This window comes from Bradyrhizobium sp. STM 3843, from assembly GCF_000239815.1.
Classification (GTDB): Bacteria; Pseudomonadota; Alphaproteobacteria; order Rhizobiales; family Xanthobacteraceae; genus Bradyrhizobium.
In genome coordinates this window covers 1-99,495 of sequence record NZ_CAFK01000014.1, presented here as the reverse complement: position 1 = coordinate 99,495, position 99,495 = coordinate 1, and the positions used below count along the sequence as shown (strand labels likewise).

Annotated in this window: 85 protein-coding genes and 1 pseudogene; 49 read left to right on the top strand and 37 right to left on the bottom strand. The window is 63.9% G+C overall.

The features are described from left to right. Nucleotides 1-476: 476 nt before the first annotated feature. Nucleotides 477-860: a nuclear transport factor 2 family protein gene (locus BRAS3843_RS03020; protein ID WP_008967235.1), complete on the bottom strand. Its 384-nt coding sequence runs from the start codon at nt 858-860 to the stop codon at nt 477-479. A 48-nt stretch (nt 861-908) separates the two neighbouring features. After that, nucleotides 909-1,661, bottom strand: coding sequence for a glucose 1-dehydrogenase (locus tag BRAS3843_RS03015; protein ID WP_008967234.1), 753 nt, complete (start codon nt 1,659-1,661; stop codon nt 909-911). Nucleotides 1,662-1,774: 113 nt separating this feature from the next. Here BRAS3843_RS03015 and BRAS3843_RS03010 point away from each other — a divergent pair, with 113 nt between their 5' ends. From BRAS3843_RS03010 to BRAS3843_RS03000, 4 genes are all read left to right on the top strand, one after another. Then, nucleotides 1,775-2,671: a LysR family transcriptional regulator gene (locus BRAS3843_RS03010; protein WP_008967233.1), complete on the top strand. Its 897-nt coding sequence runs from the start codon at nt 1,775-1,777 to the stop codon at nt 2,669-2,671. Nucleotides 2,672-2,729: 58 nt separating this feature from the next. Continuing rightward, entirely contained in the window at nt 2,730-2,933 is a 204-nt protein-coding gene (locus BRAS3843_RS40470; protein WP_139024705.1) for a hypothetical protein, read from the top strand. A gap of 110 nt (nt 2,934-3,043) precedes the next feature. Continuing rightward, nucleotides 3,044-3,748: a cysteine hydrolase gene (locus BRAS3843_RS03005; RefSeq protein ID WP_008967232.1), complete on the top strand. Its 705-nt coding sequence runs from the start codon at nt 3,044-3,046 to the stop codon at nt 3,746-3,748. A gap of 20 nt (nt 3,749-3,768) precedes the next feature. After that, on the top strand, nt 3,769-5,427 hold the full coding sequence (locus BRAS3843_RS03000; protein WP_008967231.1) for a hypothetical protein: 1,659 nt from the start codon (nt 3,769-3,771) through the stop codon (nt 5,425-5,427). Between the two features lie 59 nt (nt 5,428-5,486). Here the strand turns inward: BRAS3843_RS03000 and BRAS3843_RS02995 are convergent, their stop codons facing one another. The 3 genes from BRAS3843_RS02995 to BRAS3843_RS02985 all read right to left on the bottom strand — a co-directional run bounded on the left by BRAS3843_RS02995 (nt 5,487) and on the right by BRAS3843_RS02985 (nt 7,064). Next, nucleotides 5,487-6,101 carry a TlpA disulfide reductase family protein gene (locus BRAS3843_RS02995; RefSeq protein WP_244425103.1) on the bottom strand — a complete coding sequence of 205 codons (615 nt, stop codon included), beginning with the start codon at nt 6,099-6,101 and terminating at the stop codon, nt 5,487-5,489. Further along, nucleotides 6,094-6,567: a twin-arginine translocation signal domain-containing protein gene (locus BRAS3843_RS02990; protein WP_008967229.1), complete on the bottom strand. Its 474-nt coding sequence runs from the start codon at nt 6,565-6,567 to the stop codon at nt 6,094-6,096. The genes BRAS3843_RS02995 and BRAS3843_RS02990 overlap by 8 nt, the downstream gene beginning before the upstream one ends. A gap of 71 nt (nt 6,568-6,638) precedes the next feature. Continuing rightward, on the bottom strand, nt 6,639-7,064 hold the full coding sequence (locus tag BRAS3843_RS02985) for a DoxX family protein (RefSeq protein WP_008967228.1): 426 nt from the start codon (nt 7,062-7,064) through the stop codon (nt 6,639-6,641). 101 nt (nt 7,065-7,165) lie between these two features. On the opposite strand from BRAS3843_RS02985, the gene BRAS3843_RS02980 reads away from it, so the two are divergent. Further along, the gene (locus BRAS3843_RS02980) at nt 7,166-8,128 is read left to right on the top strand and encodes a LysR family transcriptional regulator (protein ID WP_008967227.1); all 963 of its coding nucleotides are present in this window, start codon (nt 7,166-7,168) and stop codon (nt 8,126-8,128) included. A gap of 3 nt (nt 8,129-8,131) precedes the next feature. Here the strand turns inward: BRAS3843_RS02980 and soxA are convergent, their stop codons facing one another. The 8 genes from soxA to BRAS3843_RS02940 all read right to left on the bottom strand — a co-directional run bounded on the left by soxA (nt 8,132) and on the right by BRAS3843_RS02940 (nt 15,714). Beyond that, nucleotides 8,132-8,911 (bottom strand): sulfur oxidation c-type cytochrome SoxA, encoded by a 780-nt coding sequence (gene soxA / locus BRAS3843_RS02975; protein ID WP_008967226.1) that lies wholly within the window; start codon nt 8,909-8,911, stop codon nt 8,132-8,134. After that, the gene (soxZ, locus tag BRAS3843_RS02970) at nt 8,908-9,225 is read right to left on the bottom strand and encodes a thiosulfate oxidation carrier complex protein SoxZ (RefSeq protein ID WP_008967225.1); all 318 of its coding nucleotides are present in this window, start codon (nt 9,223-9,225) and stop codon (nt 8,908-8,910) included. The genes soxA and soxZ overlap by 4 nt, the downstream gene beginning before the upstream one ends. After that, nucleotides 9,225-9,704, bottom strand: a complete 480-nt coding sequence (locus tag BRAS3843_RS02965; RefSeq protein ID WP_035980668.1) for a SoxY-related AACIE arm protein — start codon at nt 9,702-9,704, stop codon at nt 9,225-9,227. Before BRAS3843_RS02965 ends, soxZ begins: the two co-directional genes overlap by 1 nt. 15 nt (nt 9,705-9,719) lie before the next feature. Continuing rightward, complete coding sequence (gene soxX, locus BRAS3843_RS02960; RefSeq protein ID WP_008967223.1) at nt 9,720-10,157, bottom strand: sulfur oxidation c-type cytochrome SoxX; 438 nt, start codon at nt 10,155-10,157, stop codon at nt 9,720-9,722. 4 nt (nt 10,158-10,161) lie between these two features. Then, nucleotides 10,162-11,439 carry an NAD(P)/FAD-dependent oxidoreductase gene (locus BRAS3843_RS02955; protein WP_008967222.1) on the bottom strand — a complete coding sequence of 426 codons (1,278 nt, stop codon included), beginning with the start codon at nt 11,437-11,439 and terminating at the stop codon, nt 10,162-10,164. Between the two features lie 62 nt (nt 11,440-11,501). Continuing rightward, a complete protein-coding gene (locus tag BRAS3843_RS02950) occupies nt 11,502-13,685 on the bottom strand; it encodes a molybdopterin cofactor-binding domain-containing protein (protein ID WP_035980657.1) in 2,184 nt (727 codons plus the stop codon). A gap of 11 nt (nt 13,686-13,696) precedes the next feature. Beyond that, nucleotides 13,697-14,146 (bottom strand): (2Fe-2S)-binding protein, encoded by a 450-nt coding sequence (locus BRAS3843_RS02945; RefSeq protein ID WP_008967220.1) that lies wholly within the window; start codon nt 14,144-14,146, stop codon nt 13,697-13,699. Nucleotides 14,147-14,310: 164 nt separating this feature from the next. Next, the gene (locus tag BRAS3843_RS02940; protein WP_008967219.1) at nt 14,311-15,714 is read right to left on the bottom strand and encodes an MFS transporter; all 1,404 of its coding nucleotides are present in this window, start codon (nt 15,712-15,714) and stop codon (nt 14,311-14,313) included. A 183-nt stretch (nt 15,715-15,897) separates the two neighbouring features. Here BRAS3843_RS02940 and BRAS3843_RS02935 point away from each other — a divergent pair, with 183 nt between their 5' ends. Further along, nucleotides 15,898-16,953, top strand: coding sequence for an isocitrate/isopropylmalate family dehydrogenase (locus tag BRAS3843_RS02935; RefSeq protein WP_008967218.1), 1,056 nt, complete (start codon nt 15,898-15,900; stop codon nt 16,951-16,953). 53 nt (nt 16,954-17,006) lie between these two features. Here BRAS3843_RS02935 and BRAS3843_RS02930 read toward each other — a convergent pair whose 3' ends face one another. Next, nucleotides 17,007-18,077, bottom strand: coding sequence for a glycosyltransferase family 4 protein (locus BRAS3843_RS02930; protein ID WP_008967217.1), 1,071 nt, complete (start codon nt 18,075-18,077; stop codon nt 17,007-17,009). Nucleotides 18,078-18,368: 291 nt separating this feature from the next. Between BRAS3843_RS02930 and BRAS3843_RS02925 the strand changes: the two genes are divergently transcribed. The 4 genes from BRAS3843_RS02925 to BRAS3843_RS02910 all read left to right on the top strand — a co-directional run bounded on the left by BRAS3843_RS02925 (nt 18,369) and on the right by BRAS3843_RS02910 (nt 24,379). Beyond that, nucleotides 18,369-20,132 carry an ABC transporter ATP-binding protein gene (locus tag BRAS3843_RS02925; protein WP_008967216.1) on the top strand — a complete coding sequence of 588 codons (1,764 nt, stop codon included), beginning with the start codon at nt 18,369-18,371 and terminating at the stop codon, nt 20,130-20,132. Between the two features lie 104 nt (nt 20,133-20,236). Then, nucleotides 20,237-22,441, top strand: coding sequence for an amylo-alpha-1,6-glucosidase (locus tag BRAS3843_RS02920; RefSeq protein ID WP_008967215.1), 2,205 nt, complete (start codon nt 20,237-20,239; stop codon nt 22,439-22,441). A gap of 17 nt (nt 22,442-22,458) precedes the next feature. Further along, on the top strand, nt 22,459-22,953 hold the full coding sequence (locus BRAS3843_RS02915; RefSeq protein WP_035980654.1) for a PRC-barrel domain-containing protein: 495 nt from the start codon (nt 22,459-22,461) through the stop codon (nt 22,951-22,953). A 97-nt stretch (nt 22,954-23,050) separates the two neighbouring features. Continuing rightward, nucleotides 23,051-24,379 carry an MFS transporter gene (locus BRAS3843_RS02910; RefSeq protein ID WP_035980653.1) on the top strand — a complete coding sequence of 443 codons (1,329 nt, stop codon included), beginning with the start codon at nt 23,051-23,053 and terminating at the stop codon, nt 24,377-24,379. Nucleotides 24,380-24,391: 12 nt separating this feature from the next. Here the strand turns inward: BRAS3843_RS02910 and BRAS3843_RS02905 are convergent, their stop codons facing one another. From BRAS3843_RS02905 to fixL, 4 genes and pseudogenes are all read right to left on the bottom strand, one after another. Next, nucleotides 24,392-25,084: a helix-turn-helix domain-containing protein gene (locus BRAS3843_RS02905; protein WP_008967212.1), complete on the bottom strand. Its 693-nt coding sequence runs from the start codon at nt 25,082-25,084 to the stop codon at nt 24,392-24,394. 107 nt (nt 25,085-25,191) lie between these two features. Then, nucleotides 25,192-25,599: a response regulator gene (locus tag BRAS3843_RS02900; RefSeq protein ID WP_008967211.1), complete on the bottom strand. Its 408-nt coding sequence runs from the start codon at nt 25,597-25,599 to the stop codon at nt 25,192-25,194. Nucleotides 25,600-25,677: 78 nt separating this feature from the next. Further along, nucleotides 25,678-26,295: a response regulator FixJ gene (gene fixJ, locus BRAS3843_RS02895; RefSeq protein WP_008967210.1), complete on the bottom strand. Its 618-nt coding sequence runs from the start codon at nt 26,293-26,295 to the stop codon at nt 25,678-25,680. Between the two features lie 6 nt (nt 26,296-26,301). After that, nucleotides 26,302-27,750: pseudogene (fixL, locus tag BRAS3843_RS02890) on the bottom strand (sensor protein FixL); the annotation flags it as partial. A 298-nt stretch (nt 27,751-28,048) separates the two neighbouring features. Between fixL and BRAS3843_RS02885 the strand changes: the two are divergent. The 10 genes from BRAS3843_RS02885 to ccoS all read left to right on the top strand — a co-directional run bounded on the left by BRAS3843_RS02885 (nt 28,049) and on the right by ccoS (nt 37,659). Continuing rightward, nucleotides 28,049-28,882, top strand: coding sequence for a universal stress protein (locus BRAS3843_RS02885; RefSeq protein ID WP_008967208.1), 834 nt, complete (start codon nt 28,049-28,051; stop codon nt 28,880-28,882). Nucleotides 28,883-28,916: 34 nt separating this feature from the next. Further along, a complete protein-coding gene (locus BRAS3843_RS02880) occupies nt 28,917-29,342 on the top strand; it encodes a CBS domain-containing protein (protein WP_008967207.1) in 426 nt (141 codons plus the stop codon). Between the two features lie 386 nt (nt 29,343-29,728). Continuing rightward, nucleotides 29,729-31,378, top strand: coding sequence for a cytochrome-c oxidase, cbb3-type subunit I (gene ccoN, locus BRAS3843_RS02875; RefSeq protein WP_035980647.1), 1,650 nt, complete (start codon nt 29,729-29,731; stop codon nt 31,376-31,378). 14 nt (nt 31,379-31,392) lie between these two features. Then, complete coding sequence (gene ccoO / locus BRAS3843_RS02870) at nt 31,393-32,127, top strand: cytochrome-c oxidase, cbb3-type subunit II (protein ID WP_035980666.1); 735 nt, start codon at nt 31,393-31,395, stop codon at nt 32,125-32,127. A 19-nt stretch (nt 32,128-32,146) separates the two neighbouring features. Then, complete coding sequence (locus tag BRAS3843_RS02865) at nt 32,147-32,311, top strand: cbb3-type cytochrome c oxidase subunit 3 (protein ID WP_035980646.1); 165 nt, start codon at nt 32,147-32,149, stop codon at nt 32,309-32,311. 6 nt (nt 32,312-32,317) lie between these two features. Then, nucleotides 32,318-33,190 (top strand): cytochrome-c oxidase, cbb3-type subunit III, encoded by an 873-nt coding sequence (gene ccoP, locus BRAS3843_RS02860; protein ID WP_008967202.1) that lies wholly within the window; start codon nt 32,318-32,320, stop codon nt 33,188-33,190. Between the two features lie 98 nt (nt 33,191-33,288). Further along, the gene (ccoG, locus tag BRAS3843_RS02855; RefSeq protein ID WP_008967201.1) at nt 33,289-34,755 is read left to right on the top strand and encodes a cytochrome c oxidase accessory protein CcoG; all 1,467 of its coding nucleotides are present in this window, start codon (nt 33,289-33,291) and stop codon (nt 34,753-34,755) included. A 17-nt stretch (nt 34,756-34,772) separates the two neighbouring features. Then, nucleotides 34,773-35,273 (top strand): FixH family protein, encoded by a 501-nt coding sequence (locus BRAS3843_RS02850; protein ID WP_008967200.1) that lies wholly within the window; start codon nt 34,773-34,775, stop codon nt 35,271-35,273. Between the two features lie 11 nt (nt 35,274-35,284). Beyond that, on the top strand, nt 35,285-37,489 hold the full coding sequence (locus BRAS3843_RS02845) for a cation-translocating P-type ATPase (protein ID WP_008967199.1): 2,205 nt from the start codon (nt 35,285-35,287) through the stop codon (nt 37,487-37,489). Further along, nucleotides 37,477-37,659 carry a cbb3-type cytochrome oxidase assembly protein CcoS gene (gene ccoS / locus BRAS3843_RS02840; RefSeq protein ID WP_035980644.1) on the top strand — a complete coding sequence of 61 codons (183 nt, stop codon included), beginning with the start codon at nt 37,477-37,479 and terminating at the stop codon, nt 37,657-37,659. The genes BRAS3843_RS02845 and ccoS overlap by 13 nt, the downstream gene beginning before the upstream one ends. Here ccoS and BRAS3843_RS02835 read toward each other — a convergent pair. Both BRAS3843_RS02835 and BRAS3843_RS02830 read right to left on the bottom strand, forming a co-directional pair. Then, nucleotides 37,656-38,861 (bottom strand): MFS transporter, encoded by a 1,206-nt coding sequence (locus BRAS3843_RS02835; protein WP_035980663.1) that lies wholly within the window; start codon nt 38,859-38,861, stop codon nt 37,656-37,658. The two genes, ccoS and BRAS3843_RS02835, sit on opposite strands and share 4 nt — an antisense overlap. A 97-nt stretch (nt 38,862-38,958) precedes the next feature. Beyond that, a complete protein-coding gene (locus tag BRAS3843_RS02830; protein ID WP_008967196.1) occupies nt 38,959-39,450 on the bottom strand; it encodes a cupin domain-containing protein in 492 nt (163 codons plus the stop codon). Between the two features lie 242 nt (nt 39,451-39,692). Between BRAS3843_RS02830 and BRAS3843_RS02825 the strand changes: the two genes are divergently transcribed. Continuing rightward, nucleotides 39,693-39,974 carry a hypothetical protein gene (locus BRAS3843_RS02825; RefSeq protein WP_008967195.1) on the top strand — a complete coding sequence of 94 codons (282 nt, stop codon included), beginning with the start codon at nt 39,693-39,695 and terminating at the stop codon, nt 39,972-39,974. Between the two features lie 83 nt (nt 39,975-40,057). After that, nucleotides 40,058-40,774 (top strand): peroxiredoxin-like family protein, encoded by a 717-nt coding sequence (locus tag BRAS3843_RS02820; protein ID WP_008967194.1) that lies wholly within the window; start codon nt 40,058-40,060, stop codon nt 40,772-40,774. A 12-nt stretch (nt 40,775-40,786) separates the two neighbouring features. Here the strand turns inward: BRAS3843_RS02820 and BRAS3843_RS02815 are convergent, their stop codons facing one another. After that, nucleotides 40,787-41,677, bottom strand: a complete 891-nt coding sequence (locus BRAS3843_RS02815; RefSeq protein WP_035980643.1) for a LysR family transcriptional regulator — start codon at nt 41,675-41,677, stop codon at nt 40,787-40,789. Nucleotides 41,678-42,005: 328 nt separating this feature from the next. Between BRAS3843_RS02815 and BRAS3843_RS02810 the strand changes: the two genes are divergently transcribed. Further along, a complete protein-coding gene (locus tag BRAS3843_RS02810; RefSeq protein ID WP_008967192.1) occupies nt 42,006-43,154 on the top strand; it encodes a patatin-like phospholipase family protein in 1,149 nt (382 codons plus the stop codon). A gap of 193 nt (nt 43,155-43,347) precedes the next feature. Here BRAS3843_RS02810 and glgA read toward each other — a convergent pair whose 3' ends face one another. Then, a complete protein-coding gene (glgA, locus tag BRAS3843_RS02805) occupies nt 43,348-44,763 on the bottom strand; it encodes a glycogen synthase GlgA (RefSeq protein ID WP_035980639.1) in 1,416 nt (471 codons plus the stop codon). 307 nt (nt 44,764-45,070) lie between these two features. Between glgA and BRAS3843_RS02800 the strand changes: the two genes are divergently transcribed. The 3 genes from BRAS3843_RS02800 (at nt 45,071) to BRAS3843_RS02790 (ending at nt 48,711) form a co-directional block, all read left to right on the top strand. Further along, entirely contained in the window at nt 45,071-46,195 is a 1,125-nt protein-coding gene (locus BRAS3843_RS02800) for a CoA transferase (RefSeq protein ID WP_277996471.1), read from the top strand. A gap of 232 nt (nt 46,196-46,427) precedes the next feature. Then, nucleotides 46,428-47,495 (top strand): alcohol dehydrogenase, encoded by a 1,068-nt coding sequence (locus BRAS3843_RS02795; RefSeq protein ID WP_008967189.1) that lies wholly within the window; start codon nt 46,428-46,430, stop codon nt 47,493-47,495. A gap of 136 nt (nt 47,496-47,631) precedes the next feature. Continuing rightward, on the top strand, nt 47,632-48,711 hold the full coding sequence (locus BRAS3843_RS02790; protein WP_008967188.1) for an isocitrate/isopropylmalate dehydrogenase family protein: 1,080 nt from the start codon (nt 47,632-47,634) through the stop codon (nt 48,709-48,711). A gap of 365 nt (nt 48,712-49,076) precedes the next feature. On the opposite strand, the gene BRAS3843_RS02785 is transcribed toward BRAS3843_RS02790, so the two are convergent. Next, nucleotides 49,077-49,472, bottom strand: a complete 396-nt coding sequence (locus tag BRAS3843_RS02785; RefSeq protein ID WP_085966899.1) for a helix-turn-helix transcriptional regulator — start codon at nt 49,470-49,472, stop codon at nt 49,077-49,079. Further along, on the bottom strand, nt 49,473-50,702 hold the full coding sequence (locus tag BRAS3843_RS02780; protein WP_008967186.1) for a LysR family transcriptional regulator: 1,230 nt from the start codon (nt 50,700-50,702) through the stop codon (nt 49,473-49,475). It abuts the gene before it with no gap. A 471-nt stretch (nt 50,703-51,173) separates the two neighbouring features. On the opposite strand from BRAS3843_RS02780, the gene BRAS3843_RS02775 reads away from it, so the two are divergent. Both BRAS3843_RS02775 and BRAS3843_RS02770 read left to right on the top strand, forming a co-directional pair. After that, nucleotides 51,174-51,446: a hypothetical protein gene (locus tag BRAS3843_RS02775; RefSeq protein WP_244425102.1), complete on the top strand. Its 273-nt coding sequence runs from the start codon at nt 51,174-51,176 to the stop codon at nt 51,444-51,446. Between the two features lie 224 nt (nt 51,447-51,670). After that, entirely contained in the window at nt 51,671-52,405 is a 735-nt protein-coding gene (locus BRAS3843_RS02770; RefSeq protein ID WP_008967182.1) for a cytochrome c biogenesis CcdA family protein, read from the top strand. 6 nt (nt 52,406-52,411) lie between these two features. Here BRAS3843_RS02770 and BRAS3843_RS02765 read toward each other — a convergent pair whose 3' ends face one another. Next, complete coding sequence (locus BRAS3843_RS02765) at nt 52,412-53,926, bottom strand: sensor histidine kinase (RefSeq protein ID WP_008967181.1); 1,515 nt, start codon at nt 53,924-53,926, stop codon at nt 52,412-52,414. A gap of 261 nt (nt 53,927-54,187) precedes the next feature. Next, a complete protein-coding gene (locus BRAS3843_RS02760) occupies nt 54,188-55,462 on the bottom strand; it encodes a serine hydrolase domain-containing protein (protein ID WP_008967180.1) in 1,275 nt (424 codons plus the stop codon). Nucleotides 55,463-55,609: 147 nt separating this feature from the next. Here BRAS3843_RS02760 and BRAS3843_RS02755 point away from each other — a divergent pair, with 147 nt between their 5' ends. From BRAS3843_RS02755 to BRAS3843_RS02720, 8 genes are all read left to right on the top strand, one after another. Then, nucleotides 55,610-56,527 carry a dioxygenase gene (locus BRAS3843_RS02755; protein WP_008967179.1) on the top strand — a complete coding sequence of 306 codons (918 nt, stop codon included), beginning with the start codon at nt 55,610-55,612 and terminating at the stop codon, nt 56,525-56,527. A gap of 284 nt (nt 56,528-56,811) precedes the next feature. Next, on the top strand, nt 56,812-58,194 hold the full coding sequence (locus tag BRAS3843_RS02750; protein ID WP_008967178.1) for an MFS transporter: 1,383 nt from the start codon (nt 56,812-56,814) through the stop codon (nt 58,192-58,194). A gap of 82 nt (nt 58,195-58,276) precedes the next feature. Then, nucleotides 58,277-58,702, top strand: coding sequence for a globin family protein (locus BRAS3843_RS02745; RefSeq protein ID WP_008967177.1), 426 nt, complete (start codon nt 58,277-58,279; stop codon nt 58,700-58,702). A gap of 5 nt (nt 58,703-58,707) precedes the next feature. After that, nucleotides 58,708-59,916, top strand: a complete 1,209-nt coding sequence (locus BRAS3843_RS02740) for an FAD-dependent oxidoreductase (protein WP_083841296.1) — start codon at nt 58,708-58,710, stop codon at nt 59,914-59,916. A 19-nt stretch (nt 59,917-59,935) separates the two neighbouring features. Then, nucleotides 59,936-62,629, top strand: a complete 2,694-nt coding sequence (locus BRAS3843_RS02735; protein WP_008967175.1) for a nitrate reductase — start codon at nt 59,936-59,938, stop codon at nt 62,627-62,629. Nucleotides 62,630-62,835: 206 nt separating this feature from the next. Next, a complete protein-coding gene (locus BRAS3843_RS02730; RefSeq protein ID WP_008967174.1) occupies nt 62,836-63,675 on the top strand; it encodes an aldo/keto reductase in 840 nt (279 codons plus the stop codon). Nucleotides 63,676-63,832: 157 nt separating this feature from the next. After that, complete coding sequence (locus BRAS3843_RS02725) at nt 63,833-64,825, top strand: DMT family transporter (RefSeq protein WP_050886333.1); 993 nt, start codon at nt 63,833-63,835, stop codon at nt 64,823-64,825. A gap of 111 nt (nt 64,826-64,936) precedes the next feature. Beyond that, nucleotides 64,937-66,109 (top strand): fumarylacetoacetate hydrolase family protein, encoded by a 1,173-nt coding sequence (locus BRAS3843_RS02720; RefSeq protein WP_008967172.1) that lies wholly within the window; start codon nt 64,937-64,939, stop codon nt 66,107-66,109. A 391-nt stretch (nt 66,110-66,500) separates the two neighbouring features. Here the strand turns inward: BRAS3843_RS02720 and BRAS3843_RS02715 are convergent, their stop codons facing one another. The 4 genes from BRAS3843_RS02715 to BRAS3843_RS02700 form a co-directional block, all read right to left on the bottom strand. Next, nucleotides 66,501-67,874, bottom strand: coding sequence for a TAXI family TRAP transporter solute-binding subunit (locus tag BRAS3843_RS02715; protein ID WP_008967170.1), 1,374 nt, complete (start codon nt 67,872-67,874; stop codon nt 66,501-66,503). A 144-nt stretch (nt 67,875-68,018) separates the two neighbouring features. Next, on the bottom strand, nt 68,019-69,281 hold the full coding sequence (locus tag BRAS3843_RS02710; RefSeq protein WP_008967169.1) for a 2Fe-2S iron-sulfur cluster-binding protein: 1,263 nt from the start codon (nt 69,279-69,281) through the stop codon (nt 68,019-68,021). 92 nt (nt 69,282-69,373) lie between these two features. Then, entirely contained in the window at nt 69,374-70,390 is a 1,017-nt protein-coding gene (locus BRAS3843_RS02705; RefSeq protein ID WP_244425101.1) for a ferredoxin, read from the bottom strand. Between the two features lie 1,218 nt (nt 70,391-71,608). Then, complete coding sequence (locus BRAS3843_RS02700; protein WP_008967167.1) at nt 71,609-72,070, bottom strand: Lrp/AsnC family transcriptional regulator; 462 nt, start codon at nt 72,068-72,070, stop codon at nt 71,609-71,611. Between the two features lie 137 nt (nt 72,071-72,207). Between BRAS3843_RS02700 and BRAS3843_RS02695 the strand changes: the two genes are divergently transcribed. Next, nucleotides 72,208-74,577 (top strand): transketolase, encoded by a 2,370-nt coding sequence (locus tag BRAS3843_RS02695; RefSeq protein WP_008967166.1) that lies wholly within the window; start codon nt 72,208-72,210, stop codon nt 74,575-74,577. Between the two features lie 335 nt (nt 74,578-74,912). Next, complete coding sequence (locus BRAS3843_RS02690; RefSeq protein WP_008967165.1) at nt 74,913-76,343, top strand: aldehyde dehydrogenase family protein; 1,431 nt, start codon at nt 74,913-74,915, stop codon at nt 76,341-76,343. Nucleotides 76,344-76,557: 214 nt separating this feature from the next. On the opposite strand, the gene BRAS3843_RS02685 is transcribed toward BRAS3843_RS02690, so the two are convergent. Next, nucleotides 76,558-77,526, bottom strand: coding sequence for an SMP-30/gluconolactonase/LRE family protein (locus tag BRAS3843_RS02685; protein ID WP_008967164.1), 969 nt, complete (start codon nt 77,524-77,526; stop codon nt 76,558-76,560). A 113-nt stretch (nt 77,527-77,639) separates the two neighbouring features. Between BRAS3843_RS02685 and BRAS3843_RS02680 the strand changes: the two genes are divergently transcribed. The 5 genes from BRAS3843_RS02680 to BRAS3843_RS02660 all read left to right on the top strand — a co-directional run bounded on the left by BRAS3843_RS02680 (nt 77,640) and on the right by BRAS3843_RS02660 (nt 83,394). Continuing rightward, complete coding sequence (locus BRAS3843_RS02680) at nt 77,640-78,458, top strand: NAD(P)-dependent oxidoreductase (RefSeq protein ID WP_035980634.1); 819 nt, start codon at nt 77,640-77,642, stop codon at nt 78,456-78,458. A 141-nt stretch (nt 78,459-78,599) separates the two neighbouring features. Beyond that, entirely contained in the window at nt 78,600-80,306 is a 1,707-nt protein-coding gene (locus tag BRAS3843_RS02675) for an IlvD/Edd family dehydratase (RefSeq protein WP_008967162.1), read from the top strand. A 111-nt stretch (nt 80,307-80,417) separates the two neighbouring features. After that, on the top strand, nt 80,418-81,398 hold the full coding sequence (locus BRAS3843_RS02670; RefSeq protein WP_085966902.1) for a TRAP transporter substrate-binding protein: 981 nt from the start codon (nt 80,418-80,420) through the stop codon (nt 81,396-81,398). Nucleotides 81,399-81,472: 74 nt separating this feature from the next. Further along, nucleotides 81,473-82,057 carry a TRAP transporter small permease gene (locus BRAS3843_RS02665; protein ID WP_008967160.1) on the top strand — a complete coding sequence of 195 codons (585 nt, stop codon included), beginning with the start codon at nt 81,473-81,475 and terminating at the stop codon, nt 82,055-82,057. Then, on the top strand, nt 82,054-83,394 hold the full coding sequence (locus BRAS3843_RS02660) for a TRAP transporter large permease (RefSeq protein WP_035980631.1): 1,341 nt from the start codon (nt 82,054-82,056) through the stop codon (nt 83,392-83,394). The genes BRAS3843_RS02665 and BRAS3843_RS02660 overlap by 4 nt, the downstream gene beginning before the upstream one ends. A 22-nt stretch (nt 83,395-83,416) precedes the next feature. On the opposite strand, the gene BRAS3843_RS02655 is transcribed toward BRAS3843_RS02660, so the two are convergent. Then, nucleotides 83,417-84,208 carry an enoyl-CoA hydratase-related protein gene (locus tag BRAS3843_RS02655; protein ID WP_008967158.1) on the bottom strand — a complete coding sequence of 264 codons (792 nt, stop codon included), beginning with the start codon at nt 84,206-84,208 and terminating at the stop codon, nt 83,417-83,419. Nucleotides 84,209-84,338: 130 nt separating this feature from the next. Between BRAS3843_RS02655 and BRAS3843_RS02650 the strand changes: the two genes are divergently transcribed. Beyond that, nucleotides 84,339-85,574 carry an FAD-dependent oxidoreductase gene (locus BRAS3843_RS02650; protein WP_008967157.1) on the top strand — a complete coding sequence of 412 codons (1,236 nt, stop codon included), beginning with the start codon at nt 84,339-84,341 and terminating at the stop codon, nt 85,572-85,574. A gap of 38 nt (nt 85,575-85,612) precedes the next feature. Here the strand turns inward: BRAS3843_RS02650 and BRAS3843_RS02645 are convergent, their stop codons facing one another. Next, the gene (locus tag BRAS3843_RS02645; protein ID WP_008967156.1) at nt 85,613-86,506 is read right to left on the bottom strand and encodes a sugar kinase; all 894 of its coding nucleotides are present in this window, start codon (nt 86,504-86,506) and stop codon (nt 85,613-85,615) included. A gap of 367 nt (nt 86,507-86,873) precedes the next feature. Here BRAS3843_RS02645 and BRAS3843_RS02640 point away from each other — a divergent pair, with 367 nt between their 5' ends. Both BRAS3843_RS02640 and BRAS3843_RS02635 read left to right on the top strand, forming a co-directional pair. Then, the gene (locus BRAS3843_RS02640) at nt 86,874-88,133 is read left to right on the top strand and encodes a Glu/Leu/Phe/Val dehydrogenase (RefSeq protein ID WP_008967155.1); all 1,260 of its coding nucleotides are present in this window, start codon (nt 86,874-86,876) and stop codon (nt 88,131-88,133) included. After that, on the top strand, nt 88,130-88,975 hold the full coding sequence (locus tag BRAS3843_RS02635; RefSeq protein WP_008967154.1) for a VOC family protein: 846 nt from the start codon (nt 88,130-88,132) through the stop codon (nt 88,973-88,975). Before BRAS3843_RS02640 ends, BRAS3843_RS02635 begins: the two co-directional genes overlap by 4 nt. Nucleotides 88,976-89,167: 192 nt before the next feature. Here the strand turns inward: BRAS3843_RS02635 and BRAS3843_RS02630 are convergent, their stop codons facing one another. Then, nucleotides 89,168-90,403: a cytochrome P450 gene (locus BRAS3843_RS02630; RefSeq protein WP_008967153.1), complete on the bottom strand. Its 1,236-nt coding sequence runs from the start codon at nt 90,401-90,403 to the stop codon at nt 89,168-89,170. A 257-nt stretch (nt 90,404-90,660) separates the two neighbouring features. Here BRAS3843_RS02630 and BRAS3843_RS02625 point away from each other — a divergent pair, with 257 nt between their 5' ends. The 3 genes from BRAS3843_RS02625 (at nt 90,661) to BRAS3843_RS02615 (ending at nt 95,713) form a co-directional block, all read left to right on the top strand. Further along, on the top strand, nt 90,661-91,344 hold the full coding sequence (locus BRAS3843_RS02625; protein ID WP_008967152.1) for a TetR/AcrR family transcriptional regulator: 684 nt from the start codon (nt 90,661-90,663) through the stop codon (nt 91,342-91,344). 1 nt (nt 91,345) lies between these two features. Then, complete coding sequence (locus BRAS3843_RS02620; protein ID WP_008967151.1) at nt 91,346-92,536, top strand: efflux RND transporter periplasmic adaptor subunit; 1,191 nt, start codon at nt 91,346-91,348, stop codon at nt 92,534-92,536. A gap of 78 nt (nt 92,537-92,614) precedes the next feature. Then, nucleotides 92,615-95,713: a MexW/MexI family multidrug efflux RND transporter permease subunit gene (locus BRAS3843_RS02615; protein ID WP_008967150.1), complete on the top strand. Its 3,099-nt coding sequence runs from the start codon at nt 92,615-92,617 to the stop codon at nt 95,711-95,713. Nucleotides 95,714-96,427: 714 nt separating this feature from the next. Here the strand turns inward: BRAS3843_RS02615 and BRAS3843_RS02610 are convergent. The 3 genes from BRAS3843_RS02610 to BRAS3843_RS02600 all read right to left on the bottom strand — a co-directional run bounded on the left by BRAS3843_RS02610 (nt 96,428) and on the right by BRAS3843_RS02600 (nt 99,373). Further along, a complete protein-coding gene (locus BRAS3843_RS02610) occupies nt 96,428-97,396 on the bottom strand; it encodes a hypothetical protein (protein WP_008967149.1) in 969 nt (322 codons plus the stop codon). A 143-nt stretch (nt 97,397-97,539) separates the two neighbouring features. Next, entirely contained in the window at nt 97,540-98,430 is an 891-nt protein-coding gene (locus tag BRAS3843_RS02605; RefSeq protein WP_008967148.1) for an ABC transporter permease, read from the bottom strand. A gap of 1 nt (nt 98,431) precedes the next feature. Beyond that, nucleotides 98,432-99,373, bottom strand: coding sequence for an ABC transporter permease (locus BRAS3843_RS02600; RefSeq protein ID WP_008967147.1), 942 nt, complete (start codon nt 99,371-99,373; stop codon nt 98,432-98,434). Nucleotides 99,374-99,495 lie beyond the last annotated feature (122 nt).

Here is a 99,495-nt window from a genome sequence, read left to right as displayed (position 1 = left end):
AGGCGGCAGGTACCACAGGTTAGCCGAACATCCGGCATTCCCTGCGCGACGGTCTTAACGCTTATACGCAGTCTCCCTGGTGCGCCGGGCTTGTTGGCCACCTCCGCGCGAGGCGAAGCCTCGTCGCTTAGCGACAACGCGCTTGCGCGCGTTGCGCGGTGATACCAGCGTCGGGGTATCGGGACGCTGCGACTTCACGTCCGCAGCAAAGCCGTTCGTCGGCGCGCCCAAAGACACGCCGCGGCTCCATCGCGGCCATCGCTCCCCGCCTCGCGTGTCGTGACGATCGCGCGCAACGCCCCTCCGCAGTGAGGCGGGATGCGCGTTTACAATCATGATTTCTGGAAAATAGCAATAGATTTATTTTTTTCCGAAATCGGAGCGCTCGTCGGAACTGGCTTGTGTGAAACGCAGGAGCTTATGCTCGCGCCCCGCGTTCCACTCAGCTGCGACCGACTCTTCCTGCCGGGCGATCTTCACTTGCCCGGCGGATCAAGGAATACATAAAGGACGGCGATCCTATTATCCTGGGCGATGACGACATCCCATCCGGTATAATCGGACGCTTCGCCGCGCGGCCCAGATCCCCAGGCCAGCCGTCCAGCGTTGTGAAGCGCTTGTGGCTCGCCGATCGGCGTGTAAATGAAATCGGGATGAGTTGCGCGCAGTTCGCCTGCGAACTTGTCGATCGCGTCGCGGCCGACAAAGACGCCAGTCGGGACGTACAAGACTCCGTTCTCCGTCCAGAGCTCGGCGATTGCAGCGCGGCGGCGCTTTGCGTCGGCCTCGCCGAAAACGTCCTGAAGGTTGCGGTGAAGCAGTTCGTGGATGCGATCTGCTGTTTCGCGAGTTTCGTTCATCGTCTTGCTCCGATTCCATCAGTTGTAAGGCGTGCTGCGCGGCCCGCTTCAGATCTGGGTCTGCCCGCCGTCGACGAAGAGCTCGACGCCGTTGACAAAGCTCGCGTCGTCTGAGGCCAGGAACAGCACGGCTTTTGCGATCTCATCGGGCTGGCCGACGCGCCCGGTCGGGATCAGTCCCGCGAGATAAGTCTTCGTGCTCTCTGCCTGCTCGCCGCTACCGAACAGATGGTCCAGCCCGGGCGTTTCGGTGACGCCGGGGCTGACCGCGTTGACACGGATATGCCGGTCCTTCAGGTCCAGGATCCAGTTGCGGGCGAAGTTGCGCACGGCGGCCTTGGTCGCCGAATAGACGCTGAAGGCCGGCGTTCCCGAGACGCTCGTCGTCGATGCGTTCAGGACGATGGAAGCGCCGTCACGCAACAATGGGAGTGCCTTCTGGACGGTGAAGAGGACACCCTTCACGTTGGTGTCGAAGGTGCGCTGATAGTGCTCCTCCGTGATCGCGCCAAGCGGCGCAAACTCGCCGCCACCAGCATTGGCAAAGATCACATCGATCTGGTGATGCTTCTGCTGAACGGCATCGTAGAGCCGGTCGATGTCGGCGAGATTCGCCATATCGCCGCGCACTCCCGTCACGCGACCGCCGATCGACTTCACCGCGGCGTCAAGCCCGTCCTGACGGCGGCCGGTCACGAACACCGAGGCGCCCTCGGCCACAAAAGCCCTCGCGGTCGCAAGGCCGATGCCGCTCGTGCCACCGGTCACCACCACGACCTTGTCGTTGAACCTCTTGGTCATCGTCCGTCTCCTTTGAAGCCTGCGGCAGAAGCGCCGTTACCGTTGAAGATGTGAGCAGAACGATGATGCGAGTAGTTGGGAGATATGGTACGCAGCGTTCTATGAGAGGAACGATGATCAAGGCCGATCTGAACGACTTCGCCTATTTTGCCCAGGTGGTTGGGCATGGCGGATTTGCTGCCGCCGGGAGGGCCTTGCGCGAGCCCAAATCAAAACTGAGCCGGCGGATCGCCGGGCTCGAGGAGCGTCTGGGCCTGCGCCTGATCGAGCGATCGAGCAGACGCTTTCGCGTCACCGAGCTGGGGCAGGCTTTCTACGAGCGCTGCCGTGCAATCCTGGCGGAGGCCGAACAGGCCGAGGCGCTCGTGACGCAAGCGCAGGCAGAGCCCCATGGCCGCATTCGTTTCAGCTGCCCGACCGGCATGGTGGCGGAAATATCCGGGCTCGTGTCGAGCTTCCTGGCTCGCTATCCCAAGGTGCGCTTGCAACTCATCGCCATCGACCGGCCCGTGAACCTGATCGAAGAACGGATCGATGTGGCCCTGCGTGTTCGTTCTGTGCTCGTCGGCGACGCAGCTCTTACGATGCGGTCGCTCGGGACATCCACGCGCATCCTTGTGGCGAGCCCGCAGCTTGCAAGCCGGCTGCGGACCCTGGACGATCTCGCTACGCTTCCGACGCTCGCGACGTCCGATGACGATGTTTTGGTCGAATGGCATCTGGAGACGGATGACGGGCGCGCTCGTGTTCACAGGCATGAACCACGCATGGGATGCGGCGACTTTGGCGCGGTACGCGATGCGGCGGTCGCGGGACTCGGCGTCGCGCTCCTGCCGGATCAGCTCTGCCGGGAGGCGCTTGGCCAAGGCAAGCTCGTCCATGTCCTTTCAGACTGGCGCGGTCACCAGGGTATCGTGCATCTCGTCTTCACCACGCGCCGTGGTCTGCCTCGCGCTGTCCGAGCGCTCATTGACCATCTCGCAGCGGGGTTTCCCAAGTCATTGATCTAGCATCGTCGGTCCCCGTGCGACGAGGCGACGAGCCCGATGCCCGCCACATGATCGAAGCATGACAATCCAGAAGCTCACCCCCAGGACAGAGCGGCGTGGTGATGCAGTAAAGCGCCGCAACGCCTCCATTATCTTTTGCCGCATGGCTTTTGGGCAATGCTGCGGCCTTGCATGCATGATAGCTCAAGAAATGAGCGCAAAGCGTTTATCTCACCGGCTGCATAATGAAGAAGCAACGCCAGAAATGGCCGTAAGCTCTTGAGTTGAAAACAGCATTCGAATCGCTGGCGCACCTCGCCGCATTGTACACAATGGCATAGCGCTTGCTTGACCGTGCCTTGGGAGATCTCTTGCGCGGGGGAAGCGTCGGCCATGACGAGCTCACTCTTAGCCACCACAGGCACGGTGATGGCCGAGCCCGAGCCGATCAGTCTCGATTGGTCGAAGACCGCGCTTCTCATCATCGACATGCAGCGCGACTTCATGGAGCCCGGCGGCTTCGGCGAGACGCTCGGCAACGACGTATCGCAGCTTGCGCGCGCGGTGCAGCCGATCGCCAATCTGCTGACCGCGGCGCGCAACGCGGGCATGCTGGTCATCCATACCCGCGAAGGCCACAAGCCCGATCTTTCCGATGCGCCGCCCGCCAAGGTCGAGCGCGGCGCGCCGTCCTTGCGTATCGGTGATCCCGGGCCGATGGGGCGCATTCTGATCCGCGGCGAACCAGGCCACGACATCATTCCTGAGCTTTATCCCGTCGCGGGCGAGGTCGTGATCGACAAGCCGGGCAAGGGCGCGTTCTACGCCACCGAGCTCGGGGACGTGCTGAAGCAGCACGCGATCGCCAATCTGCTGGTGTGCGGCGTGACCACGGAAGTCTGCGTCAACACCACGGTGCGCGAGGCCAATGACCGCGGCTATCGCTGCGTCGTCATCTCGGACGGCTGCGCGTCCTACTTCCCGGAATTTCACGAGATGGGCCTGCGGATGATCAAGGCCCAGGGCGGCATCTTCGGCTGGGTCGCCGATTCCACCGCCGTTCTGGCAGCGATGAGTTTGGAGACGTTGAACGCCTAAACAGCACGGGGAGCAATGCGATGAGCGCAAGTGGGACGGCAGGCGCGGTGCGCGCGGATTTCAAGCCGGTCTTGTGGACTTCAGGCGACTGGAATGCGTTTTTCGGCTTCGGCACCAACATCCTCGTCAACATGCTGGTGCTGACCGGCCTGTTGCGCTTCGTGCTGAAGATGCCTGACAGCCTGGTGTTCGGCCGCATCCTGCCGGCGCTGGGGCTGATGATGTGCCTCTCGACGTTCTACTACGCGTTCCTGGCCTATCGCCTGGCGCTGAAGACCGGCCGTAGCGACGTCTGCGCGCTGCCCTCGGGCGTCAGCGTGCCCCACATGTTCATTGTCACCTTCGTGATCATGCTGCCGATCACGCTGAAGACCGGCGATCCCATGAAGGGCTGGTCTGCGGGCCTGGTCTGGGTGTTCTTCCAGAGCTTCATCCTGATGATCGGCGGCTTCGTCGCGCCCTATATCCGGCAGATCACGCCGCGCGCGGCGCTGCTCGGCACTCTGGCCGGCGTTTCCATCACCTTCATCTCGATGCGCCCGGCGCTCGAGATGTACATGACGCCGCAGATCGGCCTGGTCTGCTTCGCCATCATCCTGGTGAGTTGGTTCGGTGGGGTGAAATATCCGAAGGGGCTGCCCGCGGGCCTGGTCGCGATCGCGGCCGGCATGGTGATCGGCTGGGGCTCCAACTTGTTCGGCCTTGGGCTCGGCGGCCTCAGCCTCAAGGGCGTTGGCGATGCCTTCGCCAATTTCGGCTTCTCGGTGCCGGTGCCGGCCTTCAACACCGTGTTCTCCGGCTTCGAATATCTCGGCGTCATCCTGGTCACCGCGATCCCGTTCGGCATCTATGATCTCGTCGAGGCCATGGACAATGTCGAAAGCGCCGAAGCCGCCGGAGATGAGTATCCGACCACCCGCGTGCTGACGGCCGACGGCGTGGTCAGCCTGATCGGCTGCCTGATGGGCAACCCCTTCATCAACGCGGTTTATATCGGCCATCCCGGTTGGAAGGCGATGGGCGGACGGATCGGCTATTCCGCCGCGACCGGCCTCATGGTGATCCTGTTGTCCTGGCTCGGCATCATCTCGGTGCTGCTGGCGCTGGTGCCCGTCGTGGCGATCTCGCCGATCCTGCTCTATATCGGCATGCTGATCGGGGCACAGGCGTTCCAGACCACGCCAGTCAAGCATGCGCCGGCGATCGTGCTCGCGTTTACGCCGCATCTGGCGGCCTGGGCCAAGCTGCAGATCGACACCATGCTGGCGTCGACGTTGACGGCGGCGCAGGCGGTCGGCGGCATGGCGCCGGACAAGGCTGTCGCGGTCAAGACCGCGGCGATCGCCGCTTTGCCGCAGCAGGGCGTGCTCTATCACGGGCTCGAAGTGATGGGCGGGGGCTCGATCCTCGCTGGCCTCGTGTTAGGTGCCATTGGCGTGTTCGTGATCGAGCGCGATTTCGCCAAGGCCTCGGCCTTCGCGCTGGCCGGCGCCGTGATGACCTATTTCGGCTTCATGCATGGTGAGGCGGTCGGCGTTGGCGGCGGCCTCGGCGTCACGCCTGCGGTCGCGTTGGCCTATGCCGTCGTCGCGGCCGGGCTGTTTTGGTTGAGCAAGGTCGGCGCCAGCGAGCACTACGTCTCGCATCCGGAGATGCCGGTGGCCGCGCCTGCGGAGTAGCGTCCAAAGACCATTCGTGTTCGAGCCGGCCGCAGCGCGGCCGGCTTCGCCGCCAACGCTCAATCCTGCCGGTCCAGATAGTAGCGGAGCAGGGCGTCGCCGGCGGGCGAGAGCCATTCGGGCGCGCCGGTGATGTAGCCCTCGATCAGGCCGCTGGTCCCGATCAGATAGGAGATCGGCATCGCAGGCAATGCAAACCTCGAAGCGTCCCTATCGGCCGCGTTGGTCGCCGATGAATGCGGATCGGCAAAGGATTGGCGGGGCATCGCGACGTCCTGGGCATAGCGGCGGATGTCCTTTGGGGCGCGCGCGTCGGTGCAGATGGTCCAGATGTCGAGGCCGGGAATCCGCTGCCGCTCCAGGCCGGCCAAGGCCGGCAGGTCGATCCTGCAGGCGGCGCACCAGGTGGCCCAGAGATTGACCAACGTGACGTGGCCCGGCTTGGTCGCCTGCACGACCTCCTTGCCGGTCAGGTCCTGAAGCCGGAGCGGCGCCAACGGCGTGCGGGGCCGGACGATAATGAACTGGCTGCGCGCCGTGCCGAACACCGGCGGGTTCGGCTCCTCAGCGCGCGCACGCGCGGCGAGCAGCAACGTGAAGCTGAGCCCGGCTCCGTTCAGCAGCAGCTGCCGTCGGGCTCGGAGCGGCCCGAGCGAAGCGACCTGATCAGCCATGGATGTAAGCCCACCCCTTCATCTGCAATTCGGCGACGCGGCCGATTCCGAATGGTACCAGCTGCGCGCCATCGATCAGCTGGATCGTGATGTTCTCCTTGGCTTCGGCGATCGCTTTCGAGGACGCGCACATGCTGAAGGCGATGTTGGGATACATCTGGCGCACCGCCGCCAGCGGCTCCTTCAGCTGTGATCTATCGGCGCGAAAGATGTCGATCCCTTGGCCATTGGCGACCACTTCGATCGGCAGTGTTTGTCGCTTGCTGGCAAAGTGCTTGGAGAGATTGGCGGAGTAGCTGATGGCGTGTCCCATGACATGCGGATCGTTGCGATCGATCAAGATGACGATCCCATGGCTTGCGTGAGGGGAAGCGGGAATCGGGACGGCTGGCGCCGCCGTCCCGATCGCCGCCGGTGCTCCGGCGAGGAATCCGCGCCTTGAAAGATCGTTGATCGGGTCGCTCATCGAAAGGAGCCTCGTCGTTACGGAGTGCTGACGACGACCGTTGATCGCCGATACGTGCTGGCCGGAGAGCGTCAGCTGCGCGGCAGGATCGGCGCCTTGCGACTGCGTCCCCACAGCACGAACGCCGAAAGTGCCAGCAACACCAGGTTGAGCGGCGTAACGGCGCCTTCGCCACGCGAAACGTGGAAGACGATCGCGACTATCTGGAGCGTCGTGCAGCCGAGCGCAGCCAGCACCGTGAGGCGCGGCATGATGCGGGTGAGGGCTGGCAACAGAATGCCGAGGCCGCCGGCGAGATCGATCACTCCGATCATGCGGACGAATGCTTCGGAATGGTCGCCGGTCCACGGCATCATGGCGGCCAGCTGAGGGATCGGCGTGAGCAGCTTGACGAGCCCGGCTCCGCCGAAGGTAACGAAGAGCAGGGCCTGCGCGATCCAGAGGCCGATCCGCAAGGCAATGGCCGGCTGAGCGGGGGCGAGTGTGGTGGTCGACATGACGGGCTCCGAAGCTGATGGTGTCGACCCGTTTAATGATTTCTCTGGGTTTGATCATTGTGCTAGCTGTTGATCAATCATTTCCTCTTGGTTGATGATCGATGGACAGGCTTGTCAGCATCAGGGTGTTCTGCGCCGTCGCCGAACTCAGGAGCTTCGCGGCGGCGGCAGGTCGGCTGGGCCTGTCGCCGGCCATGGCCAGCAAGCATGTGATGGAGCTGGAGCGGCGCCTCTCGACACGGCTCCTCAATCGGACCAGTCGCCGGGTCGGTCTCACCGAGGCGGGCGCGCTCTATTTCGAGCAGGCGCGCCAGATGATCGAGGCGCTCGACGAGGTCGAGGCCGTCGTCAGCAAGGCGACGGTGATCCCCCGCGGCACGCTGAAGCTGAGCGCCCCGGTCTGGTTCGCCAATCCGCTGTTCGCCGGCATCCTGGCTGACTACCAGGCGCGCTATCCTCAGGTGCAGCTCGACATCGATCTCAGCGGGCGGCTCGTGAACATGATCGACGAGGGTTTCGATCTGGCGCTCCGGGTTACGGCAAAGCCTGATGAAAGCCTGATCGCCCGCCCGTTGGCAAAAATCGTGATGCAACTGGTGGCATCGCCGGCCTATTTGGACCGCGCCGGACGGCCGACAACGATTGCCGAGATCAACGGGCACGCGCTCCTGAAATATCCGCTGTACTCGGTGCGCACCATTGCGCTGCAAGGACCGGATGGCGCGGAGCATCTGACCCTCAACGAAGTACTCGCCAGCGGCAACGAGACCCTGCTGCATCTGGCTGCGGTGGCCGGCATGGGCATGGCCGTGCTGCCGAAATGGCTGATCGCAGACGATCTGGTTCACAGGCGCCTCGAGCCGGTAATGCCGCAGTGGACGACGATCGAAGGGCCGCTGTCGGCCGTGTATCCGACCCGGAAATATCTCTCGGCCAAGGTGCGGACCTTCATCGATTTCCTTGCCGCCGATCCCCGGCTGAAGCTGGCGTCGCACAGTTCGGACACCCCAAGAACCGCCGCGACCGCGACGCGCGCGTCGCGCGGCAAGCCAAAGCGCGCCTAGCGCTCAGGGCCGCACCGCCGGCGTCTCCAGCGGCATGCCGTGGGCGCGGGACATCAGATAGAGTTCGAGCGCGACCATCTCCGGCGAGCCGAAGTCGAACGCCTGCGCGCGCACGCCGGTCATGCAGCCGCGGATGCGTCGCTGGAGCGAGCCCATGGCCTGCCACTCCAGCCGGTAGATCGGATAGCCGGTCGGCTGTCCCTGCGTGACCGCGGAGCCCGCGAGGTGCTTGTCCCAGTTGTCGTCATGGCAATTGGTGCAGGCGAGATTGAGCTGGCCCTGTCGCTGCATGAACAGCTCACGTCCTTTGGCAATGAACGGCGCCAGCGCGGAATCGTCCCCCGTGGTGATCGGCTGCCCGCGCGATTGCTGCGCGACATAGGTGGCCAGTGCGAGGAGCTCATGGCTCTCGTTGGGGAACGGGCTCGCCTGCTGGTGATCCCTGCGGCAGATGTTGATGCGCTGCTCGAGATCAACCGGTCGGCCCAGCGCGGCATCGAAGGCGGGATAGCGCGCCGCAACGCCTTTCATGCTTGTCGCAGCATCACCATGGCAATCGGCGCAGGCCTTGCCCGCATCACCTTGCTTGGTCTGCCACAGCGTTTCGCCTTCGAGCACGGCCAGCATGCCGGGATTGGCGGTGTCGTCGTCCTGCATCGCCTTGCTGTCTGACGACATGAAGCTGTAACCCGAGCGCCGGTCCGCAGCAGGAATTTCGGCGGCCAGCACGGGCAGGGCGCCCAGCGCTGCGAATATGAAAGCAGCCGCGCAGAGCCGCATCATTCGACCGTGATGTTAGCAGCAGCGTTGGCGACGAAGCCGTTGTCGCCGATCCATTCGAACTCGAACTTGCCGCTCTCGGTCGCGATCGTGAAGAATGACATGAAGGGATTGGCTGATATCGCCGGGAACAGATCGGCGCGAAAGATCTCGGCACCGTTGAGGCGGCAGGTGAAGCTCGTGATGATGTCGCGCGGAATCAGCTCGCCGGCTGCCGTGCGTCGATAGCCCGGCTCCATGATGTGGCTCATCAAGGCCTTGATCTCGACGACGGCGCCGCGTTTGGCCTTCGGCGGCACATTGACCAGGGCGGCCATCACGGCACCTCCTCGGTGCAGGCGGCGAGCGTGACGATCACGTCCGCGCTGGTCTGCCAGAACGAGCCGTCGGACAATTTCGCGATCGCGACCACCTTCTGGCTGTCGGCGAGCCGGATGCGGGTCGCGACCTGTGCCCGTCCGGCCCGCGGCGTCAGGTAGAAGTTGCCGATATTCGGCTGCGGGTTCTTCTCATTGAAGACATGGATGCTCTTGACGTAGTCGGTCTCGGTCATCGGATGATCGACGCTGACCGTCATCGGCACGGTGTTGCCGTTCTCGACCAGCGGCGGAATGTCGAGCTTGACCTTGCCCTGTTGCACGGTCGCTTCGCCGACCAGGTTGCGGATTGCCGAGGACAGCATCGCCGGTGTCGCTTGCGCCGGGCGCACGGTAACGATGGGCAAGCCGCCGCACAGCGCGGCGCTTCCTGCCAGCTGCAGCACGTGACGGCGCGAGATGTCTGACATGTTGGCCATGCGCTTCATATGGTCTCAGTCACGTAGGGTTGCGAGATAGGCCACGATATCCTCGATCTGTTCCGCGCCCAGGATCGGCTTGCCTTGCCAGTTGCGGCCAACCCGTGTCAGCCCGTCCACGCGATAATAGGACGGCATGATGGTGTCCGACTTGAACTTCGAGGCATCGACCAGGCGCAGGCGCAGCTGCGGAACGCTCCAGCGGCTGCCGACGCCGGCGAGGTTCGGCGCCAGGTCGCCCTGGAACCGCACCTCCGGCAGCGGAGCGGCGTGACAGAGGATACAGGTGGAACTGCGGTCGGCGACCAACGCGCGTCCGCGGACGGCATCGCCGGGCTGCCCCGTCAAGGATTCTGCGATCCCGTCGCCGGCGATGCTGTAGGACGCGAGTGCCTGCGCAACCGCGACGTGGGGCAGGGCGGCTGCCAAGAAACAGCAGGCGATCGCAGCCATGCGCCTAGCCAAAGATGTCACCCGTCAGGGTCTTGAACCAGGCCTCCGCGTCCTGCGCTTCCTTGGCGCGAGTCTCGCGCGACGCGTCCACCGGGCTGGTTCGGCCGCCCTCGACCTCGGCGAAGATGTCGCCTTTGGGCTGATAGACGCCGGCCAGCGAGAACGCATAGCCCGGCGCGACGGTGTTGTAGCAGATGCCGGTCAGGCTCGGCGGCTCCGGCGTTTTGCCCGCGAGCTGCGCGACGACCGCGGAAGCGCAGGCCTTGCCTTGGGCCCGCGCCGCGGCGCCTGACTTCGGAATGCCGCCGCCAAGGCAGGCATCGCCGATGACATGGATGTCGGGCACGAGCCTGGATTCGAAAGTGACGGGATCAATGGGGCACCAGCCGGTGTGGTCGGTAGCGCCGGCGAGCGCGGCGATGCGTCCGGCCTTCTGAGGTGGGATGATATTCGTCACCTGGGGATTGTAGTTGCCGAACTCGGTGATGACGGTACCGGTCGCAACCTCAACGCCGGTGACCCGACCTCCCTGCGAGAGCGAGATGCGCTCGATCATATCGCCATAAAGCGCGTTCCAGGCCTGCTCGAACAACTTCTGCTGCGAGAAGGTGTCCTTGGCGTCGAGGATCAGCACTTTCGATCGCGGCTTGCGCGCTTTGAGATAGTGAGCGATCAGGCTGGCACGCTCGTAAGGCGCGGGCGGGCAGCGCATGGGATTAGCGGGGACCGCGATCGCGACCGTGCCGCCATCGTCCATCGCCTCGATTTGCCGGCGCAGGAGCAGCGTCTGCTCGCCGGCCTTGTAGGCATGCGGCATCTTCGTCGAGGCGGCCTCGTCATAGCCCTGCAGCGCGGTGAAATCGAGATCGATGCCGGGCGAGAGCACAAGGCGGTCATAGGAAAGCGAGCTGCCGTCGGCGAGCGTCACCTTCCTCGCCTGCGCATCGATTGCAGTCGCCGCCTGGGCGATGACGCGCACGCCGTCGGCCGCGATCCGGCTGTAGGAAAACTGCTGCGCAGACAGGTCGCGCAGGCCGGCGATGACTTCGTTGCTCAGGGGACAGGAGGTGAAGGTCGCGTTGGTCTCGACCAACGTCACGTCGAGCCGTGGATCAGCCTTGCGCAGCGCCCGCGCGCAGCTGGCGCCGCCAAAGCCACCGCCGATCACGACGACCCGCGCGGAAGCTTGCGCGCGCGCGACATGCGGCAACGCGAGCGCGATGGCGCTCGCGGCAAGGAGGCCTGCGGCTTGTCTCCGCGTCGCCCGCGGCGGTGAGATCATTGACATGACTTCATACTATCAATGGCGGCGGCCGCATGTAACGAGGTCGCCGCCATCTCGCATCAGGCAAAGCTGATGTTCTGGTCGCGCAAGGGCACCGAGCGGATCCGTTTTCCCGTGGCGGCGAAATAGGCGTTCAGCACCGCAGGTGCGGCGACGCTGATGGTGGGCTCGCCGACCCCGCCCCAGAAGCCGCCACTCGGCATCAGGATCGATTCCACCTTCGGCATCTCGTTGATGCGCATCGAGTTGTAGGTGTCGAAGTTGGTCTGCTCGATGCGGCCGTCCTTCACGGTGCAGCCGCCATAGAACAGGCCGCTGAGGCCGTAGACGAAGGAGCCCGCGATCTGCCGCTCGACCTGTGCCGGATTGACGACGTAGCCGGGGTCGGTGGAGGCCACGATCCGCTGCACCTTGATCTTGTTGCCGTCAGTGACCGAGATCTCGGCGGCAGCCGCGACATAGCTGCCGTAGGAATGCAGCTGGGCGAGGCCGCGATAGACGCCCTGCGGTGCGTCCGTGCCCCAGCCGATCTTGTCGGCCACCGCCTCCAGGACCGCGAGATGCTTCGGATGATCCTTCATCAGCTTGCGCCGGAACTCGAGCGGGTCCTGGCCGGCCGCATTGGCAAGCTCATCCATGAAGCATTCCAGATAGATTGCGTTGTGGTTCACGTTCACGCCACGCCAGAAGCCTGGGATGATGTGCGGGTTGCGCATCGAATGCTCGATCAGGAGATTGGGCACCGAATAGCCGATCACAGCATCGCCTGTCGCGTTGAACCCGGCAAAGGTCGCCGGATCCTTGCCGTTGACCAGCGCCTCAGGACGCAGGCTGAACAGGATCGATTGCCCGGAGATCCGGATGTGCAGGGCGGTGAGATTGTTGTCGGCGTCGAAGCCGCCGGTCAATTTGCACTGGGTGATCGGATGATAGCGGCCATGCGTCATGTCTTCTTCGCGCGACCATAGCAGCTTGATCGGTGTGCCCGGCATCTGCTTGGCGATCTGCACGGCCTGGCGGACATAGTCGGTTTGACCGCGCCGGCCGAAGCCGGTGCCGAGCATGACCTTGTGCACCTCGCACTTATCGGCCGGGAAGCCAGTCGCTTCGAGCACCGCTGCGAACGCCGCTTCGCCATTCTGAGTGCCGCACCAGACCTCGCATTTGTCGGCCGTGTAGAGCGCGGTCGCGTTCAGCGGCTCCATGTTGGCATGGTTCTGATAGGGATAGTTGTAGACCGCCTCGACCTTCTTCACGGCGCCCGCGAGCGCGGCCTTGACGTCGCCGTTCTCGTTGCCGACATAGGCCGGCCCGGAGTCGAGACCTTCGGCGAGCCATTGCGCGATCGATGCGGAGGATACTTTGGCGTTCGGACCTTCGTCCCAGACGATCGGCAACGCATCGAGCGCGGTCTTCGCATGCCACCAGGTGTCGGCTATCACGGCCACCGCCGTGCCGTCGACGGCGACCACCTTCTTGACGCCCTTCATGCCGGTGATCTTGGCTTCGTCATAGCTCTTGAGCTTGCCGCCGGTGACCGGACAGTCCTTGATCGCGGCATTCAGCATGCCCGGCAGCTTGATATCGATGCCGTAGATCATCGCGCCCGTGACCTTGTCGGGCGTATCGAGCCGCTTCACGCCCTTGCCGATCAGGGTCCAGTCCTTGGGATCCTTCAGCTTGACGTCGGCAGGCGGCGCGAGCTTCGCCGCGGCTTCGGCGACCTTGCCGTAGGTCGTGGTCCTGCCCGTCGGCGAATGGGTGATGACGCTGTTGGCAGCCGTGCACTCGGCGACCGGCACCTTCCACTCGTTCGCGGCCGCTTGGATCAGCATCATGCGTGCGGTGGCGCCGGCCTTGCGCACATAGTCCTGCGAGGTGCGGATGCCGCGGCTGCCGCCGGTCGAGAAATCGCCCCACACGCGCTTGCGGGCGACATTCTGCCCGGGCGTGGGATACTCCGTCGTCACCTTGCTCCAGTTGCAGGCGAGCTCTTCGGCCACCAGCTGCGCGAGCCCGGTCAGAGTGCCCTGGCCCATCTCGGAGCGGGCGATCCGGATCACGACGGTGTCGTCGGGCCGGATCACCACCCAGGCATTGACCTCCGGCGTGCCATCGGCGGCGCGGACGATCTGAGGTCCGCCGAACGGAATGTCGAGCCCGAGTGCAAGACCACCGCCAAGCGCGGCGGTGCCGATGACAAAGGCGCGACGGTTGAGCTGAGGCGTCACGTGCTGATTCATGATGGCCTCCCTCACGCGTTCGCCGCGGCGTGGATCGCGTCGCGCACCTGCTGGAAGGTGCCGCAGCGGCAGATATTGGTGATGGTGTCGTTGATGTCCTGGTCGGTCGGTTTCGGATTGTCCTTCAGGAGTGCCGCAACCGCCATGATCATGCCGCTCTGGCAATAGCCGCATTGCGGAACGTCATTGTCGAGCCAGGCCTGCTGCACTTTGTGCAGGACGCCTTCGCTGGTGAGACCTTCGATGGTGGTGATCTGCTTGCCTTCGGCTTCGGAGACGCTGACGCCGCAGGAGCGTACGGCCGCGCCATCCATATGCACGGTGCAGGCACCGCATTGTGCGATGCCGCAACCATATTTAGTTCCCGTCAGTCCGGCGTTTTCGCGGATCGCCCATAAAAGCGGCGTATCGGGTTCGACATCGAGCGTGAAGGATTTTCCATTGATCGTCAGGTTTGCCATCGCATATCCCCGGTTCGTTCAACGCGCCAGTTGAACTGCGGGCACTGTGGCCCGAACCTTGGAATCCTTCAAATCAAGAATCTGCGTTTGTAGTTGGGAAGAGATTTGATCTCGCGGTGTTGGCCGTCGTGTCGGCACCTCGTCTGCGTGCAAACAGCTGCCGCCTATGTAGCACGCGGTGGCGCAACAGCGAGGCGCAGAAAACTCATGACGCTGCCGAGCCCGGCGAAGCCCGCGCCCAGCGCCAGCGCCAAGGTTGCGCCTTCGTGGCCGGCGAGGCTGAAGCAGAGCGCGGCCAGCGCCGCCCCGGTGGTCTGGCCCGTGAGCCGCGCAGTGGCGACGATGCCGCTCGCGCTGCCGCTGCGATGCGGCGGCGCGCTCGACATGATGGCTTTCATATTTGGCGCCTGGAAGAAGCCGAATCCGACGCCGCAGATCAGCATGCGCCAGACGATGTTCGGAATGCTCGGATTGTCCGGCAACAGCGCGAGCAGTGCCATGCCGGTCCCGAGCATGACGAGGCCGATGCCGCCCAAGAGCCCAGCGGGGAAGCGGTCGGATAGCCGGCCGGCAATCGGTGCCATGATGGCAACCGCCAGCGGCCAGGGCGTCATGAAGAACCCGGTCTCGACCTGCGAGCGCTGCAGGACGTCCTCGAAATAGAACGGCAGCGACACGAAGCCGAGACCCTGTACCGAGAAGGAGCACACGGCGGTCGCAGCCGAGAGCGCGAACATGCCGCGGCGGAACAGGTCCATGGGCAGCATCGGGGCCGGGTGATCGGCGTGGCGGCGGTTGAGGATCACGCCGAGCACAAGCGCGGCTGCGAGCTCGAGAGCGACCACGAGCAGGGCGGTTCCGTGGGCGGCGCTGCCGATCCCGGTGATGAAGAGGCCGAGGCAGGCGGCGGCCAGGGCGGCACCCAAGAAGTCGAAGCGATGCTCGGCGCGCGGCGTTCGCGGCAGCATCCTCAGCCCGATCACGATCGCGACCAGGCCGAAGGGCAGGTTGACCGCGAACAGCCACGGCCAGGAGCCGAGCGCAAGAATTGCCGACGCGATGGTCGGCCCGAACGTGAAGGCAATCCCGACCACCAGTGCGTTGTGGCCAAGGCCGCGACCCAGCATCTTGCCGGGATAGACGAAGCGGACCAGCGCAGTGTTCACGCTCATGATGCCGCTGGCGCCCAAGCCTTGCAGCGCGCGGGCGACGACCAGGCTCGGCAGCGACCAGGCCAGCGCGCAGCCGACCGAGGCGAGCGTGAACAGCAAGAGGCCGCCGAGATAGATCCGCTGATGGCCGACGATCTCGCCGAGCGCACCGAGCGGCAGCAAGGTCGCGACCAGCGCGATCTGATAGATGTTGACCACCCAGACCACATCAGCCGCGCTGACATGCAGATCCGCCGAGATCGCGGGCAAGGCGATATTGGCAATCGCGGTGTCGAGCGAGGCCATCGCGAGCGCGGTGAAGATCGCGGCGACCGCCCATCTCCTGCGGTTTTCCGGCAGGCCATCGGAGATGTCACCGGGATTTCCGTGCCGCTGGGCGTGGTGGCGATTGGACATCCCTGGTTTTTCCTCGGGCCTTTGCTTCGCGGGATCGCGTCCTTGAGCGTGTACACCGGACAGGCCGGTCTCTTAAGTCATGCCGGCGCATGGCGGTATGCGCTGAGGTAGCTCCGGCACCGCTGGCGTCCCGCCCGTCGTCATGCTCAAACGACCGCAGCTTCAGGCGCGGAGGAGTGAGCGATGCGGATCGTTGTTCTGCCGGGTGACGGTATCGGGCCGGAAATTGCAGCGGCGACGTCGCACGTGCTGCGTGCGGCCTCCGAACAGTTTCAGCTGGGCCTGATGCTCGACGAGCATGCTGTCGGACATGCGAGCCTTGCGCAGTTCGGCACCACGGTGCGCCCCGACCTGCTCGAGATCGTGCGGGCCGCCGATGGCCTGATCCTCGGGCCGACCGCGACCTTCGACTTCAAGGACGAGGCGCGAGGCGAGATCAACCCATCACGTTATTTTCGCAAGAACCTCGATCTGTTCGCCAACATCCGTCCGGCGCGCACTTATGCCGGCCGCCCCCACCGTGTCGGCGAATTCGATCTGGTGGTGGTGCGTGAGAACACCGAAGGCTTCTATGCCGATCGCAACATGGAGGAGGGCAATGCCGAGCTCAAGGTCACGCCTGATGTCGTGGTGTCGTTGCGGCGGATCACCCGGCAGTGCTGCGAACGGATCGCGCGGGTTGCCTGTGAACTCGCGATGGTCAGGCGCAAGCACCTCACCATCGTCCACAAGGCTAATGTGCTGCGGATGGGCGACGGCCTGTTTCTCGACATCTGCAGGGAGATAGCGCTCGGCTACTCGGGGCTCGTGGTCGAGGAGGTGCTGGTCGACGCCATGATGGCGCATGTGGTGCGCGAGCCGCGCCGCTTCGACGTTCTCGTGACCACCAACATGTTTGGTGACATCCTCTCGGATCTCACCGCCGAGCTCTCCGGCAGCCTCGGCCTTGGCGGCTCGCTCAACAGGGGCGCGAACTATGCCATGGCGCAGGCCGCCCACGGCTCGGCGCCCGATATCGCCGGACAGGATGTCGCCAATCCGGTGTCGCTCATTCTCTCGGCCGCGTTGCTGCTGTCCTGGCATGGCGAGCGTATCGGCGCTCCGCGTTTTATCTCTGCAGCCGACGCGATCGAAAAGGCGGTGGCGAAGGCGATCGCGGAGGGACAGGCGAGCCGCGACGTCGGTGGCTCCCTCGGCACTGCGGCGGCAGGCGCGGCGATCGCCGCACGCTTAACATAGCACGACAGGCCGGATCATTGATGATCCGGCCTGTCAGTCGTACGGCATGTGGTCTATTCGGCGCTAGAGACGAGCTTGATGCGCGGCTCCGCCTGGTTCATCAGGCTGCGATAGGCGGCCAGATAATCCAGCGCCATGCGGCGGGCGGTAAAGCGACGATCGAACTGCTCGCGTACGCGGGCGCGGCTCAGGTCGGGAAGCCGGCCGACGGCCGCGACCGCGCTGAGCTCGTCCTCGACGACGAAGCCGGTGATGCCGTCATCGATCACCTCCGGCACTGAGCCGCGGTTATACGCAATGATCGGCGTGCCGCAGGCCATCGATTCGATCATCACGAGGCCGAACGGCTCCGGCCAGTCGATCGGCAGCAGCAGTCCGATCGCACCGGAGAGGAATTCCGCTTTCTCGTGATCGCCGATCTCGCCGACATACTCGACCAGCGGATTGCCGTTGATCAGGGGTGAGATGAGCTGATCATAATAATCCTGATCCGCACGATCCACCTTGGCGGCGATCTTGAGCGGAACGCCACAGCGCATCGCGATCTTGATCGCTCGGTCGACGCCCTTTTCCGGGGCGATGCGGCCGAGCACGGCAAGGTAGCTCGGCCTCACCGGCTTCGGCGTCAGCAGAGTCTCCGGCAGCCCGTGCAGCACGGTGCTGACCCAATTCGCGTTTGGCACGGGACGGCGTTGCGCATCCGAAATTGAAACGACGGGAAGATCTTTGAAAATCGAGAACACCGGTTGGTGCTCAGGCAGATCGAGCCGGCCATGCAACGTGGTCAGGAACGGCGTCGGTTGGCGATAGAACAGCGACCACGGATAGTAGTCGAGATGGAAATGCAGGATGTCGAACTCTTCATCATCACATCGCTGTCGCACGTTCTCCAGCATCACCATGTGAAGGGCGTTGGGATCACGCACTGAGCCGTCGAGGCGCAGAGCTCGCGGCCAGGTCGCGCACAATTTCGCCGATGTCTGTGAGTCCCCGCTTGCAAACAGCGTGACATCATGGCCCAGCGCAACCAGCTCCTCAGTCAACCAATGAACCACCCGCTCGGTGCCGCCATAGAGTTTCGGAGGCACAGCCTCCGTCAATGGAGCAATCTGCGCAATGCGCATCTCACCGTCTCCCGTCTCTGATCATGAATGAAGATCCCCCTCCGATTGGCACCGGCACCGCCGAGAGCAGGAACGTCCTCGCATCTGCGAAGTTCCCTTCAACAATCATTGTTTCTTCGCCACATCGTGTCCTCCCGAAGTTCTCATTGCTGCCATCTCGGCTACTCAAGCCGGTGGTGTTTGGACAACGTTGGCAGTTGGATGGAGATACGGTGGGAACCGAATAAATCAGTCGTCGTTCATTCGCTTGAATCGGATCGCCCCCTTCCGACATGTTCCAACGGACATCACATGGATCAGCTTTCAGGCTACGCGCATCGGCCCTTTCCGTTCGTCATGCGCTATCTGCGTAGGCGCCCGGCAGCCCACCTCATCATCTTGTCGGCTGTTGTTGGCGCGGTTGCCTGCTCCGTAGGCACGCAATATGGCGTTAAATTCCTGGTCGATAGCCTGTCCGCGGGACCAGGGGGCGGAGGCCAGGTCTGGACCGCCTTCGCGTTGTTGATGGCGCTGATCGCGACAGACAACATCTTGTGGCGGGTAGCGAGCTGGATCGCCAGTTTCACATTCGTCAGGGTTACCGGCGATCTGCGCCGTGACATCTTCCGCCATCTCACTGGGCATGCTCCGAGCTATTTCGGCGATCGGCTTCCAGGCATGTTGTCGAGCCGCATCACTGCGACGTCCAATGCCGTGTTCACGGTGGAAAACATGTTCGTCTGGAACGTGTTGCCGCCGTGCTTTGCGACGATCGCGGCGATTTGCCTGATTGGAACCGTCAGCGTCGCCATGGCCGCGGGCCTGCTTTTGATTGCCGGCGCCATGGTATTTGCGATGTTCCGCTTAGCGGCCGCAGGCAAGCCGCTCCATGACGATTTTGCCGATAAGGCTGCGATCGTGGACGGCGAAATGGTGGACGTCATCTCCAACATGCCGTTGGTGCGGGCGTTCTGCGGTCTGCGTCACGAGCATGACCGCTTTGACGCCACCGTCGATAAGGAACTGGTCGCACGCGGCCGCAGCCTTCGTTATCTGGAAAAACTGCGTATCATGCATGCCAGCGTCACCATCGTTCTGACGATTGCCGTGATGGCCTGGGCGATCTCGCTGTGGCAGAAGGGCGGCGCGACCACCGGCGATGTGGTGCTGGTCTGTACCCTCGGTCTCTGCATCCTGAATTCCACCCGCGACCTCGCGGTGGCGCTAGTCGACGTCACCCAGCATGTCGCGCGGTTGAGCGAGGCGATCGCCACGCTGCTGCAGCCGCATGAGCTGCGCGATCATCCCGAGGCGGAGCCGCTGATGAAGATTGGCGCCGCGATCGCCTTCAACAACATCAGTTTCCAATATCCGGGCGGGCAGAAGATCTTCGAGAACTTCACGCTGCGGCTGCAGCCGGGACAGCGGGTCGGGCTGGTCGGCCAATCCGGCGGCGGCAAATCGAGCCTGTTCACGTTGCTGCAGCGGTTCTACGATCCGCAGAACGGCACCATCACGATCGATGGCCAAGATATCGCCAGGGTCACACAGCAGAGCCTGCGCGAAGCGATCTCGGTGGTGCCGCAGGACATCTCCCTGTTCCACAGGTCCATCCTCGAGAACATTCGCTATGGCCGTCCCAGCGCCACCGACGACGAGGTGCTGCGGGCAGCAATCGCAGCGCGCTGCGATTTCGTCGATGCCCTGCCTGACGGGCTGCAGACGATGGTCGGCGACCGCGGCGTCAAACTGTCGGGCGGCCAGCGCCAGCGGATCGCGATTGCGCGCGCCTTCCTCAAGGACGCACCGATCCTGCTGCTGGACGAGGCCACCGCTGCGCTCGACAGCGAGTCGGAAGAGGCTATCCGCGAGGCGCTCGGACGCCTGATGCGCGGCCGCACTGTGATTGCGATCGCGCACCGGCTTGCGACGCTGCGGAACTTCGACCGCGTGGTGGTGCTGAGGGCCGGCCGGATTCTCGAGGACGGTCCGCCGGACCGGCTGATGCAGGGCGAGGGTCCATATCGCGAGCTTGTGACCCAGGAAATGACCCGGCTTGCCAAATTCGCCGCCTGACGGATACACGTCGCGGAAGCTTGGTGTAGAAGGGGGCACCTCGCTTCTTTGCATCGCGTCATTGCGCCCGCTGAATGCGCAATCCAACAATGCACGAGGTCAAGATGTCGGCTGAACTCGCGAGCATGCTTATATCGACCGCGCACACCGACGAGCCGGTTGCGGAGCAGCCGTTCTATATTCCGATGACGGGGCCTGCGGCACGGCCGCGGCGCTCGCTCAAGCATGACGATACCTTCATCGTGCTGGATGGCCACGGCGACATCGGGGCCTCGGCCGGCGGACCTGACGGGCTGTTCAATTCCGATACGCGCTATCTCGCGCGGCTGGAATTGATGCTGGATGACGTTCAGCCGCTGCTGTTGGGATCAAGCCTGCGTGATGACAATTCGGCGCTGACGATCGATCTGACAAATCCCGACATCTATCACCAAGGGCGGCTGGTGATGTCGAAGGACATGCTGCATATCGTGCGCACGATCTTCCTGTGGCGCGGAACGGCCTATCAGCGGATCGGAGTGCAGAATCACGGCGACCGGCGCGCCAGCCTCGATTTGAAGTTGACCTTCGACAATGACTTCGCTGACCTGTTCGAGGTCCGGGGCGCTGTACGGCAACGGCGTGGCGTCGGTTCGAGCAAGCTCGAGGGACCCGCGGGCGTGCGGCTCGAATATCGCGGGCTCGACGGCGTGACGCGGACCACGGCCCTCAATTTCGATCCGCGTCCGACGCGGCTCTCGGTCAATACGGCGATCTTTCATCTTGATCTGGCGCCGCACGAATCGCGCTCCGTCTTCGTTGCGGTCTCCTGCAATGCGCGGGCGGGCGAGAAGCCAGGGCGGTTCTTCCCCAGCCTGCTCGCCCACCGGCGCGAGATGCGCTCGTGCACCCGCGGTGCGACCAGCATCGAGACCTCCAACGACATCTTCAACGAGGTTCTGTGCCAGGCCATGGCCGACCTCAACATGCTGATGACCGACACCCCACAGGGCCGTTATCCGTATGCCGGCATTCCCTGGTATTCGACCACATTCGGACGCGATGGCCTGATCACGGCGATGCAGATGCTGTGGGTGGATCCGCGCATCGCCCGCGGCGTGTTGCGCCGGCTCGCCTTCTATCAAGCCAAGGAGACCGACCCGCTTGCCGACGCCGAGCCCGGCAAGATCCTGCACGAGATGCGCGGCGGCGAGATGGCGGCGCTGAGAGAGGTGCCGTTCGCCTGCTACTACGGCAGCGTCGATTCGACGCCGCTGTTCGTCTTGCTTGCCGGACTGTATTACGAGCGAACCGGCGATATCCATACGCTGCGCGAATTGTGGCCGGCGATCGAGGCCGGCCTGCGCTGGATCGATGGCCCCGGCGATCCCGACCGCGACGGCTTTATCGAATATCAGCGCGCCTCGGAGCAGGGGCTCGCCAACCAGGGCTGGAAGGATTCCTACGACGCGGTGTTTCACGCCGACGGCCGGCTGGCGGAAGGCTATATCGCGCTCGCGGAAGTGCAGGGCTACGTATTTGCGGGCAAGCTTCTTGCGGCGCGCAGTGCGCGGCATCTGGGCAAGACCGATATCGCCGATAGGCTTGAAGCAGAGGCCGCGAGTCTCGCCAGCCGCTTTGAGGATGCCTTCTGGTGCGAGGAACTGAACACCTATGCGCTCGCGCTCGATGGCGAGAAAAAGCCGTGCCGGGTGCGCAGCTCGAACGCGGGTCAGCTCTTGTTCAGCGGCATGGTGCGCGAGGATCGCGCCCACAAAGTCGCCGCCGATCTGATGCGGCCGTACTTCTTCTCAGGCTGGGGCATTCGCACCATTGCCCATGGTGAGGCCCGCTACAATCCGATGTCCTATCACGACGGCTCGATCTGGCCGCACGACAATGCCCTGATTGCGCTGGGACTGGCGCGCTACGGTCTCAAACACGCAGTCGAGCAGGTGTTCAAGGGCCTGTTCGACGCGGCCGCCTATATGGATCTGCGCCGGTTGCCGGAATTGTTCTGCGGCTTCCGGCGCGAGAAGAACCGCGGGCCAACGCTTTATCCTGTGGCCTGCGCGCCGCAAGCCTGGGCCAGTGCGACCTCATTCACGTTACTGGAGGCCGCGCTCGGACTGGAATTCGACGCCGTCAGAGGCGAGATCCGGCTGCGCAATCCGCGGCTGCCCGCATTCCTGGATTGGGTGGTGCTGCGCGACCTGCAGCTTGGGTCCTCGACCGTGGACATGTGCCTGCGCCGTCACGGCGAAGATGTCTCGCTCGAGGTCTTGCGCCGCCGCGGCCAGATCCAGATATCGATCGTGCTTGCGCATTGAGGGAGGCGAGAGAGCGCATGCGCATGATGGGTCGCATCCTCGTCGTCACGCTGCTCGCGGCCGCCGCGGCGCCATCGTTGCGCGCTGACGAGGCACCGATCGCAACACCTTCTCCTGCGCCTACGGCTACGCCTGCGCCGCCTGCGAAAGAACCAGCGCCGCCGCCGTCGGTCACGATCCTCGGGGCGCAGGATGCGCACGGCGTCCTGGGCCGCGACGTGCGCAGCTCAACCGGCGAAGACATGGGCCACATCGTCGATGTCATCGTGGACCTGACCGGTACGATTCGTGCCGCAGTGATCGATTTCGGCGGCTTCCTCGGCGTCGGCAGCCGCAAGATCGTCGTCGATTGGACGGCACTCAATTTCGCGCATTTGGCCGACAAGAGCGACCACGTCACGCTTGATCTCACCAAGGAACAGGTGAAGGCCGCACCGGAGTACAAGGAAGATAAGCCGGTCGTTGTGTTGGGCGCGGCCGGCAAGCTGTCGCCCTGGCTTTTTGATCATTGAGTTTGTGCGTCATATCGCCGGTCCGGCGCGGTGCTCGCGTCAGACCGGCGGCGGGACGTCTGCGTCCCGCGATCGACATCATGAGACACGGAGAGCCATGCTGATTGCGCGGCCATCCAGATCCGCTGCCCGGGGTGATCCCGATCTCCGCAAAGATGCGGAGGATCGCGCTCACCGCAGCGCCGAGATGGGCCAGCCGCCTGCGCCGCGGCCGGAACCCTCGCGGCAGAGCCTGCGCGGTCTCGACTGGTTCGTCTTCTTCCTCGCCGACGTGCAGACGGGGTTCGGGCCATTCATCGCGGTTTATCTGACCACCCAGAAATGGACGCAGTCTGAGATCGGCCTGGTGCTGTCGATCGGCGGCATCGTCGGGCTGATCGGCCAGATGCCGGGCGGCGCGATCATCGATGCTGCGAAATCCGAGCGGCTCGTTGCCGGGCTCGCGGTTGCGACGATCGGCTGCGCGGCGCTCGCCTATGCGGCCTGGCCGATCTTTCCGGTGGTTGCGATCGCCGCGACCTTGCATGCGGCCGCAAGCTGTGTGCTGGGGCCGGCAATTGCCGCGATCAGCCTCGGGCTGGTCGGGCCACATGGCATGGCCCGGCGGCTCGGCCGCAATGCCCGTTTCGCTTCGCTTGGCAGCGGCGTTGCCGCCGCGGTCATGGGGACCTGTGGCTATCTGCTCTCCAGCCGGTCGGTGTTCCTGGTCACTTTTGTTCTGGCGTTCCCGACCCTCATCGCGCTGTCGCGCATCTGCGACAATGAGATCAATATCGCGCAGGCGCATGGCGTGGCGGATCCGCCTGAGGCGGAGGCTGCCTGGTTTGCGAGCCTGTTGAGCCTGATGCGCAAGCGGGCGCTGCTGATCTTTGCCTGCGGCGTCTTCATGTTGCAACTTGCCAACGCGGCGATGCTGCCGCTGATGGCGGGCGTGGTGACGATGCGCTCCAGCGAATGGGCCACCGTGCTGATCGCCTTCTGCATCGTGGTCCCGCAGGCGATCGTGGCCCTGACCTCACCGTCGGTCGGCGCCGTGGCCCAATCCTGGGGCCGGCGGCCGCTGCTGCTGCTAGGCTTTGGTGCGCTGGTTTTTCGCGGGCTGCTGTTCGCGGTGGTGCACGACCCTTATCTGCTGGTCGCGGTGCAGATCTTCGATGGCATCACGGCTGCGGTGTTCAGCGTGATGGTGCCGCTGATCGTGGCCGACGTCGCCTTCGGCAGCGGCCACTTCAATCTGGCGCAGGGTATCGTCGGCACGGCAACCGGTATCGGTGCGTCGCTGTCGACCGTGCTTGCCGGCTATGTCAGCGACAAATTCGGCAGCGCCACCGCCTTTGCCGGCCTGGCGGGGGTGGCGATGGCGGGGCTTTTGCTGATCGCGCTGCTGATGCCGGAGACACGGCAGCGCGACAGTAGGAGGGGCTGAACGCGAAGGGGTTCAGGCGTCCATGCTGTGCAGGCGCTGGCGGTTGCGCAGCACGATCTGGCGTGCACCCGAGAAGCCGAGGATGCCCTGGCTGTGCAGCTGCGACAGCGCCCGCGAGACGGTTTCGAGGGTCAGGCCGAGATAGTCGCCGATGTCGCGCCGGCACATCGGCAGCGCCATCATGCCGGCGACTGCCAGGCGGCGATCCATCTCCAGCAGGAAGGTCGCAACCCGCTCCATCGCGGTCTTGCGTCCCAGAAGGAGCATGTGGTCTTCGGCGTGACGCAGGTCATTGGCCGTCATGGTCCAGAGCTTGCGGGCCACAGCCACGTCGACGTTTGCGGCGTGTTCGAGGCTGCGGCGCTTCACCAGGCGAACGGTGGTGTCGATGATGGCCTCCGCGGCCAGCCGGTGCGCGGTGCCGGATTCCAGGCCGAACACGTCGCCGGGAAGGTGGAAGGCGCCGATCTGGCGGCGGCCGTCGGACAGCAACTTATAGCTGCGAACAGCACCCGAAATCACCTGGTAGACGTATTCGGCGGGCTCGTCCTCACCATAGATCTCCTCGTCCTTCTTGTAGGAGAATTCGGTCGCGATCAGCCCGGCATGGCCCGTGATCTCGGCAAATTGGTTGATGACAGGAGCTGGAGCAGGGGGGCTGATTTTGGTGCTGACGACCGAACCGGTGAGCGACTGATTGAGCATGACCATCTCCTTTGCGGCGGATGGTGAATGGGTACAGTGCTGCACCTGTTAAGGAAATTTAGCGCGATATCTTAAGGAGGTCTCCTTACGTAGATCTACGGAGATGGTCAGGCAGCCGGGTCGTGACCGGTAGCGGCCTGCCGGTCGGCGATCGCTTTCCGCACGCGCTTGATGAGATTCTCGTCCAACAGCGGCTTCAACAGGAAGTCGTACACGCCCGCGGCTGCAGCCCGCGCGGCGAGCTTGTCGTCATAATGGCCGGTGATCAAAACCACCGGTGCCGTCGCGCCCCGCCTGTGAAGGTCGTTGGTCAAGTCCACCCCGTTGATATCGGGCATCTTGTAGTCGATCACGAAGCAGTCGATCGGGACATGGTCCAGCGCGTTCAGAAGCGCCGTTCCGCTGCGAAAGGTTCGCACGTCGAAGCCGTCGGTCTCCAGCAGGAATTGGAGCGAGCTGAGGACGCCCACGTCATCGTCGGCAACATAGACCTTGGGTTTGGGGATAGCCGACATTGCAAGTGACGCGCGCATGCAGGTTGAAAGGATAATTTTCAACATGCATCGGAATCCGGAAGATCGGCTTGATCTGGCTCAATCCTTCAGCGCGCCGGCACGCATCGCCAAGCGCACCAGTTCGGACAGACTGTTTGCACCCATCTTGGTCATGACGTTGGCGCGATAGACTTCGATGGTGCGTGGACTGATGTCGTATTCGCGCGCAATCAGCTTGTTCGACAGGCCCGCCATCAGTCCGTCCATGACCTGACGCTCGCGAGGGCTCAGTGTCGCGATGCGCGCGAGGATGTCCTGTGTGGCCGCTTCGTTCTTGGCGGCTGGCTCGGCCTGCCGAATCGCCGACTCGATCATGCCGACGAGGCGTTCGTCTTCGAAGGGCTTTTCCAAAAAGTCGATCGCACCGAGCTTCATCGCCTCGACCGCGAGCGGGACGTCACCATGCCCGGTCATGACCACGATCGGAAAGCTGGAGTGTGCGGCCTTCATCCGCTTCAAGAGTTCGATGCCGTCGATTCCGGGCATCCGCACGTCCGAGACCACGCATCCGAACGAGAGATCTGCGAGTGCGTCGAGAAAGCTCTGCGCGTCCTCGAACAGGATCACCTCGAATCCCGAGGAGTCGAGCAGGAAATTGAGTGAGTCCCGCATCGCCTCGTCGTCGTCGATCACATAGACCTTCGCCTTTTCGGCCATTGTCGCTCAACCTTCGTCGGGCGCCGCGGGCAGCGTGAAGCGGAAGGTTGCGCCGCCAGCGTCGTTGTTTTCGGCCCACATGCGTCCGCCGTGAGCCTCGATAATAGAGCGGCTGATGGACAGACCAACTCCCATTCCGGTGTCCTTGGTGGTGAAAAAGGTCTTGAACAGGTTGGGCATGACGTCTTCGTGGAACCCTGTTCCGGTATCCGAGACGGCGATCTCGATCAAGTCGTCTCCAACCTTGCGGTTGCTGGCGATCAGCTCGCGCCGGCTTGACTGTGCCATCGCCTCCAGAGCGTTGCGGAAGAGGTTCACCAGCACCTGCTGGATCTGCACCCGGTCGACAAGCACCAGGTCGGCTTCCGGATTGAGGTTGAAGCGGAGCTGGACGTTCTGCTCGCGCGCGCCGGCGAGCCCGAGCGCGCCGGCTTCCTCGATCAGCTTGGACAGGCTTTCGACCCGCTTTTCCGATTCGCCGCGGGAGACAAAATCGCGCAGCCGCCGGATGATCTGGCCGGCGCGAATCGCCTGCTCGGCGGCGCGATCCATCGCATTCTCGATCTTGGCCGTGTTCGGGTCGTCGCTGCCAGCGAGCAGCCGGCGGGAGCCCTTCATATAATTGCTGATCGCAGCCAGCGGTTGGTTGAGCTCATGCGCAAGCGCGGAGGCCATTTCCCCCATCGCGGTCAGGCGCGACACATGGACCAGCTCTGATTGCAGCTCCCGGAGCCGTGCCTGGGTCTGCTGGTGCTCGGTCAGGTCGTGCGCGAAGCCGGTGAAATAGGGCTGGCCGCCCGACTGCATCTCGCCGATCGACAGGTGCATGGGAAAGGTCGTGCCGTCGCGGCGCCGCCCGGTCACGATGCGTCCGATGCCGATGATGTGGCGCTCGCGGCTGGCGTGGTAGCGCGCGAGATAGCTGTCATGGCGTGATCGGTCCGGCTCGGGCATCAGCTCCCGAACGTTCATCCCGATCGCCTCCTGCTCGGTGAAGCCGAACAGTCTCTCCGCAGCCGTGCTGAAGAACTGGATGCTTCCCTGGCCGTCGATCACGATCATCGCATCCGGCACCGTGTCCAGGATCGAGCGCAAGTGCCGCTCGCGGGTTCGTAACGCTTCCTCGAGCTGCTTTTCCTGATTGATGTCGAGCGCTATGCCCCTCAGATATCGCGGCTCGCCGGCCCCGTCGGGCACAATGCCGGCCAATACGCGGATCCATTGTTCGCCTGCCGTCGCGCCGTCGGAGACCTTGAATGACATATCGAAGCCGGAGCCCTGCAGGCGGGCATGTTCGATTGCCGTTTCGACCGGGGCGCGGTCGCCCTCGCTGAGAAGCGACAGGAATGAGTCGAGCGTCACCGGCTGATCGGCGGCGACCCCGAACAGCTTCCGGGTGGTCTCCGACCAGTACATCTGCCGGGTCTCAAGGTCGAAGTCCCAGGCTCCGAAACCCAGCGAGCGGGCGTCTTCGGGGCGCATGGACGCATCGGGAAAGGGTTGGGTTACGCCGCGCACGGTTCAGTCGTTCGCCGATCTCTGCTGGCACCGGCGTGCCCGGTGCGACCACTATCCTATATCAGATGACGTGCGCTTGAGAGAAAGGTAAATTTTTCTCGCAAAATTCAGGGCTTAGCCTGACCGCAGGACGCGGCGCGCCTGCCATCGCGCTTTGCGTCCGGATTGATCTATCTCATCACGGGCTCTGATTTCATCTCTAAGAAGAGATGGAAGCAATGCGTGGAGAGATGGGATGACATTCGCCGCCGTGATGGTGAGTCTCGCGCTCGATCAGCCGAACGCGGCCCGCCTCCAGGTCGCGGGCGACCTCGCGGAGCGCTTTGGCGCCGAAGTGATCGGAGCGGCCGCGGGGCAGTTCAGCCCGCCGCTGTATTTCACGACAGGCGAACAAGCCCAGGACCTGATCTGGCAGGGGGAGGCTGCGGTGCAACGCAGACTCGGCGAGCTTGAGGCGGACTTTCGGGACGCCGTCACCGCCCGTGCGCGTGCCGTGAGCTGGCGAAGTGCACTCGATTTCCCGACGCGCTACGTGCTGGCCCAGGCGCGCGCTGCCGATATTCTGGTCTGCGGCGTCCAGAACCAGGCCATCTCCGACGCTTTCGCTACGGCTAGCCCGAAGGATCTGGTGATGCAGGCGGGGCGCCCGCTGTTGGTGGTGCCCGACGACCTGACCTGGCTCGACCTGCGCAGCGTGTTGGTGGCCTGGAAGGACACGCCGGAGTCGCGCCGCGCGGTCGCCGACGCGCTGCCGCTGCTCGCCAAGGCAAAGGACGTGGTGGTGACCGAGATCCTGGAGGATGCCGCCGAGCGCGATGCCTGCGGGGAGCGTCTTGGCGACGTGGTCGCATGGCTGGCGCGGCATGGCGTGGTCGCATCGGCGAGGGTGGTCGAGCCGGCCGAGAAGCAGGATGTGGCCGCCGCACTCGAATCGGTTGCCGACGACATCAACGCCGGACTGGTCGTCGCCGGCGCGTATGGCCATTCGCGATTCCGCGAACTGGTGCTCGGTGGCGTGACCGAGCATCTCGTGACGCGAGCGCGGCGCTGCGTGTTGTTGTCACATTAAGTCCAGTAGCGACGAATTTGAGCGGGATTGCACCTTGTACAGATTTCTCGAAGAGACAGCCGGCAACTATATGACGCGGGACGTCAAGACGGTCACTCGCGACACGACGGTGCGCGAGCTGAGCGAGATGCTCGACCGTGACGATTTCAACTCCTATCCGGTGACGGACAACGACGCGGTCATCGGCATCGTCACCAAGTTCGACATGCTGAGGTGCTTTGCGTTCACGCAGAACCAGATGCTCCCGCAATACAGCGACCTGATGAACCGCAAGGTCTCAGACATCATGACGACGGAGTTCATCTACGTCCGTCCGGACACCAAGCTGACGCGGGTGCTGCAGCTCATGGTCGAGCATCGCATTCGCAGCCTGCCGGTGACCGATGGCGAGAACCGGCTGGTCGGCATCATCGCGCGTGAAGATATCGTGCGCGCGCTGGCGGCCGCGGCCAATCGCTAGGAATCCGATTCAGAACGTCCCTGATGGATTTCGCAGCGAAACCGAAGCGATTGTGAAACTGAAGCGATTGTCATGAACCGCCCGCTGGGGGCGGCTCTTGAATTTGGAGTTCCGGTGACGATCGCGCGAACAAGCTGATCGGAACGCACATTTGCGCTTTCGTCCCACGCCGAATGCCTCTGTTTGACGGCTGCACGCGTCGCGAACCGCAACTCGAACTCGGCCCGTATAGATACGGACGATTGCGTCATGCGTAACGAATAGGCTGCGCGGCTGTCGAATACTGCGAAAGCGGCAAAACCATTACTTACTCATCTTGATTTCGATCAATTCCCCGTGTGCCCGATTATGGTTGCTAGTCTCGTCTTCTTTCAGCGAGATTCCGCATGAGCGCGTCCTCAACAGCAAAATCAATGACCATCGGTGAAAGTGGGCTGGCGCTCATTTTCGCCGTTACCGCTTTCCTGTGCGTCTTTGCCGCCGCGAAAGCGCTGGATCCGGCCTTCGCGTTCCACGCCTCGCTCGGGGCGGCTGCGAGCGCGGCGTCCGTATTCGTGATTCTCAACCGTTACTTCGAGCGTCCGGCCGAGCTGCCGCCGCAGGAGATCAACGGCCGGCCGAATTACAATCTCGGCCCGGTCAAGTTCGCATCCTTCATGGCGATGTTCTGGGGCATTGCGGGCTTCACGGTCGGGTTGATCATCGCCAGCCAGCTCGCTTGGCCCTGGCTCAATTTCGATCTGCCGTGGACCAGCTTCGGACGGTTGCGGCCGCTGCATACGTCGGCGGTGATCTTCGCCTTCGGCGGCAACGTGTTGCTTGCGACCTCGTTCTACGTCGTGCAGCGGACCTGCCGCACGCGTCTCGCGGGCGATCTCGCCCCCTGGTTCGTGGTGGTCGGCTACAACTTCTTCATCCTGATCGCGGGCACCGGCTATCTACTCGGCGTGACGCAGTCGAAGGAATATGCCGAGCCTGAGTGGTACTCCGACCTGTGGCTGACCATCGTCTGGGTCACCTATCTGCTCGTGTTCCTGGTGACCGTCATCAAGCGCAAGGAGCCGCACATCTTCGTGGCGAACTGGTTCTACCTTGCCTTCATCGTCACCATCGCGGTTCTGCACCTTGGCAACAACCCGGCGCTGCCGGTCTCGCTGCTCGGCTCGAAGTCCTACGTCGCCTGGGGCGGTGTGCAGGACGCGATGTTCCAGTGGTGGTACGGGCACAACGCAGTCGGCTTCTTCCTGACCGCCGGCTTCCTCGCCATCATGTACTACTTCATTCCGAAGCGGGCGGAGCGGCCGATCTATTCCTACCGGCTGTCGATCATCCACTTCTGGGCGCTGATCTTCCTCTACATCTGGGCTGGTCCGCACCACCTGCACTACACTGCGCTGCCGGATTGGGCCCAGACCCTGGGCATGACCTTCTCGGTGATGCTGTGGATGCCTTCCTGGGGCGGCATGATCAACGGCCTGATGACCCTGTCGGGTGCCTGGGACAAGCTCCGCACCGACCCGGTGCTGCGCATGCTGGTCGTCTCCGTCGCTTTCTACGGCATGTCGACCTTCGAAGGCCCGATGATGTCGATCAAGGTGGTCAATTCGCTCAGCCACTACACCGATTGGACCATCGGTCACGTGCACTCCGGTGCGCTCGGCTGGGTCGGCTTCGTCTCCTTCGGCGCGCTGTACTGCCTGGTGCCGTGGGCCTGGAATCGCCGTGGCCTCTACAGCCTCAAGCTGGTCAACTGGCACTTCTGGACTGCAACGCTCGGCATCGTGCTCTACATCTCCGCGATGTGGGTCTCGGGCATCCTGCAGGGCCTGATGTGGCGGTCCTACACGGCGCTCGGCTTCCTTGAGTACTCGTTCATCGAGACCGTCGAGGCGATGCATCCCTTCTACATCATCCGTGCCGCCGGCGGGGCGCTGTTCCTGATCGGCTCACTGATCATGGCCTACAATCTTTGGATGACCGTGCGTGTCGGTGAGGCGGAAGTCGAATCGCCCGTCGCGCTTCAGCCGGCGGAATGAGGAGCGATCACACCATGTCTTTCTGGCAACGACACCAAGTCATCGAGAAGAACTCGATCATCCTGGTCATCGGCATCCTGCTGGTGATCGCGATCGGCGGCCTCGTCGAGATCACTCCGCTGTTCTATCTGAAGAGCACGATCGAGGTGGTCGATGGCGTGCGTCCCTACACGCCGCTGGAATTGGCCGGCCGCAACATCTACGTCCGCGAGGGCTGCTATCTCTGCCACTCGCAGATGATCCGTCCGCTGCGCGACGAGGTGGAGCGCTACGGCCACTTCTCGCTGGCGGCGGAGAGCATGTACGACCATCCGTTCCAATGGGGGTCGAAGCGTACCGGTCCTGACCTCGCCCGCGTCGGCGCCAAATATTCCGACGACTGGCACGTCACCCATCTGACCAACCCGCGCGCGATCGTGCCGCAATCGGTGATGCCCGGCTATCCGTTCCTGAAGGAGACCGAGCTCAACGCGAGCAATATCGCAGACCATCTGAAGACGCTGCGGGCGGTGGGCGTGCCCTATACGGACGATCAGATCGCCAACGCCGAAGCGGACCTCAAGGCCCAGGTCGATCCGGACGGTGCCGGTTCGGAGGCGCTGACCAAGCGTTATCCGAAGGCGGTGGTCCGCAATTTCGACGGCAAGCCGGGTGCGCCGACCGAGATGGACGCGCTGATCGCCTACCTGCAGATGCTTGGGACGCTGGTCGACTTCAAGCTCTACAACGAAAAAGCCAACCTCCGCTGAGCTTAGGAAGGCAAGAATCATGAAGCCCATCCTTGCGATTGAGAATATCGCGTCGTCCCTGGTGACGACGCTGTGGACCCCGATCTTCGTCGCGATTTTCATCGCGATCGTGACCTATGCCCTCTGGCCTCGCAACCAGGCCGCTTTCGACGAGGCGGCACGCATGCCGTTGCGGGAGGATTAAATCATCATGGCTGACCATAGCGAAATCGACACCGTCTCCGGCACCGCCACCACCGGCCATGCCTGGGACGGCATCAAGGAGCTCAACACGCCGCTGCCGCGGTGGTGGCTGATCACCTTCTACATCACCATCGTCTGGGCGATCGCCTACTGGATCGTCTATCCGGCGTGGCCCCTGATATCGAGCAACACCAAAGGGCTGCTCGGCTACTCCTCCCGCGCGGAAGTGGCGGTCGAGCTTGCCAATCTCGAGAAGATCCGCGGGGAGAAGATGGCGGCGCTCGCGACGGCCTCGCTCGCCGACATCGAGAAGGACCCGGCGCTGCTTGCCCTGGCACGGGCCCGCGGCAAGACCGTGTTCGGCGACAATTGCGCACCGTGCCACGGTACCGGCGCGACCGGCGCGAAGGGCTTTCCGAACCTGAACGATGACGACTGGCTGTGGGGCGGCACGCTCGATCAGATCGAGCAGACGATCCGTTACGGCGCGCGTTCCGGCAATGCGAAAGCTCACGAAGGCCAGATGCTCGCCTTCGGCAAGGACGGCATGCTGAAGCCGCCGGAGATCGTCAACGTCGCCAACTATGTGCGGTCGTTGTCCGGCCTGCCGACCCGGCAGGGCTATGACGCCGCCGCCGGCGCCAAGATCTTTGCGGAAAACTGCGCGGCCTGCCACGGCGATAATGCCAAGGGCAATCCGGAGCTCGGCGCGCCGAACCTGACCGACAAGATCTGGCTGTACGGCTCGGACGAGGCGACCGTGATCGAGACCATTACCAATGGTCGTGGCGGCGTGATGCCGGCCTGGGAAGGGCGGCTCGACCCTGCAACCATCAAGGCGATGGCAGTCTATGTCCACTCGCTGGGTGGTGGAAAGTAACGGAAGTCCAACGGAACTTTCGTTCTGATTGAGCTGGATCAAACGGGCGGCCGGAGGTGAGCATACCTTCGGCCGCAAATGCGAGATGAATCCCAGCCATGAATAAGACGGTAAAACCGGAAGATCTGCTGCCGGTCGACGATTCGGGGCCGCTCTATGCGGCCCATAAGAAAGTCTACCCGCAAAGCGTCTCCGGCACATTTCGCCGGATCAAATGGAGCCTGATGGGCCTCTGCCTCGGGGTCTATTACTTCCTGCCCTTCGTGCGCTGGAATCGCGGCCTTGACGCGCCGGATCAGGCGGTGCTGATCGATTTCCCGAACCGGCGCTTCTACTTCTTCTTCATCGAGCTCTGGCCGCAGGAAGTCTACTACTTCACCGGGCTTCTGATCATCGCGGCTGTCGCGCTGTTCCTGATGAACGCGATCGGCGGCCGCATCTGGTGTGGCTATCTCTGCCCGCAGACGGTGTGGACCGATCTGTTCTATGCCGTCGAACGGCTGATTGAGGGCGACCGGCGCGAGCGGATGAAAAAGGATGCCTCCGCTGATCCGATGAAGCTCGAACGCATCTCCGAGCTCGTGCTCAAGCATTCGATCTGGCTCCTGATCGCGTGGTGGACCGGCGGCGCCTGGGTGCTCTATTTCAGCGACGCGCCGACCTTGGTGAAGCAGCTCGTCACCTTCCAGGGACCGGTGCTTGCCTATGTCTGGATCGCGATGCTGACCGCGACCACCTACGTGCTCGCAGGCTTCATGCGCGAGCAGGTCTGCGTCTACATGTGTCCGTGGCCGCGCATCCAGGCCTCGCTGACCGACGAGTGGGCGCTCAACGTCACCTATCGCTACGATCGCGGCGAGAAGCGGATGTCGGTCAAGAAGGCGGCCGAACTGCGTGCGCTCGGCGAGAAGGCCGGCGACTGTATCGACTGCCGGCAATGCGTCGCGGTGTGCCCGACCGGGATCGACATCCGCGATGGCGCGCAGATGGATTGCATCCAGTGCGGCCTGTGCATCGACGCCTGCGACACGGTGATGACCAAGATCGGTCGCCCGACCAGGCTGATCGGTTATGACAACGACATCAACATCCACCGCCGCGAGGCCGGCGAGCCGCCGATCTATCGGCCGGTGCGCCCGCGCACCATCGCTTATGGCGCGATCATCGCGGTGGTCGGCGGCATCATGCTCTATACGCTGCTGAACCGCTCGCTGCTCGATGTCAACGTGCTGCACGATCGCAACCCGCTGGCGGTGAAGCTGTCAGACGGCTCGATCCGCAACGCCTATACGATGCGCGTGCTGAACAAGCACGGCTTCGACCGCCTCATCGCGATCGACATCGAGGGCCCGGCGAATGCCACCGTCCACGTCGTCGGCGCCGATTCCGTCACGCCCGATCGGCCGATGATCGTGGTCGGGCGCGACCAGACCGAGGAGCTGCGGCTTCTGGTCACCGCGCCTGCGGAGAACAATCCGGAGAAGTCGGTGCCGGTCAAGTTCCACGTCACCGACATCGGGCTCGGCGTGGTGGCTTCCGCGACCGACAATTTCGTCAATCCTTGAGCTTTGGGGACCAAGGCATGAGCAGCCGTTCCGAACAATCCAGACCGCTGACCGGTCGCATGGTGCTTCTGATCCTGATTGCGTTCTTCGGTACCGTCATTGGGGTCAATGTCGTGATGATGCGGCTTGCGATCTCGACCTTGCCGGGGACTGAGGTGGACAGCGCCTACAGCGCGAGCCTCGGCTATGAGAAGGAGATCGCGGCGGCGCGGGCGCAGGCCGCGCGCGGCTGGCAGGTCGAAGCTCATGTCGAACGCGGCCGGGATGGCGCGGCGATCGTGCAGGTCGCGGCCAAGGACAATAGCGGCAAGCCGGTCTCGGGCCTGTCGTTCCAGGGCCGGCTGGAGCGGCCGACGGACAAGCGCGCCGACCAGGCGGTCGACCTCGCCGAAATCGGCACCGGAATCTATCGCGGCACCGCCGGACAGGTCGCGCCGGGCCAGTGGGACTTGGTGCTGGAAGGCGACGCCCGCGGCGAGCGGATGTTCCTCTCCAAGAACCGCGTGCTGTTGAACTAAAGGAATTCGTCATGCAGGTGACGCGCGACTTCTCCCACTACGTCAAGGATCTCGGTTCGGGCTTGAGGCATATCGATCTCGCCGTCGAGGGTGTCAGCTGCGCAGGCTGCATGGCGAAGATCGAGCGCGGCCTGTCGGCGCTTCCTGACGTGACCTTGGCGCGTGTCAACCTGACCGACCGCCGTGTCGCGCTGGAGTGGAAGCAGGGGACGCTCGATCCGGCCAAGTTTATTGATCGGCTCGCCGAGCTCGGCTACAAGGCCTATCCGTTCGAGAAGGCGAGCGCAGAAGCCACCGAGGCCGAGGAATCGCGCTTTCTGCTGCGCTGTCTTGGTGTTGCGGCGTTCGCCACCATGAACGTGATGATGCTGTCGATCCCGGTCTGGTCGGGCAATGTCAGCGACATGCTGCCGGAGCAGCGCGACTTCTTCCATTGGCTGTCGGCAGTCATCGCTTTGCCGGCGGCGGCCTATGCGGGCCAGCCGTTCTTCCGCTCGGCCTGGCGCGCGCTTCGGTCCGGCAACGTCAATATGGACGTGCCGATCTGCATCGGCGTGATCCTGGCGCTCGGCATGTCCGTGGTGGAGACCTTCCACCACGCCGAGCATGCCTATTTCGATGCCGCGATCATGCTGCTGACCTTTCTCCTGGTCGGCCGCTATCTCGACCAGAACATGCGGCGGCGAACGCGCGCGGTTGCCGGGAATCTGGCTGCGCTGAAGGCGGAAACGGCGACCAAATTCATCGGCACCGACGAGATTTCCGAAGTGCCGGTGGCGGCGATCCGCGCGGGCGATATCGTGCTGCTGCGGCCCGGCGAACGCTGCGCCGTCGACGGTGTCGTTGTCGAGGGACGCTCGGAGATCGACCAGAGCCTGATCACCGGCGAGACGCTGTATGTGCCGGCGGAGCAGGGCACCGCCGTCTATGCCGGCTCGCTGAATATCTCCGGCACGCTGCGCGTGAGGGTCTCCGCCGCTGCCGAAGGCACGCTGCTCGCGGAGATCACGCGCCTGCTCGACAACGCGCTGCAGGCGCGCTCACGCTACATGCGGCTCGCCGACCGTGCTTCGCGGCTCTATGCACCGGTGGTGCATGCGACCGCGGCGCTCACCGTGCTCGGCTGGGTGCTCGCAGGCGCAACCTGGCATGATGCCGTCGTCACCGGCATCGCGGTGCTCATCATCACCTGTCCCTGCGCGCTCGGGCTTGCGATTCCGACGGTGCAGACGGTCGCGTCGGGTGCGATGTTCAAGTCCGGCGTGCTGCTCAATGCGGGGGATGCCATCGAACGCCTCGCCGAAGCCGACCACGTCATTTTCGACAAGACCGGCACTTTGACCTTGCCCGAGCTCGAGGTGGTCAATGCGGCGGACATTCCGCACGATGTGTTCGCGCTGGCGGGCCGGCTCGCCTTATCAAGCCATCATCCAGTTGCGTCGGCCGTCGCGCAGGCGGCGAATGCGAAGGCGCCGCTGGTCGGTGCGGTCGAGGAGCCGGGACAGGGCGTGCGCGCTACCGTCGATGGCATGGAGATCAGGCTGGGGCGGCCGTCTTTCTGTGATGCCGAAGCGTTGGCCGCGCAGAAAATCGACCTCGATCCCGAGGCGTCGATCGTGACGTTCAGCCGTGGCGCGGAGAGGTACTTGTTCTCGGTCCGCCAGGGCTTGCGTCCGGATGCGGACAAGATCATCGCCGGGCTGAAGCGTCGTGGCATTGCGGTCGAGATTCTGTCCGGTGATCGCGAGGCCGCGGTCAAGGCAGCGGCCGCTGCACTCGGCGTCAGTGAATGGCGCGCCGGCGTCACGCCGGCTGATAAGATCGCGCGCATCGAAGAGCTGAAGCGCGATGGCATCAAGGTGATGATGGTCGGTGACGGCATGAATGACGCGCCGTCGCTTGCGGCTGCCCATGTCTCGATGTCGCCGATCTCGGCCGCGCATCTGAGCCAGGCCACCGCCGATCTTGTGTTCCTGGGCCGGCCGCTGGCGCCGGTGCTGGCTGCGATCGACTACGCGCGCAAGGCGCTGCATCTGATGCGGCAGAACCTCTGGCTCGCGGTTGGCTATAATGTCCTCGCGGTGCCGCTTGCGATCAGCGGTGTCGTGACCCCGCTGATTGCGGCAGCGGCGATGTCCGGCTCATCGATCCTGGTCATGTTGAATGCGCTACGCGCCCGCAAGGTCGCCGGGGAGGACGTGTCATGGAAGTCATGATCATTCTGGTGCCGCTCGCGCTCGCGCTCGGCCTTGCCGGCCTGCTCGCCTTCCTGTGGTCGCTCAAGAGCGGGCAATATGATGATCTCGACGGCGCGGCGTGGCGCGCGATCGCCGATGATGATGAGCCGCCGCTCTCGCAGCCGCAGGCGGCAAAGGGCCACCGCTAATCCTGTGGCGCAACGAGACGCGCCGTGAGAATCGCGGCGATGCCCAGCGATGCCGCGATTCCCGCGACGCAGGCGGCCCAGCCGAAGCGGTCGAATACCTGACCCAGCACCGCGCTGCCGACGATGCCGCCGGCGAAGTAACAGGCGAGATAAACGCCGCTGGCGATGCCGCGATCGCTAGCGGCCGCGCGTCCGACGAAGCCGGTCGCAACGGCCTGGGCAAAGAAGGTTCCGATTCCTACCAGCACCATGCCGGCCAGGACCGGTCGCAAGTGATCGGAAAGCATCAGCATCAGGCCGATCGCTGCGATTGCAAGTGCGCCCCAGATCGCGGCGCGGCTGCCGACGCGTGCGGCCACGTGGCCCGCAGCCAGCGTGGTCGCAATCGAAGGCAGGAACACGAAGTAAGCCAATCCGACCTGCATCATTCCAAGCGACAATGGCGGCCGCACCAGCACGAAATTGACGAAGGTGAATGCGCCGATGAAAGCGAACAGGATGCAGAAGCCGATCCCGAATGCAGCTCGCAACGGCCGATTGCGCCAGTGCGCGCCGACCGCGCCGAGCGGTGATCGGGGCGGGCTCGGCATGGATGCCGCCGGCATGCGTCGGATGGATAGAAACACCAGCAGCGCGCCGGCCAGATTGAGCGCGGCGAAGACATAGAAACTGGCTCTCAATCCAAATGCGCCGGCGAGACCGGCGGATGTCAGTCGTCCGATCAGGTTGCTGGCGACGTTTCCAGTGATATAGGCCGCAAACGCCCCGCCGGCCTCCATCAGGCTGCACTGCTCGCCCAGATGCGCGAGTGTGAGCGTGAACGCGGAAGCCATGCAGAGGCCCTGCATGATTCGCAGCCCCGCGAAGACGCCGATGTTGGGCGCGGATGCGAGCAGGGCGGTGAACACGGCAAGCAAGGCCAGGCTAGAGAAAATGCCGAGGCGGCGGTCGATCTGCGGGCTGAGAAGTCCGGTGAGCAGGCTGGCGATCGCCATTCCCATGGTGCAGGCGTTGACGGCAAGCGCCATCGCGGCCGGCATCACCTGGTAGCGTGCGGCGAGTGCCGGCAGCACCGCCTGCGTCGCGAACAGATCGACCAGGGTGAGGAATGCGATCAATCCGATCACGATCGCGCGCAATGCAGCGTTTGGGGCCTTTGCCGCAGCGGCGAAGGTTCGTTGTGACGCGGTAAGGTCGGTCATGGCGGTGACCTCGGAGATGATCAGGAGGATGTGGAGCATCATCGAGGCGAATGCGCGCGAGCATGTGCTGCTCGCGCGCTGCGGGCCTCGGGCGGACTCACATGTTGTGATCGGCGGGATCCTTGCGCACATCGCCGACATAGAGGATCACGGTCTGGGTGCCCAGATTCTTCCACCAATGCGAGGTGCCGAACACTTCGGGTCGGAGGTCGCCGGCCTTGTGAACGATCGGTTCGGCGCAGTTGCTGGCATATTCGACGATTTCGCCCTGGGCGACAAAGATCAGCGCCGGCCGGTCGTCATGGCTATGCCAGGGCACGATGCCGCCGGGTTCGATGGTCAGCTTGCGGAAGCGCAATTCGCGCCCCTTGATGTTGGCGGGCTGCTTTTCCAGGTCGATCGAGCCGAGGGTCACGTCGGTGACGCCGACCGCCTTTGCATCGACCTTGTCCCGCACATTGGCCTTGACCTTGTCGGCGGGACATTCGCCGGCCTGAACTGCGGATGCCAATGCCAGCGCGCCAGCGACTGCAGTCGCGACAACGAGGCGAGCCGTGAACGTCCGCGAAATGATGATCTGCTGAAACATGATCTGTCTCCTCTGGTGATGCGCGCCGCTTGGATCGGCGTCGCGATGTGGCAAGCATCGATCAGGGGACAGGAAGACGGAAATGCCGGCTCGCTTTCGAAGCGATAGCGCGCGGCTATCCGATGGCCCGCGATACACCATCGCTATCGAACCGATTGGGTAACGGCATTTCACGGACGTGGTGATCGGGTCTCTGATGGCGGCGTGCCCATCGCAGGGCGTCCAACCAAGAGGAGATACCGATGACCCGTTCGTTCAAGACATTCACGGCTGCCGCCGTTTTCGTCGCCACGGCAACAGCTGCGGTCGCGCAAGGCGGCTTCGACTTCGCGCCCGGAATGGCTTTCGTCTACAGCTCCGGCAAGACCAGCACGATGCAGGTCGCGCAAGGTGATCGCAATCACCAGTCGATGATGCGCCACGCCACCAAGGTCCCGGCCAATACCGTGTTCTTCATGAGCGGCGGTCAGCTCTATTCGACGCACGGGATGCTCGACCCGACCGGTAATTTCTATATCAATTGATCCAGGCCGAAGCTCGTAAGTCGCCCTTGTGGGCGGCTTACGCAGGGAATTATCATCGTCGACCTCACGCGCCGGAGCAGCCCATGACCGCGCTTTCGTCCGAAAATGCCGAGCAGCTCAAGCAAGCCTTTCTGCAGTGCCGCGCCATGGACGGGACATTGCGCGAGCAGCTGGAAGCCTATGCGGCCGCAGGCCGCGTCATCTTCCCTGCCTATGCTGCGGCGGTCGACCGGCTGGTGGCCCGAATTCACGAGAATGGAGGTGGCGAGAGCGCGCCCCGTCCGGGCGAGCCGATGCCGACCTTCCTGCTTCCCGACGAGACCGGCAGCCTGGTCAGCCTGCCGTCGCTTCTCGCCGATGGTCCTGTCGCGGTGATGTTCTTCCGCGGCCATTGGTGCCCTTATTGCCGGCTCAATGTCCGTGCCGTCATTCAGGCGCAGCACCGCATCGATGCTGCCGGCGGGCACGTTGTGGCGATCACGCCGGAGCTGCAGCTGTTCACGCAGAAATTCAAGACCGAGTCCGGCGCGACGTTTCCCGTGCTGACCGATCTCGACAACGGCTATGCGCTGTCTCTCAACCTCGCAATCTGGCTCGGGCCTGAAATCCAGGAGCTCCTGGCGTATCAGGACATGCCGTCCTTCCATGGCAATGACGGCTGGCTGTTGCCAATCCCTGCCGTCTTTGTCGTTGGCCGCGACGGGCTGGTGAAGGCGCGCTTCGTCGACCCCGATTTCCGCAAGCGAATGGAGATCGACGAACTGGTAGCGGCGCTGCGATCGGCTGCTATTGAGCCCTGAGGCTGGTCGCCCCTATTGATTCAAGAGCGGCTGCCAGTTCGCGCCGCGCAGCATCCGCATGATAGCAGAAGCCACTGCGGTACGTTCCCGGCCGGCAACGCCATAAAGGTGCACGGTGCGTCGCGCGTCCAATCCATCGATCCTGGCGCGCGAGAGCGTCTGCGGAATTTGCGAGGTATGCGGGACGACGCCGATGCCGATATCGGCCTCGAGTAGCGTGAGCAGATCACGCTCCGAGGAGATTTCGTGCTCACAGTCGGTATCGAGTCCGTGCTCGCGCAGCGCCTGCTGCAGCCGCTCGCGATGTTCGCAATAGCTCCGCGACAAAAACTGTTCGGAATGCAGTTCATCGAACTTGATCGCGTCGCGCCCGGCGAGCCGGTGCTGCCTGCTGACGACGACATGAAAGCCCTCGGTGAACAGAGGCCAGACATCGAGCCGCTCCCAGTCCTCGCCGATCTCGGCGGCGATGCCGAGTTCGGCCACGCCCTCCTTCAGATAGGCGGCGACTTCGCTGCTGGTGCCGCGGAGAAATTTGAATTCCAGTCTGTTGAATTGGCGCCGGATCTGTTCGAGGAACGGAATGAGCAGCGCGAGGTCGATCGAGTGCGCGAGCGCGATCCTGAGGGCGCCGATCTCTCCGTTCTTGAACCAGGACGCCAGCGATCGCGCTCCGGCGGCGGCTTCGTAGCATTGCTTCAACAGCGGGTGCATGCGCAGGCCGAGTTCGGTCAATTGCACGGCCGGCCGCTCGCGCCGGAACAGGTCGCCGCCCATCTCCGCCTCGAGCTGCTTGATCGCGCGGGTCAACGAAGGCTGCGTCACGTTGCAGTCCTCGGCGGCGCGCGTGAAGTTCATGAGCCGCGCCACCGCGAGAAAATACCGGACTTGATGCATCTCCATGGCATGGGCTCCCGGTCTGGCTCGTCGCATTCTAGCGGATATGACCAGCGAGCGGTATCCGATCGCAATAGCTCCCTCCTATGATGTCGGAAGCCACACGGCATTTTCGAGTCTTGCCCGGACGGTGCAAATTCATGTCGCGGCCGATCATGCTGCGAACGATCCTGGGCGAGGCTGGGATGCTTCACCGCAGCTTTAGCCAAGATCACCGCGTCAATACGGCGAGCGCGTGGCTTCCGTTACATGCGCAAGGACCTGATGTCGCATCGTGGTAACGAAGCGGGGTCCTCTCGCGAATATGGGAAACAGGCAGGATCAGGAGCAGGCCATGGCCAATGTCGGCGAAGATCGGAAAGCGTATGGCGGGAAGCTGCCGGGACAGATCGTGCTGGTCCTGCAGGGCGGGGGTGCGCTCGGATCCTATCAGGCCGGCGTCTATCAGGCCTTGCACGAAGCCGGCCTCGAGCCGGATTGGATCATCGGCACCTCGATTGGCGCGATCAATGCGAGCCTGATCGCGGGCAGTCCGGTGCCTGAGCGCCTGGTGCGGCTGCAGCAATTCTGGAAGCGGATGCAGCGGAATCCGGACTGGGGCTTCAAGACGGCCTTTGCCGACTTCAACGATCGCCTGGACCATTGGACCACCATGACCCACGGCGTACCCGGTTTCTTTCGTCCCAATGCGTTGGCGCACGCCGGCGATTCCTATCCGCTCGGTGCGGAGAGAGCCGGCTATTATTCGACCCAACCCCTGCGGGACACGCTGCGCGAACTAGTGGACTTTGCGCTCATCAATCGCGGACCGACGCGGCTGACGGTCGGAGCGGCTCACGTACGGACAAGCCGGATGCGCTATTTCGACAGCCGCGACGGAATGATCGATGTCAGGCACATCCTGGCTTCCGGCGCCTTGCCGCCGGCCTTCCCGGCGGTGCGCATCGATGACGAATTGTACTGGGACGGCGGCATCCTTTCGAACACGCCCACCGAAGTCGTGTTCGACGACAATCCACGCAAGGACTCGTTGATCTTCGCGGTGCACTTATGGAATCCCGTCGGCTCGGAGCCAGCCACCATGGCCGAGGTGTTCAATCGTCAGAAGGACGTCCAATATTCAAGCCGGATCGCAAGCCACATCGCCCGCCAACAACAGGCGCATCGTCTGCGGCATATTATCAACCAGCTCGCCAGGCGCCTTCCGGAAGCCGAGCGGAACGACCCGGCGGTTCGCGAACTCATCAGCTATGGCTGTCAGACGCGCATGCACGTGGTCCGGCTGCTCGCGCCACAGCTCGCCCGCGAGCGTCACACCAAGGATATCGATTTTACGGCGCGAGGTATCTCACTGCGTTGGGATGCCGGATACGCGCACACAAAGAGCGTGCTCGAACGCATGCCGTGGACGGGGGAGTTCGATCCGCTTTCCGGCGTCGTGCTGCATGAGCATATCGACGACATGCCGGTTGCGGCGGAATAGCTTGCTTGCTGACACGTTCGGCGGGGGTTCCCAGACCGGTCATATCGGGGTGCGTGATTTCCTCGAGGCTCTGCGCACGGCGTGAAGCTGGCCCCGGCTATTTGCAGGGCATCGGGCTCTGCGTCGCATGAGAAAAAGCCCGGATGCATATCCGGGCTTTCCGTCTTCGCTCGCGTTGGAGCCCAAGGCGCCACTACGGCGCTACCGTCTTCTGATAGAGCGCGCTGTAACAGGCCGCCGACAGACTCCAGCTGAACGAGCGGGCCATCGCCGAGAGCCGCATCGTGTTCAGCCGCTCGGTGCTCACGAAGGCGGAGAAAGCCCGACGGACCCCGCCGAGGAACGATTCCGCTGACGGTTTGGGGAATAGGAATCCGGTCTCGCCATCGGTGATGGTCTCCGCCAGGCCGCCGGTCTGGTGACCGATCGGCAGTGACCCGAACCGCTGTGCATACATCTGGCTTAGCCCGCAAGGTTCGAAGCGCGACGGCATCAAGGTGAAGTCGCTGCCGGCGAAGATGCGCCGCGCCTGGGCCTCGTTGAAGCCGATGGCCACGCCGATCGCGTCGGGACGGCGGCGATGCGCTTCGAGCAGCGCCCGCTCGATCGCAGGTTCGCCGGAGCCCGTGACGACGATCTGCCCGCCGGCCCCGACGATTTCGTCGGCGGCCTCCAGCACGAGGTCGATGCCCTTCTGATGCACGAGGCGGGCGACCAGGCCGAACATCGGACCGCGCGAGACCGCAAGCCCGAACTGCTTGCGGACATAGGCGGCGTTGGCGCGCTTGCCGTCCCAGTCGCCGGCGCTGAACTGTTGGGCCAGTTGCGTGCAGTAGCGCGGGTCCCAGCTCTCATCGATGCCGTTGAGGATGCCGGTGAGCTCGTGGGCGTTGGAGCGCTGCTTCAGCAGTCCCTCCAGGCCGCAGCCGAGTTCCGGGGTCGTGATCTCATTGGCGTAGGTCGCGCTGACGGTGGTCAGGTGCGAGGCGTAGATCAGCCCGCCCTTGAGGAAGGACAGCTTGTCGTAGAATTCGAGCCCGTCGATGTGGAAGGAGGATTCCGGCGCGCCGATCCGCCGCAGCGACTCCCGCGGGAACAACCCCTGATAAGCGAGGTTGTGGATGGTCAGGATCGAAGGCACGTCCACACCGCGCCAGGCGAGATAGGCGGGCACCAGCGCCGCCTGCCAATCGTTGGCGTGGACGAGGTCGGCTGCCCAGTTCTTGTCCAACGTGCCTGCAGCTAATTCAGCAGCGGCAGCCGCAAGTCTGCCGAAGCGAATATCATTGTCGGGCCAGTCCTGGCCGTTCTCGTCGCCGTAAGGGTTGCCAGGACGGTCATACAGCTCGTCACAGAGCAGCACGTAGACCGGCAGCCCGTCACGCGTCGCCGACCGTCCGAGCGAACAGGCCGGCATTTCCGCGAGCGCCTCGCATCGGCCGACGATATCGATATGAGTGAGTTGCTCGATCACGTCCCGGTAGCCGGGCAGCATGATCCTGACATCGGTGTGTGAGCGGAGTGCTCTTGGAAGAGCGGCAGAAACGGCGGCAAGTCCGCCCACCCGGACGAAGTCGTCCATTTCGGTCGTTACGAACAGCACCCTCAAGAGATGTCCTCGATCAAGCCCCATGGAATACCTATGCAAGAAAAGGTCCAAATCTAACCATCAACCGGAGAGCGAAGACCGCAGCAACGGCAAGGGCAAAACGCTTTCGGCGCACAATGGTTCGAACTAGGCTCCCACCGCGCCGAGCGCGATGAGTTAACAGGCCGTGAATCCAAGCGGTGGCGAGACATATCTCGCCGGGCGTTCGGTGCGCGAATGGGGAAACTCCGAAGAATCAAGGGAGCTGTGCGTGACGATAGGTGGGAACGATGAGAGGAATTTGACAGGGTGCTTCGCGGGCCTTCGCGTGCTCGATTTTTCGACCACCATTGCCGGTCCCCATTGCGCGCGGATGCTCGCGGACATGGGCGCGGAGGTGATCAAGATCGAGTCAGACGAAGGTGAAACGATGCGCACCCGGCCGCCGGTCCGCGGCGGCTGCTCCACCGCCTTCGGCCAGCTCAATGTCGGCAAGAAGAGCGTCGTGCTGGATTTGAAGTCGCCGGATGGCCTTGAAGCGGTCCGGCGGCTGGTGGCTACAGCCGACGTCCTGGTCGAGAATTTCCGCCCGGGGGTGATGCAGCGCTTGAAGATGGACTATCCCGCGCTCGCCGAGGTGAACCCGAGGCTGATCTATTGCTCGATCTCCGGCTATGGGCAGACCGGTCCATCGGCCGAACTGCCGGCCTATGCGCCGGTCATCCATGCCGCCTCAGGCTATGACATGGCCCACCTCGCTTATCAGCCTGGGCGCAGCCGGCCCGACTATTGCGGCATCTACCATGCCGACGTGGTGGCTGGCACCTACGCCTTCGGCGCGATCGCCTCGGCGCTTTACCACCGCGAGCGGACCGGGCGTGGCCAGCATATCGATTGCTCCATGCTCGAAGCGATGCTGAGCCTGACCCTGAACGAGATCCAATGGTCGCAGTTTCCGGTTCAGCTGCCTGCGCGGCCGACCTTCGGGCCGGTCGAGAGCAGCGACGGCTACGTGATGATCGCGATCGCCAGCGAGAAGACGTTCCAGAATCTGATGAAGGTGATCGGTCGCCCTGAATGGGTCGCGGATGTCCGCTTTGCGAAATATTCCGATCGCCGCGCCAATTGGGGAGCGCTGATGGACGGCGTCGAAGCATGGTCGCGACGGCTGACCAATGCGGAATGCCTGGCGGCGCTGAATGGCGCAGGCGTGCCGAGCTCTGCCTATCGGACGGTGGCGGAGGCCCTGAACGATCCGCAGCTCCTCCATCGTGGCGCGCTGGCGGACGTCGAGGATGACGGCGGCACCTTCAAGGTGGTGAACCTGCCGTTCCGCATGTCGGACGCGAAGGTCGCGGCCGGACATCGCGCCGCGTCTCTCGGCGAGCATACTGCCGCGGCGCTGAAGGAGCTCGGGCTCACGCCAATGGCCGCCGTGGAGCCGCTCGAGTGATGCGCTGAGATCCGGAGAGGCATGATCGCGGCGATTCAAGATCCGTCTTGCCGCGCAAGGACTTTCCGGCCAATCTTCCCTGACAGCATCAACCAGTCCGGCATAATCGGACGCAATCCAGCTGGAGGAAACATTTGCGGAGGGCCGGCCGGCTTCTCCTTTCGAGCACATGTTCTCTCCGGCCAGCTGTCGGCCTGCGCCAACGCCATGCGCAGCGCGACTGGAGTGAAACATGAAGAGCTTCAAGGTCACTGATTTCAACGCGCCGCTCGCCGAGGTGGATGAGCCTACGCCGCAGCCGGCGGGCACGCAGGTGCTGGTCAAGGTCAAGGCGGCCGGCGTCTGCCACAGCGACCTGCACATCTGGGAGGGCGGCTATGATCTCGGCCATGGCCGCAAGCCGCTGTCATTGAAGGATCGCGGCGTGTCGCTGCCGCGGATCATGGGGCACGAGAGCGCCGGCGAGATCGTGGCCTTTGGTCCCGAGGTCAGCGAGGCCGACAAAGGCGGGCTCAAGGTCGGAGATGTCGCGCTGGTCTATCCCTGGATCGGCTGCGGCAAATGCGCCACCTGCCTCGGTGGCGACGAGAACATGTGCCTGAAACCGGCCTCGCTCGGGGTGTATTGCGACGGCGGCTATGCCGACCACATGACGGTGCCGCATCCGCGCTATCTGCTCGACCTCAAGGGGCTCGATCCGGTGACGACCGCGCCTTACGCCTGTTCGGGCGTCACCACCTACAGCGCGCTGAAGAAGGTGGAGAAGGACTTTGGCACGCCGATCGTGATCTTCGGCGCCGGCGGCCTCGGCCTGATGGCGCTGTCGCTGTTGAAGGCGATGGGCGGCAAAGGCGCAATCGTGGTCGACATCGATGCCAGGAAGCGCGAGGCGGCTGAGGCCGCAGGCGCGCTCGCGACCGTCGACGGCAAGGCGCCCGATGCGCTGGAGCAGCTCACCAGGAAGGCCGGCGAGCCGATCCGCGCCGCGATCGATCTGGTCGGCAATGCCGCGACCGCGCAGCTCGGCTTCGACTGCCTGACCAAGGGCGGCAAGCTCGTGATGGTCGGCTTGTTCGGGGGTGGAGCGCCCTGGGCGCTGCCGCTGATTCCGATCAAGGCCGTCACCATCCAGGGCAGTTACGTGGGCAATCTCCGCGAGACCCAGGAGCTGCTCGATCTCGTCCGCTCGAAGAAGATCGCGCCGATCCCGGTCACGCCCATGCCGCTCGCCAAGGCCAATGACGCGCTCCGGGAGCTGCAGACAGGTCGACTGGTCGGCCGCGCGGTGCTGACGCCGTAAGTGATATCCCGTCATTCCGGGACGGTCCGGAAGGACCGGACCCGGAATCTCGAGATCCTCAGGTGCGCAATTGCGCACCATAGTTCGATGCTTCGCATCGCCCCGGAATGACCACTTCTTATCATGGGACCTTCGGATGCTTCCGTCCAACGCCCTCCACATCGCAGTTCTGCCCGGCGACGGCATCGGTCCCGAGGTCATGCGGCCGGCGCTTGAAGTCCTGCGCAAGGTCGAGGCCAAAGCGGGTCTCTCGTTCCGTTTTACGGAAGCGCCGGCCGGCGCCGGCCATTATCTTGCGACCGGCACCTCGATGCCGGAATCGACCGTGAAGCTGTGTGAGGAGGCGGACGCGATCCTGCTCGGCGCCTGCGGCCTGCCGTCGGTGCGTTATCCCGACAACACCGAGATCGCGCCGCAGATCGAGCTGCGCTTTCACTTCGATCTCTACGCCGGTGTGCGGCCGGCGCGGCTGATCCCGGGCGTGCCGAGCCCGATCGTCGGCGCCGACGTCAAAGGCATCGATCTCGTGCTGATCCGCGAGTCGACCGAAGGCCTGTTTGCCTCGATGGGGAAGGGCGTCGTGACCGAGGGGGAGGCGCGCGAGACGCTCGTCATCACCCGCAAGACGTCGGAGCGCCTGTTCGCGTTTTCCTTCAAGCTGGCCGAGCGGCGCCGCGCCCGCGGCCGCAGCAGCACTTTGACCTGCGTCGACAAGGCCAACGTCTTCAAGGCCTTCGCCTTCTTTCGTGAGATGTTCGACGAGGCGGCTCAACGTCATCCGGACGTCAAGACCGAGCGGCTTTACGTCGATGCCTGCGCGGCGATGCTGGTGAGGCGCCCTTGGGATTTCGGCGTCATGGTGACGGAGAACATGTTCGGCGACATCCTCTCCGATCTCACCGCCGGCCTGATCGGCGGCATGGGCATGGCGCCCTCGGCGGATATCGGCGACAGCCGTGCCGTGTTCCAGCCGTGTCACGGGACGGCTCCCGACATCATGGGCCAGGGCAAGGCCAACCCGACCGCCATGATCCTTTCCGCTGCCATGATGCTGGACTGGCTTGCCGACAAGCACGGCATCGAGAGCGCCGCCGAGGCGGCCGAGCGCATTGAGCGGGCCGTGGATCAGGCCTACGCCGGCGGCGTCAAGCCGTTTGAGTTCGGCGGCGGTAGCGGCACGGTCGATGTCGCCAAGGCGGTGATCGAGGCGCTTTAAGTCGCGCGATCGGCGCGCCTGATTTGAGGTGCCGATTCAGCGCGCGTTAACCGTAAAATGAGATCGTCGGGACCGGCAATTCTGGGAGAGCGTCGGGCCTGTCGCGGCCACAAAAAAAGGCGGCTGCCGAATGGCGATCAGGGCACGTCACGCCCGATGAAGCCAACAGTGCCACAACGCCAAAGCCGGCCATTGCGGCCGATTAGGGCCGGGGGCGTCCGGCCGCTATGGCTCATCCTGTCGACAGCAATGCAGTGAACTCGCCCGAGCAAGCATCATGCTTGGCGCCCCCAAGTCGCGCCCTCGAGCGAAGATATTTCACTGGCATGAGGTGGCGTATCTGACGAGGTCAGATCCGGCCGCTTCTATTCCTCGTTTGCCGCGATCGATTCCATCAGGGACACCAGCTGACGCTGTACCGTCTGGTCCTTGATCTTGCTGTAGGCGCGCAGCAACCGCAGGCTGAAGGCGCTGTCGAGAAACAGCAGGCTCTCGACCTCACGCGCCTTGCTGTCGCCGTCATAGAAGAAGGTGACCGGCACATCGAGCGCGTTGGCAATCTGCTGCAGACGAGCAGCGCCGACCCGGTTGACGCCTTTCTCGTACTTCTGGACCTGCTGGAAGCTGACGCCGAGCTTCTCGCCGAGTTCAGCCTGCGAGATCTTCTGTTCGACGCGCCGCAGCCGGATGCGCTTGCCAAGTTCGATGTCGGGCTTGCCGGCGCTGCGCTGCTTCATCTTTTTTGCCGCTGATTTGTTCATCTAGTCATACCGTCCTTCGGTTGAAAATCCCCCGAACAGATGGGTCAGGGGTTCACCCATATATACTGTTTTAAGTTGCTGTGGATGGATGAATTCGTCCTTAAACCACGGGTATTTGCCAGGGTTAAAGGCCTCCACCAGCCAGTCGATCATGTGGCGCACCCTAGGGATGCGGCCACTCGTCGCATGATACGTCAGCCAGATATCGTATGACCATCTCAAATCAACCTCAAGCGGTATGATCTTCCCGCCTAGCGCACAGGCATAGGTGGGAAATACCCCGATTCCGGCACCGTGGGCGACGGCCCAGTAGTTTGCACTCGAGACATTGGTTCTCATCACCACCAGGTCACGCTGGTCATAGCCGGGAAACATGCTCGCGAAGGCTTCGTTGGCTGCGGCTTCGTCCGCCACCTGTATCACCAAGCGATGTTTTCCGATGTCGTCAACCGTTTTGGGCGAACCGTGTATGTCCAGGTATTTCCGGCTCGCGAAGAGCATCAGGTGCATGCGGCCGAGCCTGACCAGTTTGACATCAAGCGCAGCCGGCCGCGACAGATGGATGGCGATGTCAGCCTCATGCCGCGACACGTCCGCGGAGCGCATCGCGCAGTGGAGATCAATCAGGATGTTTGGAAACGTCTGTTGAAATTCGACCAGGCGCGGCGCGAGCCAGAACGTGCCGAGCCCTTCAGTCACTGCGACCCTCACCTCGCCGGAGGCTGCGTTGGCAAGACTGTCGCCGGCGCGCAAGAGCTCGAACGAGGCGGCCTCCATCCGTTCGACGGCGGACACCACCAGCGCGCCGTCATCAGTGAGCCTGGCCCCATGCACGTCCCGGGTGAAGAGTGTGGCGCCGACCTGCCGTTCGAAATCATCAATCCGGCGGCGCACCGCGTTGATCGAGAGACTCAACCGTTCGGCGGCCGAGCGGAAGCTGCCTGAGCGCGCGACTTCCAGAAAGATCCGCGCCGCGTCCCAATCGGTCAGGCTGGCAAGTGGTGATTTCGCGGTCGTCGCCTTGGTGGATCCAAATCTGCTGGCCGGCCCGCGCAGCGGCGGCTTGCTGGCGGCCGAAGTGTTCGCGCTGGTGTCGGCCATGGGGGATTCGCTTGCAAGCAAGCCAGGCGCGGCTGTCTCCGCAAGGCCGGGCGTGTCGAGCGCGGGCTGGTCCGGATCATCGGTCCGGTGTTCATCCTGAGGAACGCCCTGTTCCACCACAAAGCGCATACAAGCTTTCTCCGCCTGCTAGACTGATTCCGCCAAATTACGGACATCGTTGGTTCCGCGCCATGGATTTTGCGCCAGAAATTGATCAACATTCCATGCCGGAGCGGGCGGCTCGCCGCTCTGGGCCGCATCAACGTACCGTTGGCGGTGGGATTGCAAGTGCGAATGGGCAAGATCTCAAGGGTATCTCGAGGGGAACACGCGAAATCGAGGCTTTTTCATCGTGCGGCGGCGAAATGGTAATCGAACACGGTGGTCCCTCGTGTTATTATGATGAACGGTTTGCCAGGTTGACAGATGCGTTTAGTGGGCATCGCATCGAGTTGCCTGTCACGTGGGCTCATGTGGTGGTGAGCCCGGCGGTTTATGGGAGCCGCGGGTGACAAGAGGGGGAAAGACATGACGCATCTGTGGTCCATGGGCGGGGCGGGATCCATCCGCCTGGACGTCGTTGTCAGCTAGAAACGGAATATGGCTGTGCCTCATTCAGACGAACAGTTGCTTGCTGTGCTTGCCACCCTCGAGCAATGCCGCGCGGCGCTGGCCGTGGCAGGACATCGGGATACGGCCCATCTGGTTTCGGTCGCAGTGCTCGACCTCCGAATGAAGCTCAATGACCTGAGCGAGGAGGATCTCAAGAGCTTGTGCGACGAAATGGTGCAAGCCGACAATCCGAACAAGTTGCGCGATCCCAAGCTTCAGCCAGGCCAGCGCCGGCGTCCGCTGCTGCGGCTCGTCAAGTAGATGGTTACCGTGTCCGCTGGACACGATTGATGGCGCGTTTGTGATCGGAGCAACCGGGCCCTGGCGGCCCCGCCCGGTTGAAATGGCTGATAACCCGGTTCACAGGGGAGGGTGGTCAGCGTAACCAGCCGCGCATCTCTTGCGTATTTCCTGCATTGGCGGCATGAGGCGGCGCAGCGCGGGCTGCTGGCGTTGTGCTCCGGCGAGGACTTTGCAGGTATTGCATGATTCAAAACGTGTCGATTCCGGCTGCGCTCATTGCCGGCCTGGTCAGCTTCCTCTCGCCCTGCGTGCTGCCGCTGGTCCCGCCCTATCTGGTCTATCTGACCGGCGCCACGATCGAGCATATCGAGAGCGATGAGCCGTCCGCGGCCTCGCAGCGCGCCGTGATGATCTCGGCAGCGCTGTTCGTGCTCGGTTTCTCGACCGTATTCGTGATGCTGGGCGCGAGCGCCTCGCTGATCGGAGAATTGATCCGGGCCTGGTCGCAAGAACTGTCGATCCTCGCGGGCATCGTCATCATCGTGATGGGCTTGCATTTCCTGGGGCTCACCCGGATCAGCCTCTTGATGCGCGAGGGGCGGCTGACGATCCCGAAGCCCGTCGGGTTGTGGGGGGCCTATGTGATGGGGCTTGCATTTGCCTTCGGCTGGACCCCCTGCATCGGTCCGATCCTGGCGGCAATCCTGTCGATCGCCGCGGCGGAGGCCACCGTCGCCAAGGGCGCCGGGCTGCTTGCCGTCTATTCTGCGGGGCTCGGAATTCCCTTCCTGATCGCGGCCTTCATGGTCGAGCAATTCTCGACGCTGTTTGCGCGGATGCGCGGCCATCTCGTCAATGTCGAGCGCGCGATGGGCGTGCTGATGATCGCAACCGGCGTCGGCTTTCTGACCGGCGCGGTGTCGAGCTTCAGCATCTGGCTGCTGGAGACGTTTCCCGCGCTCCAGAGGTTCGGCTGAAAGCCCTCACTGCTCGATCGCGCAGGTGATGGTGTAGACCACGCCGCGCGGCAGGAAGTCGACGGTGGCTTCGCCGCCGAGCTGGTCGCGCGCGCTGCGCTCGATCAGCCTCGAGCCGAAGCCGCGCCGGATCGGCGCTGCCACCACGGGCCCACCGGATTCGCGCCAGACCATCCTGAGCTTGGCGTGCGGCTTGACCGCATCCTTGTCGACAATCAGCTCCCAGGAGAGATCCACCGTTCCGACGTCATTGGATAGCGCGCCATATTTCGCAGCATTGGTCGCGATCTCGTGCACGATCATCGAGAGCACGACGGCGAGCCGCGGCGACAATGGCACTTCGGGGCCGGACATCCGGATGCGGTCGGGGCTGTTCAGCTGATAGGGCTTCAGCACGCGCGCGATCACGTCGTCGAGCTCGGAGCCCTGCCATTTCTCCTTGCTGAGCAGATTGTGCGCCTCCGCGAGCGCGCCGAGCCGCCCCTCGAACTTCTCGCGCTCGGTGCGGCTTGCACTGCGGAAGGTCTGCACGGCGATCGCTTGCAGGATGGCGAGCGTGTTCTTGACGCGATGATTGAGCTCCTCGATCAGGAGATCGTGCAGCATCTCGCCGCGCGCGATCGTTGTGGCCATTCGCACCGCGAAGGCCAGGCCGATCGCAAGCATTACCCCGCCGATCAGACTGGTGATGGCGAGGTTGCGCCACAGTGGCGCGACCAGCGAGTGTTCGGCAATGCCGGCGCCGATGATCCAGCCGGTGAGGGCGGAATGGGTGAAGCTCGACATCAGCGCCACGCCGTCGAGTGAGACGGTCGAGAGGGTCGCTTCCTGCTGTCGCATCATCGCGTCGTAGACGGAATCGGAAGCGCGCTTGCCGATCGAATCGGTGGGATTGGGAATGCGGGCGAAGACGACGCCGTTGCGGTCGAGCAATGACAGCGTCCAGTCCGCGCTCGGCAGCTGCTTGTCCAGGATGATCTGGAACATTGTGATCGGCGGGCTGAAGACGATCTCGTAAACCATGTCGCCGTCGCGAAACACGGGGACCTCCACCGTGATGATCTGGCTCTTCTTCACGGCGCCGAAGAACAGGTTCGAATATTGCACCTGCCGTGTCCTGAAGACCCGCTCGACGATGTCCATGTTGTTGCGCGGCGGCAGGCTCGCCGTGTCCGTGGTTGTCGAGGAGAACAGCTGACGTCCGTTGCTGTCGGCGACGAGAATGGTGCCATCCCGGCCGTATTGGTTGAGAAAGCCGAGTGCAATCGGGCGGAAGCGCTCGAAATCGCCGGAGGTCAGCGCATCCGTCAGCGCGAGCACCTGCACGCCCCCCGTCATCCTTTGCATCTCGGCGTCGAGCGTCAAACGAATGCTGCGCACCGTATCCAGCACGCGCTGGCGTGCGTCGCTGCGGTCCTGCACGTAATTGTGAAAGACGATGCCGCCCGCGAAGAGGATCAAGGGCAGCGTGGTCCCTGCGACCAGGAGCGCAAGCCGGACAGGCAGGGAGAGTTTCGGCAACTGGGGTCCCGTTATACTTGCGCTTACCCCTTCGTTCGGCGAGCCGAAGCAGGAAGAGCAGAGCGTGGAGGTCGCGCTGGTCAGTTCTTGATAGGCTGCAGGATATCAGGCTGCGGCGGTCACTTTTGCAACACATGTTGTTGAAAGACGCCGCTCACATCGTGGCCAACATAGAAGCAAGGAACGGCATTGGCCAAGCGTCTTGCTGCCACGCGCGGATGTTCCGCGCGCGGCTTTGCTGCAACAATCGCCCCTTCTTTCTTACACGTTGCTTTCGCTGATCGCGGCATACACCATGGTGCGAAGCTCACGCCGGATTGGATAGGCGTTCGACGGCAACACCTGGGTCATGAAGATCGTGATCAGCTCCTCGGCCGGATCGATCCAGAATGCCGTCGACGCCGCTCCGCCCCAGGCAAATTCGCCGGCGGTGCCGGGGATCAATGTCTTGGTCGGGTCCATCGTCACCGAGAAGCCCAGGCCAAAGCCGATGCCGTTATAGGCCGCCTCAGCGAACATCGAGCGCGACATCGTGGGCAGATCGACGCCGCCGGGCAGGTGGTTCGAGGTCATCAGCTTCAGCGTCTTCGGGCCCAGGAGGCGGACGCCGTCGAGTTCACCACCATTGATCAGCGCGCGACAGAAGGTGAGATAGTCCGGGACGGTCGAGCACAGGCCGCCGCCGCCAGAGATGAAATCCGGTCGCGAAAGGAAGGTGCTGCTGGCCGGATCGTCCTGCAGCACGAAGCCACCCTTGCGTTCTCCGGCATGGAACGAGATGCCACCACCTGCGTCGGCCGAATAGCAGGCGGCGAGCCGGTGCGCCTTGGCGGCCGGCACGTGGAAATCGGTGTCGCTCATGCCGAGCGGGTCGAAGATGCGCTCCTTGAGAAATTGCTCGAACGGCCGGTCGGCGATCTTGCCGATGAGATAGCCGACGACATCGGCGGAAACCGAGTAGTTCCAGGCCTCTCCAGGCGAGAATTCCAGCGGGATCTTTGCCAGATTGTCGATCATCGATTGCAAGGTCCCAACCATGTCGACGGCGGCAATCTTCGCCTCGCGATAGGCCGCGTCGACATTGGAGCGCTGCTGGAAGCCGTAGGTGAGCCCTGAGGTGTGACGCAGCAGGTCGAGGATCAGCATCGGCCGGGCCGGTGGCCGGGTCATGAACGCGGGCGCGGTGCCGGCGACGAACACGCCGAGATCCTTCCATTCCGGAATGTATTTGGCGACGGGCTCGTCGAGCGCGACCTTGCCTTCCTCGACCAGCATCATGAAGGCGACCGAGGTGATCGGCTTGGTCATGGAGTAGATGCGATAGATCGTATCGTCCTTGACCGGGACCTTCCGTTCGACATCGGCCAGGCCTTGCGAACTTCTGTGAACCACCTTCCCCCGCCGATAGATCAGCAGCTGGGTGCCCGGGAAACGGCCGGTGTCGATGTAGCGGCTCTTGAGATGCGCATCGATCCGATCGAGCGCGGTCTTGGATATGCCGGCGGTTTCGGGAGCGGCGGAGGAGGGGGCAAGCATCGGGCGTCTCCATCAGTCGTGCGGGTTTGGTTGCGTTGTCCTCTTCACGACATGCCCCTGATAACCGAAAATCGGCTTCAATTCCAAGGGAGCTGGCTTACAGAAGTAACATGCCTGGTGTAGCCTCGCCGCAAGGGAGGACCGCCAATGACACAATTCAACGAAGCCCAGCTGACCGAGGCCGTGGTTGCGAGCTTCGAGCACGCGTCCAATCCGCGGACGAAATTCCTGCTGCAGGAATTAGTGAAGTCGCTGCACGATTACGTCCGCAAGACGGACCTCACCTTCGACGAATGGGCCGCGGCAATCGACTTCCTGACCCGCACCGGGCAGAAATGCAGCGACACCCGGCAGGAGTTCATCCTGCTCTCCGATGTGCTCGGCGTCTCCATGCTGGTCGACGCGGTCAATCATCGCGAGCGCGCCGGCGCGACCGAGACGACGGTGCTCGGCCCGTTCTATGTCGGCGAACACAGGGTCATGCCCCACGGGACCGACATTTCCGAAAAGCTCGCAGGCGAGAAGATGTTCGTGCAGGCCCGCGTCACCGATGTCAGCGGTGCACCGCTGGCCGGTGCGGCCGTGGATGTCTGGCACGCCGACGACGAGGGCCTCTACGATTCGCAGCGGCCGGGCTATCAGAGCGAAGGCCCGTCGTCGCGGGCGCGCTTTATGACCGACAGCGACGGTCGCTTCTTCTTCCGCACCGTCCTGCCCCGCAGCTATCCGATCCCGACCGATGGTCCGGTCGGCGCGATGGTTCTGCAGACGCGCCCTCATGCGATGCGGCCGGCGCATGTCCATTTCCTGGTCGACGCCAAGGGCCACGAGCCGCTTGTCACGCACGTCTTCATTAGCGGGGACGATTATCTCGACAGCGACGTCGTGTTCGGCGTGAAGGACGAACTCATCGCGCAAGTCGAGCGGCGCACCGATCCGGTGATGCCGGATGGCAAGCTCGCGACGACGCCCTGGCACCTGATGACCTATGATTTCCGAATGAAGCCGGGTGCCGGAGTGGCTCCCAAGCCGCTGGGCGCAACAGCCGCTGAGGCTGCGGAGTAGCGCGGGCGAGATCTGCCCACTTTTTGTGCGTTGCACAGGAGGTGGGCGAATCGCAAAATTTAGGAGCGCCCAGATTCTGCTGGTCTATTTATGAGCACGTTTAAATAGCTGATATCATTATATAAATTGTTTTGTGGCGACTGGCACGAAGCTTGAATGAAGGAGCTTGCAGACGCCACTGACGCCGTCGCCCGAGCTCACATCACCTGACATTTGAAACCGCCAGCCTGGGGCCTCCCCAGAGCGTGCACCCATGCGTGCGCGCATCGTTGAAGGACAGCAGAATGAGCCAACAGAACCCGACCTGGATTTCGGATTGGAATCCCGAGGACGAGACGTTTTGGAATACGACGGGCAAGACCATCGCCCGGCGCAACCTGATCTGGTCGATCGTCGCCGAGCACATTGGCTTCTCGGTCTGGCTGATCTGGTCCATCGTCACGACCAAGCTGCCGCAGGCCGGCTTTCACTATTCGACGGACGAGCTGTTCCAACTGGTGGCGGTGCCCGGCCTGATCGGGGCGCTGATGCGCTTCCCCTATACCTTCGCCGTCACCACGTTCGGCGGCCGCAACTGGACCATCTTCTCCGCATCGATCCTGTTCATTCCGACCCTGGCGTTGGCCTATTTCGTCAGTCATCCCGACACGCCGTTCTGGCTGATGCTGCTGGTCGCCTCGACCGCGGGCCTCGGCGGCGGCAACTTCGCCTCGTCGATGACCAACATCTCCTTCTTCTATCCCGATCGCATGAAGGGCTGGGCCCTGGGGTTGAACGCAGCCGGCGGCAATATCGGCGTGTCCAGCGTGCAGCTCCTGACACCGATCCTGATGGGTCTCGGCATCATCAACCTGTACCAGGCAAGCCCGGTCGGCGGTGTCTACCTGCAGAATGCCGGCCTGATGTGGGTGCTGCCGATCGCGATCGCGGTGTTCGGTGCCATCTTCTTCATGAACAACCTGACCTCGGCCAAGGCGTCGATCAAGAACCAGCTTGCGATCGTCAAGCGCAAGCACACCTGGATCATGTCGTTCATCTATATCGGCACCTTCGGCTCCTTCATCGGCTATTCGGCGGCATTTCCGCTGCTCATCAAGACGCAGTTTCCAGCGATCACCATCGCAATCGCGTTCCTGGGCCCGCTGGTCGGCTCGCTGTCCCGTCCACTGGGCGGCCTGTTGGCTGACCGTGTCGGCGGCGCCATCATCACTTTCTGGAATTTCATCGCGATGGTGGCCGCAACGATCGGCGTGCTCTATTTCGTCGGCGTCAAGGACTTCACCGGCTTCCTGGGTTCGTTCCTGGTTCTGTTCGTCACCACCGGCATCGGCAACGGCTCGACCTACCGCATGATCCCCTCGATCTTCCGCGAGGAGAATCTGCACAAGGTGAAGGGCCAGGGCGATGTGGCACGTGCCGGCGCGCTGAAGAAAGCGAGCATCGAAAGCGGCGCGGCAGTCGGCTTCATCGGCGCGATCGGCGCGGTCGGGGGCTATTTCATCCCGAGCGGCTTCGGCAAGTCGATCGCGGCGACCGGCGGCCCGCAGACCGCGCTGATCGTCTATCTCTGCTTCTACGCGCTGTGCCTGGGGTTGACCTGGTGGTTCTACCTGCGCCGCGCGCCGGAATCGGCGGGCGCAGCGAGCCTCGCCGAGGCCCGGATCTGACGTTGCAAAGCGGATGGTGGATCGAACCACCATCCGCTTTGTCCGACTAACGGCTTTCCCTCAAACCAAACGGATCGCCCCTATGACGCCTGCCCAAATTGCACTGGTTCAAGACAGCTTCGCCAAGGTCGCGCCGATTTCCGATCAGGCCGCGATCATCTTCTACGATCGCCTGTTCGAGGTGGCGCCGCAGGTCCGCGCCCTGTTTCCCGACGATCTCACCGAGCAGCGCAAGAAGCTGATGGGGACGCTCGCGGTGGTCGTCAACGGCCTCACCAACCTCCCATCCATCCTGCCGGCGGCGAGCGCGCTGGCCACACGTCACGTCGGTTATGGCGCCAAGGCTGAGCACTACCCGGTGGTCGGTGGCGCACTGCTCTGGACCCTGGAGAAGGGCTTGGGCGATGCCTGGACGCCCGAGGTCGCCGAAGCCTGGAGCGCGGCCTATGGCACGCTGTCGAGCTACATGATCGCGGAAGCCTACGACAAGAAAGAAGCGGCGGAGTAGAGCGGTTGAGCGAACCTCTTGTCATCGTCGGCAACGGCATGGCCGCAGCCAGGCTGGTCGAGGAGTTGTCGAAGACGGCGCTCGGCCGCTACGCGATCGCCGTGATCGGCGAAGAGCCGAGGCTCGCCTACAACCGGGTGCTGTTGTCGTCGGTGCTGGCGGGCGAGGTCGGCTCGCACGAGATCGAGCTGAAGGCCGCGTCATGGTGGCGCGAGCGCGGCGTGACCTTGAAATACGGAACGCGGGTCACCGAGATCGACGTTGGACGGCGCGAGCTGAAAATCGAGAACGATGAGAGCATAGCGTTCTCCAAGCTGGTGCTGGCGACCGGCTCGCTGCCGATCCGGCTGAACGTGCCGGGCGTCGAGCTGGCCGGGGTGCATACATTCCGCGACAGTCGCGATGCGGATATTCTCCTGGCCCTGGCTGCGCAGAAGAAGCGCGTCGTCGTGGTCGGGGGCGGACTGCTCGGGCTGGAAGCGGCCTATGGGCTCGCCCGGGCCGGCGCACCGGTGACGCTGGTGCATCTGATGGATCGGCTGATGGAGCGGCAGCTCGATCCGCCGGCCGCGGCACTGCTGAAGTCCCTGGTCGAGCGCAAGGGCATCGAGGTGCTGCTCAATGCCAACACGGCGCGCATCGACGGAGATGGCAAGGTGGAAGCCGTCGAACTGGCGGACGGCCGTCGCATTGCAGCCGAGGCGGTGATCTTTGCCGCCGGCATCAGGCCGAATATTGCGCTGGCCAAGGAAGGGGGCCTTGCCGTCAACCGCGGCATCGTGATCGACGATCAGATGCAGAGCAGCGCGCCGGACATCTTCGCGCTCGGCGAATGCGCCGAGCATCGCGGCACCTGCTATGGGCTGGTCGAGCCGGCGCATGAGCAGGCGCGCGTGCTGGCGCGGCATTTGGCCGGCGCGACCGCGAGCTATCAGGGCAGCGTCGTCGCGACCAACCTCAAGGTCTCCGGTGTCTCGGTGTTTTCGGCCGGAGACTATATCGGCGCCGACGGCAGCGAAGCGATCGTGCTCAAGGATTTCAGGCGCGGCATCTACAAGAAGCTGGTGATCGCCGAGGGACGCCTCACCGGCGCGGTGCTGATCGGCGACACCCAGGACGCGCTCTGGTATCGCGATCTGATCCGCGCGCGCGAACAGATCGCGCCGATCAGGACTGAGATGATGTTTGGCCGGGCGCGGCCGAAAGCCGCGTGAAGAGGGACCACGCACGACCATGAATGTTGTCGATCCGAGCCTGCGCAGCGTGCGCACCACCTGTCCTTATTGTGGCGTCGGTTGTGGCGTGCTCGCCACGCCTGACGGCCAGGGCGGGGCGGCCATTGCGGGTGACCCGACCCATCCGGCCAATCTCGGCCGGCTTTGTTCGAAGGGCTCCGCGCTCGGCGAGACGCTCGCCCAGGACGGGCGGCTGCTCCATCCGATGATCCGCTGCAAGGGCGTGATGGAGCGCGTGGCCTGGAGCGATGCGCTGGACCATGTCGCGCACCGGCTCAAGCACATCGTCGCCCGCGACGGCGCCGACGCGGTGGCGTTCTATCTGTCCGGCCAGATGTTGACCGAAGACTACTACGTCGCCAACAAGCTGATGAAGGGGTTTATCGGCACGGCCAATGTCGACACCAACTCCCGGCTCTGCATGGCCTCGTCGGTCGCCGGCCATCGCCGGGCCTTCGGCGCCGACACCGTGCCGGGTACCTATGAGGATCTCGAGCTCGCCGATCTCCTGGTCTTTGTCGGCTCGAATGCCGCCTGGTGTCATCCGGTGCTGTATCAGCGCATGCTCGCCAACAAGCAGAGCCGCGGTGCCAAATTCGTCGTGATCGATCCGCGCCGCACCGACACGTCGAGCGAAGCCGATCTGTTCCTGGGTGTGAAGCCCGGCACCGACACTGCGCTGTTCTCCGGGCTGCTGGTGCATCTCGCCGATCACGGCGTGCTCGATCGCGACTATATCGAACGCCACACCAGCGGATTTGACGACGCGCTGGCGCGGGCCCGCAGCATCGCCGGCAGCGTCGCGGCCACCGCCCTGGCCACGGGCCTCTCGGAAGCCGACGTCGCAGCGTTCTTCAAGCTGTTCCGCGATACGCCGCGCGTCGTCACGCTGTATTCGCAGGGCGTCAACCAGTCGGCGCAGGGCACCGACAAGGTCAACGCCATCCTCAATTGCCATCTTGCCACCGGTCGTATCGGCAAGCCCGGTGCGGCGCCGTTCTCCTTGACCGGCCAGCCCAACGCGATGGGCGGCCGCGAGGTCGGCGGCCTCGCCAATCAGCTCGCTGCTCACATGGGCTTCACGCCGCCCGACATCGATCGTGTCCGGCGGTTCTGGAAGGCGCCCGATATCGCCACCCATGAGGGGCTGAAGGCGGTTCAGATGTTCGAGGCGATCGCGCGCGGCGAGATCAAGGCGCTGTGGGTGATCGGCACCAATCCAGCGGTCTCGCTGCCCGATGCAGACCTGGTCCGCGCGGCGCTGAAGAAGCTCGAGCTGTTCGTGGTCTCGGAGAATGTGCGCTCCAACGACACCGTGAACGCCGGCGTGCACGTCCTGTTGCCTGCGCAGGCGTGGGGCGAAAAGTCCGGCACGGTGACGAATTCCGAGCGGCGCATCTCGCGCCAGCACGCCTTCCTGGAGGCTCCGGGCGAGGCCAAGCCGGACTGGTGGATTGTGAGCGAGGTCGCCAAGCGCCTGGGCTTTGGCGCGGCCTTCAACTACAGCTCCGCGGCGGATGTTTTCCGCGAGCATGCCGCGCTGTCGGCGTTCGAGAACAATGGCGCGCGCGATTTCGATATCGGTGCGCTCCGGTCGTTGTCGGACGAAGACTATGACGCCATGGCGCCGGTGCAATGGCCGGCGCGTGAAGGCACGCCGCCCTGGGCGCGCTTCTTCGCGGACGGCGGCTTCTTCACCAATGACCGTAAGGCCCGCTTCATCGCGCCGGATGTGCCGGCGCTGCGCACCGAAACCACGCCGGGGCGGCCGTTGCGGCTCAACACCGGGCGCATTCGCGACCAGTGGCACACGATGACGCGCACTGGCTTGAGTCCGCGACTCGGCGCGCATCTGCCGGAGCCGTTCGTCGAGGTGCACCCGGACGATGCGCTGAAATATGGCCTGGTTCACGACGGTTTTGCCCGGATCACCACCGACCATGGCCAGGGCATCCTGAAGGTCGTCGTGAGCGAGCGGCAGCAGCGCGGCATGCTGTTCGCGCCGATCCATTGGAACGAGACCAACGCCTCGCACGCGCGCGTTGGGGCGCTGGTGGGCTCGGCGACCGATCCGTTCTCCGGCCAGCCGGAGATGAAGGCGACGCCGGCCGCGATCGTGCCTTACGAATATGTGTTCCGCGGCTTCGTGCTGTCGCGCACCGAGCTTTCGCTGCCGCAGAATTTGTGGTGGGCGCGCGCGACGGTCGCAGGCGGGTTCGGCTATCTGTTCGCCGACAATGGCGACCTCGCGCGCTGGCCGGCCTGGCTGAAGGCGCGTACGAGCGAGGATCTCGCCGAATACACGGATTTCGGCGGCGGGGTCTATCGCGCGGCATCATTCGCCGGCACGCGCATCGAGACCTGTTTGTTCGTCGGCCCCGCACATGACGCCGGTGACTGGAATGTCGTGAAGGACATGTTCGCAGCCGGGGCGCTCGATGACGAGCAGCGTCGCATGCTGTTCTCGGGGCGGGCGCCCGAGGGTGCCGCCAGCGGCGGTCCGATCGTCTGCGCCTGTTTTGGCGTCGGCCGCAATACGATCTGCGACGCGATCGCCGCCGGCGCGCGGACGCCCGCCGCCATCGGCGCGCAGCTGAAGGCCGGCACCAATTGCGGCTCGTGTGTTCCCGAGCTGAAGCGGTTGATCGCGGCGGCACCGGCGCAAGCGCCCGATCTCGCCGCGACAGGCTAGAGACTTGCTCGCCGTTCCGGGGCGCGTTGCCACTTGCTCGTCATTCCGGGGCGACGCGCCAGCGTCGAACCCGGAATCTCGACATTGGCTTGCATCCATTTCCATAAGTTCGAGATTCCGGGTTCACGCTTCGCGTGCCCCGGAATGACGGCGCTTTGATATTTGCTGCAATCGACGCCATCAAGCATCTCCGCTATACGTCGGCCATGAAGCACAAGACCTTCGGAACCGGCGGGCCTGACGTCTCCGTCATCGGGCAGGGCACCTGGCATCTCGACCACGGCGATCGCAAGCGCGCCGTCGCGGCGCTGCAGCGCGGGCTCGATCTCGGCATGAGTCACATCGACACCGCCGAGATGTACGGCGATGCCGAGCTTGTCATTGCCGAGGCCATCGCCGGCCGGCGTGATGAGGCATTCCTGGTCTCCAAGGTGCTGCCGAGCAACGCCTCGCGCCGTGGCACCATCACCGCCTGCGAGCGCTCGCTGAAGCGGCTGAAGACCGACGCGCTTGATTGTTATTTGTTGCACTGGCGCGGGTCGTATCCGCTTGCCGACACGGTTACTGCCTTCGAGGAGCTGAAGCGCGCCGGGAAGATCAAGAGCTGGGGCGTCAGCAACTTTGACGTCGACGATCTCGAGGAGCTGCGCGATGTCGCAGGCGAGGGCCAGATCGCCTGCAATCAGGTGCTTTATCATTTGCAGGAGCGTGCGATCGAACACGCGGTGATCCCCTGGTGTGGCCAGCATGGCGTCGCCGTGGTCGCCTATTCGCCGTTCGGCCATGACGATTTTCCGGCGCCCGCCAGTCCGGGCGGGCAGCTGCTGCAACGGATTGCAAACGCGCATGCGGCGACGCCGCGCCAGGTCGCGCTCGCCTTCCTGACCCGAGCGTCAGGGCTGTTTGCGATTCCGAAAGCAGGCTCGCCCGAGCATGCGGCCGAAAATGCCGCGGCCGGCGACCTCGAGCTGACCGCGGCTGAGATCGCCGCGCTCGATCGCGCCTTCCCGCGCGGACCGAAGCCGCGCGGACTGCCCATGCTGTAGCGCAGCATCGCTCACGGATTGTTACCGTGCATTGCGCGCGAGCCGTGTAAACGCGCATATCGGCTGCCCGATTTCTGCGGGTTGCCGTCGCCGGCCGAATGACGTTTTGTCGGGCCTCACCCGAGTCGTTCCACATCACTGCAAATCGAGGTCGATCGTGACTCCGCCCCACGGCGCAGCCGCGAGGCGTGATAACGCAGCGCTCCCATTGCCGCAGAAAAAGCCGTTGACGCGACGTCGTGCGCCCGCGCGTGCCGACCGGCCGTTCCGCGGTATCGCGCTGATCCTGCTTTCGACCCTGTTCCTCAGCACCTCCGACGTGACGGCGAAGTATCTCACCAAGACGCTGCCGCCGGTCGAGATCACGTGGATGCGCTTTGTGGTGTTTGCGGCGATCATGGTTCCAGCGATGCTGCCGGGCTCGCCGCTCTACGCCCTGCGGACCACGCGCATGCGGTTCCAGCTGTTGCGCGGCCTGGCGCTGCTGGGGTCCTCGATCCTGTTCATCAGCGGCTTGCGCTATCTGCCCATCGCAGAGGCCTCCGCCACCAGCTTCGTGGCGCCGTTGTTCGTGACCGCGCTGTCGATCGTCTTCCTCAGCGAGAAGGTTGGCCTGCGCCGCTGGATCGCCACCGCGGCCGGGCTCGCGGGCGTCGTCATCATCCTGCGTCCGGGCACCGGCGCGTTCCAGATGGCAGCGCTGTTTCCGATCGCATCCGCCTTCGCCTGGGCCTGCACGCTCGTGATGACGCGGGTGATGAGCGGGCGCGAACATGTCATGACCACGATGACCTATTCGTCCATCGCTGGAGTCTTCGTGCTCTCCGCTTTGGTGCCGTTCGTCTGGGTGGCGCCGAGCTGGCACGATATCTTGTTCGGGCTCCTGGTCGGCCTTGCTTCGACGACGGGGCAGTGGATCGTGGTGCTGGCATTCCGTTATGCGGACGCCTCGGTGCTGGCGCCGTTCTCCTACATCCAGCTGTTGTGGGCCAGCATCTTCGGCTTCGTCGTCTTTGGCGAGGTCCCGGATGCCTGGACGATCACTGGCGCGATCTTCATCGTCGCTAGCGGCCTCTACACCGCCCATCGCGAGCGCGTCAGGCAGTCGCAGCTGTTGACCGTGGTCGGCGAGACCTCGCCCAATCCGTGAGCTCGCCCGCGGTCATTCCGGGCGCCCCGGAATGCCCCTCCGGTAGCTTGGAGCCGGCGCGCTGGAGTGCTAGGGCTGCGCGGACAACAATCCGTAAGGGAGAACGCCGCGATGATCACCTTGACGCCTGAGACCGTGTTGCCGGACGACGGCACCAAGGGGACCCTGGTCGGTCGCGTGTGGCGACCCGACGTCGATGGCCCGGCCGTGGTCGCGGTGCGCGCCGACGGCGTGTTCGATGTGACCGCCGCTTTCGGAACCGTCAGCGCGCTGTGCGAGCAGGACGACCCGGCCTCTGCACTGCGTGCCGTCAAGGGCGAGCGCATCGGCGATCTCGCTGCCATCCTTGCCAACACCCCGCCGGACGGTCGCGATCCGGGAAAGCCCTGGCTGCTGGCGCCGATCGATCTGCAGGTCCTGAAGGCCGCCGGTGTCACCTTCGCGATCTCGATGCTGGAGCGCGTGATCGAGGAACGGGCGCGCGGCAATCCGGCTTCGGCCGAGGCAATCCGGAAGGAAGTCGTTCGTCTCGTTGGCGACGATTTCTCCAAGCTGAAGCCGGGCTCGGACCAGGCGATCCATCTGAAGCAGGTGCTGATCGAGCAGGGCGCCTGGAGCCAGTATCTCGAGGTCGGCATCGGGCCTGACGCGGAGGTCTTCACCAAGGCGCCCGTGCTGTCGTCGGTCGGGCCCGGGATGGATGCCGGCCTGCATCCGAAATCGACCTGGAACAATCCCGAACCGGAAGTGGTGCTCGCGGTCTCGAGCCAAGGCGCTATTGTCGGGGCCACGCTCGGCAATGACGTGAACTTGCGCGACTTCGAGGGCCGCTCGGCATTGCTGTTGTCGAAGGCCAAGGACAACAACGCCTCCTGCGCGATCGGCCCGCTGCTACGCCTGTTCGATGACACGTTCAGCCTCGACGACGTGCGCAGGATGGACGTCGCGCTGGAGGTGAAGGGGGCCGATGGCTTCGTGCTCGACGGCCATTCTTCGATCTCCAAGATCAGCCGCGACCCGACCGATCTCGTCGCGCAGACCGTCGGCCGCGTGCACCAGTATCCTGACGGTTTTGCGCTGTTCCTCGGCACCATGTTCGCGCCGGTCAAGGACCGCGACGCGCCTGGCCAGGGCTTTACCCACAAGCGCGACGACATCGTCACCATCGCAGCGCCTCAGCTCGGCAAGCTCGTTAACCGTATGCGCAACAGCGACGAATGCGAGCCGTGGACGTTCGGCGTCGGCGCACTGATGCGGAATCTGGCGAAGCGCGGGGTGATTTGACGTTGCGATCACGTAGCAACTAATAGAAGCATCACGATGACGCGCGAAGATCGGAAGATGAGGCGCGGCGCACATGAATGCGCCCTCTCCCCTTGTGGGCCCCTTGTGGGAGAGGGCATATAGGAAAGCGCAGCAAGCTCGGTCGGGTGAGGGGTATGCCTCAACGAGCCTCGTGTGTGGAGACATAGCCCTCACCCGACCGCGTGCGTGGAGGGGCCCGGAGATGCCCTCTCACGCAAGGGGAGAGGGCGCTGTATCGGACAGCGCGGCGCTGACCGATCTCGCTCAGTCCAGGGTGCGCAAAGGCGCGTTGCGCCGTGCCCACCGCTTCAATTTGATATCGTGAATGGTGGGCACGCGAGCGCTTTGCCCACTCTGCGAGGCCTCACGTTCACGCGCTCCGCGCCGTCGGCCCCCGTTGGCCGCCCATCGCGAGCACCGTGCGGCGGTTGGCGATCGCCTCGTGAAACTGGATCAGCACCAGGTTGAAGGCGGCGAGATCGCCGTCCTCGATCGCGCCGTCGTCGTGGCAGGCCAGCGTCTCGCGCAGGATCTCGTCGGCTTCGCATTGCATCGTGTCGAGTTCGTCGAGCGTCTGCGCCTCGCGCGCGGCCGCGATGGCGGCGAGCAGGCGATCGCGATGCTCGGTGTTCTCCTTGCGCTCGTTGCGCTTGAGATAATGCCGCAGCCAGGCCGCGGCCGATCCCAGGCCGGACAGCAGCAGCACGCCACCCCAGAGATAGTCGCTGTATTTGTCGAGAAAGCTGCGCTCGTTGTTATCGATAAAGGCGGCGGCGCCCGGATGCGCCGGCAGCGCCGCGTCCTTGTCGGTGTCCGGTTTCTGGATCTTGCCCGCGGCGGGCATCGCCTTGGCCAACTGCGGCTTGACCGCGAACAGCTGGCGCGTGAACGCGGCGGCCGTATCGTCGGACAGCGAAGCGGGAGCGATGATCAGCTGGTTGATGCCGACCGTCTCGATCTTGTCGTCGGGCCGCTGCGGCGTCGTGCCGAAGGCGCCGGGCGGGATCTCTTCGGATTCGTAGAGCGGATGGCGCTCGGCGATCGCCTCGGACACGTCGACGGCAAGGAATTTCGGCTCGCTGCGGCGGCGCGCCGTGGTCGACAGTGCATCGGCAATGGTCTTGTCGTTGAGCGCACCGACCATAGCGAACGCGTCCAGCGTGGCATCGGCCGTCATGTCGGTCAGCTGATCGACGCCGAATTGCGTCATCGTGACCTTGTCCGGACTGATGCCGGACTCGCCGAGCACGACCCGGAGCAGGGCCATGTTGACCTGACTGACCCCGACGACACCGAGGCGATGGCCGGCAAGATCAGCGAGGCTCTTGACCTTCGGCTTCGCCCCGCGCGATGCCGCCGACCACAGCACCAGAACATTGCGACGCAGGATCGCCATCGATCGTGCGGTTGATGGCATCTGCAGATCGCCGCGCGTGACCGCGAGATCGGCCTGCCCGTGGGTCAGCAAGGTGATGCTTTGCAGCGGGCCATCGGCTGCGACCGGCACCAGATGCACCGGGCTGTCCTTGGTGTCGAAGGCCTGCGCCATCGCCTGAACCAGCGTGTCGTCGTCGCTGCCGGCAGGCCCGACCGCAATGCGCAAGGTGGCCGGCTGCCATGCCCAATAACTGACGGCCAGCGCGACCGTCAGCAGCGACAGAAAGCTGGCCAGCGCGAGCAGCGCCGGAAAGCGCCGACGCCGGCGCGGCTTTGCGCTGTTCGTGGTGGCAGCAGGCGAAGGCATCGGCGGTTCACGGCTATCCGGGTGCGCACGGGCGAAGGCGCATCATACACCAGGATCGTGACGGCTGAAGCTGTGCTTGTCGAGGCGCGCAATGCCCCCGCGCCCGCCGGCGCGGGTCACCGTTCCGCGACCGGCGTCACGCGTTCACGCATGGCTGGAGGCCAGTTGCGCGGCGGGCCTGCGCGGCTGGTCGGAGCGTTGTGCGGCTTCGCCGTGAAGCTTCCGCGCATGCAAGGCCGTAGGCGCTGCGTCGTGTCCGCGCGCAGGATCGCTGCGACGCGGGTCGCCTTGCCGTTGCACGGGTTCCTGTTCGCTAACCAAATGTGGGCTGCCGGTCGTCGGCACCAGGGCAGGCGCGCGCCTCTCGAAGGGATCGAGCGGCGCCTCGCTGCTCGCTTGCTGCGGAGGCCGCCGCGCCACCAGCGTCTTGATCTTGCCGAGCAGGCCGGCCGGCTCCTCGGGAGCCGCTGACTCGAACGGATCGGCATAGAAGGTGGCACCGGCCTTCTCGACCAGACCTGCGAGCGCGCTCACCATGCGCGGCGAGCCGCAGGCGTAGACGACATCGGATGCGGTGAGTGTCGGCATGTGCGCCTCGATCCGTCCGGTGCGGATGGAGGGATGATTGATCGGCCCTTCTTCGACGGTCGGAATGATCTTGACGTTGGGCAGCCGCGCCAGCTGCGCCAGCACCGGCGTCATGTAGAGCGCAGGGAGTTTCTTTGCTCCCGCGATGATGATGATCGGGCGGTCCCGGGATTCGCGTAGCGCCACGGAGGCGATGGCCCAAATCGGCGCGAAGCCGGTGCCGCTTCCGGCCAGGATCAGCCGGCCGGCGCCGCCGGGGCGCAGGAACGCGTGCCCATAGGGGCCCTGGATGCGCAGCCGGTGCCCCGGCCTGATGCTGTTGCCGAGCGCTGACGTGACGCGCCCGCCCCGCACGCGCTTGATATTGAGGTGGATGACGCGTCCGCCGATGCGGCCGTCGAAGGAGGCGGTGGGGCTGTAGGCGCGGGCCGGAAAACCGTTGAACGCGAACTTGAAATATTGCCCGGGCAGATAGGTGATGCTCTTCTCGGGCGCGATCATGAGCTCCATGATCTCGGGTGCGAGCTCGCGCAAGCCCACCAGCCGTGCCCGCGTCGTGTCGATCTCGGGCACATCCTCGGTCTCGATGTCGAGATCGGAGACCACGCGCGCCTGACAGGCGTGGACCATGCCTTGCGTATGGGTTTCCCCGCACACGGTCTGGCCTTTGGCAACGTGCACCATGCAGGTGCCGCAGGTCCCGGCGCGGCAGTCGTACGGAATCTCGACGCCGTTCGCCAACGCGCCGTCGAGCAAGACATCGCCGGCGCGAACGCGGAACGTGCGGCCCTTGATCGTGACAGTCCTGAAATTGCTCATTGTTCACTCCTCAAATCGGGGCGCGCGAAGGGCGCGGTGTGATCAGGGTCGCGCATGTGCGAGGCCCGGATCACGCGTCGTTGTGCGCGATGTCAGGCTTTGCCTGGTGCAACACGGATGAGATTCTTGTTCGCCGCCGTCTCGAACCGGCTGGACCAGTAGTTCGAGGCCATCACCGGCCGTTTCAGCCAGCTTACCTTCGGCGCGCGAAGCACGATGAACCAGAAGAAGAACGGCGTGGTGATCATGTGAGAGACGAGCGGGAACCAGTCCGGCAGCAAAGAGGCCGGCCCGGGGAGACGGTACCAATAATAGGTGCTGATCGCCGCGGCCGCGAAAATCCGATGCAGGGTGGCGCGGGCGTCCGGCTTGTGACGCAGCACATACTCGCCGATCTTGAAGATGAAGTAGGTCACCACGCACGCGACCAGCGGCCAGGCATAGGCCGTCATGATCGCATTGCTGTCCACTTCATTGGGGGCATAGTCCTTGACCTGGTACCAGCCCCAGACAAATCCCGGAAAGCTTCCGACCAGGAAGTTGCCGAGAAACTGCTGAAGCTTGTTGCCGCTGGTCACGGTCGGCGTCAGTTCCGGGGTCGAATCCGGGCAGGGGTTGCTGCAGCCCTCGCACAGATTGCAGCGCGCGTTCTTGAAGGTGAGGGCCGGGTTGGTGCCGTAGAGCCTCTCCACCGGGTGGATGGGGCACAGCGAGGTGCACCAGCCGGACCGCATCTCGAACAGCGAGCCCATGGTGAAGGCGATGGCGGCAGCCGACAGCAGCATGATTGCTGTCAGCGGGCCATCGACGTTCAGCCCGATGCGCCGCATCGGCACTACGATGAACAGCAGGATGACGCTGATCAGGCCCAGGCTGGCGGCGCCCCATTCGGGCATCCTGATATTGCGGGAGATGCCGAGCTTCTGCGGCAACATGTGCATCGTCGCCATCGGACAGACATTGCGCCACAGCCCGGGCGAGATCGTGACCAGCGCCGGCGCAACGGGAATCAGGAAATTCCACATCAGCCCAATGCCAGCGGCCGGCCAGAACAGCAGTAGGCCGACCAGCACCACGCCCACGGTGAACATGACGGACTGGAGGGTCACCCAGACGCGCCGGCTCTTTGGACTGACGGTGCGGCTGGTTCCAGCCGATCCTGGGCTGTATCTGGTGGGTGATACGCGCACGGCCATGTTGGCCTGTGAGAACGACTCTCGGCGATGCCGTGGGGACTCGTATTTGACTGACTGACGGGCGCTGTTGTTCTGCATTGCTGTCCAGGGCGCGGGTTTTGACATCAAAGCGCGCGACGCATTCGACACTGCAGGCTGCCGCCGAAGGCCACGCGCACTCAATCGTGAAGCTAGCGGCGAGATGTGGCGGTTTTCGATGACCATTATGAACATCCCGCGGCCATGCTGCGGTCTGCCTGCGGCGGGTTGATCTGGATCAAATGCGAAGCGCCATTTGATCCAGATCAATGCAGTTGGCGTCCGAATCCACATGCCCGACTTGTTAGTATGTCCTCGAGCATCGGAGGCTCTGCACGCCTCATTCCTGTAGGGCGCTTTGCCTTGCGAGAGCATTCGGCATAGGGCGGGTATGCACGAATTGCCCGTCGTGCCAATCTGCCGCATGCGTGCGGCCTTGCCGTGTCGGGCAAATCACGACGATCATCCCGGCCATCCTGCTTGCGACGAAGAGGGGCGTTTCGGCCGATCGTCACGAAACGTAGCGGCGGGGAGCGGTGGACGCTTCGGACTTGGGGCCTTGCTAGCGCGGGCCGGCGAGCAAGTCGGATGCGGACAGTCAAGTCGCGTGGTCCTGATACCCCGACGCTGGTATCCAGCGCAATGCGCGCAAGCGCATTGTCGCGACACGGTGGCCAACAAGCCCGGCGCACCGGGGAGATCGCGAAGCAGCTGTTAAAACCATCGCGCAGGGAAGGCCGGGATGTCTCGGCTGAACCTGTGGTACCTGCCGCCTGCATTTTTTCCGCAGGCGGGCCATGGGCGAGGCCAGCGCCCGGTCTTCCCTGCACCCTCTTTTATGGAGGGGCAAATGAATTTGCAAAGCTCGGACGCGAATGCGCCGCGGGAATGAGTAAGCATGCTTGAAGGACGAGTAGTATGTCTGATGAGTCCGGCGATGACGTCGCCTCGTTCTCCGCTGTCATCGTCCGCCATCGGGTCTCGCCTTCGGCGGGCCCGACGACAGGCTCCGGCGGACGATCCAGTACGCCGCGGCCTATCGGGTCAGCCACTAACGTCTCTGGGATACTGGGTCCCCCGCCTTCGCGGGGGACGACAATCGAGTTGGTCGTACTACACCGGCAACGCGATCGAGTATTTCACCTGGCTCAGCGCGAAGCTCGATTCGATCGAGGCGATGCCGTCGAGCCGTGTCAGCTTGCTCTTCAGGAACGCCTCGTAGGACGACAGGTCGGCGGCCACCACGCGCAGGAGATAATCGCGGTTGCCGGTCATCAGATAGCATTCCAGCACCTCGGGCCATTTCGAGATCGCGCGCTCGAACCGCGCAAGGTCTTCTTCCTTCTGGCGCGCGAGCTTGATCGAGATGAAGACCGAGACATGCAGCCCCAGCGCCTTCTGGTCAACGGTTGCGATGTAGTTGGTGATGACGCCGCGCTCTTCCAGAAGCTTCACCCGGCGGTGGCAGGGCGACACCGACAGGCCGACCTTGTCGGCGAGCTCCTGCATGGTGATGCGGCCGTCGGCCTGCAGCAGGCCGAGGATCTTGCGGTCGATGGGGTCGAGATCGGGCATTGGGATAAAATCCGAACGAGCTGGGCAGGAGTGGGAAATTGTACCAATAATCCGCCTCAAGGCGCAAAAAATTGAGAATTATGGCCGGCCTCTCGGGATTAACATCCGCGAATCCTGTTCCCGCCGGGAGGAGCGCCATGGCGACATCACCTGCACAATCCGACCGTCTCGACCTGTTGAATGCGCTGGCCCGCAAGGTGCTGTGGCTGTCGTCCTGGACCATCCACCACGCCAACCACGTCCGGCCCAATGTCGACGGGCTGAAGGTCGGCGGCCATCAGGCCTCCTCCGCCTCGCTCGCCACCATCATGTCGGCGCTGTATTTCTCGGTGCTGCGGCCTGAGGATCGCGTCGCGGTCAAGCCGCATGCGAGCCCGGTGTTCCACGCCATCCAATATCTGTTCGGCCGGCAGACCCGGGACAAGCTGGAGAATTTCCGCGGCTTCAAGGGCGCGCAGTCCTACCCCTCGCGGACCAAGGACACTGACGACGTCGATTTCTCGACGGGCTCGGTCGGCCTCGGCGTTGCGCAGACCTTGTTCGCCTCGCTGGTGCAAGACTACGTCGCCGCACATGGCTGGTTGAAAGACCGCCACGAGGGCCGCATGATTGCGCTGGTCGGCGACGCCGAGATGGACGAGGGCAACATCTTCGAGGCCCTGGCAGAGGGCTGGAAGCACGGCCTGCGCAACACCTGGTGGATCGTCGACTACAACCGGCAGAGCCTGGACGCCGTCGTGCGGGAAGGCCTGTGGGAGCGGTTCGAGACCATGTTCCGCAATTTCGGGTGGGACGTGGTGATCGTGAAATACGGCTCGCTCATGCGCGAGGCCTTTGCCGAGCCGGGCGGCGAGGCGTTGCGGCGCTGGATCGACAATTGTCCGAATGCGCTCTATGCGGCGCTGTGCTTCCAGGGCGGGGCGGCGTTCCGCAAGCATCTCTTGGACGACATCGGTGATCAGGGCGAGGTTTCCCGTCTCATCGCCAAGCGCAGTGACGAGGAACTGCTGGCGCTGATGTCCAATCTCGGCGGCCACGACATGGCGAGCATGCTGGAGGCCTTCGAGGCCATCGACCACGACCGTCCGGTCTGCTTCATCGCTTACACGATCAAGGGTGTCGGCCTGCCGTTCCAGGGCCACAAGGACAACCACGCCGGCCTGATGACCGTGGCGCAGATGGAAAAGTGGCGCAGCCAGCAGAACATCCGGCCCGGCCATGAATGGGACAAGTTCGAAGGCCTGCCGCAGGATCCGGGCAGGCTCGACGCCTTTCTTGCGGGCGCGCCGTTCAATCGTGGCGAGCGGCGCCTCACCGATGCTGTGTTCGACGTGCCGGAGCGGCTGACGTTCACGGCTTCGGCGCAGATGTCGACCCAGCAGGGCTTCGGCCTGGTCCTCAACGATCTCGCGCGCGGCGACAGCAAGCTCGCCTCCCGCATCGTCACCGCATCGCCTGATGTCACCGTGTCGACCAATCTTGGCGCCTGGGTCAACAGACGCGGCCTGTTCGCGCGCGCCGAGAAGGCCGACCTGTTCCGCAGCGAGAAGATTCCCTCGACCTACAATTGGGATGCATCGCCGAGAGGACAGCATATCGAGCTTGGGATCGCCGAGATGAACTTGTTCATCCTGGCCTCGGCGCTTGGGCTGTCCCACGCCATCAACGGCACGCGGCTGTTGCCGGTGGTTACGCTGTACGATCCCTTCATCGAGCGCGGGCTCGATGCGCTGAACTACGCCTGCTATCAGGATGCGCGCTTCATGGTGGCGGCGACGCCCTCGGGCGTGACATTGGCTCCGGAGGGCGGCGCGCATCAATCGATCGCCACGCCGCTGATCGGCATGGCCCAGGACGGCCTGTCGTCTTTCGAGCCGGCTTTCGTCGATGAACTCGCCGCGATCATGAAATGGGGCTTTGGCCACATGCAAGCCGCTAGCGGCGAGGGCGGCTCGGTCTATCTGCGGCTGTCGACCCGCACAGTCGAGCAGCCGCAGCGGATCATGACACCGGAGCTGGAGAGCGGCATCACCGAAGGGGCCTACTGGCTGCGCAAGCCCGGGCCGAATGCGGAAGCGATCGTCGCCTATACCGGCGCGGTCGCGCCCGAGGCGATCGAGGCGACGGGGCTGATCGGCGAAAGCCGCCGTGACGTCGGCCTGCTCGCCATCACCTCGGCCGACCGGCTGCATGCCGGTTGGACCGCCGCACGGAATTTGCGTCGCGCGCGGCGTGGCGTGCAGCACTTGAGCCATATCGAGAAGCTGCTGGCACCGCTGCCCCGCGATTGCGGCATCGTCACCGTGATCGACGGTCACCCGGCCACGCTCGGCTGGCTCGGCAGCGTGCGTGGCCACCGCGTCGAGGCGCTCGGGGTCGAGCGGTTCGGCCAGACCGGCACCATCGACGACCTCTATCGCTTCAACGGCATCGATACCAACACCATCATCGATGCGGCCGAAAGCCTCACCGGCGCGCCTGTGTTGCATCGCAAAATGGCGGTTTGAACGGAGTTGTTTCACCAAATTGGGCTGTCGCCCCTGCGAAAGCAGGGGGCCCATAACCACAGGGGCCAGTTATTCAGGGACTAGCAGTCAGGGTTTGCTCGCGATGTGCCAAATGGAGAGATCACGCGGTATGGGTCCCGGCACGCGCTTCGCTTGGCCGGGACGACAGTGAGGATGTGGTTGCCGCCTTGCCAGCGTCACGCTCGCGCCCTTATATCCTGGCCAGCGCAACGCTGCCCCGCATAGGGCGGGTTCAACCAAAAAGGCATTCGTGCAAGGATGCTTGTGACGAAACGCCCCCTCCATTTGCTCTCCCGATTTGAAGAGGTTTTCCGATGGTCAACCGCATGCAGTTCTACATCGATGGCGCCTGGGTCGATCCCGTCGTCAAGAAGTCCACTCCGGTCATCAATCCCGCGACCGAGGAGGCGATGTATGAGGTTGCGCTCGGCTCCAAGGCCGATGTCGACAAGGCGGTGGCCGCCGCCAAGCGCGCATTTGTGACCTTTTCGCAGACGTCGCGTGAGGAGCGCGTCGCGCTGCTCGAGAAGATCATCGCGGTCTACAAGGGCCGCATGAAGGATATCGGCGCCGCGGTCTCCGACGAGATGGGTGCGCCGCTGCCGATGGCCGAGAAGCTGCAGGCCGGCGCCGGCCTCGGCCATCTGATGTCGACGCTCGACGTCTTGAAGAAATACGAGTTCGAGGAGACGCTGCCGTCGGCGGTGGTGGTTCGCGAGCCGGTCGGCGTGGTCGGCATGATCACGCCCTGGAACTGGCCGCTGAACCAGATCGCCTGCAAGGTCGCCCCGGCGCTCGCGGCTGGCTGCACCATGATCCTGAAACCCTCCGAATTCACGCCGACCTCGGCGCTGATCTTTGCCGAGATCCTGCATGAAGCCGGCGTGCCCAAGGGCGTGTTCAACCTGATCAACGGCCTCGGGCCCGAGGTCGGCGCCGCCATGAGCGAGCACCCCGACATCGACATGATCTCTTTCACCGGCTCGACCCGTGCCGGCGTCGATGTCGCCAAGCGCGCGGCGCCGACGGTGAAACGCGTCAGCCAGGAGCTCGGCGGCAAGTCGCCGAACGTGATCCTCGAGGGCGCCGACCTGACCAAGGCGGTGACCGGCGGCGTCATGCACATGTTCAATAATTCCGGCCAGTCCTGCAACGCACCCTCGCGCATGATCGTGCCGCTGTCGCAGATGAAAGAGGTGGCTGCGATCGCGAAAGCCGCGGCTGACAAGACCAAGGCTGGCGATCCGCGCGGCGATGGCACCACGATCGGCCCGGTCGTCAATCGCGGCCAGTGGGAGAAGATCCAGGCCCTGATCAATAAGGGCATCGAGGAGGGCGCAACTCTCGTCGCCGGTGGCCCGGGCCTGCCCGAAGGGGTCAACAAGGGCTACTATGTGCGCCCGACCATCTTCGCCGACGTCACCAATGAGATGACGATCGCGCGCGAGGAGATCTTCGGGCCGGTGCTCACCATCATCGGCGCCAAGGACGAGGCCGATGCGGTGCGCATCGCCAACGACACGCCCTATGGTCTCGCCGGCTATGTCTACGGTCCGACGGTCGAGGACGCCCGACGGGTCGGCCGTCAGATCCGCGCCGGCAACGTCAATTTGCAGGGCGTGCCGAATGATCGCACCGCGCCTTTCGGCGGCTACAAGCAGTCCGGCAACGGCCGCGAATGGGGCCGCTACGGACTCGAGGAATATCTCGAGGCCAAGGCCGTCGCGGGCTACAACGCGGCGTGAGGTGACTGCTACATACGAGATGTTGTCCCCGCGAACACGGGGACCCATAACCACCGGCCGACGTTCTTGTGTAGAGCGTCGGCCACTCGGGCTCCGCCCGGCATCACGCGGTCGCGCGACGAGCGAAGGGCGCTCGCGCTGGGGTCCCGGATCGCGTTCGCTCTGGATGGCGCCGCGCGCCACCAGGAGCTCACTTGTCCGGGACGACAGGCCGCTATCCGCCCAGCGCGCCCTGCGTGTTCACATAAAGCGCGTAGATCGACTGGGATGCCGCCATGAACAGCCGGTTGCGCTTCAAGCCGCCGAAGCAGACATTGGCGCAGCGTTCGGGCAAGGCGATGCGGCCGATCGGCGCGCCGTCGGGTGCGAACACCATGACGCCGTCGAGCTCGGGCGATCCCATGCCCCAGCCGCACCAGAGATTGCCGTCGATATCGCAGCGCATGCCGTCCGGCGTGCCAGGGCCGGCGTCGATGTGGACACGCTTGTGGCTGAGCTTGGTGCCGTCGGGCGACACGTCATAGGCCAGGATCTTGCGGGTCGGTTCGCCGCGGGATTCGACGACGTAGAGGATCTTTTCATCGGGCGAGAAGCACAGCCCGTTAGGCCCCAGCACGCCTTCCGCAACGATGCTGGCTTTGCCGCTGGCCCCGTCGATCCGGTAGACATGGGTCTCGATCTCCGGCTCGGCCTTGTAGCCCTCGTAGTTGCCGAGCAGGCCGAAGGTCGGATCGGTGAACCAGATCGAACCGTCGGATTTCACCACCACATCGTTGGGCGCGTTCAGCCGTTTGCCGTCGAAGGAGTCCATCAGCACCGTGATGGAACCGTCATATTCGGTGCGGACCACGCGCCGTCCGCCATGCTCGCAGGTGACGAGCCGTCCCTGGCGGTCGCGGGTGTTGCCATTGGCGAAGTTCGACGGCTTGCGGAAGACGCTGACGGTGCCCGTCTCTTCCTCCCATTTGAGAATACGCTGGTTCGGGATGTCACTGCACAAGAGGTAGCGGCCGTCACCGAACCACACCGGCCCTTCGGCCCAGCGCAGGCCGGTGGCGATGCGTTCCACGGCCGACAATTTCAGCCAGTATTTTTCAAATCGCGGATCAAGCGCCTGGATCGCCGGATCGGGATAATAGGTCGCCGGACGCCAGCCATGGGACGGAGTATTTGCATCGGACATTTGCTGATCTCGTTGTTGCGTTCCCTCGCAATTTCTCTGCTATCATCCTTGCGCAATGACCGCAAACGCGTGGTTGGAATCCAACCACCAGCGGACCGAAGACGAGGGATGAAATGCCACGCATATTGATGACCGGTGCGAGCGGAGGGATCGGCACGTCGCTGCGCAAGCTGCTGCCGCCGGTCTATCCGGACCTTCTGCTCAGCGACCTGAAGCCGCCGGCCGATCTGTCCAGCCAGGAGACGTTCAAGGCGGCGGATCTTGCTGATCTCGCGCAGGTCGAGGCGCTCTGCGAGGGCGTGGACGGCATCCTGCATTTCGGCGGCTACTCGGTCGAAGGTGCGTGGAACGATATTCTGCAGGCCAATATCATCGGCGGCTACAACCTGTTCGAGGCTGCCCGCAGGAAGGGCGTCAAGCGGGTGGTGTTTGCCTCGTCCAATCATGCCGTCGGCTTCTACCCGCGGCATCGCAAGATCGACAACGATGTCCAGCCGCGTCCCGACGGCCGCTACGGCGTCAGCAAGGTGTTCGGCGAGGCGGTCGGTTCGCTGTACGCCGACAAGCATGGGCTGAAGGTGACCTGCATCCGCATCGGCAATTTCGGCGACAAGCCGCTCGACCGCCGCAGGCTGTCGATCTGGCTGAAGCCGGAGGATCTGGTGCAGCTCTGCCGCATCGGGCTTGAGCACCCGGACATCCATTTCGAGGTTCTGTATGGCGCGTCGTTGAACGAGCGCGCCTGGTGGGACAATCAGCGCGCCTATGATCTCGGCTATCGGCCGACCGGACGCGCCGAGGATTTTCGCGAGCACGCTTTTGCCGAACAAGAGAAGCTGCCCGCCGATCCGATCGGGGACTATTTCCAAGGCGGTTCGTTCTGCAGCATCGAGTTCGACGGCGACAGGAGCGGGATCATCGACTGGGGCTGAGCGTCTGATCCCGTCATTCCGGGGCGAGACCGAAGGTCTCGAGCCCGGAATCTCGATGTGAGGACGCAAAAGACGATCTCTAGATTCCGGGTTCGCGCTTCGCGCGCCCCGGAATGACGACAACAGTGAAAGACGAAGACCATGACCGACGGATTGCGCAAGGGACTGACCGCTTACGGCGACGCCGGATTTTCGCTGTTCCTGCGCAAGGCTTTCATCAAGGCGATGGGCTATTCAAATGATGCGCTGGATCGCCCCATCGTCGGCATCACCAACACCTATAGCGACTACAATCCCTGCCACGGCAACGTGCCGCAGATCCTGGAGGCGGTGAAGCGCGGCGTGATGCTGTCGGGCGCGATGCCTTTCGTGTTCCCGACGATCTCGATCGCGGAAAGCTTTGCGCATCCGACCTCGATGTATCTGCGCAACCTGATGGCGATGGAAACCGAGGAGATGATCCGGGCGCAGCCGATGGATGCGGTGATCGTGATCGGCGGCTGCGACAAGACCCTGCCGGCCCAGATCATGGCGGCAGTGTCGGCGGATCTGCCGACGGTGGTCATTCCGGTCGGGCCGATGGTGGTCGGCCATCACAAGGGCGAGTTGCTGGGCGCCTGCACCGATTGCCGCCGGCTGTGGGCGAAATATCGCGCCGGCGAGATCGACGACGTCGAGATCGAGGCGGTGAACGGACGGCTCGCACCGTCGGTCGGCACCTGCATGGTGATGGGCACGGCCTCGACCATGGCCTGCGTCACCGAGGCGCTCGGCCTGTCGCTGCCGATGAGCGCGACCATTCCGGCGCCGCACGCGGAGCGCTTCCGCTCGGCCGAGGCGAGCGGGCGTGTTGCGGCCGAAATGGCCCAGGCGAAAGGACCGCGCCCGAGCGAGCTGCTGACGCCAGCGGCATTCAGGAATGCGCAAGTGGTGCTGCAGGCGATCGGCGGCTCGACCAACGGGCTCATTCATCTCACCGCGATCGCCGGCCGCACGCCGCACGCAATCGATCTCGACGCCTTCGATAGGCTGGGCCGCGAGGTGCCGGTGCTGGTCGATCTCAAGCCGTCTGGCGAGCACTATATGGAGCATTTCCATCACGCCGGCGGCGTGCCGAAACTGCTCAAGCAGCTCGGTGATCTCATCGATCTCGACGCCAGGACCGTCACCGGCGAGACCCTGCGCAACATCGTCGCCAACGCGGAGGAGGTGCCCGGGCAGGACGTGATCCGCGCGCGGGCCGATCCGATCAAGCGCGAGGGCGGCTTGGCCGTGCTGCGCGGCAATCTCGCCCCGCGTGGCGCGGTCATCAAGCATTCGGCGGCCAGCCCCAAGCTGCTGCAGCACACCGGTCGCGCTGTGGTGTTTGACTCCGTCGAAGACATGACCCGGCGGATCGACGATCCCGATCTCGACGTCTCCGCTGACGACATTCTGGTGCTGCGCAATGCCGGGCCGAAGGGCGCGCCGGGCATGCCGGAGGCCGGCTATCTGCCGATCCCCAAGAAGCTCGCACGCGGTGGCACCAAGGACATGGTGCGGATTTCCGACGCGCGTATGAGCGGAACGGCGTTCGGCACCATCGTCCTGCACATCACCCCGGAATCTGCTGTCGGCGGGCCGCTGGCGTTGGTGCAGACCGGCGACATGATCAGGCTCGATGTCGAAAAGCGCAGCATCGATCTGCTGGTCGACGACACGGAGATGGCGAAACGCCGTGTCGCGTTGCAACAGGCGGTGACGCCGAAATGGGCCGAGCGCGGCTACGCCCACCTGTTCCACGAGACCATTCTGCAGGCCGATGACGGCTGCGATTTCGATTTCATGCGCCGCAAGGGAAAGGGCTGAGCTGATCGCGCCGAACAACGGCTGGGGGCATGTTCAATTGACAATCCGACACAGCCAGTGGGATGATCCCCGAAAATCATAACGGGGGAGGGCATCGTGAGAGGTCGGCTCATTGGTGCATGGGTGTTCGCTGCGGCGATCGCTTCTGCAGCAACTGCGAGTGCGCAGGACGTCAAGCATTATCGCTTCGCCTATGATCAGCCTCGGAATACCGGCTACTCCATTGCCGGTGACTTGTTTGCCGACAAGCTCAAGGAACTGAGCAAGGGCAGCATCATCATCGACCAGTATCCCGGCGCGCAGCTCGGGCAGGAGCCGCAGATCCTGCAACTGGTCAAGGCCGGTGACGTCGATTTCGCGATCGTCTCCTCGGCCAACACGGCGACGATCTCGCCGCAAGCCGGCGTCATGTCGCTGCACTTCCTGTTCCGCAACGAAGCTCACGTGATCAAGGGGCTGGCCGACCCCCAGGTTTTCGAGGCGATCAAGACCATGATCGACGAGACCACGCAGGGCCTCCACGTCATCGGGACCGGGTCGCAGGGTGTGCGCCACATCTACAGCAAGAAGGAGATTCACAAGGTCGACGACATCAAGGGCATGAAGATCCGCGTCCAGGCCACCGCGACCGAAGACACCATGTTCCCGGCCTATGGTGCGCAGACGGTGCACATGCCGTTCGGCAGCGTGTACACCTCGCTGCAGACCGGCGTGGTCGACGCGGCGGAAAACAGCATCAATGTCTATCTCGTCAACAAGCACTACGAGGTGGCTCCGGTGCTGTCCATCACGGAGCATGAGGCCAACAATGCGCTGGTTTTCATCAGTGACAAGCTCTGGCAGAGCCTGTCGGCCGAGCAGCGGCAATGGGTGCTGGCGGCGGCAGCCGAAATCAGTGCGAAAGAGCCGGCGAAGGCCTTCGAACTGGAAAGGACGGCGGCCGCCAAGCTGAAATCGCTCGGCGTCAAGATCGTCGAGGATGTCGACAAGAGGAGCTTCACCACAATCGCCGATCCCTATCTCGACAAGCTTGCGAAGGAGCTCGGCCCACACGCCGAAAAGATCAAGAACCTGATCCGCGCCATCAACTAAGCTGCCGCGCCAACAACAGGCTTGCCGGCCATTGCCGGGCCGAGAGAATTGATCGGGGAACGACGGGGAAGCGGATGTCCATCGCCGACAAGCTCGTGCTGCAACGGCAGCGTCATCTGAAGTGGCCTAAGCTGGACGCGCTCGAGCTGGTGCTGATGATGCTCTGCGGCGCTCTTTGCTTCGGCTTCTCGATGTCTGTCACTGCCGACATCGTTACGCGCACCATAGGCCATCCCTGGCTGTGGCTGCAGGAGGTTACGTCCACCCTGTTCGTCTATGCGATATTCATTGGCGCTGCGGTTGCGACGCGCCGCAACGATCATCTGTATCTGACCGCGATTGCCGAATCGATGCATGGCGCGCCGCGTCTTGTCGTCGAAATAGTATTGCGTCTCGTCGTGCTGGGCGTCGCGCTGTGCCTGATCTGGTACGGCTACCTCAATTTCCTCCGCGGCTTCGGCAGTTTTCGGTTGCCCTCCGGTACACCGATCGCGTCGCTCTATGTCGTCATACCGCTTTCCGGTGTGCTGATCGCGCTATTTGCCATCGAGCAGCTAGTCAACGGCATTGCCAACGGCTTTGACCGTCCGGAGCTGTTGGAATCGGAAGGTGTGATTTTGCCGCTGCAGACGGGCGCAGGTCGGAGCGATCGGACGTGAGCCCTCCGGTTATCCTCGCGCTTATGTCCGTCTGCTTCTTGTCGTTTGGCTATCTCGGCGTTCCGGTGCCGTTCTCGCTGCTGGCAGGCGTGTTCGTCGGCGCCCACCTCGCCGACGTCTCGCTCGCGGCGATCGTGCAGAAGATCTTCGATGGCGTCGATTCCGAGGCGCTGCTCGCGATCCCGTTCTTTCTCTTGGTCGGCGAACTCATGAGTTCGGCCAATGTCGTGGTCCGGATCGCCAACCTGTCGGTGTCGCTGGTCGGACATATCAGGGGCGGGTTGTCGCAGGTGGTCGTCGTCTTCAGCATGTTCTTCTCGGAAATGTCGGGATCGACCACGGCCGATGTCGCAGTCATGAGCCGCGCGCTCGGTGGACCGATGCGGCGGGAGGGCTATGAGCCCGCGTTCATCGCGGCCATCATTGCGGCCGCCTCCACCATTGCCGCCCTGGTACCGCCGAGCATCACGGCGGTCGTCTACGGCGCGGTCGGCAATGTCTCGATCGCCGGTCTGTTCATGGCGGGCGTCGTGCCGGGCTTCATGATCGGCTTCGGACTGATGATCTACTGCTACTTCTTCGGTCCTTCCGGCTTGCGCAAGCCGCGCGCGCCGCTCCGCCAAGTGATCTTCGCAGGTGCAGATGCGGCCCTGCCGCTGATGATTCCTGTGATCCTGCTCGGCGGCATCTTGACCGGTTGGTTCACGCCGACTGAGGCCGGTGTGGTCGCCGTGGCCTGGATCATCCTGGTCGTCATCCCCGCGCTCAACCGTGGTCACCTGAAGAAGATCCCTTACGATTTCTGCCTGGCAGGGCTGATCTTCTCGCTGCCGCTGATCACCATCGGCGCCGCAAATGCGTTCGGCTGGATGCTCGCCTATCTGCGCGGCGCCATCTTCATCACCGACTGGATCACAGCGATTGCCGGCAACGATCCGCATTTGATCATGCTGTTGATGGTGCTGCTGTTCACCATCATCGGCGATTTCATCGAGCCAGTGCCGACCATCATCATCTTCATGCCGCTGGTCAACGCGCTGACGCAGGCTGGCGACATCAACGGGGTGCACATGGGCGTGGTGCTGATCGCGACGCTCGCCTTCGGCCTGATCACGCCGCCCTATGGGCTCGTGCTGCTGATGGCGTCCAAATTCGTAAACGTCAGTTTCGCAAAAGCGTTGCGCGCGGCGTTGCCGATCTATGTCGTGTTCCTGATCACGATCACCTTCACAATCTATTTCCCAAGCATTGTGCTGTGGCTGCCCAAGCATGTGATTCCAGAATCGGTCGGCTGCTTCAAATCGCCGGCCGGTACCGGTTACATCTGTCCGAATTGAGTGACGCACCGGCTGGGGCCGTCTATTTGTCCTTCCGGGTGAACCTCCGCGTCGCGGTCAGGAACTCGTCGGTGTGCATGCATGCGATGATCGCATCGCGTTCGGCTGCGAGCTGATCCTCGACCGCGCTGGTCGGCGCACGATGGATCAGCGCCTTGGTCGCCCCGATCCCCGCGGGCATATTCTGCGCCAGTCGCTCAGCGAGCGCCCGGGTGGCTGCTGCCAGATCCGAGGCCGGCACGATCTTGGTGACGAGGCCCCATTCATAGGCTTGAGCTGCGGTGAAACTGTCCTCGGCCAAAAAGATCTGCAACGCGCGCCTGACGCCGACACTGGCGACCACACCGATCGTACCACCGCCATCCGGCGAGACGCCGAGCTTGGCATAAGCCGGGGTGAAGCGCGCCTCTTCGGCGGCGATGCAGAGGTCAGCGGCAAAGGCGAGCGACATGCCCGCGCCGGCGGCCGAGCCGTGCACGCTGGCGAGCACGAGCTTCGGCATGCGCCTGAGAGCCGCGATAAAGGCGTGATAGTGCTGCAGGAGCTCGCCGACCACCGGCGTGATGGTATCCGCCTCCGCCGCGGCGCCGATGGTCTGCAGATCACCGCCGGCGCAGAAGGCCCGGCCTTCGCCCCGCAGGACCAGCACGCGGACCTCCTTGTCGGCCTCGACCCGCAGCGCCAGGCGTTCCAATGTCTGTGCGATGGGCAGGTTGATGGCGTTGAACGCGGCGGGCCGGTTGAGCGTGATGGTGGCGGTCGGACCGTCAATCGAAAGCAGCGCGGGTTCGTCGGCGGGCATGGCGTCCGGCATCGGTCCCTCCCAAGGGTGTCTGTTGTTGGCCGCATTTAAATCGCAGACCGGGGCGGTGACAATCCCGAGGAAGTTTGCGACAAACCGGCTCGGACGGGGCGGGCAAACGCGAGTATAGCGAGTAGGTGCGATGGGGCAGGGAGCGGCGGTAAAAGGTCCGGTGGTGATCGTGGGTGCAGGACATGCAGGCTTTCAGCTTGCGACGTCGCTGCGGCAGGCGGGCTTCGCCGACCCGATCCATCTGATCAACGACGAGGCGCATCTGCCCTATCAGCGGCCGCCGCTCTCCAAGGCCTATCTCAAAGGGACCGGGGGGCCGGAGACATTGATGTTCCGGCCGCAGAAGTTCTATTCTGATCAGAACATCGATCTCGTCTATGATCGCGCGGTCGCGGTCCATCGCGACGCCCGCAATGTGCTGCTCGCCTCCGGTGCAACGCTCGACTACGGCCACCTGGTGTTCGCGACCGGTGCGCGCAATCGCCTGCTCGACATCCCCAACGCCAATTTGCCCGATGTGCGCTACTTGCGAATCCTGGATGACAGCGAGTCGCTGCGGACGCTGCTTGCCGGTGCCAAGCGGGTGGTGGTGATTGGCGCCGGCTTCATCGGGCTCGAATTCGCAGCGACCGCCCGCATCAAGGGGCTCGAGGTCGACGTGCTCGAGCTCGGCGCGCGGGTCATGGCGCGCGCGGTCACGGCCGAGATCTCCGACTACTTCCAGAAGCAGCACGCGGACGCCGGCGTGCGGATTCATCTCGGGGTCCAGGCTACCAGCATCGAGGCAGATGGCGCCAAGGTTACGGGCGTGAGCCTGAGCGACGGGCGGCATATCCCGACCGATCTCGTCGTTGTCGGCGTCGGCGTGCTGCCCAACGTCGAGATCGCGTCTGAGGCGGGATTGGCGGTCGCCTCGGGCATCGTCGTCGATGAATATCTGCTGACCTCGGACCCGCATATTTCGGCGATCGGCGACTGTGCGCTGTTTGCCAGCCCGCGCTTCGGCGGCACGCTGCGGCTGGAGTCCGTGCAGAACGCGACCGATCATGCCCGTTGCGTCGCCGCGCGGCTTACGGGAGACGCCAAGCCTTACGATGGTCAGCCCTGGTTCTGGAGCGACCAGGGTAATGACAAGCTGCAGATCGCAGGTCTCACCACCGGCTATGATCAGGTGGTGCTGCGCGGTGATCCCGCGCAGAAGGCGTTCTCCGCCTTCTGTTACAAGGAGGGCAGGCTGGTCGGCATCGAATCCGTCAACCGCGCCGGCGATCACATGTTCGGCCGGAGGCTGCTCGCGGCCGAAGGCACGATCGACCCCGGCAAGGCGGCCGATCTAAACTTCGATCTGAAGAGCGCGCTGAACTAAACGACGACGCGGCTCAGGCAGAGTTCGCTGCGATTGGATCAGACCCGGACTTCGAATTCCTGCTTCACCGCATCGATGTCGGCGAGTGTGGGCAGGCCTGCCTCGTTGCCGAGGCGCTGGATCTTGAAGGTCGAAGCCGCGCGTGCGAACTCGAAATGCTCCTCCCAGCACTTCTCGGGATTGGCGAGGTACGAATAGACGTAGGCGCCGTGGAAGACGTCGCCGGCGCCGTTGGTGTCGATCACACGCTCGCGCGAAATCGGCAGGGCGGGCAGGGTGCGCACGGCACCGGTCTCATCGTACCAGAACAAGCCCTTTTCGCCCATGGTGACCCCCCCGATCCGGCAGCCGCGGCTCTTGAGATAATCCAGCATCTTCTCGGGCGTGAGATCCATCTGCTCGCACAACCGCTCGGCGACGATTGCGACATCGATGAATTCCAGCAACTCATGGGTGTTGGTGCGCAGACCGCCGCCATCGAGCGACGTCAGGATGCCGGCTTCGCGGCACAGCTTGGCATAGTGAATGGCAGCGTCCGGCTGGTGGCCGTCGACATGCAGGGCACGGCAGTTGCCGAGATTAAGCAGCGGAAAAGGGTGGATATGGGCGTCGTCACGGCAGCGAACGATCGCACGCTTGCCGTCCTTCGGCATGATGAAGGACAGCGACGAGGAATTGACCTTTCGCGGGTGCATCGAGATTCCGTACTTCGCGCACATGTCCTGGAACATGCGGCCCAGCCAGTCATTGGCCAGCGTGGCGATCAGGTCCGGTACGATCCCGAGCTTGGCGCAGCAGAATGCCGCGGTCACCGCATTGCCGCCGAACGAGACTGCATAATCCGATGCGACGTGTTTCTCGTCCCCGGTCGGCAGATGGTCGGTGATGAAGGTGACGTCGATGTAGGTCTGTCCAATAAAAAGCGCCTGCATAAGCTCTTCCGTCGTCCGCTAAGGGGGGAATCCGTGCTCCGCTCCCGAATCCGCGCGCATGGCGGGTTGGTCTCTGCGCCGGCTTTGGAAGCACAGGAGCACGAGCAAATCCATGATTTCAGTGCGGTTTTGAATTGGAAGCTCCTCAGATGCAAGTTGGGGGCATTACCGATAGGAACTTCAAATTCTCCGCACCAGACCCCGGCGAGCCAGATTAGCAATCGGTCGAGGCGGATCAACGCTGAAATTGTTGGCAGATTCGTTACCACGCGACCGAGAATGACCAGTACAACCGCGGGCCCCCTGCCGGAGCGCCTGCGCGCGCGCTATCCTGGAAGGGGCACAGATTCGAAACCAGGAGCGATCGATGACGGTCTATGCGGGTCCGGTGTTCGACATGGCGGCGAAGCAATTCAATGTGATCGCCGATCATCTTGGCATCCCAAGCGACGAACGTGACCGCCTGCTGTTGCCCAAACGCGCCATCACCGTCTCCTGTCCGATTCACCGCGACGACGGCAGCATCGCGGTGTACGAGGGCTATCGCGTCCAGCACCTCCTGACGATGGGGCCGACCAAAGGCGGCACGCGCTTCGCGCCGTCAGTCGATATCGGCGAGGTCGCGGCGCTGGCGATCTGGATGAGCTGGAAATGCGCCCTTGTCGGGCTGCCTTACGGAGGTGCCAAGGGCGGGGTGACGGTCGATCTCAGCCAGCTGTCGAAGCGTGAGCTGGAGTCGCTGTCGCGCCGCTACATGCAGGAAATGATCCCCTTCGTCGGTCCGCATACCGACGTCATGGCGCCGGATATGGGCACCAACGAGCAGGTCATGGCCTGGTTCATGGACACTTACTCGATGTACCAGGGCCAGACGGTGACCGAGATCGTGACCGGAAAACCCGTATTTTCCGGTGGCACCCTGGGCCGCCGCGAGGCGACCGGACGCGGCGTGGCCCATCTGTCCCGGCGCGTGATGGACGTGCTGTCGATCGACCCGACCAAGGCGACCGCTGTGGTGCAGGGATTCGGCAACGTCGGCTCCTACGCGGCGCTCGGCCTGCATCTGATGGGGCTGAAGGTGATCGCGGTCAGCGACCATACCGGGGCGCTGCATGATCACCGCGGGCTCGATATCCCTGCGCTGATGGATCATGCGATCAAGCACGGCAGCATTGCGGGCTTCTCGACCGAGCTCGCATTCGACCCGGCGGAGATCCTGACGCTCGCTTGTGATGTTCTGGTTCCCGCTGCGATCGAGCGTGTGATCGACGGGCCGGTGGCCGAAAAACTGAAATGCCGCGTGCTGGCGGAAGCTGCCAACGGTCCGACCACGCCCGATGCCGACATCGTGCTCGAGCAGCGGCGCAAGGAGATCTTCCTGATCCCGGACATCCTCTGCAACTCCGGTGGCGTGGTGGTCAGCTACTTCGAATGGGTGCAGGATCTGCAGCAGCTGTTCTGGGAAGAAGAGGAGGTGATGCGGCGGGAATATCAGATCCTCGATCGGGCTTTCGAGCACATGCTCTCCCGCGTCCGCGCCGACAATATCGCGCACCGGACCGCGGCGATGGCGATCGGCGTGGAAAAGGTCCGCGCCGCCAAGAACACGCGAGGGCTGTTTCCGTGATCACGGGGCTCGATCACCTCGTCGTCCTCATCGAGGACATCCAGGCCGCCACCGCTGCCTACGAGACCTTGCTCGCGCGAAAACCCTCGTGGAAAAACGCCGACGATGGCGCCGAGCGCGTGCTGTTCACGCTCGACAATATGACCCTCGAGCTGATGGCGCCGTCGGGAGACAGCGTCGCCGCCGATCGCATCCGCAACGTCATCAAGATCTGGGGCGAGGGCCTCGCCAGCATCTGTTTCCGCACCAATGATATCGCCAAGATGCATCGCCGGCTCGACCGGCTCGCGTTGAAGCCGGACCCGATCGTCGAGGTGGACAGCACGGACGCCCTTTCCGGCGCCACGATGCATTGGAAGCGCACGCGGGCTGCGACCGATCTGACCCGCGGTGTCCGCATGTTCTTCCTCGAGCTCGGGGCTGAGCGGCCCGTATCGGCCGCCACGGCGGATTCGGCGGTCCTCGGGCTCGATCATGTCGTGATCTCAACCGAGGATCCCGAGCGCTCCGCTGCGCTTTATGGCGCCCGGCTCGGCCTCGACATGGCGCTCGATCGCACCCATCAGGAATGGGGGCAGTTGATGTTCTTTCGCTGCGGCGACCTGAACGTCGAAGTGGTCAAGCGGCCGGTGGCCGGCGGCGATGCGGCGCATGACCGATTGTGGGGCCTGAGCTGGCGCGTCGCCGACATCGAAGCCGCGCACGCGCGGCTGCTGGCGGCCGGCGTGCAGGTCTCCGAGCCGCGGATCGGCCGCAAACCAGGCACCCGGGTCATGAGCCTCTACAGCGGCACCTGTGGGATTCATACGTTGATCTTGGAGCGGACGGCGCGGACCGCCTGAAGTGAGAGGTTCCCGAACGCTGTCGTTCCCCGCCACCGGGTCTCGCCTTTGGCGAGCCCGATGACGGGCTCCGGCGGGTGACCCGGTGTTCCAGAGGCGCCCGTAACTGATCGAGATGGCTCGCCGGACTGGATGCCCGCCTGCGTGGGGCATGACGGCCTTAGTTTATGCAGTTTGATGCACGGCCATGCTCTATTCCACCGCGCAGGGCACGCTCAGGAATCCGCGAAACCGCACGCGGCCGCCGCGGACCGGCTCGCCGGCGAGCCGGTAGTCGGGGAACCGCGCCAGGAACCGCGAGATCGCGATTGCGCCTTCGAGGCGCGCCAGCGCCATCCCGGCGCATTGATGCGCGCCGGTGCCGAAGGCGAGGTGGCGGTTCGCAGCACGCGTGATGTCGAACCGTTCGGGGTCTTCGAATTGGGCGGGATCGCGGTTGGCGGCGCCGATGCACAGCGTGATAAAGGTGCCGGGCTCCAGCGTGATGCCGCCGAGCTCCACACGCTCGGTGGTGACACGATTGCCGAGCTGGTTCGAGCTCTCGTAGCGCAGGATCTCCTCGACGGCAGTGCGGATCAGATCGGGCGCCTCGATCAGCCGCCGCTTCTCGGACGGGTGCTGCAACAGGGCCACCAGCCCGTTGCCGATCAGGTTGGTTGTGGTCTCGTGACCGGCATTGAGCAGGAAAATGCAATTGTGCAGCAATTCCTTCTCGCTCAAGCGCTCGCCATTGGCTTCGCCTTTTGTCTCTCCTTGGATCAGCCGGGTCAGCACATCGCGGTCCGGATCGCCGGGCCGGGCGCGCCGCCGCGCGACGAGGTCTTCGAGATAGATCAGGAACTCCTTCACGGCCTCATTGCCGCGTGAAAACTGCTCCGGCGACAGCACCGGCTCGAGCGCACCAAGGATGGCGAGCGACCAGTCACGCAATGGCGCCCGCTCTGCATGCGGGACATCGAGCAGATTGCCGATCACCTCCACGGGAATGGCCGAGGCGAAATCGCCGATCAGCTCGAACCGCCCCTTTGCTTCGATTGCATCGAGCAGCCGGTCGACCAGGGCGATCAGCGCGGGCTCCATTTCGGCGATGGCGCGCGGCGACAGCGCGCCCATGATCAGCCGACGGACCCGCGTATGCGCCGGCGGATCGTTAAAAACGAGGCTCGTGGTGTGATGCTCGTAGAGCAGGGAGGCGCCGTATTTCGGCGCGAACTCACGCTTCTTGTCGGAGGAGAACGCCTTTGTGGTCTTGTAGGCAGTGACGAGGTCGTCATAGCGCGTCAAGAAGTACGAGCCATTGCGCAGCCGTTTCACCGGCGCGTGATCCCGCAAAGCCCGGTAGGTCGGGTAGGGGTCGGCGTAGAACTCCGGCGTCAGATTTTGCAGATCGAAATCGGCCGCGAGCTCGCGTGCAGCGGCGGCATTCATGCTGGGGCAATCCTTCCGGCGGTCGATTTTTTGTCAGATGCGGTCGAGCCGCTCGCGTGCATTTTGCACGAGATGGGGGGAAAGAAAAACGGCTGGAATGTTTCGATTGCAACGCAGAACACCCGGCCTCGCGACTTGGTGTTCTCCTGAGCACCACGCAATTACAATGACTTAGCCGGACGTTGCTCCCGCATTGCGGTATATTTCTTGACAATGGTAAAGTGAGTATTTACTCACGAGCGATGTCGAATTTGCGAATGACTAGCGATCTGCGGCGGCAGTTGATCCTTGGCGCGGCCAAGCGCTGCTTCGCGCGCTATGGCTATGCAGGCACCACGACCAAGAGCGTGGCGGCGGCAGCGGCGATTTCCGAGGCGCTGTTGTTCAAGCATTTTCCGTCCAAGGCCGCGCTCTACGCGGAAATCCTGGGCGAGGAATGCCAGGCCGACCCGGATCTGGCGTTTCTGCTCGGACAGGAGCCGTCGACCGCGACGCTCGTTAAGTTGATGGTCGGAATGGTTCGCCACTTCCTTGGGATCTCCGACGGGCCGAATGATGAGGAAGAGCAGCGGATGCGACTGATGGTCACAAGCCATCTCGACGACGGCGAGTTCGCGCGCCTGCTCTATGCCAGGTTCGCTGATCTGATCGGCGGGATGTTCGTCTCGTCGTTGGAGCAGGCGGTTCGTGCCGGCGATGCGAAGCGCAGTGACGCCCCGCTCGACCTGTTCTGGTTCGCGCATCACACCGCGCTGACCGCGGCGCTGACCCGGCTGCCCGCGACACCATGTCTCGTGTATGGAAGCGGCGCGAGGCTCGCGCGGCAGCTTTCTGAGTTCATCCTTCGTGGTATCGGGCTTACCGATGCCGCGATTGCGTCCTATCTCGACCGCGAGTTGGCGCAATCTCTGGTTCCACCGGTCACGGCAGAAAGTGCATGACATGAACATCGCGACCGAACCCAAATTGTCCGGCAAGCCGATCGACGACAAGGCGCGCAAGCGGACCCGACCCGTGCTGTGGTTCCTCATCGTCGGCGGTCTGCTGGCGTTGCTGGTCGGCGGACTGGTCTGGTTCAACATGTTCCGCGACAAGATGATCGCGCAGTTCTTCGCCAACATGAAGCCGCCGCCGATCAGCATCACCGCCGCGGTCGCCAAGTCCGAGACCGTGCCGAACCTGTTGAGCGCGGTCGGCGATCTCGCCGCCGTGCATCAGGTCAACGTCACCTCCGACGTCAGCGGCCGCATCACCGACATCATGTTCACGCCTGGCTCCTCCGTGAAACAGGGGACCCCTCTGTTGCAGCTGTATGACGCCCCGGACCAGGGCGATCTCGCCAATTACAAGGCGCAGGCAACTGTCGCTCAGCTCTCGCTGGACCGTGCCAAGCAGCTGGCCTCGCGTCAGTTCGGACCCCAGGCGACGGTTGACCAGGCGCAGGCGACCTTCGACCAGGCGAATGCGATGATCGCCAAGACGGAGGCGCTGATCGCACAGAAGCTGGTCCGCGCACCGTTCGACGGCGAACTCGGCGTCCGCAAGGTCGAGGTCGGCCAATATCTGAGCGCCGGGACCCAGATCGTCTCGCTGACTGACCTGTCGGAACTGTGGGCCAACTTCACGGTGACGGAGAAGGACAGCGGCAACCTGCAGGTCGGGCAGGCGGTTCGTATCAACGTGGATGCCTATCCGGGCCGCACGTTCGAAGGCAAGATCACCACGATCGAGCCGCAGATCTCGGCCGACACCCGCAACATCCGGGTGCAGGCCACGATCCCGAATCCGGACCATATCCTCAAGCCCGGCATGTTCGCGACCACCACAGTGGTGCTGCCGGACAAGCCGCCGGTCGTCACGGTGCCGGAGACTGCGGTCGACTACACGCTGTATGGCGACTCCGTCTTCGTCATCAATGAGAAGAAGGGCGACGACGGCAAGACCACGCTGACCGCCGACCGCACCTATGTGCAGACCGGCGATCGCATCGACGGCCGCGCCGTCATCCTCAAGGGTCTCAAGGATGGGGATCGCGTGGTGGCGCTTGGCCAGGTGAAGATGCAATCGGGCGCTGCGGTCGCGATCTCGACCGATCCGGCTCCCCCGATTCCGGCCAAGCCGCCGCGCTACTGAGCCTGGCCTGACTGCTGCTGACCGCGCGCGATGATGCGCGCGGTCGTTGGAACGTCTTCTGCTGAAGAGATTGCCGCGATGAGATTCACCGATATCTTCGTTAAGCGCCCGGTGCTGTCGGTCGTTGTCAGTCTGCTGATCCTCCTGATCGGCCTGCGTGCGGCCACGGTGCTGCCGATCCGGCAATATCCGAAGCTGTCGAACACCGTCGTCAATGTGACGACCGTGTATCCCGGCGCGTCCGCCGACTTGATCCAGGGCTTCATCACCACGCCGATCGAGCAGGCGGTGGCCTCGGCCGAAGGCGTCGACTACATCACCTCGTCTTCCGTGCTCGGCACCTCTACGATCCAGGTCTACGTCAAACTGAATTTCGATCCGAACCAGGCGCTCACCGAGGTGCTGGCCAAGGTCAATTCGGTCAAATATCTGATCCCGAAGGAATCCAACGACCCGATCGTCACCAAGACCACCGGCCAGACCACGGCGGTGATGTATATCGGCTTCTCCAGCGAGGAGTTGTCGGGCTCGGCGATCTCGGACTATCTGACGCGCGTGGTGCAGCCGGTGCTCTCCACCGTCGATGGCGTCGCCTCCGCGGATATCCTCGGCGGGCAGACCTTCGCGATGCGGCTTTGGCTCGATCCGGTCAAGATGGCGGGCCGGGGCGTATCGCCGAGCGACGTGGCGGCTGCGATCGCGGCCAACAACTTCCAAGCCGCGGCCGGCCAGGCCAAGGGCTACTTCATCGTCTCCAACGTCACGACCAACACCGATCTGCAGAACGTAAGCCAGTTCAAACGGATGATCGTGAAGTCCAAGGACGGCGGTTTCGTCCGCATGGAGGACATCGCGACCGTCGAACTGGCGGCGCAAAGCACCGATGCCAGCGTCGCCTTCAGTGGCGAGCGCGCAATCTTCATCGGCGTGCAGGCCACCCCGCAGGGCAATCCGCTCAACATCGTCAAGGGCGTTCGCGCGCTGTTCCCGGAGATCGAGCGCAACCTGCCGCCGTCGATGAAGATGAAGGTGGCCTACGACTCCACCAAGTTCATCCAATCGTCGATCGATGAGGTGGAGCACACGCTCGGCGAAGCCGTCCTCATCGTTATCGTCGTGATCTTCCTGTTCCTGGCCTCGCTGCGGTCGGTCATCATCCCGGTCGTGACCATTCCGCTGTCGCTGGTCGGCGTCTGCAGCCTGATGCTGGCGATGGGCTTCAGCATCAATCTGCTGACGCTGCTGGCGATGGTGCTCGCCATCGGCCTCGTGGTCGACGACGCCATCGTTGTGGTCGAGAACATCCACCGCCATCTGGAGGAGGGAAAGCCACCGGTCCAAGCTGCCTTGCAGGGTGCGCGCGAGATCGTCGGCCCGGTCATCTCGATGACCATCACGCTGGCCGCGGTGTATGCGCCGATCGGCCTTCTCGGTGGCGTCACCGGGTCGCTGTTTCGCGAGTTCGCCTTCACCCTGGCCGGCTCGGTGATCGTGTCCGGCGTCATCGCGCTGACGCTGTCGCCGATGATGTGCTCGGTGCTGCTGAAGAGCGCCGACGAAGGTCGCTTCTCCCGGCTGGTCAACCGCGTGTTCGGCGCGATGACCCGCTGGTACGGCCGCAAGCTCGACCGTTCGCTCGATTATCGCCCGGTCACGGCGCTGTTTGCTGTCACCATCCTCGGCCTCGTCGGCTTCCTCTACATGCACGTCTCCAAGGAGCTGGCACCCGAGGAAGACCAGGGCATCGTGTTCTCGATCACCAAGGCGCCGAAATACGCCAACATCGATTACATCAATTTCTACGGCGACAAGCTGAACAAGGCGTTCCAGAAGTTTCCGGAAACCGATCTCACCTTCGTGCTGAACGGAATCAACGGTCCGCAGGGCGGCATCGCCGGCATGCTGCTCAAGCCATGGGACGAGCGTAAGCGCTCGGCGATGGCGCTGAAGCCCTTGGTGCAGGCAGAATTGTCCAAGATCGAGGGCGTCAATGCCTTCGCCTTCAACCTGCCGGCGCTGCCCGGCGGTCCGGGCGGCCTGCCGATCCAGATGGTGATCAACTCGACCAACGGCTTCCAGCAGGTCTACGAGCAGATGACGAAGCTGAAGGATGCCGCGCGCAAGAGCGGGCTCTTCATCGTCAGCGACAGCGATCTTGAGTTCAACCAGCCAGTGGTCAGGGTCTGGATCGATCGCACCAAGGCGAGCGATCTCGGCATCACCATGCAGTCGCTCGGCAACACGCTCGCCGTGCTGCTCGGGGGCAACTACATCAACCGCTTCAACCTGGAAGGACGCTCCTACCAGGTGATTCCGCAGGTGCCACGTGAGAAGCGGTTGTCGCCGGAATCGCTTGGCAATTACTATGTCGCGACCGGCAGCGGGCAGCAGGTGCCGCTGTCCACCGTGATCAAGATCGAGACCGGCACGGACCCGAACGCGCTGACCCACTACAACCAGCTCAATTCCGCGACCTTCTCGGCGGTGCCGATGCCTGGAGTGACGGTCGGGCAGGCGGTCGACTTCCTCGAAGGCGAGGCCAAGAAGCTGCCGGCCGGCTTCAGCCACGACTATCTCGCCGACTCCCGCCAATATGTGCAGGAAGGCAACCAGCTCGCGGTCACCTTCGGCTTCGCCCTGATCATCATCTTCCTGGTGCTGGCGGCACAGTTCGAGAGCCTGCGCGATCCGTTCGTAATCATGATCTCGGTGCCGATGGCGATCGTCGGCGCCTTGATCCCGCTGTTCTTCGGCGCCGCCACCATGAACATCTACTCGCAGGTCGGTCTGCTGACCCTGGTGGGGCTGATCACCAAGCACGGCATTCTCATGGTGGAGTTCGCCAACGAGTTGCAGCTCAACGAAGGGCTCGACCGCCGCTCCGCGATCGAAATGTCCGCCCGCATCCGGCTGCGGCCGATCCTGATGACGACGGCGGCCATGGTCACCGGCCTGATCCCGCTGTTGACCGCATCCGGCGCCGGCGCGGCGAGCCGCTTCTCGATCGGCCTCGTCGTCGTCGCCGGCATGTCGATCGGCACGCTGTTCACGCTGTTCGTGCTGCCGATGGTCTACACCGTCATCGCCACCGACCACCAGGCGGCGGCGAAGTCGAAGCGCGCCCAGGAGATCAAGGAGTTCGACGCCGAACCGTCGCATGCGCTGAAGGCGAGCTGAGTTAGGTCGCATTCCACACTCCGCTGTCATCGCCCGGCTCGACCGGGCGATCCGGTATTCCAGAGACGGCAGTGCTCCACTGAAAGGCCGCGGCGTACTGGATTCCCCGCCTTCGCGGGGAATGACGCCCGGAGTATAGCGACGCCAATGCCTCATCCTCAAAGACAACATCGCCCGCTCCCGCGACGCACGGCGCCCGAGTTGTGCTGATTTCATCGCCCTCGAATACCGAGAGGGCGCAGGGAAGGCCGGGTGCCGACCGCACCCATGGTCCGCGTGCAACAGAAAGCACGCGGCAGAACCACAGGTGACAGCCGAACATCCGGCCTTCCCTGCGCGATGGTTTACGGGCTTATACGTGATCTCCCCGGGGACCGGCTTGATTGCCCCCGTCGCCCGCAATGCTCGTCATGAACATCGCGGCCTTAGCGCCAGCACCGGGGCGCCAGGACCACACGACTTCGCCGTCCACGACAGCCCGTTCGTCCGCGAAGCCAAAGCTCCGCTGCGCACTGCCGCGTCCACCGCATCCCGCGCTCCACGTCCGTGACGATCGCGATACGCCCCTCTCATCGAGGCGGGACGGGCGAAAATGTGCGTCTGATTTGCCCGACGAGGCAAGGTGGTGGGCCTGCGACAGACTGGCACGACGGGCAGTTTTCGCATGACGGCGATGTGCAGATTGCCCGTCGGGCACGGCGCCTGTTGTCGCTGTTAGTTCCGCAGGACTAATTGATTGCCTTCGATATCGAAGGTCTTCCCCTTAAGCGTGGACGGGTCGTCGGCGTTGAAGACGATGTCGAGACCGCGAACCTTGTCGATGACGTCCGGCGGGACTTCTGATCGGTGCCAGGCACCCAAGGTCCAGCCTGCTCCCTCGTCGATCCAACCGGAATCGTCGGGGCCTTTTCGCTTCAAGTCTTTTGACCAACTAATGGTGGCGACGTCGTCAACGTCCGGCCAGTCCCGTCGAAGCTGGCGCATGAACGATTTGATCCGACGGTATGCCGCATCGCTCAACCTGACCGTCCCGCGCGGAGGCGCCATCTGGCGGAACGAGGCATCTCTCTCGGCGGTGCGGGGTTGCACAGGGACGTTGCGAAACGCTCGCTTAAACAGGTCCGGATAGGCGGTGAATGCGATTAACTCGGCAAACGACAATTCGGCTGTTGTACTGGAAAGGCGCTCCGCTCTCGCGATCGCCTGCGCCTCCGTTTCGTCGTGATGTTCGGCGGGTGCGAGATCGCCGAACTGCTTTTGGAGCTGCTGAAGTTCATCGACCAGGCGAGTGGCAGTCCTGCGAGAGATGTCGCGACGCGTCGCGGTGAACGCGGTCTGCCGTGGTCCGGTCGCTTGTGCTGCCGCAAGGTCCGGATGAGCGCGATAGAGCGGGGCGAGAACCTGGGCATGGAGGGTGCCAAGCAGCGCCCGACGCGTAGTTTGGAGCGCATCCGGCGTGCCCCTCGGATCGTCATCGGAGGCAAGCCGGCAGAACTCGCGCAGATGCTGGATCATGAAGATTGCCGCGCGCCGGCTGAGATGCGCGGACCATCCGGCGGAGCCTACCGAGTCCGTCGAAGCGATCTTGCAAGGATCTGCGGCGGTCGGGATAGTGTCGGCCTTGGCCGCCGAGACCAGGACCAGAGCGGTGAGGGCTGGCAGAAGGAGGCGAAGCGGATGCATCGGAAACCGAAATCCTCACGGCTTGCATTGCGCCGAAGGATAGCGGTGCGATCGTAAATAGAACCTCGCGTTGTTGCCCCTGGATTTCGAGCTACGGGTATAAATCGCGGCCCCGCAAGACGCACGGGTTGCCGAACGCCCCGCTATCTATCCTGCTGCGGATCGAGCGCGTCGCGCAGGCCGTCGCCGACCAGGTTGAGCGAGAACACGACCAGAAAGATCGCGAGCCCGGGCCAGATCGCCATCCAGGGCGCGTTGGTGAGGAAGCGCTGCGCGGCGTTGAGCATGCTGCCCCAGGACGGGTAGGGCGGCTGCTGGCCGAGGGCGAGGAAGGAGAGTGCGGCCTCGGCGATGATCGCGGCTGCCATTGACAGCGTTGCTTGCACGAGCAGGGGCGGCATGATGTTGGGCAGGATATGTCCGACCGCAATCCGCAGGTCCGAATCGCCGACGCTGCGCGCCGCTTCGATATACTCCTCGACCTTCACGCTCATCACCTGGCCGCGGGTCAAGCGAACGAAGATCGGCGTCGTCGAAATGCCGATTGCGATCATCGCATTGGCCAGGCTCGGGCCTAAGAAGGCGGCGAGCGCGATCGCCAGGATCAGGAACGGGCAGGCCAGCATGGCATCCGTCAACCGGCTGATCAGCTCGTCCAGTGCGCCGCCGACGTAGCCGGAAAGCATTCCAAGCGGGACGCCGATCATGAGTGCGATGCTGACCGAGACTGCACCGGCCGTAAGCGAGGCACGCGTACCATAGATGACCCGCGCCAGCACGTCGCGGCCGAGATCGTCGGTGCCGAACCAGTGCGCGGCCGATGGCGCCTTGCGGACCAGCGCCCAGCTGGTCTGGATGGGATCGTAGGGCGCGATCAGGGGGGCGAAGGCGGCAAGCACGATGAAGAGCCCGATGATGGTGAGGCCGACCACCGCGCCCTTGCGCTTGAGCAGGCGCCGCAAGGCACGGCGGGCCGGGGTCTCCAGGGCGCTCTGATCGCCCGTCGCGCGCGAGGTAAGTGCAACGTCCGCCATCTCAGCTCCTCAGCCGCGGATTGACGAGGACGTAGGCGATGTCGGCGACCAGATTGAGCGTGATGTAGACGGTCGCCGTCACCAGGACCACGCCTTGCACCACCGCGTAGTCGCGATTGAACACGGCATCGACGATCAGCTTGCCGAAGCCCGGAATCGAGAAGATCTGCTCGGTCAGCACCGCGCCCGACAAAAGCGTGCCGAGTTCGAGCGCACCCAGCGTAATCACCGGCGTCAATGCATTGCGCAAGGCATGATTGAGGATCACGCTGCTTTCGGACAGACCCTTCGCGCGCGCGGTGCGGACATAATCGCTTTCCAGCACCTGCAGCATCGCGCTCCTGGTATGGCGCATCAGGATCGCGGCGATAGCGTTGCCCAGCACGAAGGCCGGCATGATGGTGGAGGCGAGGCTTGCGCGCCAATCCTCGGTCAGCGGCACATAGCCGGAAGCGGGCAGCCAGCCGAGCCTGATCGAGAACAGGAAGATCAGCATGATGCCGAGCCAGAAGTTCGGGGTCGAGATGCCCCACAGCGCAAACAGGTTGGCGCCATAGTCCCAGGCCGTGCCTTGCTTGACGGCGGAGATGATGCCGGCGGGAATCCCGATCAGGAAGGCGATGACGATCGCCATCGAGGCGAGCTGCAAGGTGACGGGCAGCTTCTGTACGATCAGGTCGCGCACAGGCACTTTCACCCGTAGCGATTCGCCGAGATCGCCGGTGAGCACACCCTTCACCCAATAGGCATATTGCACCGGGATCGGCTGATCGAGCCGGTACTGTTTCCGGATCTGCTCGATCACGGCGGGATCGCGCTCTTCGCCGGCCATCACCAGCGCGGGATCGCCAGGCAGCAATTGCTGCAGCGAGAAGATCAGGATCGAGACGAAGACCAGCGTCGGCACGATCTGCATGAGGCGACGGGCGAGAAAGGTCAGCATGGGAAGGAGCTGATTTGAGGAATGGAGGATGTCGAAGACGGTGGCAGCCCCATCGTTCCCTCCCCCCTTGTGGGGGAGGGACAGGGAGGGGGGTAACCAAGCAGGAAGCTGTGGGTGGGGTA

What these genes read in the sequence shown, in the direction of transcription:
- BRAS3843_RS02700 (WP_008967167.1), bottom strand. Translation starts at nt 72,070, where the DNA reads ATGCCCGATCTCGACCCCATCGACCGCAAGATCCTCGGCCTGCTGCAG.
- BRAS3843_RS02945 (WP_008967220.1), bottom strand. Translation starts at nt 14,146, where the DNA reads ATGGCAAACCTGACGATCAATGGAAAATCCTTCACGCTCGATGTCGAA.
- BRAS3843_RS03000 (WP_008967231.1), top strand. Translation starts at nt 3,769, where the DNA reads ATGAGCGCAAGTGGGACGGCAGGCGCGGTGCGCGCGGATTTCAAGCCG.
- BRAS3843_RS02630 (WP_008967153.1), bottom strand. Translation starts at nt 90,403, where the DNA reads ATGAATGCCGCCGCTGCACGCGAGCTCGCGGCCGATTTCGATCTGCAA.
- BRAS3843_RS02830 (WP_008967196.1), bottom strand. Translation starts at nt 39,450, where the DNA reads ATGTTTCAGCAGATCATCATTTCGCGGACGTTCACGGCTCGCCTCGTT.
- BRAS3843_RS02905 (WP_008967212.1), bottom strand. Translation starts at nt 25,084, where the DNA reads ATGCTCAATCAGTCGCTCACCGGTTCGGTCGTCAGCACCAAAATCAGC.
- BRAS3843_RS02790 (WP_008967188.1), top strand. Translation starts at nt 47,632, where the DNA reads ATGCTTCCGTCCAACGCCCTCCACATCGCAGTTCTGCCCGGCGACGGC.
- BRAS3843_RS02720 (WP_008967172.1), top strand. Translation starts at nt 64,937, where the DNA reads ATGATCACCTTGACGCCTGAGACCGTGTTGCCGGACGACGGCACCAAG.
- BRAS3843_RS02600 (WP_008967147.1), bottom strand. Translation starts at nt 99,373, where the DNA reads ATGCTGACCTTTCTCGCCCGTCGCCTCATGCAGATCGTGCCGACGCTG.
- BRAS3843_RS02850 (WP_008967200.1), top strand. Translation starts at nt 34,773, where the DNA reads ATGAGCAGCCGTTCCGAACAATCCAGACCGCTGACCGGTCGCATGGTG.
- ccoN (WP_035980647.1), top strand. Translation starts at nt 29,729, where the DNA reads ATGAGCGCGTCCTCAACAGCAAAATCAATGACCATCGGTGAAAGTGGG.
- BRAS3843_RS02980 (WP_008967227.1), top strand. Translation starts at nt 7,166, where the DNA reads ATGGACAGGCTTGTCAGCATCAGGGTGTTCTGCGCCGTCGCCGAACTC.
- BRAS3843_RS02615 (WP_008967150.1), top strand. Translation starts at nt 92,615, where the DNA reads ATGAGATTCACCGATATCTTCGTTAAGCGCCCGGTGCTGTCGGTCGTT.
- fixJ (WP_008967210.1), bottom strand. Translation starts at nt 26,295, where the DNA reads ATGGCCGAAAAGGCGAAGGTCTATGTGATCGACGACGACGAGGCGATG.
- BRAS3843_RS02650 (WP_008967157.1), top strand. Translation starts at nt 84,339, where the DNA reads ATGGGGCAGGGAGCGGCGGTAAAAGGTCCGGTGGTGATCGTGGGTGCA.
- BRAS3843_RS02695 (WP_008967166.1), top strand. Translation starts at nt 72,208, where the DNA reads ATGGCGACATCACCTGCACAATCCGACCGTCTCGACCTGTTGAATGCG.
- BRAS3843_RS02865 (WP_035980646.1), top strand. Translation starts at nt 32,147, where the DNA reads ATGAAGCCCATCCTTGCGATTGAGAATATCGCGTCGTCCCTGGTGACG.
- BRAS3843_RS02780 (WP_008967186.1), bottom strand. Translation starts at nt 50,702, where the DNA reads ATGCGCTTTGTGGTGGAACAGGGCGTTCCTCAGGATGAACACCGGACC.
- BRAS3843_RS02620 (WP_008967151.1), top strand. Translation starts at nt 91,346, where the DNA reads ATGAACATCGCGACCGAACCCAAATTGTCCGGCAAGCCGATCGACGAC.
- BRAS3843_RS02665 (WP_008967160.1), top strand. Translation starts at nt 81,473, where the DNA reads ATGTCCATCGCCGACAAGCTCGTGCTGCAACGGCAGCGTCATCTGAAG.
- BRAS3843_RS02675 (WP_008967162.1), top strand. Translation starts at nt 78,600, where the DNA reads ATGACCGACGGATTGCGCAAGGGACTGACCGCTTACGGCGACGCCGGA.
- soxX (WP_008967223.1), bottom strand. Translation starts at nt 10,157, where the DNA reads ATGGCTGCGATCGCCTGCTGTTTCTTGGCAGCCGCCCTGCCCCACGTC.
- BRAS3843_RS02955 (WP_008967222.1), bottom strand. Translation starts at nt 11,439, where the DNA reads ATGATCTCACCGCCGCGGGCGACGCGGAGACAAGCCGCAGGCCTCCTT.
- BRAS3843_RS02825 (WP_008967195.1), top strand. Translation starts at nt 39,693, where the DNA reads ATGACCCGTTCGTTCAAGACATTCACGGCTGCCGCCGTTTTCGTCGCC.
- BRAS3843_RS02835 (WP_035980663.1), bottom strand. Translation starts at nt 38,861, where the DNA reads ATGACCGACCTTACCGCGTCACAACGAACCTTCGCCGCTGCGGCAAAG.
- BRAS3843_RS02770 (WP_008967182.1), top strand. Translation starts at nt 51,671, where the DNA reads ATGATTCAAAACGTGTCGATTCCGGCTGCGCTCATTGCCGGCCTGGTC.
- BRAS3843_RS02950 (WP_035980657.1), bottom strand. Translation starts at nt 13,685, where the DNA reads ATGAATCAGCACGTGACGCCTCAGCTCAACCGTCGCGCCTTTGTCATC.
- BRAS3843_RS02640 (WP_008967155.1), top strand. Translation starts at nt 86,874, where the DNA reads ATGACGGTCTATGCGGGTCCGGTGTTCGACATGGCGGCGAAGCAATTC.
- BRAS3843_RS02755 (WP_008967179.1), top strand. Translation starts at nt 55,610, where the DNA reads ATGACACAATTCAACGAAGCCCAGCTGACCGAGGCCGTGGTTGCGAGC.
- BRAS3843_RS02785 (WP_085966899.1), bottom strand. Translation starts at nt 49,472, where the DNA reads ATGAACAAATCAGCGGCAAAAAAGATGAAGCAGCGCAGCGCCGGCAAG.
- BRAS3843_RS03020 (WP_008967235.1), bottom strand. Translation starts at nt 860, where the DNA reads ATGAACGAAACTCGCGAAACAGCAGATCGCATCCACGAACTGCTTCAC.
- soxA (WP_008967226.1), bottom strand. Translation starts at nt 8,911, where the DNA reads ATGATGCGGCTCTGCGCGGCTGCTTTCATATTCGCAGCGCTGGGCGCC.
- BRAS3843_RS02750 (WP_008967178.1), top strand. Translation starts at nt 56,812, where the DNA reads ATGAGCCAACAGAACCCGACCTGGATTTCGGATTGGAATCCCGAGGAC.
- BRAS3843_RS02940 (WP_008967219.1), bottom strand. Translation starts at nt 15,714, where the DNA reads ATGTCCAATCGCCACCACGCCCAGCGGCACGGAAATCCCGGTGACATC.
- BRAS3843_RS02735 (WP_008967175.1), top strand. Translation starts at nt 59,936, where the DNA reads ATGAATGTTGTCGATCCGAGCCTGCGCAGCGTGCGCACCACCTGTCCT.
- BRAS3843_RS02605 (WP_008967148.1), bottom strand. Translation starts at nt 98,430, where the DNA reads ATGGCGGACGTTGCACTTACCTCGCGCGCGACGGGCGATCAGAGCGCC.
- BRAS3843_RS02815 (WP_035980643.1), bottom strand. Translation starts at nt 41,677, where the DNA reads ATGGAGATGCATCAAGTCCGGTATTTTCTCGCGGTGGCGCGGCTCATG.
- BRAS3843_RS02795 (WP_008967189.1), top strand. Translation starts at nt 46,428, where the DNA reads ATGAAGAGCTTCAAGGTCACTGATTTCAACGCGCCGCTCGCCGAGGTG.
- BRAS3843_RS02900 (WP_008967211.1), bottom strand. Translation starts at nt 25,599, where the DNA reads ATGTCGGCTATCCCCAAACCCAAGGTCTATGTTGCCGACGATGACGTG.
- BRAS3843_RS02745 (WP_008967177.1), top strand. Translation starts at nt 58,277, where the DNA reads ATGACGCCTGCCCAAATTGCACTGGTTCAAGACAGCTTCGCCAAGGTC.
- BRAS3843_RS02775 (WP_244425102.1), top strand. Translation starts at nt 51,174, where the DNA reads ATGGCTGTGCCTCATTCAGACGAACAGTTGCTTGCTGTGCTTGCCACC.
- ccoO (WP_035980666.1), top strand. Translation starts at nt 31,393, where the DNA reads ATGTCTTTCTGGCAACGACACCAAGTCATCGAGAAGAACTCGATCATC.
- BRAS3843_RS02730 (WP_008967174.1), top strand. Translation starts at nt 62,836, where the DNA reads ATGAAGCACAAGACCTTCGGAACCGGCGGGCCTGACGTCTCCGTCATC.
- BRAS3843_RS02710 (WP_008967169.1), bottom strand. Translation starts at nt 69,281, where the DNA reads ATGAGCAATTTCAGGACTGTCACGATCAAGGGCCGCACGTTCCGCGTT.
- BRAS3843_RS02915 (WP_035980654.1), top strand. Translation starts at nt 22,459, where the DNA reads ATGCGCATGATGGGTCGCATCCTCGTCGTCACGCTGCTCGCGGCCGCC.
- BRAS3843_RS03010 (WP_008967233.1), top strand. Translation starts at nt 1,775, where the DNA reads ATGATCAAGGCCGATCTGAACGACTTCGCCTATTTTGCCCAGGTGGTT.
- BRAS3843_RS02885 (WP_008967208.1), top strand. Translation starts at nt 28,049, where the DNA reads ATGACATTCGCCGCCGTGATGGTGAGTCTCGCGCTCGATCAGCCGAAC.
- BRAS3843_RS02645 (WP_008967156.1), bottom strand. Translation starts at nt 86,506, where the DNA reads ATGCAGGCGCTTTTTATTGGACAGACCTACATCGACGTCACCTTCATC.
- BRAS3843_RS03005 (WP_008967232.1), top strand. Translation starts at nt 3,044, where the DNA reads ATGACGAGCTCACTCTTAGCCACCACAGGCACGGTGATGGCCGAGCCC.
- BRAS3843_RS02995 (WP_244425103.1), bottom strand. Translation starts at nt 6,101, where the DNA reads ATGGCTGATCAGGTCGCTTCGCTCGGGCCGCTCCGAGCCCGACGGCAG.
- BRAS3843_RS02990 (WP_008967229.1), bottom strand. Translation starts at nt 6,567, where the DNA reads ATGAGCGACCCGATCAACGATCTTTCAAGGCGCGGATTCCTCGCCGGA.
- BRAS3843_RS02715 (WP_008967170.1), bottom strand. Translation starts at nt 67,874, where the DNA reads ATGCCTTCGCCTGCTGCCACCACGAACAGCGCAAAGCCGCGCCGGCGT.
- BRAS3843_RS02655 (WP_008967158.1), bottom strand. Translation starts at nt 84,208, where the DNA reads ATGCCGGACGCCATGCCCGCCGACGAACCCGCGCTGCTTTCGATTGAC.
- BRAS3843_RS02925 (WP_008967216.1), top strand. Translation starts at nt 18,369, where the DNA reads ATGGATCAGCTTTCAGGCTACGCGCATCGGCCCTTTCCGTTCGTCATG.
- BRAS3843_RS02690 (WP_008967165.1), top strand. Translation starts at nt 74,913, where the DNA reads ATGGTCAACCGCATGCAGTTCTACATCGATGGCGCCTGGGTCGATCCC.
- BRAS3843_RS03015 (WP_008967234.1), bottom strand. Translation starts at nt 1,661, where the DNA reads ATGACCAAGAGGTTCAACGACAAGGTCGTGGTGGTGACCGGTGGCACG.
- BRAS3843_RS02625 (WP_008967152.1), top strand. Translation starts at nt 90,661, where the DNA reads ATGACTAGCGATCTGCGGCGGCAGTTGATCCTTGGCGCGGCCAAGCGC.
- ccoP (WP_008967202.1), top strand. Translation starts at nt 32,318, where the DNA reads ATGGCTGACCATAGCGAAATCGACACCGTCTCCGGCACCGCCACCACC.
- BRAS3843_RS02985 (WP_008967228.1), bottom strand. Translation starts at nt 7,064, where the DNA reads ATGTCGACCACCACACTCGCCCCCGCTCAGCCGGCCATTGCCTTGCGG.
- BRAS3843_RS02930 (WP_008967217.1), bottom strand. Translation starts at nt 18,077, where the DNA reads ATGCGCATTGCGCAGATTGCTCCATTGACGGAGGCTGTGCCTCCGAAA.
- BRAS3843_RS02920 (WP_008967215.1), top strand. Translation starts at nt 20,237, where the DNA reads ATGTCGGCTGAACTCGCGAGCATGCTTATATCGACCGCGCACACCGAC.
- BRAS3843_RS02680 (WP_035980634.1), top strand. Translation starts at nt 77,640, where the DNA reads ATGCCACGCATATTGATGACCGGTGCGAGCGGAGGGATCGGCACGTCG.
- BRAS3843_RS02910 (WP_035980653.1), top strand. Translation starts at nt 23,051, where the DNA reads ATGCTGATTGCGCGGCCATCCAGATCCGCTGCCCGGGGTGATCCCGAT.
- BRAS3843_RS02610 (WP_008967149.1), bottom strand. Translation starts at nt 97,396, where the DNA reads ATGCATCCGCTTCGCCTCCTTCTGCCAGCCCTCACCGCTCTGGTCCTG.
- ccoS (WP_035980644.1), top strand. Translation starts at nt 37,477, where the DNA reads ATGGAAGTCATGATCATTCTGGTGCCGCTCGCGCTCGCGCTCGGCCTT.
- BRAS3843_RS40470 (WP_139024705.1), top strand. Translation starts at nt 2,730, where the DNA reads ATGACAATCCAGAAGCTCACCCCCAGGACAGAGCGGCGTGGTGATGCA.
- BRAS3843_RS02965 (WP_035980668.1), bottom strand. Translation starts at nt 9,704, where the DNA reads ATGGCCAACATGTCAGACATCTCGCGCCGTCACGTGCTGCAGCTGGCA.
- BRAS3843_RS02935 (WP_008967218.1), top strand. Translation starts at nt 15,898, where the DNA reads ATGCGGATCGTTGTTCTGCCGGGTGACGGTATCGGGCCGGAAATTGCA.
- ccoG (WP_008967201.1), top strand. Translation starts at nt 33,289, where the DNA reads ATGAATAAGACGGTAAAACCGGAAGATCTGCTGCCGGTCGACGATTCG.
- BRAS3843_RS02845 (WP_008967199.1), top strand. Translation starts at nt 35,285, where the DNA reads ATGCAGGTGACGCGCGACTTCTCCCACTACGTCAAGGATCTCGGTTCG.
- BRAS3843_RS02820 (WP_008967194.1), top strand. Translation starts at nt 40,058, where the DNA reads ATGACCGCGCTTTCGTCCGAAAATGCCGAGCAGCTCAAGCAAGCCTTT.
- BRAS3843_RS02810 (WP_008967192.1), top strand. Translation starts at nt 42,006, where the DNA reads ATGGCCAATGTCGGCGAAGATCGGAAAGCGTATGGCGGGAAGCTGCCG.
- soxZ (WP_008967225.1), bottom strand. Translation starts at nt 9,225, where the DNA reads ATGGCCGCCCTGGTCAATGTGCCGCCGAAGGCCAAACGCGGCGCCGTC.
- BRAS3843_RS02685 (WP_008967164.1), bottom strand. Translation starts at nt 77,526, where the DNA reads ATGTCCGATGCAAATACTCCGTCCCATGGCTGGCGTCCGGCGACCTAT.
- BRAS3843_RS02760 (WP_008967180.1), bottom strand. Translation starts at nt 55,462, where the DNA reads ATGCTTGCCCCCTCCTCCGCCGCTCCCGAAACCGCCGGCATATCCAAG.